101 protein-coding genes (2 of these 101 only partly in view) are annotated in these 114,789 nt (G+C 59.5%); 42 read left to right on the top strand and 59 right to left on the bottom strand.

Features of this window, described 5'->3' with window-relative positions:
• The 3 genes in view from hutH to ACI3K0_RS14695 are tightly spaced (at most 28 nt apart) and all read left to right on the top strand, a layout consistent with a single transcriptional unit that may run on beyond the window.
• On the top strand, window positions 1-210 hold the 3' portion of the coding sequence (gene hutH / locus ACI3K0_RS14705) for a histidine ammonia-lyase (RefSeq protein WP_206827133.1). Its footprint begins 1,326 nt before the window's first position; only the last 210 of its 1,536 coding nucleotides appear in the window; its start codon lies off the left edge, out of view; its stop codon occupies window positions 208-210.
• Between the two features lie 28 nt (window positions 211-238).
• Window positions 239-1,924 carry a urocanate hydratase gene (gene hutU, locus ACI3K0_RS14700; protein WP_404945507.1) on the top strand — a complete coding sequence of 562 codons (1,686 nt, stop codon included), beginning with the start codon at window positions 239-241 and terminating at the stop codon, window positions 1,922-1,924.
• Between the two features lie 4 nt (window positions 1,925-1,928).
• Window positions 1,929-2,501: a HutD family protein gene (locus tag ACI3K0_RS14695; RefSeq protein ID WP_206827136.1), complete on the top strand. Its 573-nt coding sequence runs from the start codon at window positions 1,929-1,931 to the stop codon at window positions 2,499-2,501.
• Between the two features lie 32 nt (window positions 2,502-2,533).
• Here ACI3K0_RS14695 and ACI3K0_RS14690 read toward each other — a convergent pair whose 3' ends face one another.
• From ACI3K0_RS14690 to ACI3K0_RS14640, 11 genes are all read right to left on the bottom strand, one after another.
• Complete coding sequence (locus ACI3K0_RS14690; protein WP_404945528.1) at window positions 2,534-4,270, bottom strand: sulfite reductase subunit alpha; 1,737 nt, start codon at window positions 4,268-4,270, stop codon at window positions 2,534-2,536.
• Between the two features lie 10 nt (window positions 4,271-4,280).
• A complete protein-coding gene (locus ACI3K0_RS14685) occupies window positions 4,281-9,776 on the bottom strand; it encodes a glutamate synthase-related protein (RefSeq protein ID WP_404945506.1) in 5,496 nt (1,831 codons plus the stop codon).
• A gap of 216 nt (window positions 9,777-9,992) precedes the next feature.
• The gene (locus ACI3K0_RS14680) at window positions 9,993-10,847 is read right to left on the bottom strand and encodes a D-amino-acid transaminase (RefSeq protein WP_206827143.1); all 855 of its coding nucleotides are present in this window, start codon (window positions 10,845-10,847) and stop codon (window positions 9,993-9,995) included.
• Window positions 10,848-10,919: 72 nt separating this feature from the next.
• On the bottom strand, window positions 10,920-11,834 hold the full coding sequence (locus ACI3K0_RS14675) for a LysR family transcriptional regulator (protein ID WP_148144473.1): 915 nt from the start codon (window positions 11,832-11,834) through the stop codon (window positions 10,920-10,922).
• A 5-nt stretch (window positions 11,835-11,839) separates the two neighbouring features.
• The gene (locus ACI3K0_RS14670) at window positions 11,840-12,499 is read right to left on the bottom strand and encodes an aspartate/glutamate racemase family protein (RefSeq protein ID WP_148144474.1); all 660 of its coding nucleotides are present in this window, start codon (window positions 12,497-12,499) and stop codon (window positions 11,840-11,842) included.
• A complete protein-coding gene (gene hydA / locus ACI3K0_RS14665) occupies window positions 12,496-13,956 on the bottom strand; it encodes a dihydropyrimidinase (protein ID WP_148144475.1) in 1,461 nt (486 codons plus the stop codon). The genes ACI3K0_RS14670 and hydA overlap by 4 nt, the downstream gene beginning before the upstream one ends.
• A gap of 11 nt (window positions 13,957-13,967) precedes the next feature.
• The gene (locus ACI3K0_RS14660) at window positions 13,968-14,894 is read right to left on the bottom strand and encodes an N-carbamoyl-D-amino-acid hydrolase (protein WP_404945505.1); all 927 of its coding nucleotides are present in this window, start codon (window positions 14,892-14,894) and stop codon (window positions 13,968-13,970) included.
• Between the two features lie 22 nt (window positions 14,895-14,916).
• On the bottom strand, window positions 14,917-15,582 hold the full coding sequence (locus ACI3K0_RS14655) for an amino acid ABC transporter permease (RefSeq protein WP_148144477.1): 666 nt from the start codon (window positions 15,580-15,582) through the stop codon (window positions 14,917-14,919).
• A gap of 9 nt (window positions 15,583-15,591) precedes the next feature.
• On the bottom strand, window positions 15,592-16,266 hold the full coding sequence (locus ACI3K0_RS14650; protein WP_148144478.1) for an amino acid ABC transporter permease: 675 nt from the start codon (window positions 16,264-16,266) through the stop codon (window positions 15,592-15,594).
• A 5-nt stretch (window positions 16,267-16,271) separates the two neighbouring features.
• Window positions 16,272-17,000, bottom strand: a complete 729-nt coding sequence (locus ACI3K0_RS14645) for an amino acid ABC transporter ATP-binding protein (RefSeq protein WP_206827296.1) — start codon at window positions 16,998-17,000, stop codon at window positions 16,272-16,274.
• A gap of 177 nt (window positions 17,001-17,177) precedes the next feature.
• Window positions 17,178-18,029 (bottom strand): transporter substrate-binding domain-containing protein, encoded by an 852-nt coding sequence (locus ACI3K0_RS14640; protein ID WP_206827147.1) that lies wholly within the window; start codon window positions 18,027-18,029, stop codon window positions 17,178-17,180.
• A 234-nt stretch (window positions 18,030-18,263) separates the two neighbouring features.
• On the opposite strand from ACI3K0_RS14640, the gene ACI3K0_RS14635 reads away from it, so the two are divergent.
• A complete protein-coding gene (locus ACI3K0_RS14635; RefSeq protein ID WP_183825449.1) occupies window positions 18,264-18,485 on the top strand; it encodes a hypothetical protein in 222 nt (73 codons plus the stop codon).
• A gap of 83 nt (window positions 18,486-18,568) precedes the next feature.
• Here the strand turns inward: ACI3K0_RS14635 and ACI3K0_RS14630 are convergent, their stop codons facing one another.
• From ACI3K0_RS14630 to ACI3K0_RS14605, 6 genes are all read right to left on the bottom strand, one after another.
• On the bottom strand, window positions 18,569-19,324 hold the full coding sequence (locus ACI3K0_RS14630; RefSeq protein WP_404945504.1) for an SDR family NAD(P)-dependent oxidoreductase: 756 nt from the start codon (window positions 19,322-19,324) through the stop codon (window positions 18,569-18,571).
• Complete coding sequence (locus ACI3K0_RS14625; protein WP_148144483.1) at window positions 19,317-20,201, bottom strand: polysaccharide deacetylase; 885 nt, start codon at window positions 20,199-20,201, stop codon at window positions 19,317-19,319. The genes ACI3K0_RS14630 and ACI3K0_RS14625 overlap by 8 nt, the downstream gene beginning before the upstream one ends.
• Window positions 20,202-20,223: 22 nt before the next feature.
• A complete protein-coding gene (locus ACI3K0_RS14620; RefSeq protein WP_206827151.1) occupies window positions 20,224-21,936 on the bottom strand; it encodes an ABC transporter ATP-binding protein in 1,713 nt (570 codons plus the stop codon).
• Window positions 21,933-22,808 (bottom strand): ABC transporter permease, encoded by an 876-nt coding sequence (locus ACI3K0_RS14615; protein ID WP_148144485.1) that lies wholly within the window; start codon window positions 22,806-22,808, stop codon window positions 21,933-21,935. Before ACI3K0_RS14615 ends, ACI3K0_RS14620 begins: the two co-directional genes overlap by 4 nt.
• Window positions 22,808-23,779, bottom strand: coding sequence for an ABC transporter permease (locus tag ACI3K0_RS14610; RefSeq protein ID WP_148144486.1), 972 nt, complete (start codon window positions 23,777-23,779; stop codon window positions 22,808-22,810). Before ACI3K0_RS14610 ends, ACI3K0_RS14615 begins: the two co-directional genes overlap by 1 nt.
• A 70-nt stretch (window positions 23,780-23,849) precedes the next feature.
• On the bottom strand, window positions 23,850-24,551 hold the full coding sequence (locus tag ACI3K0_RS14605; protein ID WP_206827155.1) for a creatininase family protein: 702 nt from the start codon (window positions 24,549-24,551) through the stop codon (window positions 23,850-23,852).
• A gap of 204 nt (window positions 24,552-24,755) precedes the next feature.
• Between ACI3K0_RS14605 and ACI3K0_RS14600 the strand changes: the two genes are divergently transcribed.
• The 5 genes from ACI3K0_RS14600 to ACI3K0_RS14580 all read left to right on the top strand — a co-directional run bounded on the left by ACI3K0_RS14600 (window position 24,756) and on the right by ACI3K0_RS14580 (window position 28,908).
• Window positions 24,756-25,319, top strand: a complete 564-nt coding sequence (locus ACI3K0_RS14600; RefSeq protein WP_353654211.1) for a MarR family transcriptional regulator — start codon at window positions 24,756-24,758, stop codon at window positions 25,317-25,319.
• The gene (locus ACI3K0_RS14595) at window positions 25,316-26,908 is read left to right on the top strand and encodes an ABC transporter substrate-binding protein (protein WP_148144488.1); all 1,593 of its coding nucleotides are present in this window, start codon (window positions 25,316-25,318) and stop codon (window positions 26,906-26,908) included. The genes ACI3K0_RS14600 and ACI3K0_RS14595 overlap by 4 nt, the downstream gene beginning before the upstream one ends.
• Before the next feature lie 71 nt (window positions 26,909-26,979).
• Window positions 26,980-27,924: an isoaspartyl peptidase/L-asparaginase family protein gene (locus tag ACI3K0_RS14590; RefSeq protein ID WP_206827158.1), complete on the top strand. Its 945-nt coding sequence runs from the start codon at window positions 26,980-26,982 to the stop codon at window positions 27,922-27,924.
• A 157-nt stretch (window positions 27,925-28,081) separates the two neighbouring features.
• Window positions 28,082-28,528, top strand: a complete 447-nt coding sequence (locus ACI3K0_RS14585; protein ID WP_404945503.1) for an RrF2 family transcriptional regulator — start codon at window positions 28,082-28,084, stop codon at window positions 28,526-28,528.
• Between the two features lie 134 nt (window positions 28,529-28,662).
• Window positions 28,663-28,908 carry a DUF982 domain-containing protein gene (locus ACI3K0_RS14580; RefSeq protein WP_206827159.1) on the top strand — a complete coding sequence of 82 codons (246 nt, stop codon included), beginning with the start codon at window positions 28,663-28,665 and terminating at the stop codon, window positions 28,906-28,908.
• Between the two features lie 35 nt (window positions 28,909-28,943).
• On the opposite strand, the gene ACI3K0_RS14575 is transcribed toward ACI3K0_RS14580, so the two are convergent.
• The 5 genes from ACI3K0_RS14575 to ACI3K0_RS14555 all read right to left on the bottom strand — a co-directional run bounded on the left by ACI3K0_RS14575 (window position 28,944) and on the right by ACI3K0_RS14555 (window position 35,767).
• Window positions 28,944-30,227 carry a cystathionine gamma-synthase family protein gene (locus tag ACI3K0_RS14575; RefSeq protein WP_148144492.1) on the bottom strand — a complete coding sequence of 428 codons (1,284 nt, stop codon included), beginning with the start codon at window positions 30,225-30,227 and terminating at the stop codon, window positions 28,944-28,946.
• 212 nt (window positions 30,228-30,439) lie between these two features.
• Window positions 30,440-31,603, bottom strand: coding sequence for a sugar ABC transporter permease (locus ACI3K0_RS14570; protein ID WP_148144493.1), 1,164 nt, complete (start codon window positions 31,601-31,603; stop codon window positions 30,440-30,442).
• Between the two features lie 34 nt (window positions 31,604-31,637).
• Complete coding sequence (locus tag ACI3K0_RS14565) at window positions 31,638-33,170, bottom strand: xylose ABC transporter ATP-binding protein (RefSeq protein ID WP_404945502.1); 1,533 nt, start codon at window positions 33,168-33,170, stop codon at window positions 31,638-31,640.
• Window positions 33,171-33,231: 61 nt separating this feature from the next.
• Window positions 33,232-34,248 carry a D-xylose ABC transporter substrate-binding protein gene (gene xylF, locus ACI3K0_RS14560; protein WP_206827161.1) on the bottom strand — a complete coding sequence of 339 codons (1,017 nt, stop codon included), beginning with the start codon at window positions 34,246-34,248 and terminating at the stop codon, window positions 33,232-33,234.
• A 334-nt stretch (window positions 34,249-34,582) separates the two neighbouring features.
• The gene (locus tag ACI3K0_RS14555; protein WP_404945501.1) at window positions 34,583-35,767 is read right to left on the bottom strand and encodes a substrate-binding domain-containing protein; all 1,185 of its coding nucleotides are present in this window, start codon (window positions 35,765-35,767) and stop codon (window positions 34,583-34,585) included.
• A gap of 203 nt (window positions 35,768-35,970) precedes the next feature.
• Between ACI3K0_RS14555 and ACI3K0_RS14550 the strand changes: the two genes are divergently transcribed.
• The 5 genes from ACI3K0_RS14550 to ACI3K0_RS14530 all read left to right on the top strand — a co-directional run bounded on the left by ACI3K0_RS14550 (window position 35,971) and on the right by ACI3K0_RS14530 (window position 41,699).
• Window positions 35,971-37,224 (top strand): ABC transporter substrate-binding protein, encoded by a 1,254-nt coding sequence (locus ACI3K0_RS14550; RefSeq protein ID WP_404945500.1) that lies wholly within the window; start codon window positions 35,971-35,973, stop codon window positions 37,222-37,224.
• A gap of 73 nt (window positions 37,225-37,297) precedes the next feature.
• Entirely contained in the window at window positions 37,298-38,230 is a 933-nt protein-coding gene (locus ACI3K0_RS14545) for a carbohydrate ABC transporter permease (protein WP_404945499.1), read from the top strand.
• Complete coding sequence (locus ACI3K0_RS14540) at window positions 38,227-39,057, top strand: carbohydrate ABC transporter permease (RefSeq protein WP_183994039.1); 831 nt, start codon at window positions 38,227-38,229, stop codon at window positions 39,055-39,057. The genes ACI3K0_RS14545 and ACI3K0_RS14540 overlap by 4 nt, the downstream gene beginning before the upstream one ends.
• Before the next feature lie 4 nt (window positions 39,058-39,061).
• Window positions 39,062-40,696 carry a glycoside hydrolase family 43 protein gene (locus ACI3K0_RS14535; protein WP_183685441.1) on the top strand — a complete coding sequence of 545 codons (1,635 nt, stop codon included), beginning with the start codon at window positions 39,062-39,064 and terminating at the stop codon, window positions 40,694-40,696.
• A 4-nt stretch (window positions 40,697-40,700) separates the two neighbouring features.
• On the top strand, window positions 40,701-41,699 hold the full coding sequence (locus tag ACI3K0_RS14530) for an ABC transporter ATP-binding protein (protein WP_183685439.1): 999 nt from the start codon (window positions 40,701-40,703) through the stop codon (window positions 41,697-41,699).
• A 21-nt stretch (window positions 41,700-41,720) separates the two neighbouring features.
• Here the strand turns inward: ACI3K0_RS14530 and ACI3K0_RS14525 are convergent, their stop codons facing one another.
• The 6 genes from ACI3K0_RS14525 to ACI3K0_RS14500 all read right to left on the bottom strand — a co-directional run bounded on the left by ACI3K0_RS14525 (window position 41,721) and on the right by ACI3K0_RS14500 (window position 48,206).
• Window positions 41,721-43,121, bottom strand: coding sequence for an ABC transporter permease (locus ACI3K0_RS14525; protein ID WP_183685437.1), 1,401 nt, complete (start codon window positions 43,119-43,121; stop codon window positions 41,721-41,723).
• Window positions 43,118-43,807, bottom strand: a complete 690-nt coding sequence (locus ACI3K0_RS14520; RefSeq protein WP_148144503.1) for an ATP-binding cassette domain-containing protein — start codon at window positions 43,805-43,807, stop codon at window positions 43,118-43,120. The genes ACI3K0_RS14525 and ACI3K0_RS14520 overlap by 4 nt, the downstream gene beginning before the upstream one ends.
• A 4-nt stretch (window positions 43,808-43,811) precedes the next feature.
• On the bottom strand, window positions 43,812-44,288 hold the full coding sequence (locus ACI3K0_RS14515) for a hypothetical protein (RefSeq protein WP_404945498.1): 477 nt from the start codon (window positions 44,286-44,288) through the stop codon (window positions 43,812-43,814).
• Window positions 44,289-44,429: 141 nt separating this feature from the next.
• Window positions 44,430-46,184 carry an alkaline phosphatase gene (locus tag ACI3K0_RS14510; RefSeq protein WP_148144504.1) on the bottom strand — a complete coding sequence of 585 codons (1,755 nt, stop codon included), beginning with the start codon at window positions 46,182-46,184 and terminating at the stop codon, window positions 44,430-44,432.
• 187 nt (window positions 46,185-46,371) lie between these two features.
• Window positions 46,372-47,166 (bottom strand): IclR family transcriptional regulator, encoded by a 795-nt coding sequence (locus tag ACI3K0_RS14505; RefSeq protein ID WP_404945497.1) that lies wholly within the window; start codon window positions 47,164-47,166, stop codon window positions 46,372-46,374.
• A gap of 131 nt (window positions 47,167-47,297) precedes the next feature.
• Window positions 47,298-48,206, bottom strand: coding sequence for a dihydrodipicolinate synthase family protein (locus ACI3K0_RS14500; protein ID WP_206827175.1), 909 nt, complete (start codon window positions 48,204-48,206; stop codon window positions 47,298-47,300).
• A 361-nt stretch (window positions 48,207-48,567) separates the two neighbouring features.
• On the opposite strand from ACI3K0_RS14500, the gene ACI3K0_RS14495 reads away from it, so the two are divergent.
• From ACI3K0_RS14495 to fhuB, 5 genes are all read left to right on the top strand, one after another.
• Window positions 48,568-49,437, top strand: a complete 870-nt coding sequence (locus ACI3K0_RS14495) for an alpha/beta hydrolase (protein WP_148144506.1) — start codon at window positions 48,568-48,570, stop codon at window positions 49,435-49,437.
• Between the two features lie 234 nt (window positions 49,438-49,671).
• On the top strand, window positions 49,672-51,789 hold the full coding sequence (locus tag ACI3K0_RS14490) for a TonB-dependent siderophore receptor (RefSeq protein ID WP_183685435.1): 2,118 nt from the start codon (window positions 49,672-49,674) through the stop codon (window positions 51,787-51,789).
• Between the two features lie 85 nt (window positions 51,790-51,874).
• Entirely contained in the window at window positions 51,875-52,651 is a 777-nt protein-coding gene (locus ACI3K0_RS14485; protein WP_404945527.1) for an ABC transporter ATP-binding protein, read from the top strand.
• Window positions 52,652-52,663: 12 nt separating this feature from the next.
• Entirely contained in the window at window positions 52,664-53,548 is an 885-nt protein-coding gene (locus ACI3K0_RS14480; RefSeq protein ID WP_206827178.1) for an ABC transporter substrate-binding protein, read from the top strand.
• Window positions 53,545-55,512 (top strand): Fe(3+)-hydroxamate ABC transporter permease FhuB, encoded by a 1,968-nt coding sequence (gene fhuB, locus ACI3K0_RS14475; protein ID WP_404945496.1) that lies wholly within the window; start codon window positions 53,545-53,547, stop codon window positions 55,510-55,512. Before ACI3K0_RS14480 ends, fhuB begins: the two co-directional genes overlap by 4 nt.
• 39 nt (window positions 55,513-55,551) lie before the next feature.
• Here fhuB and ACI3K0_RS14470 read toward each other — a convergent pair whose 3' ends face one another.
• Genes ACI3K0_RS14470 through ACI3K0_RS14450 form a run of 5 tightly spaced genes read right to left on the bottom strand, consistent with a single transcriptional unit; the run spans window position 55,552 to window position 60,309 of the window.
• Window positions 55,552-56,481 carry a GDP-L-fucose synthase gene (locus ACI3K0_RS14470; RefSeq protein WP_286194894.1) on the bottom strand — a complete coding sequence of 310 codons (930 nt, stop codon included), beginning with the start codon at window positions 56,479-56,481 and terminating at the stop codon, window positions 55,552-55,554.
• Window positions 56,482-56,493: 12 nt separating this feature from the next.
• Window positions 56,494-57,579: a GDP-mannose 4,6-dehydratase gene (gene gmd / locus ACI3K0_RS14465; RefSeq protein WP_404945495.1), complete on the bottom strand. Its 1,086-nt coding sequence runs from the start codon at window positions 57,577-57,579 to the stop codon at window positions 56,494-56,496.
• Between the two features lie 3 nt (window positions 57,580-57,582).
• Window positions 57,583-58,749 (bottom strand): DegT/DnrJ/EryC1/StrS aminotransferase family protein, encoded by a 1,167-nt coding sequence (locus ACI3K0_RS14460; RefSeq protein WP_148144513.1) that lies wholly within the window; start codon window positions 58,747-58,749, stop codon window positions 57,583-57,585.
• Complete coding sequence (locus ACI3K0_RS14455) at window positions 58,749-59,528, bottom strand: glycosyltransferase family 2 protein (protein ID WP_206827184.1); 780 nt, start codon at window positions 59,526-59,528, stop codon at window positions 58,749-58,751. Before ACI3K0_RS14455 ends, ACI3K0_RS14460 begins: the two co-directional genes overlap by 1 nt.
• Window positions 59,521-60,309 carry an NAD(P)-dependent oxidoreductase gene (locus ACI3K0_RS14450; protein ID WP_148144515.1) on the bottom strand — a complete coding sequence of 263 codons (789 nt, stop codon included), beginning with the start codon at window positions 60,307-60,309 and terminating at the stop codon, window positions 59,521-59,523. The genes ACI3K0_RS14455 and ACI3K0_RS14450 overlap by 8 nt, the downstream gene beginning before the upstream one ends.
• Window positions 60,310-60,584: 275 nt before the next feature.
• Here ACI3K0_RS14450 and ACI3K0_RS14445 point away from each other — a divergent pair, with 275 nt between their 5' ends.
• Window positions 60,585-61,406, top strand: a complete 822-nt coding sequence (locus tag ACI3K0_RS14445; protein ID WP_148144516.1) for a glycosyltransferase family 2 protein — start codon at window positions 60,585-60,587, stop codon at window positions 61,404-61,406.
• Here the strand turns inward: ACI3K0_RS14445 and ACI3K0_RS14440 are convergent.
• From ACI3K0_RS14440 to ACI3K0_RS14430, 3 genes are read right to left on the bottom strand one after another with little or no spacing between them, the layout of a single operon-like run.
• Entirely contained in the window at window positions 61,403-62,416 is a 1,014-nt protein-coding gene (locus tag ACI3K0_RS14440) for a HAMP domain-containing sensor histidine kinase (RefSeq protein ID WP_148144748.1), read from the bottom strand. The two genes, ACI3K0_RS14445 and ACI3K0_RS14440, sit on opposite strands and share 4 nt — an antisense overlap.
• A 1-nt stretch (window position 62,417) precedes the next feature.
• Entirely contained in the window at window positions 62,418-63,122 is a 705-nt protein-coding gene (locus ACI3K0_RS14435) for a response regulator transcription factor (RefSeq protein WP_148144517.1), read from the bottom strand.
• A gap of 54 nt (window positions 63,123-63,176) precedes the next feature.
• Window positions 63,177-64,655 carry a DUF4173 domain-containing protein gene (locus ACI3K0_RS14430; protein ID WP_404945494.1) on the bottom strand — a complete coding sequence of 493 codons (1,479 nt, stop codon included), beginning with the start codon at window positions 64,653-64,655 and terminating at the stop codon, window positions 63,177-63,179.
• Window positions 64,656-65,117: 462 nt separating this feature from the next.
• Here ACI3K0_RS14430 and ACI3K0_RS14425 point away from each other — a divergent pair, with 462 nt between their 5' ends.
• Window positions 65,118-65,960, top strand: a complete 843-nt coding sequence (locus ACI3K0_RS14425; protein WP_404945493.1) for a D-hexose-6-phosphate mutarotase — start codon at window positions 65,118-65,120, stop codon at window positions 65,958-65,960.
• 121 nt (window positions 65,961-66,081) lie between these two features.
• On the opposite strand, the gene ACI3K0_RS14420 is transcribed toward ACI3K0_RS14425, so the two are convergent.
• From ACI3K0_RS14420 to ACI3K0_RS14400, 5 genes are read right to left on the bottom strand one after another with little or no spacing between them, the layout of a single operon-like run.
• A complete protein-coding gene (locus ACI3K0_RS14420) occupies window positions 66,082-66,927 on the bottom strand; it encodes a transporter substrate-binding domain-containing protein (protein WP_148144519.1) in 846 nt (281 codons plus the stop codon).
• Window positions 66,928-66,964: 37 nt separating this feature from the next.
• Window positions 66,965-67,744, bottom strand: a complete 780-nt coding sequence (locus ACI3K0_RS14415) for an ABC transporter ATP-binding protein (protein ID WP_404945492.1) — start codon at window positions 67,742-67,744, stop codon at window positions 66,965-66,967.
• Window positions 67,741-68,463, bottom strand: coding sequence for an ABC transporter permease (locus ACI3K0_RS14410; protein WP_148144520.1), 723 nt, complete (start codon window positions 68,461-68,463; stop codon window positions 67,741-67,743). The genes ACI3K0_RS14415 and ACI3K0_RS14410 overlap by 4 nt, the downstream gene beginning before the upstream one ends.
• Window positions 68,463-69,182 (bottom strand): ABC transporter permease, encoded by a 720-nt coding sequence (locus ACI3K0_RS14405; RefSeq protein ID WP_148144521.1) that lies wholly within the window; start codon window positions 69,180-69,182, stop codon window positions 68,463-68,465. The genes ACI3K0_RS14410 and ACI3K0_RS14405 overlap by 1 nt, the downstream gene beginning before the upstream one ends.
• Window positions 69,179-70,606, bottom strand: coding sequence for a M20 family metallopeptidase (locus ACI3K0_RS14400; RefSeq protein WP_404945491.1), 1,428 nt, complete (start codon window positions 70,604-70,606; stop codon window positions 69,179-69,181). Before ACI3K0_RS14400 ends, ACI3K0_RS14405 begins: the two co-directional genes overlap by 4 nt.
• A 113-nt stretch (window positions 70,607-70,719) precedes the next feature.
• Between ACI3K0_RS14400 and ACI3K0_RS14395 the strand changes: the two genes are divergently transcribed.
• The 4 genes from ACI3K0_RS14395 (at window position 70,720) to ACI3K0_RS14380 (ending at window position 75,145) form a co-directional block, all read left to right on the top strand.
• Complete coding sequence (locus ACI3K0_RS14395; protein ID WP_206827190.1) at window positions 70,720-71,349, top strand: GntR family transcriptional regulator; 630 nt, start codon at window positions 70,720-70,722, stop codon at window positions 71,347-71,349.
• A gap of 105 nt (window positions 71,350-71,454) precedes the next feature.
• Window positions 71,455-73,110: a LytS/YhcK type 5TM receptor domain-containing protein gene (locus tag ACI3K0_RS14390; protein WP_148144524.1), complete on the top strand. Its 1,656-nt coding sequence runs from the start codon at window positions 71,455-71,457 to the stop codon at window positions 73,108-73,110.
• Entirely contained in the window at window positions 73,107-73,844 is a 738-nt protein-coding gene (locus tag ACI3K0_RS14385) for a LytTR family DNA-binding domain-containing protein (protein WP_148144525.1), read from the top strand. Before ACI3K0_RS14390 ends, ACI3K0_RS14385 begins: the two co-directional genes overlap by 4 nt.
• 101 nt (window positions 73,845-73,945) lie before the next feature.
• Window positions 73,946-75,145 carry an MFS transporter gene (locus ACI3K0_RS14380; protein WP_148144526.1) on the top strand — a complete coding sequence of 400 codons (1,200 nt, stop codon included), beginning with the start codon at window positions 73,946-73,948 and terminating at the stop codon, window positions 75,143-75,145.
• A 224-nt stretch (window positions 75,146-75,369) separates the two neighbouring features.
• Here ACI3K0_RS14380 and nadC read toward each other — a convergent pair whose 3' ends face one another.
• The 4 genes from nadC to ACI3K0_RS14360 all read right to left on the bottom strand — a co-directional run bounded on the left by nadC (window position 75,370) and on the right by ACI3K0_RS14360 (window position 79,727).
• Window positions 75,370-76,215 (bottom strand): carboxylating nicotinate-nucleotide diphosphorylase, encoded by an 846-nt coding sequence (nadC, locus tag ACI3K0_RS14375; RefSeq protein ID WP_404945490.1) that lies wholly within the window; start codon window positions 76,213-76,215, stop codon window positions 75,370-75,372.
• 15 nt (window positions 76,216-76,230) lie between these two features.
• On the bottom strand, window positions 76,231-77,784 hold the full coding sequence (locus ACI3K0_RS14370; protein WP_206827196.1) for an L-aspartate oxidase: 1,554 nt from the start codon (window positions 77,782-77,784) through the stop codon (window positions 76,231-76,233).
• The gene (nadA, locus tag ACI3K0_RS14365) at window positions 77,781-78,752 is read right to left on the bottom strand and encodes a quinolinate synthase NadA (protein ID WP_206827197.1); all 972 of its coding nucleotides are present in this window, start codon (window positions 78,750-78,752) and stop codon (window positions 77,781-77,783) included. The genes ACI3K0_RS14370 and nadA overlap by 4 nt, the downstream gene beginning before the upstream one ends.
• A gap of 69 nt (window positions 78,753-78,821) precedes the next feature.
• Window positions 78,822-79,727, bottom strand: a complete 906-nt coding sequence (locus tag ACI3K0_RS14360) for an NrtR DNA-binding winged helix domain-containing protein (RefSeq protein WP_206827198.1) — start codon at window positions 79,725-79,727, stop codon at window positions 78,822-78,824.
• A gap of 300 nt (window positions 79,728-80,027) precedes the next feature.
• Here ACI3K0_RS14360 and ACI3K0_RS14355 point away from each other — a divergent pair, with 300 nt between their 5' ends.
• Window positions 80,028-81,344, top strand: a complete 1,317-nt coding sequence (locus tag ACI3K0_RS14355; protein ID WP_148144531.1) for a replication-associated recombination protein A — start codon at window positions 80,028-80,030, stop codon at window positions 81,342-81,344.
• A gap of 15 nt (window positions 81,345-81,359) precedes the next feature.
• Here the strand turns inward: ACI3K0_RS14355 and ACI3K0_RS14350 are convergent, their stop codons facing one another.
• Window positions 81,360-81,959: a CDP-alcohol phosphatidyltransferase family protein gene (locus ACI3K0_RS14350; RefSeq protein ID WP_206827200.1), complete on the bottom strand. Its 600-nt coding sequence runs from the start codon at window positions 81,957-81,959 to the stop codon at window positions 81,360-81,362.
• A gap of 121 nt (window positions 81,960-82,080) precedes the next feature.
• On the opposite strand from ACI3K0_RS14350, the gene ACI3K0_RS14345 reads away from it, so the two are divergent.
• The 6 genes from ACI3K0_RS14345 (at window position 82,081) to ACI3K0_RS14320 (ending at window position 87,995) form a co-directional block, all read left to right on the top strand.
• Window positions 82,081-83,817 carry a bifunctional alpha/beta hydrolase/class I SAM-dependent methyltransferase gene (locus ACI3K0_RS14345; RefSeq protein WP_148144533.1) on the top strand — a complete coding sequence of 579 codons (1,737 nt, stop codon included), beginning with the start codon at window positions 82,081-82,083 and terminating at the stop codon, window positions 83,815-83,817.
• 7 nt (window positions 83,818-83,824) lie between these two features.
• Window positions 83,825-85,159, top strand: coding sequence for a phosphatase PAP2/dual specificity phosphatase family protein (locus tag ACI3K0_RS14340; RefSeq protein WP_206827201.1), 1,335 nt, complete (start codon window positions 83,825-83,827; stop codon window positions 85,157-85,159).
• Window positions 85,156-85,593, top strand: coding sequence for a hypothetical protein (locus ACI3K0_RS14335; protein ID WP_206827202.1), 438 nt, complete (start codon window positions 85,156-85,158; stop codon window positions 85,591-85,593). The genes ACI3K0_RS14340 and ACI3K0_RS14335 overlap by 4 nt, the downstream gene beginning before the upstream one ends.
• On the top strand, window positions 85,590-86,243 hold the full coding sequence (locus ACI3K0_RS14330) for a lysophospholipid acyltransferase family protein (protein ID WP_404945489.1): 654 nt from the start codon (window positions 85,590-85,592) through the stop codon (window positions 86,241-86,243). Before ACI3K0_RS14335 ends, ACI3K0_RS14330 begins: the two co-directional genes overlap by 4 nt.
• Window positions 86,240-87,172, top strand: a complete 933-nt coding sequence (locus tag ACI3K0_RS14325) for a phosphatidate cytidylyltransferase (RefSeq protein WP_206827204.1) — start codon at window positions 86,240-86,242, stop codon at window positions 87,170-87,172. Before ACI3K0_RS14330 ends, ACI3K0_RS14325 begins: the two co-directional genes overlap by 4 nt.
• A 286-nt stretch (window positions 87,173-87,458) precedes the next feature.
• Window positions 87,459-87,995, top strand: a complete 537-nt coding sequence (locus ACI3K0_RS14320) for a DUF992 domain-containing protein (protein WP_148144538.1) — start codon at window positions 87,459-87,461, stop codon at window positions 87,993-87,995.
• Between the two features lie 76 nt (window positions 87,996-88,071).
• On the opposite strand, the gene ACI3K0_RS14315 is transcribed toward ACI3K0_RS14320, so the two are convergent.
• From ACI3K0_RS14315 to ACI3K0_RS14300, 4 genes are read right to left on the bottom strand one after another with little or no spacing between them, the layout of a single operon-like run.
• Window positions 88,072-88,608 (bottom strand): winged helix DNA-binding protein, encoded by a 537-nt coding sequence (locus tag ACI3K0_RS14315; RefSeq protein ID WP_206827205.1) that lies wholly within the window; start codon window positions 88,606-88,608, stop codon window positions 88,072-88,074.
• Between the two features lie 59 nt (window positions 88,609-88,667).
• Complete coding sequence (locus tag ACI3K0_RS14310; protein WP_148144540.1) at window positions 88,668-89,648, bottom strand: TRAP transporter substrate-binding protein; 981 nt, start codon at window positions 89,646-89,648, stop codon at window positions 88,668-88,670.
• A 20-nt stretch (window positions 89,649-89,668) separates the two neighbouring features.
• The gene (locus ACI3K0_RS14305) at window positions 89,669-90,982 is read right to left on the bottom strand and encodes a TRAP transporter large permease (protein WP_183685430.1); all 1,314 of its coding nucleotides are present in this window, start codon (window positions 90,980-90,982) and stop codon (window positions 89,669-89,671) included.
• 4 nt (window positions 90,983-90,986) lie between these two features.
• Window positions 90,987-91,571, bottom strand: coding sequence for a TRAP transporter small permease (locus ACI3K0_RS14300; RefSeq protein ID WP_206827207.1), 585 nt, complete (start codon window positions 91,569-91,571; stop codon window positions 90,987-90,989).
• 198 nt (window positions 91,572-91,769) lie between these two features.
• Here ACI3K0_RS14300 and ACI3K0_RS14295 point away from each other — a divergent pair, with 198 nt between their 5' ends.
• Window positions 91,770-95,408, top strand: coding sequence for a hydantoinase B/oxoprolinase family protein (locus ACI3K0_RS14295; RefSeq protein WP_404945488.1), 3,639 nt, complete (start codon window positions 91,770-91,772; stop codon window positions 95,406-95,408).
• A 15-nt stretch (window positions 95,409-95,423) separates the two neighbouring features.
• Here the strand turns inward: ACI3K0_RS14295 and ACI3K0_RS14290 are convergent, their stop codons facing one another.
• The 6 genes from ACI3K0_RS14290 to ACI3K0_RS14265 form a co-directional block, all read right to left on the bottom strand.
• Entirely contained in the window at window positions 95,424-96,002 is a 579-nt protein-coding gene (locus ACI3K0_RS14290) for a flavodoxin (RefSeq protein WP_148144544.1), read from the bottom strand.
• A 28-nt stretch (window positions 96,003-96,030) separates the two neighbouring features.
• On the bottom strand, window positions 96,031-97,248 hold the full coding sequence (locus ACI3K0_RS14285; protein WP_206827211.1) for a carboxymuconolactone decarboxylase family protein: 1,218 nt from the start codon (window positions 97,246-97,248) through the stop codon (window positions 96,031-96,033).
• Window positions 97,249-97,439: 191 nt separating this feature from the next.
• Window positions 97,440-98,456, bottom strand: coding sequence for a zinc-dependent alcohol dehydrogenase family protein (locus ACI3K0_RS14280; RefSeq protein ID WP_404945487.1), 1,017 nt, complete (start codon window positions 98,454-98,456; stop codon window positions 97,440-97,442).
• On the bottom strand, window positions 98,456-99,760 hold the full coding sequence (locus ACI3K0_RS14275) for a multidrug effflux MFS transporter (RefSeq protein WP_404945486.1): 1,305 nt from the start codon (window positions 99,758-99,760) through the stop codon (window positions 98,456-98,458). The genes ACI3K0_RS14280 and ACI3K0_RS14275 overlap by 1 nt, the downstream gene beginning before the upstream one ends.
• Window positions 99,761-99,845: 85 nt before the next feature.
• Window positions 99,846-100,835, bottom strand: coding sequence for an aldo/keto reductase (locus ACI3K0_RS14270; RefSeq protein ID WP_148144548.1), 990 nt, complete (start codon window positions 100,833-100,835; stop codon window positions 99,846-99,848).
• Between the two features lie 220 nt (window positions 100,836-101,055).
• Complete coding sequence (locus ACI3K0_RS14265) at window positions 101,056-102,003, bottom strand: sugar-binding transcriptional regulator (RefSeq protein WP_404945485.1); 948 nt, start codon at window positions 102,001-102,003, stop codon at window positions 101,056-101,058.
• A 211-nt stretch (window positions 102,004-102,214) separates the two neighbouring features.
• Between ACI3K0_RS14265 and ACI3K0_RS14260 the strand changes: the two genes are divergently transcribed.
• From ACI3K0_RS14260 to ACI3K0_RS14230, 7 genes are all read left to right on the top strand, one after another.
• The gene (locus ACI3K0_RS14260) at window positions 102,215-103,852 is read left to right on the top strand and encodes an ABC transporter substrate-binding protein (protein ID WP_183685426.1); all 1,638 of its coding nucleotides are present in this window, start codon (window positions 102,215-102,217) and stop codon (window positions 103,850-103,852) included.
• Window positions 103,853-103,923: 71 nt separating this feature from the next.
• Window positions 103,924-104,934 (top strand): ABC transporter ATP-binding protein, encoded by a 1,011-nt coding sequence (locus ACI3K0_RS14255; RefSeq protein WP_206827217.1) that lies wholly within the window; start codon window positions 103,924-103,926, stop codon window positions 104,932-104,934.
• 71 nt (window positions 104,935-105,005) lie between these two features.
• A complete protein-coding gene (locus ACI3K0_RS14250) occupies window positions 105,006-105,932 on the top strand; it encodes an ABC transporter ATP-binding protein (protein WP_206827299.1) in 927 nt (308 codons plus the stop codon).
• Between the two features lie 14 nt (window positions 105,933-105,946).
• Complete coding sequence (locus ACI3K0_RS14245) at window positions 105,947-106,873, top strand: ABC transporter permease (protein ID WP_206827219.1); 927 nt, start codon at window positions 105,947-105,949, stop codon at window positions 106,871-106,873.
• A 12-nt stretch (window positions 106,874-106,885) separates the two neighbouring features.
• On the top strand, window positions 106,886-107,767 hold the full coding sequence (locus ACI3K0_RS14240; protein ID WP_206827221.1) for an ABC transporter permease: 882 nt from the start codon (window positions 106,886-106,888) through the stop codon (window positions 107,765-107,767).
• Between the two features lie 29 nt (window positions 107,768-107,796).
• Complete coding sequence (locus ACI3K0_RS14235) at window positions 107,797-108,561, top strand: glycerophosphodiester phosphodiesterase family protein (RefSeq protein WP_183685425.1); 765 nt, start codon at window positions 107,797-107,799, stop codon at window positions 108,559-108,561.
• A 16-nt stretch (window positions 108,562-108,577) separates the two neighbouring features.
• Entirely contained in the window at window positions 108,578-109,492 is a 915-nt protein-coding gene (locus ACI3K0_RS14230) for a TIM barrel protein (protein ID WP_404945484.1), read from the top strand.
• 100 nt (window positions 109,493-109,592) lie between these two features.
• Here ACI3K0_RS14230 and ACI3K0_RS14225 read toward each other — a convergent pair whose 3' ends face one another.
• Window positions 109,593-111,179, bottom strand: a complete 1,587-nt coding sequence (locus ACI3K0_RS14225; RefSeq protein ID WP_148144556.1) for a GMC oxidoreductase — start codon at window positions 111,177-111,179, stop codon at window positions 109,593-109,595.
• A 427-nt stretch (window positions 111,180-111,606) separates the two neighbouring features.
• Between ACI3K0_RS14225 and ACI3K0_RS14220 the strand changes: the two genes are divergently transcribed.
• Together ACI3K0_RS14220 and ACI3K0_RS14215 are read left to right on the top strand one after the other, a co-directional pair.
• The gene (locus ACI3K0_RS14220) at window positions 111,607-111,915 is read left to right on the top strand and encodes a hypothetical protein (RefSeq protein WP_404945483.1); all 309 of its coding nucleotides are present in this window, start codon (window positions 111,607-111,609) and stop codon (window positions 111,913-111,915) included.
• Between the two features lie 209 nt (window positions 111,916-112,124).
• Window positions 112,125-113,030: a S1C family serine protease gene (locus tag ACI3K0_RS14215; protein ID WP_148144751.1), complete on the top strand. Its 906-nt coding sequence runs from the start codon at window positions 112,125-112,127 to the stop codon at window positions 113,028-113,030.
• Window positions 113,031-113,035: 5 nt separating this feature from the next.
• Here ACI3K0_RS14215 and ACI3K0_RS14210 read toward each other — a convergent pair whose 3' ends face one another.
• Both ACI3K0_RS14210 and ACI3K0_RS14205 read right to left on the bottom strand, forming a co-directional pair.
• Window positions 113,036-114,298, bottom strand: a complete 1,263-nt coding sequence (locus tag ACI3K0_RS14210) for a glycerate kinase (RefSeq protein ID WP_148144557.1) — start codon at window positions 114,296-114,298, stop codon at window positions 113,036-113,038.
• 163 nt (window positions 114,299-114,461) lie between these two features.
• Window positions 114,462-114,789, bottom strand: the 3' portion of a protein-coding gene (locus tag ACI3K0_RS14205) for a DUF2026 family protein (RefSeq protein WP_206827301.1). 281 nt of this gene lie beyond the right edge of the window; 328 of the gene's 609 nt are visible here — the last part of the coding sequence; its start codon lies off the right edge, out of view — the gene reads right to left on this strand; its stop codon occupies window positions 114,462-114,464.

Here is a 114,789-nt window from a genome sequence, read left to right as displayed (position 1 = left end):
CTTGCTGCGGTTCAGGGCGTCGAGCTGCGCGGTCCGCTGAAGACCAGCCCGGAGTTGGAAAAGGCCGTGGCGGTGCTGCGCGCTGCCATTCCGTCGCTCGAAGACGATCGCTACATGGCGCCGGATCTTGCTGCCGCGAGTGTCCTCGTTTCATCCGGTGCACTCGCCTCCGCTATTTCTCCCGGCATCCTGCCGGTGCTCGACATCTGATTGCAGAAGAACAACGGGAACAGAAGTCATGACCAATCCGCGCCACAATATCCGCGACGTCCGCTCCCCGCGGGGATCTGAACTCAATGCCAAGAGCTGGACGACGGAAGCGCCGCTTCGCATGCTGATGAACAATCTCGACCCGGACGTGGCCGAGAACCCGCATGAGCTGGTCGTCTATGGCGGTATCGGCCGCGCGGCCCGCACCTGGGACGATTTCGACAAGATCGCCGCAACGCTGAAGACGCTGACCGAAGAAGAAACCCTGCTTGTGCAATCCGGCAAGCCGGTCGGCGTGTTCCGCACCCACAAGGATGCGCCGCGTGTGCTGATCGCCAATTCCAACCTCGTGCCGCATTGGGCGACCTGGGACCATTTCAACGAGCTGGATAAGAAGGGTCTCGCCATGTACGGCCAGATGACCGCCGGTTCGTGGATCTATATCGGCACGCAGGGCATCGTTCAGGGTACGTATGAAACCTTCGTCGAGGCCGGTCGCCAGCACTATAACGGCAGCCTCAAGGGGAAGTGGATCCTGACCGGTGGCCTCGGTGGCATGGGCGGCGCCCAGCCGCTCGCAGCCGTCATGGCCGGCGCCTGCTGCCTTGCGGTGGAATGCGACGAGACCCGCATCGATTTTCGCCTGCGCACTCGATATGTCGATGCCAAGGCGAAGACGCTGGACGAAGCATTGGCCTTAATCGCCGAGTGGACGGCCATGGGCGAAGCCAAATCGGTCGGCCTGCTCGGCAATGCCGCCGAAATCTTCCCGGAACTGGTCAAGCGCATGCAGGCCGGTGGCCCACGCCCCGATATCGTTACCGACCAGACCTCGGCGCATGATCCGCGCAACGGTTATCTGCCGATCGGCTGGACGGTCGAGGAGGCCAAGGCCAAGCGCGAAAGCGATCCGAAGTCGGTTGAAGTCGCCGCCCGCGCATCGATGAAGGCGCATGTCGAAGCCATGGTTGCCTTCTGGGATGCCGGTGTGCCGACGCTCGATTACGGCAACAATATCCGTCAGGTGGCCAAGGATGAGGGGCTGGAAAACGCCTTTGCCTTCCCCGGTTTTGTGCCAGCCTACATCCGTCCGCTCTTTTGCCGCGGCATCGGCCCGTTCCGCTGGGCCGCACTCTCCGGCGATCCGGAGGATATCTACAAGACCGATGCCAAGGTGAAGGAACTGCTGCCGGACAACAAGCACCTGCACAACTGGCTGGACATGGCGAAGGAACGTATTGCGTTTCAGGGACTTCCGGCACGAATTTGCTGGGTGGGTCTCGGTGATCGCCACAAGCTCGGCCTCGCCTTCAACGAAATGGTCCGCAATGGCGAGCTTTCCGCCCCGATCGTCATCGGCCGCGATCATCTCGACAGTGGCTCGGTCGCGTCGCCGAACCGTGAGACGGAAGCGATGAAGGATGGATCGGATGCCGTCTCCGACTGGCCACTGCTCAATGCGCTCCTGAATACCGCATCGGGCGCCACATGGGTGTCGCTGCATCACGGCGGCGGCGTCGGCATGGGCTATTCGCAGCATTCCGGCATGGTGATCTGCGCTGACGGGTCGGAAGATGCCGAGCGCCGTCTGGAGCGAGTGCTGTGGAATGACCCGGCGACCGGCGTCATGCGCCACGCGGATGCGGGATATGAGATCGCCGTTGAATGCGCGACCGAAAAGGGATTGCGTCTCCCTGGCATCCTCGGAAACTGAGCCGATGCGCATTCTTCGTGCAGGCGACCACGAGCGCATGCCGTGGAAGAACGGCAAGGGAGAGACGGTCGAGATCGCCGTCTTTCCTGAAAGCGCGAACGTCGACACATTCGACTGGCGCATCAGCATGGCGCCGGTCGTGTCCGATGGCCCGTTCTCCATCTTTCCGGGCATTGACCGGACGCTGAGCATCCTGACCGGGGATGGCATGATGCTTTCGGTCGAAGGCATGGCGTCGACGATACTTGGCCGTAAATCTATGCCGTTTTCGTTTGCGGGTGATGCCAAGACCGAAGCCGTGCTTCAGGAAGGGCCGATTACCGATCTGAATGTGATGACCCGGCGCGGGCGCTTTTCGCATCGTGTGACACGGGCAGAGCACGGCGGCGAGATCGGGTTCTCTGCTGAGGCGACACTCGTCATCCTCGTTGTGACGGGCAAGGCGCAGGTGTCACCGGTCGAGCTTGGCCCGCTCGACGCCGTGATCCTTGATAATCCGGCAGATAGCCGTGACTTGAGGCTTGAGACCCAAGAGCCCTGTTTCGTCATCGAGATCTTCGCGTCCGCGAGCCACTGACCTGTCAGGCTCGCAACCGCATAAGTCAGCCGTCAGTAGACGTCGCGGAGATACCGCTTGTCCTTCTTCAGGCCGGCCAGATAGTCCGCTGCCTTTTCCGCGGTCATGCCGCCATGTTCGGCGATGATCTCACCGAGCGCAGTGTCGACATCGCGGGCCATGCGGCTGGCATCGCCGCAGACGTAGAAGGAGGCACCGTCTTCCAGCCAGGAAAACAGCGCCTTGCCGTTTTCCTTCATCCGCGTCTGGACATAGATCTTGGCATCCTGATCGCGCGAGAAAGCGAGATCGAGGCGGGTCAGTAGGCCGTCGCGGCTCATCGTCGAAAGCTCGTCTTCATAGATGAAGTCGCTTTCGCGGCGTTGGTCACCGAAGAACAGCCAGTTGCGGCCCTTTGCCCCGCGGGCACGACGTTCCTGCAGGAAGGCGCGGAAGGGGGCAATTCCGGTGCCGGGACCGACCATGATCATCGGCGCATCGTCATTGCCGGGTACGCGAAAAGCCTTGTTCGGCGAGACGAAAATGCCTGCGGAGGCACCCTCAGTCACCCGATCCGCCATATAGGTCGAGCAGACACCGCCTCGATCGCGGTTGGCAGCGTGATAACGGACGCTTGCAACGGTGAGATGGACGCTACCTTCTGCCTCTTTCGGGCTGGACGAGATCGAATAGGCGCGATGTTGAAGCGGCTTCAAAAGAGCTGCAAACTCCAAGGCATTCAGGCTGCCTTGCGGAATGAGTGAGATCAGGTCGAGCGTGTCCTTGCTCCACAGAAACGCATCGAGCGCTTCCTTGTCGCCATTGCGGACGACATGGGTGAGTTCCTCGTGGCCGGCACGGCGTTCGACTTCGGCAATCAGGTCGCGCGACGGCGTCGAGATTTCATATTGGGTCGAGAGCCGCGCGCCGAGTGAGGCACCGCTGATTTCTGTTTCGGCCGCAGCGCCGAGCCTTGCGATCAGCAGATCGACCAGTGCCGGATCGTTGACCGGCATGACACCGAGCGCATCACCTGCTTCGTAAACGAGACCACTATCTGCCAGATCGAATTCGAAATGACGGATTTCCTTGGTCGAAGCTGCCCCGGAGAGGCGGCGATTGACCGCCATTGTCGAGACGTAAGGGTTCTTACGGCTCCAGCCGGTTTGTTCTCGTGATGGTGCCGTCGCGGTGGCTGCGCCGGCGACCGGCTTTTCGGCCGCAAGCGGCAGGGTTTCGCCAAACCATGCGGCAGCGGCATCCTCGAAATCGATATCGCAATCTAGACGGGTGGCGATACGCGTGGCGCCGAGCTGTTCGAGGCGTGTGTCGATCAACTTGCCCGCCTGGCAGAAGCCGTCATAGCCGGTATCGCCAAGAGCCAAGACGGCGAACTTCATGCCCTCGAGACGCGGCGCGGTATCGGCGGACAATGCCTCCCAGAAAAGCTGGGCATTGTCCGGCATCTCGCCCTCGCCATAGGTGGAGGTGACGATCACCACATGGCGCATTGCCGCGAGCGCTTCCATCTCGATATCGTCGAGGCCGCGCACCTCCGGCGCCATCCCGAGGCCTTTGGCGGAAGCGGCGGCATCCATGGCCAGATTTTCGGAATTGCCGGTCTGGGTGCCGTAAAGGATATGGATCGGCTGCGCGGCACTAGAAGCCGGAGCGCTGGCGGTATTTTCACCAGCGATGAGGCGCGAATTGAGGCCGGCCATGAAACCGGACAGCCAGGCGCGCTGTTCGCCGTTGAAGGGAGCGTCCTCGGGGATATGCGGGATCATCATCGGCACGGTCTCAGGCTCTGGCTGTTGCAAGGCCACCGACGGCCTTGGCTGCAAAGAGCTCCTCGAAGCTCGGGATGCGTCCGATCCGGTCGCGGTTGCTTTCCGTCTGCTGGATGATCCAGCCATAGGTGCCGGGGCTGTCGATCGACAGCGTGTTGCGGCCGGCGAGCGCTTGGCGATAATCCGAAAGCCGCTTTTCGGAGACGAGAACCGCAAGGCCCTGGTCGTCGTAATCGGCAATCGCCTCGCGGGCATAACGCGACAGTTTCTGCATCAGCGCGAAATCCTCGGTCAGGATCAGGTTGCGCACCGCCTTTTCGACCGCCGGTTCGGACGGGCCGAGTGCGTTGGGAACCCGCGCCATCGCAAGCGACTGCGCCATGGAAAGCACCGTGTAGTTGTTGATGAGCGTGAACATCTCTTCGGTGTCCGTCTCACCATGGCCGGGAGCCTTGCCGTTCAATATCGGCTTGCGATCGCGATAGGCGAGCTTGAACTTGCGCACCTGATGGCCGGCAAGTGCGGTCGACAGTTCCTCGATCAGGTCCTTGCGGCTCTTCGCCTTCAGGATGGCATCGCTATCCTGATAGAGGAGCAGTGCGCGCGGCAGGCAATAGACGAAATTCGAGCGTTCGCTTTCGAAGTTTTCGAGCAGCCAGCGCGCCTTTTCCGATCCCGTCGCTTCCACATGCCATTGCAGCATCATGCGGATCGCGTCGGCGTGGAAGGCCACATAAGGGTCGGTCGGATCGGCGATCGAGCCGATCAGGATGGAATCGTGGCTCATCTTCTTCGGCAGGTCGCGATAGGGATCGTACTGATAGAAGAAGCCGCCGCTCATGCCGTTGCCGACGCCCTTGCCGAAGGAGCCGAGATTGAGGACGGCGCCGTTGGTCATGTATTCGCAGCAGAAATCGCCAACGCCTTCGACGACCGCGGTGGAGCCGGAATTGCGCACGGCAAACCGGTCGCCCGCCTGGCCTTCGACGAAGAGGCGGCCGCCGGTTGCACCGAACAGGGCGAAATTGCCGATCAGCACGTTGCCGCCTGCCTCGACCGAACCGCCGCCCGGCGAACGAACGGAGATCGTGCCGCCATTGGCGCTCTTAGCCACGCCGTCATTGCAGGTGCCGGTATGTGTCAGCATCATGCCGTCGTTGCAGAATGCGCCATAGGACTGGCCGGCGGAGCCGGATGTGGCGATCTTGACCGAACCCGCATCGAGGAAACGGCGACCGCGCTTGTCCTGCCGCACCGCCGGAAGATGACGTGTCTCGTCCTCGCTCAGTTCGTGGTTCAGCATCCGCTCGATATCGACCGCCAGCTGGCCGCCGACGCTCTTGTTGCGGTTGTTGAGATGCTGGTTGCCGCCAAGCTCGACCACCGGCAGGCCGCCGTCGATCAATGCCGAGCGCACCATGTCGATGAAGGCATCATCGACTGCGTAATCCTTTTCCATATAGACCGGATCGGTGATCTTCACCTCCTCGACCACCTGCAGCATCGCGCGGAGGTCAAGCTGCCCGACGCTGGACGGGTGATCGAGAAGGTGAAGAAGGTCGCTGCGTCCCCGCGCTTCGCGAAGAGACCGGAAGCCGAGGGACGCGAGGATTTCGCGGGTTTCATGGGCGATGTTCAGGAGATACTGCGCCAGCGCCCGTGGGTCGCCGTCAAACACTTCGGCATTGGTGGTGAGGCCTGCCGGGCACTTGATGTTGCAGTTCTTCGCCATGACGCATTTCAGCATCATCAGCGCCGTCGTACCGAATTCAAAACTGTCGCCGCCGAGTAGGGCGGACTTTACCACGTCGCTGGCGGTCTGGTGCGCGCCGGAGCAACGCAGCAGCACCTTCTGGCGCAACCCGTTGGCGCAGAGCGCCTGATGCACTTCGGCAATGCCGATTTCAGCGGCGCGGCCGGTGTATTTGAGGCTGGTGACGGCAGCCGCCCCGGTACCGCCGGTATTGCCGGCGACGTTGATGACATCGGCACCCGCCTTGGCGACGCCGACGGCGATCGTGCCGATACCTTCCGACGAGACGAGCTTGACGATGACGCGCACGCGCGCCGCCTTGCAGTCGTGGATGAGCTGCGCCAGATCCTCGATCGAATAGGTATCGTGATGCGGTGGCGGCGAGACCAGTTCGACGCCCGGCGTGCCGCCGCGCGCCGCAGCGATCTCGACCGTCACCTTGGCGGCAGGCAGCTGTCCGCCTTCGCCGGGCTTTGCGCCCTGGCCGATCTTGATTTCCAGCTCATCCAGCATCGGATCGGCGAGGTAACCTGCCCAGATGCCGAAACGGCCTGACGCGAACTGCTTGATGCGCGAGGCACGGATCGTGCCGTAACGGGAAATATGTTCGCCGCCTTCGCCGGAATTCGACATGCCGCCGACCATGTTGGTGCCGTGGGCGACGGCTTCGTGAGCGGTTGCCACCAGCGCACCATGGCTCATGGCGCCCGATGCGAGAAGCGGCGTGATTTCGCTCGCCGGCTGAACCTCATCGAGCGCAATGCCGGTGGGGGCGGTGCCGAGAAGCTTCAGGTAAGCGAGAGCCTGGCCGCTCGCGTGGACGGCAAGCGCACCGCCTTCCAGCCAATGGCCGAGGATATCTGCGCCGAAGCGGACGACGAGCGACTGGCCGAGCGCTGCAAGCCGGGCAAGATCGCCGCCCTGCGGACCGGTCAGGGTCAGGCGGAAGACATCGTCGGGTAAGGCCTCGCAGCACAGTCCACGCACGAGGAAGCTGTTGTTCCCCTTGCGGGAAAACCGCTTCATCTCCTTGCGGAAATCGTCCGGTGAGGTCGCGTAGGTGACATCTGCCGGGAAGGCCAGCACGTCGCGAAGAGCGGCGGGACGACGGGCGCGTTCTTCTGCCATCATCCGGGCGAAGGAACGGTAACCGGGCGTGATGGTGAAACGGTCGATCGCTTCGGAAGACAGGCGGTCGTAGCTCGTGTTGGTATAGGCCGCGTCGTCGATGCCGAAAGCGTCGTCGAGGCGGTTGAGGGTGAGCAGGCGCAGGAAGGGATCTTCCTCGCCATCCGGTTCGGCGAATGAGGGCATTTCCTCCGTCATATCGACGAAGCCACGCACGGCCGTGGTGCCGAAGGAATGACCGGCACCCTCTGCACGTTCCTTGAACAGGCCAAGCAACGGGATCTCATCCTCGCTCTTCACCGTCAATGCCTTGGCATGCCAGTCGGCGACCGCCTGGGCGATGACCTTGAAGTTGACGCCACCGACCGGCGTCTTGACGTTCGGGAAGTAGCGCTTGAGCACCGGATCGCTGGTATCGAGGAAATTCGGCTCGAAAAATTCGCCGGCGACATAGCTTTCGGCGGTGCAGAGACCGACCTTGCCCATGGTCTTCATCAGCGACCTTTCGGCCGCCTTGGCGAAGCGCTTGAAGGCCTTGTCGGCCTCCGCCCCGAACTTTTCCTCGGCGCGGAACTGCACGCCGAGCGGGTAAACAGCCGAAGCGCCGAAGCCGAGCGCCGCCGCGACATGGTGGGAGGACGAGATCTGGCCGCTTTCGACGACGAGTGAAACGCGCAGACGTGCGCCTTCCTCAATGAGCTTCTGGTTGATTGCCGAGACGACAAGGATCATCGGAAGCGCCGCGCGGTCGCGTGACACATGCCGGTCTGTGACGACGGCAATCCCGCCTTCCTCGCGGGCAAAGGCTGCAATCGCATCGCAAAGCGTGCCTATGCCGGCCTCAAGCGCCAGCGCATTGGCATCCGCATCGTCGAGGATCGGCGTGTAGAGCATCTCGAAGCAGCGGAAAGGTGTTTCCGTCTGCTCGCGCAGCTTCAGCATGTCGAGATGAGTGAGGATGGGCGAGGGGATGACGATCTGCCTTGCTGCCTTCGCGCCGATATTCGGCTTGGCGCCGAGCGCGATCCTGAGCGTCATGCCGTCGGCCTCGCGGATGCTGTCGAGCGGCGGGTTGGTCACCTGGGCAAAACGCTGCGAGAAATACTTCGCGACGCCGCCTTCCTGGTCGGACAGCGCGTTGATGGCGTTGCCATAGCCCATGGCGGAGATCTTTTCCGCGCCGGTCTGAAGCATCGGGTCCATCAGGAACTTGAAGCTTTCCTGATTGTGGGAATAGGCAACGTAACGCTGGTGGCGATCAAGGTCGCCATTATAGCGAAGCGGCGAGCCCTGAGCTTCGGCGGGGATTTCCGGCAGGTCTGAAAGGCGCACGCGGGCTTCGACCAGCAGGTCGCGGTATGGCCTGCTGGCAGCCAGCATTTCCAGCGCTTCGACCGTGCCATAGCTGCGCTTTTCGACGTGATCGTAAATGAGCATGCCGCCGGCTTCGATGCGGCCGCGGTTGAGCACGGTTTCCGGCGGAAAGGCGATCTGACCGGCTTCCGACATGACGCAGAGATAGTCTTCCGTCTCGACAGTGCGTAGCGGGCGCAGGCCGAGGCGGTCGAGACGCGCGCCAATGACATCGCCATTGCCGAAGATCAGCGCTGCCGGCCCGTCGTTCTTCTCCTCGTAGAGCGAGAAATATTCGAGCATGGCGACGACTTCGGCCGATAGCGTCTTGTCGTTTTCCCATGCCGGCGGCATCATCGAGACAACGGCGGTTACCAGATCGAGGCCGTCTTCCAGAACGCGGGACTGCAGCGTCTGGTCGAGACGGCAGCTGTCCGACTGTCCCTTGGGACGGATGATCGCAGCATTCTTCGCAGCCGCAATCGCTGCCTCGGACAGGCGGTTCTTGCGGTCGGTGTTGAGTTCGCCGTTATGCGCCATCTGCCGGAACGGCTGGGCCATGGACGGATGCGGGTCCGTGTTGGTGGAAAACCGAGTGTGGAAATACATGGTGTGGATCATGTGGTCTGGATCCACCAGATCGCGGAAATAAGGAATGACCTCATCCGAATTGAGGCGGCCCTTCAGAACCTGGGTGCGGGCGCTGAGCGAAATCGGGTAAAGACCGCCAAGTTCGGCGCGCGTATAGGCTTCCGCCTCGATCGCAAGCAGCGCCTTGTGGATGCGGAAGTCGAATTCGGCCTGCGAAGCGGCCTCGCTGTGACAGCCAAAGACCCATTGGCGAATCGTCAGCTGATAACGGATGGCGGCAGGACGGATCGCATCATTGTCGACCGGCACGTCACGCTTTAGGAGAATTCCGAAACCCTGTTCCGCCAGCGCCGCCTCGACGAGGCGCTCTGCTTCTTCGTAGAATGCGGGATTAGCTGGCAGGAAAAAGTTGCCGACGCCGAAGCGGCGCCGCTGAAGATCTGGGCGTCCGGTCAGCTTTCGGAAAAAGCCCAGAGATAGGTCCACGGAGATACCAGCTCCGTCACCGACACCTTCTGCGGACATGCCGCCGCGATGGGGGACGGCGCAAAGAGCTTCGTGTCCCTTCAGCAATACGTCGTGGGTCTGAACGCCGCTCTTTCTCGTTATAAAGCCGACGCCGCAGCTGCTTTTTTCCTCTGCGGGATCATATAGACCGAAGCCCTTGTTTATCGCTTCCATGCTCAGACTCCCACAGGAAATAAGTCAACTGTGCTGACCTATATAATGTGATATAATGAGTCAAGTTTAATCGTTTTTGCATCGCACAACAACACTCCGGCGACCGGCCGAGATGGTGTGGGTCTACCTGAGAAGTCGCGGTATGGAAGCGGTTTACAGAACTTGCGACGAACAAGGATGGCTTCATCCTTGCTCGTCTCAAAGTGATACTGACGATCAGATCGCGCTGGCGGTCTTGTGCGCGATATAAAGCTCGCGCAGCTTCAGGGTCAGCGGGCCGGGCTTGCCGTCGCCCACCGGCTGGCCGTCGATCACGGTGACCGGCAGGACGAAACTTGTTGCCGATGTGATGAAGGCTTCGGCTGCTCCCTTCGCCTCTTCCGGCGAGAACGGGCGTTCCTCGTAAGGGATGCCGGCCTTGTCGGCGATGTCGAGGACGCTGGCTCGGGTAATGCCGTGCAGGATGGCATTCGACAGCGGCCGGGTGATCAGCTTGCCGCTCTTGTCGATGATATGGGCAGTCGCCGAACTTGCTTCGGTAACGTAGCCGTCTTCCACCAGCCAGGCGTCATCGGCGCCCTTTTCCATTGCCTGCATCTTGGCCATGGACGGATAGAGCAGTTGCACGGTCTTGATGTCGCGACGCTCCCAGCGCCAGTCGGGCAGCAGCGCCACGGACATGCCGGTTTTCACCTTGGGATTTTCGATCACCGATTTCGCCTGGGTGAAGAGAACCAGCGTCGGCTTCGGCTCTTTCGGGAAGGCGAAGTCGCGATCGGCGGCGCCCCGGGAAATCTGCAGGTAGATCAGGCCCTCCGTCAGATCGTTGCGACGGACGATCTCGCGATGGACTTCCAGCAGTTCCTCGGTCGAGATCGGTAATTCGATGCCCAGTTCGCTGATCGAGCGCTTCAGGCGGGCTGAATGACCGTCATATTCGAGAAGCTTGCCACCGATGACGCCGGTCACTTCGTAGATCGCATCGGCAAACAGAAAGCCGCGATCGAAAATGGAAACCTTGGCATCGGCTTCAGGCAGCCATTCGCCATTGAGATAGACGATACGGGACAAGACGGATTCTCCTTCAGGATGATGAGTGGCGGTCAGCGAATGCTGTGCAGCGCCGATAAGGCAAAATAGGGATCACAACACATCGCCGACGGCTCGTTTCAGTTCGGCGATGAAACCATGCAGCAGGCGCGAGCGTGGAACGCCCTTGCGGGTGATCATCACCGCCGGGATCTCGCAGGGCGGCTGGAAGGGAAGCTGTACCAGTCCTTCAGACGGCTGATAGGCGGCGCTATAGGGATCAACGATAGCGGCGCCAACCCCGGCACCGGCCAGAACCGCTGCCGTCGCGCAATAACGGACTTCGACACGCGGCTCATAGGTCATGCCGTCGCGCTCGAAGGCGTCGCGCAGCATCTGGCCCATGCGCGATTCGACCTCCAGGCCGATGAACCCATGTTCCGTGAGATCGTTGACCGTCACTTCCTGGCGTGCCGCGACCTCGTGCTCCTTCGGCACCAGTGCGACCATGTGAGTGCGCGCCAAAACCTCGACATTGACTGATGGATGGCGCTCAAGCGCGATGGCGAGGCCGATATCGGCAGCACCGCTCTGGACGGCATCGATGACGTGTTCGAGGCGACGTACGTCATAGGCGACCGAAACATCCGGCCGGTCCTTTAGAAAACGGGCGAGCGCCATCGGCGCGACCGTATTGCCGAGGGGCGGCGTCGACATGATCCGCAACCGGCCCGACGTGCCATGCCTGATCGAACGGGCGCGGGCGGAAAAGTTGCGCAGCATGCTGAAGACCGGGCGGACTTCCTCGAATAGAAGCAGGGCTTCCTCGGTCGGCTCCAGCCGCCGATGCAGGCGTTCGAACAGGGTCACGCCAAGCTGGTTTTCGAGCTGGCGGATGCCGTTCGACACGGCCGGCTGGGAGATGCCCAGCTGCTCGGCTGCCTCGACTGTCGTCTCACAACGCATCATCGCGCCGAAGATTTCGAGAAGGCGCAGCGAGATATCCGGCTTGTGCTCGATTTCGGTCATGGCTGTCAGGTCAAAACTGCGCCGAGGGCCATGGCAACGGCCGCCTGGGTCGGGTCGATGACGCGGATGCCGAGTTCTCCTTCCAGCCTGCGGCGGTGGCCGGACATGCCGGCGCAGCCGAGCACGACGGCACCGGCGGCCATCTGGCGCAGTTTCGTGCCGGCCTTGAGCAGTGCCGAATAGCTCTCCTCGCCATGGCCGCTTTCCGCGACGCTGATCGAACCTTCGAGCGCGACCTCACCGGCAAGCCTGCCATCGACACCGAGCCGACGAAGATTGCGCAGGTGGCGCGGGATCGAGCCTTCGGCGACAGCGATGACACCGAAGAGATCGGCAAGCGCCAGCGCACTCAACACACCGGCGTCCTGAATGCCATAGACGGGTTTGGTGGTGATCGACCGGGCGAGATCAAGGCCGGGCTGCGAATAGCAGGCCAGTACATAGGCGGACGCATCCGGCCGGCTTTCGATCAGGTCTGCCGTGCGAAGCGAAGCCTCGTCGACATGGCGCTGGGTGACGACGCCGGGCGGGCCTTCCTTAATGGTGACGCATTCGATAACCGGGCCGCCGGGAAACTGCATGCCGGCAACTGCTTCACGAAGGCCTTCGGTTACGCTTTCGGAACTGTTCGGATTGATGACGAGGATCGGGCCGATATTGCTCATGGTGCGATCTCCACGCCAAAATTCTGCACCGGATCGAGTTCCTTGGCGCGGTAGCCGGGCTTGCCCGTGAGATTGACCGGGTTGCGGGCGATAAAGCGGCCGCGGCCGCGCTCCGCCTTCAACTCGCCGTTCTCGACGATGACGTCGCCACGGTTCATCGTGAGGACCGGCCAGCCCTCAATCTCCATGCCCTCGAAGGGCGTGTAGTCCATGTTGTCATGCTGATCGGCAAGCGTTGCCGTGCGGCGGGCTTCCGGGTCCCAGATGACGATGTCGGCATCGTAACCAGGCGCGATTGTGCCCTTTTTCGCCACTCCGAATGTCTTGGCCGCGTTCGTGCTTGAAAGCGCAACGAACTGCTGCAGCGTGATCCGGCCCTTGGCGACGCCTTCGGAGAAGAGGTAGGGCAGGCGCATGGCAATGCCGGGCATGCCGTTGGCAATCCTGGGGTAGGGTGCATCGGTGCCATTGGCGAACTTGCCTGTGGCATCGAAGCGGTAAGGCGCGTGGTCGGAAGACACGCTTTCGAATGTGCCGGACTGCACATGCCGCCAGAGTGCGGCCTGGGTTGCCGTATCGCGCACCGGCGGCGAGCAGATGAATTTTGCACCTTCCATGCCCGGCCGGTCGAGGTCTTCGCGGGTCAGCGCCAGATATTGCGGGCAGGTTTCGGCAAACAGTTTCGTGCCGGCAAGCTTTTCCCGCTGGACGATGGCGGCACCGCCAGCGGTCGAGACATGGACGATGAAGAGCGCGGCGTCGACGAGTTTCGCCAGTGAGACGGCGCGGTTGATCGCTTCTTCTTCGGCCAGTTCCGGACGGCTGATGGCATGGTATTTCGGCGCGGTGAGGCCGGAAGCGGCCAGCCGCTTGTTCATCCATTTGACCATGTCGTTGTTTTCGGCATGGACCATGGTCAGCGCGCCATGCGTCTTCGCCACCGTCAGAATGTCGAGCATGCCGCCATCGCCGATGTTCATCAGGTCGTAAGTCATGAACACCTTGAAGGAGGTGATACCGCGAGCAAAGACGCCGGGCAGCTCTTCCAGCACAGCGGCGGACGGGTCGGAAATGATCAGATGGTAAGAATAGTCGAGCACCGATTGCGGCGCCGCGCGGCCGTCATAGGTGGAAATGACATCGGCAATCGACTGACCGCGATGCTGTGCTGCAAACGGAATGAAGGAGGAATTGCCACCGAAGGCGGCGGAGACAGAGCCCGAATAATAGTCGTCGGCGGACATCAGGCCGCTCGAACTTTCCTGGGCGATATGGGCGTGTGCTTCGATGCCGCCTGGAACCACCAGCTTGCCGCCCGCATCGATACGTCGAGCGCCGCCGGCGATCTTCTCGCCGATTGCGGCGACGCGACCGTCGATGATGCCGATATCGGCATCGAAAACATCGGATGCGGTGGCAATACGGCCGCCATGGATGACGGTATCGAACTCTGTCATTTCGCTATTCCCTATACTTCGACGATAACGCCGGTCTGGCTCGTGATGCGGCCATAGTGTTCGATACGACGATGGCGCTCGAAATCAAAGATCGTCTTCTTGCCGAAGTCGCATTTGGCAAAATCGCATTCGGCTATTATCAGCTCGTCTTCCTCAGTGACCGCCCTTGCCAGAATGAAGCCGTCCGGATCGACGATGATCGAGCCGCCCATCAGCGGATGGCCATCCTCGACACCTGCCTTGGCGATGCCGGCGACATAGGTGGCGTTCTGATAGGCGCCCGCCTGCAGCGAGAGTTCCGAGTGGAACAGGCGCTTTTCAAGGCCTTCGGCGCTCATCTGGGCATTCACCGAAGGCGTGTTGTAGCCGATCGTCACCAGTTCGACGCCCTGCAGGCCGAGGCAGCGGAACGTTTCCGGCCAGCGGCGATCGTTGCAGATCGCCATGCCCATGATGACGCCCTCGTTGCGCCATACGTTGAAGCCCAGGTCGCCGGGTTCGAAATAGCGCTTTTCGAGATGCTGGAAGGCGCGTTCGCTATCGTATTCGGAATGGCCCGGAAGATGGATCTTGCGGTACTTGCCAACAATATTGGCCTGCCGGTCCGTGATGATCGATGTGTTGTAGTAATGGCCGTCCGGCGTCTTTTCGGCGTAACCGAAGGTGATCGCGATATTGAGTTCGCGGGCGCGGTCGAACAGCGGCTGGGTAGCCGCATTCGGCATTTCCGTTTCGAACCAGAAATCGATCTCGGCCTGATTTTCCATATACCAGCGGGGGAAGAAGGTGGTCAGCGCCAGTTCCGGGTAGACGACCAGATCGGCACCCTTTCCGGCTGCCTCATCGAGCAGGGCGATCATGCGCTTGACCACGCTTTCGCGGCTGCCGGCTTTCTGGATGGCGCCGAGCTGGGCGCCTGCGATCTTCATGACGGTCATGATGTTTTTCCTTTCGAAGCGATCAGGCGGCCAGGCGCCGCTGGAAATGGCTGACGAGGCGCACCAGCGGCCACAGCAGCACGAGATAAAAGAGAGCGGCCAGCACCAGTGGTGAGGCATTGTAGGTAACCGAGCGGGCCATGCCGGCATTGTAGAGAAGCTCGGACAGCGAGATGACGGAGGCGAGCGAGGTGAGCTTCACCACCTCCACCGTGTTCGACAAAAGGTCCGGCAGGATGTTGCGCACTGCCTGTGGCAGGACGACATGGATCAGCGTCTGCGCGGGGCTGAGGCCTGTCGATTGTGCCGCTTCCCACTGGCCCTTCGCGACGGAGATGAGGCCAGCGCGATAGACTTCCGCATAGTAGGAGGAATTGTTAAGCAGGAAGGCAATGACGACGGCGGCAAAGGGCGAAATGTTGATGCCGGCAAAGGGCAGGCCGGCATAGATGAAGATCAACAGAACCAGCGGCGGCAGCGCCCGGAAGAGATCGGTATAGGCAATCGAGATCCAGCGCAGCCAGCGGCGCTCGCTCATATTGCCGAGTGCGACGAACAGGCCGCCGATAAGCCCGAGCAGGATGACGGCGCTGCAGAGCTGCAATGTCATCCACAGGCCCTTGAAGAGCAGCGGCAGCGACTTGCGCATGATCTCGATATTGAAGAACTGATCGATAAAGATATCCATGTCGGCCTCCTACCGCTTCTTCCAGGCGGTGCGGCTTTCCAGCCAGCGGGCGACAACAACCATCGGCAGGAAAATCACCAGATAGGCGACGACCGACATGGTGAGCGGCGTGGCGCTGCCGGAAAAACTCTGCGCCGTCGTGGCGCTCGACAGGATTTCGGATACGCCGATGGCGGAGCCGAGCGCCGTCATCTTGGTGATCGCCAGAACACGGTTGACGAGCGGCGGAATGGCGAGCCGCACGGCCTGGGGCAGGGCGACATAGGCGAGCGTGCGGGTGAAACCGAGACCCGTGGCAATACCGGCTTCCCACTGACCCTTTTCGACCGACGAGAAACCGGCCCAGAAAATTTCCTCGGCGAAGGCCGCAAGCGTCGCGGCCAGCACGATGAACAGCACCATCGGCCCGGAGAGCTGGATACCGATCGAGGGAAAGCCGAAATAGAGGATGAGGATGACGACGAGCGGCGGCAGCGCGCGAAAGATGTCGGCATAACAGATGATGAAGAAATTCAACGCCCTGATGCGATAGCTGCGCAGGCAGGCGAGCGCCAGACCGCCTGCAATGCCGGCGACGATGACGGCTGCAGCGATCTGGAGCGTCACCCAGACGCCGGCAATGATATCCGGCGTATATTGCGCCATCACCACAGGGTTGAAGAAGGTTTGCAGAAACCGGTCCATGGCGGTTACCCGGAAACGCGCGAAAGGAAGGCGCGAGTGCGCTCGGCTTTCGGCGCGCCGAAAATCTCCTCCGGAGTGCCCTGCTCGACGACGACACCGCCATCCATGAAGACGACACGATCGGCAGTCTCGCGGGCAAAGCCCATTTCGTGGCTGACGACGACCATCGTCATGCCCTTGGATTTGAGGTCTTTCATCACCTTCAGCACAGAGCCGACCAGTTCGGGATCGAGCGCCGACGTCGGTTCGTCGAACAGCATGACTTTCGGATCGAGCGCCAGCGAGCGGGCAATCGCGACGCGCTGCTGCTGGCCGCCGGAGAGTTCGCCGGGATAGGCATCCGCCTTGTGGGCCATGCCGACCTGTTCGAGCATGTCGATCGCGCGCGCATCGGCTTCCGCCTTCGTACGCTTGAGCGCCTTGCGCTGGGCAAGCGTGACATTCCTCAACACGGTCATATGCGGATAGAGGTGAAAGCCCTGGAAGACCATGCCGATCTGCAGCCGCATGCTGTCGAGATCGCGGCGGGTGCCGGCCATGATGTTGCGGCCATCGACAATGATGTCGCCGGATGTCGGCTCTTCAAGACGATTGCAGCAGCGCAGCATCGTGCTTTTGCCGGAACCGGACGGTCCGATGACGAAGACGAGTTCGCCCTCTGCAACCTTGAGATCGATCTTCTTCAGAATGGTGTTGGTACCGAAGCGCTTTTCCAGCGAGACGATTTCCAGCATGGGGCGATTGGCCATTCAGGCTACTCCGTGCAGGCTCGGTGCAAGGCGGGCTGGCTGATCTGATCTCGGCCGCAAGAAAGCCCGCGTGGATACGACCTGTAGCGGCCGGTCGCATCTTGATCTGTAAAAGAGTGCGAACAGGCGAGTGGGAGGCCCCGCCCGTCCACGATGCAAGGATTACTTCAGGTTCTCACAGGATGCCTTGTGGTCATCGTCCTTGTAACCTTCGAAGCCCGGCACGCCGAAACCCTTGGTCGGAGTAACGATTGTCGTTCCGGAAACCGGCGTGACGCCGAACCATTTTTCGGAAAGCTTGGCCATGGAGCCGTCCAGCTTCAGGCATTCGATTGCGCGGTCCACCAGATCGCGGTTTTCCTCATCGCCCTTGCGGAAGGAAAGCGCCCAGACGAGGCCGGTCTGATATTCGAAGGACAGTTTCAGGCGTGGGTTCTGCTTCACCGACCATGCGGCAACGGTGTTGCCCGCAAGATTGGCATCCGCACGGCCTGCCATTACGGCTGCGACTGCATCCGTATTGGTGCCATAGCTTTCGACCTTCCAGCCGAATTCCTTTTCCTTCTCGCGCAGGAAGCTGTCATAGGCAGAGCCCTTGTTGACGGCGATCGTCTTGCCCTTGAAGTCTTCGAGCGTCTTGTATTCCGGGGCATTGGCCGGGACGACGAAGCCGAAATTGGTGTCCATGAAGCCTTCGGTGAAGAGAAGGTTCGCGGCACGCTCCTTGTTTACCGTCACCGGTGCGACGAGAAAGTCGTAGGTGCCGGCCTGGAGTGCAGGGATGAGACCGGAAAACTGGGCGCCGGTCAGATCGACCTTCTTGCCGAGGCGTTCACCGATCAGGTTGGCCATATCGACATTGAAGCCCTCGATCTTGCCGTCGAGGGTAGGCATGGCGTGCGGCGCAAAGGTCGCGTCGATCGCGGTCTTGATCGGGTCGCCAAGCGCGAAGGCTGAACTGCAGGCAAAAAGTGTCGATAAGCCGACAATGCCGGCCTTTATAAACGGTTTCATCGATGTTCTCCTACTGGTGGTCCAGGCCTTTAGCGACCCTTGTTACCTCCATAGTTCCATCGAAAATTCCGCACTGCAATATAATTATTTATTATAATCGAATTAGAATTATACGAATTTCAAATATGATGATCATGCTTCTGCGGAAGGCGCTGCGTATGACAGAGGCCGGTTCGGAGCTTGTCTTGAGCGTCGTTTACGTTAGATGGGAGCCACAACTGAGGGAGCAATGATATGGACGACACGATCGAGATCGGCAATCGCGGGGACTTCGGTCTTTGGGCGATAGAGGTCGCAAAGCAGCTTGTCGCCGACCAAGGCTTCGAACTTGCACGCGCGGCGCGCGACGGAAACGACGATGATGTTCGCGCAGCCGGCAATGCGCTAGGCCAAGCGATCACCAATGCGCTGATGGAGGTCTATGACGGCCTGACGGAAGGCGTCGAAGAAGAGTAACCTAAGGAACACTCATCTTTCGTCAGATAAGCAAAGAATGTAAGGCAGGCGCTTGCTGCCTCACGTTGCGGTAACCGGTCGTTTCACCTCACCCACTGCATGCCGTCGATCTGGATGTCCTGGCCGGTTATGAAATTCGGTTCGGCAGTTGCCAGAAACGTCACCACGCTTGCAACATCCTGCGGGGTTCCCACACGTCCGAGCGATATGCCGGCAGAAAGGCTGGCCTCCCGCGCGTCGATCATCGCGTTCGATCGTTCGGTTTTGATCACGCCGGGGCAGACGGCATTGACGACGATTTCCGGCGCAAGCTCCTTGGCCAGTGCTTTCGTCATGCCGATGATGCCCGCCTTGGCAGCGGTGTAGGAAAACTTGCTGACGGCGCTGGTGACGCCGCCGGTATGGGCGTTCATCGACGACATGTTGATGATCCGCCCACCGCCATTGCGACGCATGATCGGAACTGTCGGCTGGATATAGTTGAATGCGCCCTTGAGATTGATGGCGATCGTATCGTCGAATTCCTGCTCGGAAATTTCCTCGATCCCCTTCGACATCGAACGACCGGCATTGTTGAACAGGACGTCGATGCGCCCCCAGTGCCTATCGACCTCGGTCACGATTTCGGCCGCACGCGCGTGATCGCTGACATCCGCGATGAACGTCAAGGCTTCCTGGCCGAGCTCACGGATTTCCGCAGCCGTGCTGACGAGATCACCCTTGATCAGGTCGACAATCACGATATCGAAGCCGTGGCGGGCGAGATCGAGCGCGCAGCCACGGCCGATGCCGCGACCGCCGCCGGTGACGATCGCAACCTTCCTCTGTCCGTCAGACACCGGCATCCTCCTTCACGAAACGGGCGATATCCGCATGAGTGGCGAACCAGACATCCTCATGACCCTGGATATGCCGGATCAGTTCTTCAAGAATGAAGATGCGTGAGCGATAACCCGAGACATGCGGATGCATGGTGAGCAGAAACAGCCCGCCTTCCTGGTAGGCGCGGTCGAATTCGCGCTTGAAGATGTCGAGAACGGCGGTCGGTGGCGTGTAGGGCCTGAGCGCTGTGAAACGGTTCATGTTGAAATAGACCGCGTCGTCACGGATCCATTCGACCGGCAACTCGACCATGCCCGTCGCTTCGCCCTCTTCGACGAGCTCATAAGGGTCATCGTCGGCCATCAGCGAGGAATCGTAGATCAGCCCGAGTTCGCGCTCGATCTCAAGCGTCACTGAGGAAAAATCCCAGGACGGCGTGCGCATGCCGACGGGGCGGATGCCCGTGATTTTCTCCAGCGTATCGGCGGCGCGGAAATGCAGTTCGCGTTCCTTATCAGCCGGCACCTTGGTGTTCACCTCATGGATCCAGCCATGCAGGCCGATCTCGTGGCCTTCGGCAATCACGCGCCGTTGCTCGTCTGGATAGAGCAGGGCGGTGACGGCCGGCACGAAGAAGGTCGCCGGAATCGAGGCAGCGGAGAGCGTTTCGAGAATACGCGGCACGCCCTTGCGATTGCCATACTGGCCTTGCGACATGCGGCCGATGGAGTCGCCGCCGTCGCGTAACTCATTGGTCTCGTGGTCGCTATCGAAAGAAAGTGCCACGGCGCAACGCGCGCCGTCCTTCCAGGCCTTCGGCTTCAGCGACCGGCCCGCGCGAACCTTCTCGACCTTGCCGCGCCAGGTCCCTTCTTCCCATTCCCATGGTTCCATGTGAGTGATCCTCCAGTAATGATTATGCCGCGGTCGGCAAAACGGGAACGGCTGCCAGCAGCCGCTTGGTGTAGTCGTGTTGCGGGTTGTCGTAGATTGCCGCGGCACCGCCTTCTTCGACGATCCGGCCGCGATACATGATCGCCACCCGGTCGCAGAGGTGCCGCACGACGGAGAGGTCATGGCTGATGAAAATCAGCGACAGGTTGAGTTCGGACCGCAGACGGATCAGCAGGTTGATGATCTGCGCCTGGATCGACACGTCGAGCGAGGCGACCGGTTCGTCGCAGACGATGACATCCGGCTGCATGGCGAGAGCGCGGGCGATCGCGATGCGCTGCCGCTGCCCGCCGGAAAACTGGTGCGGGAAGCGATTGGCAAAGGACGGATCGAGGCCGACTGCCGACAGCCATTGGGCAACATATTCAGGCGCCTCGGCACGTGAGACGAGTTTGTGTGCCAGCGGGCCTTCCGCAACGATATCACCGACGCGCATGCGGCTGTTGAGCGAGGCGAACGGGTCCTGAAAGATGGTCTGCACGCGGGTGGTCACCTTGCGCGGACTACGACCGGCGCTCATGACCGGCTTGCCCGCGAGACGAATGGTGCCGGATGTCGGCACGGTTATGCCGGCTGCCATGCGTCCGAGCGTCGACTTGCCCGAACCCGATTCACCGACAAGGCCAAGCACCTCGCCTCGTTTCAGCGTGATCGAGACGCCATCCACGGCCTGCACGACTGCCTGAGGCTGAGCGATGCCGGTGCGGATCGCCAGGTTCTTGAACAGGCCGGCCTGCTTTTCGAAGCGTTTGACGGCGGTATCGATCACCAGATACGGGCTGCCCAGGGGTGGCAGGTCGCCTGTTGCGGTCTTTCGGGACGGCGGGGTAGCATCCGCGATACCGCTGCCGCGCAGCAGAAGCTCGCCCGGTTTTGCCCGTGAGGGCAGGGCATCGAGCAGCGCCTTGGTGTAATCGTGCTGCGGTCTGGTCAGCACGCCGAGTGCCGGCCCGATCTCGACTATCTTGCCGAAGCGCATGACGGCCACCCGGTCGGCAATAGAGGCAACGGTTGCGAGATCATGGCTGATCCAGATCAGCGCTGTACCGAGTTCAGCGACGAGTTCTTTCATTTCTGCGAGAATTTCAGCCTGGATCGAGACGTCCAGCGCGGTCGTCGGCTCGTCGCAGATAATCAGCTTGGGGCGATGAAGCAGTGCGATCGCGATCGCCACGCGCTGGCGCATGCCGCCGGAAAACTGGTGCGGGAAAAAGTCGACTTTACGCTCGGGATCGGTGATGCGAACCTGCGCCAGTGCCTTGATCGCCCTTTCGCGTGCTTCTGCCGCGCTGATGTTCTCATGGGCTTCGAGTGCAAGCCTGATCTGCGTGCCGATGCTGAGCACCGGGTTCAGCGTCATCATCGGGTCCTGGAAAACCATGGAAATGGTCTTGCCACGGATCTTCCTCAACTCGTGCGGTTGAAGGCCGATCAGTTCACGGCCTTCAAGCTTGATCGAGCCCTCGACGATCCGGCCGGGTTCATCGATCAGGCCGATAATAGAGAAGCCGGTGATAGACTTTCCCGATCCGGATTCCCCGACAAGGCCGAGAACCTCACCGGGGGCCAGCGAGAAGGAGACGCTGTCGACTGCCTTGATCTCGCCCCTTGCACTGGGGAACCAGGTGCGAAGATTGGAGACTTCCAGAAGTGGTGCAGTGGTTTCTTCGGTCATCGGCGAAGCCTCGGGTTGAGCTGGTCGCGGATCTGGTCGCCGACGAGATTGAGCGAGACGATGAATAGGATCAGCGCTACGCCGGGATAGATCGAAATCCAGTAACGGCCGGAGAGGAGGTACTGAAAGCCGTTGGCAATCAGCATGCCGAGTGACGGTTCGGTCGGCGGCAGCCCGACACCAAGGAAGGAAAGCGTAGCTTCGAGCGAGATGGCGCTTGCCACCTGGACCGTCGCAACCACGATCAGCGGCGGCAAGGAATTGGGCAGGATATGCCGCAACACCACACGTAATGGAGACAGCGGGATGGAGAGTGCAGCCTCGACATAATCCTTCTGCCGTTCGGCCGATGCCGCGCCATGGGCGGTGCGGGCGAAATAGGCATATTGGGCGAAGATCAGCGCGAGAATAAGCTGATAACGTCCCTGACCGAGAATGGCTGCGATGACGAAGGCGAGCAGGATTGCCGGAAACGAAAGCTGCAGATCGACGATGCGCATGACGAGGCTTTCGAACCGCCCGCCGATATAGGCCGCAGCACAGCCGACGACCGCGCCAATGACGAGCGCGATGCCGCCGGCAATCACGCCCATCTGCAGCGAAATACGCAGACCGTAGATAATCGCCGACAGGAGATCGCGCCCTTGCGAATCCGTGCCCAGCCAATGGGTATAGCCACCCGTGCCGACATAACCCGGGGGCCTTCTTGCATCGCGCAGCACGAGATGGGCAAGATCGTAAGGGTCCTGCGGAGTTACCAGCGGAGCGACAAGCGCGATGATGACGATGAGGCCGACAACGATGGCCGCACCGAACGCGACCCTGTTGCGACGGAACTCTTCAAGAAAGTGGAAAAATGGCGTGTCGCGCATCAGGCTCTTCCCTTCCGCAGGCGCGGGTCGAGCAGCGCATAGGTAAGGTCGACCACAAGATTGATGACGATGAACAGCATGGCGACCAGCATAAGATAGGCGACCATAACGGGACGATCGAGCGATGTTATGCTGTCGATGATGAGCTTGCCGAGGCCGGGCCAGGAGAAGATCGTCTCGGTTACCACTGCAAATGCGAGCGTGGAGCCGAGTTCCAGGCCGAAGACGGTGACGAGCGGGATCGAAATCAATCTCAGCACATGGCGGCTAAGAATGGTGAATTCCGAAATGCCGGCCGCGCGGGCGAACTTGACCGTATCGCTGAGCATCAGTTCGCGGGTGCCTGCGCGCGCCAGCCGGATCATCAGCGAGAACTTGAAAAGTGCGAGGTTCAAGGCCGGCAGGATCATGTGCGACAGGCCGTCAGCCGTCAGAAAACTGAAATCGACGCCGAACAGGCTCACCGTATCACCGCGCCCGCCCGCGGGCATGCAACCGCATTGCACGGCAAACAGCATGATCAGCATCAGGCCGAACCAAAAGGTAGGCACGGAAAAGCCGAGAATGGACAGCGCCATGATGGTCCGCGACACCGGGCTGTTGGGCCGATAACCGGCATACATGCCGATCGGGATGCCGACGAGGCTGGCAAAAAGCACGGCCGCCAGCGTCAGTTCCAGCGTTGCCGGCAGGCGCGACAGGATCAACTCACTGACAGGCATATTATAAACGAAGGAACGGCCGAAATCGCCTTCGAACACCCGGCCGAGAAAGCCGAAATATTGCTGCCAGAGCGGCAGGTCCAATCCGTATTGCGCGATGACGGCGGCGCGGATGTCCTGTGTCGCATCCGGCGAGATCAACACGTCGATCGGGTTGCCCACGGCATAAACGCCGCAGAAAACCAGCGCCGACATGGCCAGCACGACGATCGCCGCCTGCCATAGTCTTTGCAAGATGAAGCCCAACATCTGTTCCCGTTCTCCCGTCTCGTGCGGGTTTCAAAGTGCGGCGCGCCTTCGCGGCCCTTGATGGTGGCGTTTAGTGCCAGTCACTCTCCAGAAGTTCACGTGTCTCCGAAACCGCGACCGACCAGATTGCCAGCATGTCCTCATCGGGGCGCTGATAGAGACCGTGATAGTTGCCGTCGCCGAGCAGGGCGCGCTTGCGCTCCGTATCGACCCGCGCCAGCGCGGCAAAGTCTATTCTCGGCTTCTGCGTCGAGGGTTGGCGCGCATCACCGGTACGTGTCCAAGGGAAGTTTTCCATCCAGGAGGCGTGCGAAGCTGCCGGATCGATTTCGACGACTTTCGCCATCGTCTTCGGCGCGCGCCACCAGTCGTGGAATTTCACCGATGCGTCGGGGTGATCGTTCAGCCATTCGGAGATCACTGTCATTGCCGGTGTGTTGCCGCCATGGCCGTTGACGACGAGGATCCGGCGGAAGCCGGAGCGGTAGATGCTGTCGAGAAGGTCGCGGATCACGCCGATATAGGTTGCAAGCGACAGGGTCAGCGTGCCGGGAAAGCTCGCGAAGGATGAGGCGAGGCCATAGGGCAGGGCCGGGAAGACCGGGACACCGAGCGGCTCGGCGGCATCGACTGAGACTTTTTCCGCCAGGATCATGTCGGTCGCAAGGCTGAGATAGGCGTGCTGTTCGACGCTGCCGATCGGCAAAATACAACGATCGTCACCAGCGGCTCGCGTCTCCACCTGCATCCAGTTCATATCCGCGATCTTCACTTATCTCATCTCCATTCTCCGTTTCGGCCGGCATGCGCAAAGAATTTGCTGAGTACAGCCAAAACGCACAAAAAATATGCTTTTAGGCGCGATGTTGCGCCAAATGCAAAGTTCCATACGGGACTAAAAAAAGAAATTGACAGCCAATTAATGCAGCGTCAAGTTCCATACGGGACTAAATTGGATATGGATGGAAATCGACGCGTGCGTGAAACGGATGAAAAGGCGCTGGATAATCTTTTGCGTGAAGGCGGTCTGGCTGCGGCCGGCCACCGCCATGTGGAAGATCTCGTCGCCGTCAAGCTCTGGCAAAATCCATGCTGGCTGTCGTTCCGCATCAACTTCCTGGCACTTCAGTTCAACGAGCCGATCTATCGCCGGTTCGAGAAGGAGTACGGGCTCCCCCGTCCCGAATTCGTAGTGCTCTATTCGCTCGGCCTGTCGGATGGGCTGACGGCAAGCGCCATCTGCAGTTCCTCGGGCTTTCCCAAGAATACGATCAGCCGGGCGATACAGAAGCTGATCGACAAGAACATCATCCGCCGTGAAGTCGATCAGGCGGATTTGAGAAGCTTCGTTCTCTACATCACAGACGAAGGCAGACGTATCGTCGATCAGGCCATGCAGCCGATGGTAGAGCGGGAAAAGGCCATGGCCTCCGCGCTGACGCCGGCCGAACAGCTGATGCTGTCGGAGCTACTCGCCAAGATCGTCGTGGATTCACCGAACTGGCCATTAATCACAAGTATTGAGGAGAACGAGGAATGACGATTTCCAAGACATTTCGCACAGTTGCGCTTGCAACGATGCTGCTCAGCGGCGTTTCGGGCTCGGCTTTGGCAGCTGATCTCACTATCGGTGTCCGCGCCGGTCCGCTGTCCATCGATCCGGATTTCACCGCCGCCGGCACCCATGCCGAGGCGATGAAGCATATCTACGATTCACTCATCAAGTCGGGTAACAATCTCGAACTGGAGCCGGGCCTTGCCACCTCCTGGACGGCGATCGACGATACGACCTGGGAGTTCAAGCTGCGCGAAGGCGTGAAATTCCATGACGGGTCCGACTTCACCGCGGAAGACGTTAAATTCTCCATCGAGCGCATTCCGAAGGTTGCCGGCCCCAATCCGACGACGATCTATGTTCGCCGCGTGAAAAGCACCGAGATCGTCGATGCACATACCATTCGGGTCAAGACCGATGGTCCCGCTCCGAACCTGCCGAACGATTTCATCCGCCTCTTCGTCGTGTCGCATGTCGCAGCCAAGGATTATTCCGATAGCGCTGAAAAGGCAGCCGAAGGCTTCAATTCCGGCAAGGCCGCAATCGGCACCGGTCCCTACAAATTCGTGTCCTGGACGCCGAAGGAACAGCTCGTGCTGGAGAGCTTCGACGGCTACTGGGGTGGCAAGGAGCCTTGGGGCAAGGTTACCCGCAAGGAAATCCCGAATGACGCAGCCCGCGTTGCACAGCTGAAGGCCGGCCAGGTCGATTTGATCGCCCGCATTCCCGCATCGGACGTTCCGACGCTGGAAACCGACAGCAAACTCAGCATCGTCCGCCAGGATAGCGTCTACCTCTTCAACATAGCCTTCGATTTCCGCGAAAAGCCGCCGCAGGTCACGGCCAAGGACGGTTCGCCTCTGCCGAAGAACCCCTTCCTCGACCCGAAGGTTCGTGAGGCTTTCGATCTTGCCATCGATCGTGAGACCATCACAGAAATCGCCATGGAAGGCATGGGAACAGTACAGTCGCAGCTCGTGACCCCCAACATCTTCGGCTACAATCCTGATGTGAAGGCACCAGCATCGGATGTCGAGAAGGCCAAGAAGCTCCTGACCGAGGCCGGTTATCCGGACGGGTTCAAGGTCGTGTTCAGCTTCACCAACGACCGCTTGCCCGGCGACAAGGATACGGGCACGACGATTGCCCAGATGCTGACGGCGATCGGCATTCAGGTCGAGGCCAATGCCCAACCGGGTGCCGTCTACTTCCCGGCAAATACGCGCGGCGACTATTCGCTGACCATGTCGGGCTGGGGCACGCTGACGGGCGAAGCGAACTACACGCTGTCCTCGCTCGTCCACACAAACGATCCGGCGAAGAAGCTCGGCGCCTTCAACATCCGAGGTTATTCCAATCCTTCGATGGACAAGCTGATCGAGGATGCTGGCGTCGAGATGGATGCCAAGAAGCGCGAGCAGTTTTTGAAGGATGCCAATGCGCTGGTCGCCAGCGACCGTCCCAACCTGTCGATTGCTTCGATCGTCTCGGCCTGGGGCATGAAAAAAGCGATCAAGATCACGCCGCGTTCGGACGAAGATACGCTTGCGATGAATATTCGCCCGGCACAATAACGGGTCGGACACGAGAACAATCGGCCGGGCGCTTTGCCCGGCCTTTTTGCAGGTTGAGGACAGGACAGACGATGAATAGGATTGCACTCGCCATTCACGGTGGCTGCGGAGTTATGGCGAAGCTCGATCTGAGTGAGGAGGAGTGGACGGCTGCCCGCGCAGACCTTCATCGCTCGTTGCAGGCTGGCTGGGCAGTTCTGAATACTGGCGGTTCGGCGCTTGATGCGGTCCAGGCGGCGGTGGTCGTCATGGAAGACAGCCCGCATTTCAATGCCGGTTATGGGGCGGCGCTGAATACCAATGGCGAGCATGAGCTCGATGCATCGATCATGGATGGCAGGACATTGGAAGCCGGTGCCGTGACACTCGCCAAGCGCATCCGCAATCCGATCAAGGCAGCGCGCCGCGTCATGGAAAAGGGTGAGGCTGTTCTTCTCGGAGGCCCGGCAGCGGACGCATTCGCGCAAGCAGAAGGCCTCGATATCGTCGAACCCGATTATTTCACCACCGAGCGCCGCGTGAAGGCACTGGCCGCGATGAAGGCGCATGTTACAGCTGGGACCGCAGTCAAGGCGAGTGAGGCTGAAAAACACGGCACGGTCGGGGCAGTGGCGCTCGACCGCGCAGGTCATCTGGCGGCTGCGACATCTACTGGCGGCTATAACAACAAGCCGGCCGGGCGTATTGGCGACACACCGATCGTCGGGGCAGGGACCTATGCGCGCGACGGCGCCTGCGCCGTTTCGGGAACGGGCAAAGGGGAATTCTTCATCCGTTATGCTGTCGGCCATGAAGTGGCGAGCCGGATAAACTATCTCGGAGAAGATCTGGAAAAGGCAGCTGGCAAGGTCATCATGGAGGACCTCAAACCCCACGATATCGGCGCTGGGTTGGTGGCAGTGGCTGCGGACGGATCAATCGCCGCGCCTTATAACACGGATGGAATGTTCCGTGGCTGGGTGACGCCGGAGGGCCAGTTCTTCGTTGCAACACACGGCGAGGTTTTCGAGGTTTAGCACCTTGAATGGGCACCGCGGCTTGATTGTCGCAAATACAAAGGGGCAGTCTGTCGAAACTGTTGCCGACAAGCGATTATTGAAGCTTTTGCTCCCGTCCTGTATCGGTCTTTGGTAGGCCGGCAATCATGCCGGCAAACCGGGTTCTCAGGCATCGATGCTGACCAAAAAAGGAAAATACGGGCTCAAGGCGCTTGTCCATCTGGCGCAACTCGAACCTGGCAAGACCGCGTTCGTGAGCGACATTGCTCAGCAGAACAATATCTCAAAGAAGTTTCTCGACGCGATCCTTCTGGAATTGCGCAAGGGCGGGATTCTTCGTTCGAAGAAGGGGCCGGGTGGCGGTTATGCCTTGTCGAAACCGGCATCGGAGATCTCCATCGGTCATGCCGTGAGAATTCTCGACGGCCCGCTTGCGCCGATCCTGTGTGCCAGCAAGACTGCTTTCGAGCCTTGTGACGATTGCGATCATCCGGAAGACTGTCAGGTGCGCCATTCGATGGTGGAAGTTCGCGATGCGATTTCAGCAGTTCTGGATAACATGACGCTTGAGCAGATGGTTGCCAAAGGATCATCGGTCGAGAACGAGATCGCCGCGCGATAAGTTGTCTCGCGTCACCAATGCCTGCACCCAAGCCTTGAATGTCCGATCCGGTCATGCCGCTTTATATTTGTGGCCTCGCCAGCTGAATTGAATCGGGCTAAGAGGCCTGCGATTGAAGCGATGGAACGAGACCTATGAACACGCCCTGGAAAAAGCCGGTTGTCGTATCCGTTGGAGAGCCACCGGAGGAGACACTCATCGAGACGACGCAAGCCGCTGCCTGGGCGATGATCGAGGACTGGCCAACCGAGGATGGCACGTTTCTCGACAAGGCGCTGGAAATCTGTGCTGCAGTCGATGCCGGCAGGAAAAAGCCTGAAGATGCCCGACAGGCTTTCGTCGATGCTGCGCGCGAAGCGGGCATTCTGATCCGGGCGTGATCGAGCGAGCCGACGTGCAGCGCCGGCGCGGGGCTTCATGCCTTGTCGAGCGCCTGAGCAAGGTCGGCAATTAGGTCGTCCGGATGCTCAATCCCGATCGACAACCGGATCGTCGAATCGAGTACACCGATGCGCTGACGCACGTCTGCAGGTACACCTGAATGCGTCATGCTGGCGGGGTGGGAACCGAGAGATTCCGTGCCTCCGAGACTGACCGCGAGCTTGATGATCTGCAGCGCGTTGAGAAACCGGAAAGCTGCGGGCTGGCCGCCCTTTATATCGAACGAAAATGTCGAGCCGGCACCGCTGCACTGGGAGGCGTAGACGCGCCCGATGGGGGATTCAGGTTCCGCTAAACCGAGATAGTGAAGCTTGCCGACCTTGGGATGATCCTTCAGGAAATCGGCAGTGGCTTTCGCATTGCTGTTCGCGCGCTCCATCCGGATCTGCAGCGTCTCCAGCGATCGGCCGAGCATCCAGCATGAATGAGGGTCGAGCTGAGTTCCGATCGACCCTCGCAAGGACCGGATCTGCGTGATGATCGCCTTGCTGCCGAGGGCAGCCCCGGCGATCAGATCCGAATGGCCCCCAACATATTTGGTCAGGGAATAAAGCGAGATATCTGCACCATGCTGCAGAGGTCTCTGAAAAACGGGGCCAAGAAGGGTGTTGTCGCAGGCGACAATGGGGATGTGTCCCTGTTGCTCGCCGATCCTGTCGGCGATCCGTCTGACCAGAGCGACATCAACGAGGCCGTTGGTCGGATTGGCCGGCGTCTCGATGAGGATCACCGAAACACGTCCTTTTTTCATCGCCTCTTCCGCCGCCGCATTGATCGAACTCTCATCGACGCCATCGGCAAAACCGACGGCCGCAACGCCGAGGTTCGCAAATGTCTTCGAAAGCAGGGTTTCCGTTCCGCCGTAAAGTGGCTGGGAATGCACGATTACATCGCCGGGACGGACGAAGGCCAGCAGAGTGGTCGAGATCGCGGCCATACCCGAGGAAAAGACGGCTCCGCTTTCCGCACGTTCATAGACCGCAAGACGATCCTCGACGATCTCGCTATTGGGATGGTTGAAGCGCGAATAGACCAGTCCCGCGCCGCGGCCCTCCGGCGGGACCTTGCGGCCCGATACGTAGTCGAAGAAATCGCGACCATCTTCCGCCGATTTGAAGACGAAGGTTGATGTGAGGAATACCGGCGGCTTGACCGCGCCTTCGGAAAGCTCGGGATCGTAGCCGTAGTTCAGCATCTGCGTTTCCGGGTGCAGCTCGTGATTGCCGATGCTGGTCTTCGAGGGATGCGGCGAGGTCATGATGCTCTCCTGATACGACTTGCGGCGGAAAATACCGCCTAGCTCTGTCTTAGATCTGGGGCTTTTCGCAGCGGTTGGAAGGAGATGTCGCCCAGATCTTTTCTTCGGAAACTGTGAAGTCCGACTTTCTAACGAAACAGACACCCTGCCGAACCGGGTAAAGTTCGACAGGGTAGGTCTTGGCGACATGTCTTTCGTCGGGAACGTAGCGCTCAGAGGCGCTTCACGCCCGAGGAGATGATGTCGAGATAGACGGCGATGACAAGGATGATGCCCTTGATGATCTGCTGCCAGAACGTATCGACGCCGAGCATGGACATGCCGTTATCGAGGCTGGCCATGATCAATGCGCCAACAAGCGCGCCGATAACGGAGCCGACACCGCCGCGCATCGAGGTGCCGCCGATGAAGCAGGACGCGATTGCATCCAGCTCGCCGCCGAAACCGGCCGATGGCGTACCAGCGGCGAGGCGTGCCGTTGTCGTGATCCCGGCCAGTGCCGCCATCAGGCCCATCAGGCCGAACACCACCATCTTGACCAGATTGACGTTGACGCCGGACAGACGCGTGGCTTCGGAATTCGAGCCGACGGCATAGATATAGCGGCCGAATACTGTTCCCTTGGCGATGATCGTGAAGATGCCCAGCACGAAGAGCAGCATCAGCACGGGGACAGGAATGCCTTGGTAGGAATTCAGCACCAGCACGAAGCCGAGGATGAACAGAGCGATGACGACCAGTCTGACCGCTTCCATCACCGGGGTCGGTACTTGCAGGTTATGCTGCAGACGTTTGCGGCGCGTCCTGAATGCCATGACAAGCAGGACAAGGAAGAGCAGAACGGCGCATCCGTTGCCGAGCCAGCCGGGAAGATAGCCCTGGCCGATATAGCGCAGGCTGGGAGAAACCGGGGCAATGGTGATGCCGCCTGTCAGGCCCAGTACCGCCCCTCGAAAGGCAAGCTGCCCGCCGAGAGTGACGATGAAGGAAGGAATACCGAGATAGGCCGTCAGCCAGCCGTTCATCAGGCCAAGGGCCGCGCCGGCAAGCAGAACGAAGGAGATAGTGCCGGCCAAGGGCCAGCCATACACCGCATCAAGAATGGCCGCGATACCGCCCAGAAGGCCAAGCAGGGAGCCTACGGATAGATCGATTTCGCCCGCCACGATGACGAAGACCATCGCGGCCGCCAATATCCCGGTGATCGCCATCTGGCGCAGCAGGTTGGAGAAGTTACGCGCGGTCAGGAAGCCTGAGACACCCGTATCGGCATTATAGGTGAGATATCCAAACAGAGCCCAGATCAGGCCGACCACGATCAGCAGGGCTACAATCTTGTTTTCGGAAAGGAATTTTCGAAGATTTACATTCGCCATGTTTAAAGCGCCTTCTACAGCGGTAACCGCAAATTCAGGCCATCTGCGTGGACTGGCCCAAAGCCGCAGCCAGCACGTGTTCCTGGGTCAGGTTGTCATTGACGAAATCGCCGCGCAGCCGGCCTTCCCCAATCACAAGGACACGGTCGGATATCCCCAAAACTTCAGTCAGTTCAGACGACACCATCAGAACCGCCACCCCGGCCTTGGCTAGCGCGAAGATCAATTTGTAGATTTCGTATTTTGCGCCGACATCGACGCCACGGGTCGGTTCGTCGAGGATGAGTATGCGCGGATCGGGCAGCATCATCTTGGAAAGCACTGCCTTTTGCTGGTTGCCGCCCGAAAGGGAGGCAATGGGCAGCATCGGATCGGCCGTCTTGATCTTCAGACGCAGGATTTCCGCCTGGATCTGGGCAAGTTCCTCATGCTCGTCGATAAGCCCGAAAGCGGCAAAGCGATTGAGCACCGAGATCGTCATGTTATGCCCGACGCCGATGATCGGAAGGATGCCGCTTCGCTTGCGATCTTCCGGCACCATGCAGATCCCGGCCTTGACGGCGTCGCGCGGCGAACGGATCGTGATCTCGCGCCCGTCGAGATGGACACTTCCCTTGTGGCTGCCAGCATAGGCGCCGAATAGCGTTGAGACCAGTTCGGTCCGACCGGCGCCGACCAATCCCGCTATGCCCAAGATTTCACCCCTGCGGATCTGGAAGGAAACATCGTCGACCACCTTCCGGTCGGGATTGGTGACATCCCAGCAGGAGACATTGTGGGCCTCGAGAACGACTTCGCCGATCGCATGCTCTTCCTTGGGATAGAGGTTCTTCATTTCCCGGCCGACCATCATCGTCACGATGTTGGCCGTCGTCAGCTCGCTGATCGGACGTGTGGCGATATGTGTGCCGTCGCGAATGACGGTGACGGTGTCGGAAATCTCGGCCACTTCCTCGAGCTTGTGAGAAATGTAGACACAGGCGAGACCTCCGGCCTTCAAACTCTTGATCAGATCGAGCAGGGTTCGGATTTCGGTTGCCGTCAGTGCCGATGTTGGCTCATCGAGGATCAGCAGCTTGGCGTCCTTGTTGAGCGCCTTGGCGATCTCGATGAGCTGCTGCTTGCCGCCGGAATAGTTGAGAACGGGCAGCGCCGGGTTGATGTCATGGACATTCAGCTTGGCGAGCAGTTCCTGCGCCCGGGCGTTCATCGCATCATAGTCGAGAAAACCGTGATTGCTGATTTCGGACCCGAGGAAGATGTTTTCCGCGACGGACAGATGCGGAACCATCATCAATTCCTGGTGGATGATGGCGATGCCCGCCTTTTCCGTTTCGCGGATGGACGAGGCCTTCAGTTCGTGCCCCTCCCATAGGATTTCGCCTTCCCAGGTGCCATAGGGATAGACTGCGGACAGGACCTTCATCAGCGTCGATTTGCCGGCCCCATTTTCACCGCAGAGGCCGACACATTCCCCACGGCGGACCTGAAGATGAATCCCATCCAGAGCCTTCACACCGGAAAAGCTCTTGGAGATGTTCTTCATTTCGAGAAGAAATTCACTCATCGTACCCTCGTAATGCTTGAAGGCCCCGGAACCGGTTGATGTCCCGGGGCCGTTCGCTCGTTTACTTCAGGCCGATCTGTTCCTTGGTGTAGAACCCATCCTTCACATAGATGTCGATATTCTCCTTGGTGACAGCGGTCGGCGTCAGCAACAGGGTGTCCACATCCTTGGTCCCGTTGTTGATTTTCGAGGTGAATGCCGGCTTTTCACCCTTAACCAGCTGTACCGTAAGTTTTGCAGCTTCGGAGGCGATCAGCTTCAGCGGCTTGTAGACGGTGACCGTCTGGGTTCCGTCGAGCAGCCGCTTGACGGCAGCAAGGTCGGAATCCTGCCCGGAAACGGCAGTCTTGCCGGCAAGGCCTTGGGCGGCAAGCGCCTGGATTGCACCACCTGCCGTACCATCATTGGAGGCGACCACGGCATCGATCTTGTTGTCGGCGGCCGTCAGCGCGTTTTCCATGATCGAAAGCGCTTCGGTCGGGCTCCACTCCTTGACCCACTGCGAGCCGACGATCTTTACCTTGCCGGAATCTACTGCTGCCTTAAGGGCCTTTTCCTGGCCGGCACGCAGATATTTGGCGTTATTGTCGGTTGGAGAGCCACCAAGCAGGTAATAATTGCCTTCCGGCTTCACCTTCAGAACGTTTTCGGCCTGCATGAAACCGACGCGCTCGTTGTCGAAGGAAATATAGGCGTCGATATCGGCATTGAGGATCAGGCGGTCATAGGACAGGACCTTGATACCGGACGCCTTGGCATCTGCGACAACCGCGTCGAAAACCTTGGAGTTCATCGGCACGATGACGATCGCGTCAACGCCTTGGGCGATCAGGTTTTCAACCTGCTTGACCTGCTTTTCCTCATTTCCATCTGCAGACTGGACGCTGACCTTGGCGCCCAGCCCTTCGGCCGCCTGGATGAAATAGTCACGGTCACGCACCCACCGTTCGACGCGCAGATCGTCGATCGAGAAGCCGATGACCGGCTTGTCGGGTGATGCGGCCGCAGTGCTGATGCCGGCAAAGGTGCCTGCCGCGAGACCAAGTGTTGCAGTCGTCAACAAAAGAAATTTCTTCATGAACTTACCTCCTCTATGATGCGGCCGAGACCGGCACGCTCCCAACGCCCATGCTCCCCGAGCATGCAGCCCACAGACCCATGCAAGATGCCAGTATGTGGTTGTTGCCTCCTATCGTGGCTGTCGCCACGTCGTAACCATTCCGCGAAGATGCGGTAGTTACCTCCTCTTGGTGTATTTGATACGGCTGTTCCTTCGGGTTGGAAAGCGGATTTGATGCACGTACCTCAAGTGCGACAATTTGTCGCACTTGAGGTACGGAAAGACTTAAGAAATGGCAGGTTTTGGCTAGTCAAAAAGCCAGCTCCCGCGCGGGCATAACCCGATCTGCAGCCTAGCGGGTGAATCTGTTTCGCTGATATTCGCGTGGGCTGCAGCCTAGCTCGCGCTTGAAGACCGTGTGCATATACTGGCTGTTGTTGAAGCCGCTGAGTTCCGCGACACGTTCCAGAGGCAGGCTTTCGTCGCCGAGCATCTCCTGCGCAAGCTGCAGCCGATAGGCGAGCATGTCGTCGTGAACCGTGTAACCGAAGGTGCGGCGGAAATGAGTCTCCAGCGTCGTTCGGGAGACGCCGACATAGGCGGCGACCTGCGCGACCTTGATCCCCTGGCCGGCGAACTGGCGAATATAATGACGCGCCCGCATCACGTAAGGGTCGTAGATCGGCTGGTAACGGGAAGACATTTGAGCATTCAAACCTTCCGGCGGGACGATCACACGGGTCTCATCCAATGTGGCGCCGATCAGCCTGCGGTGCAGCATCGCGGCGGCGGTGCGCCCCATGATGCGGGTCCCCTGCCGCACGGAGCTGATCGGAATACGTGTGAGCATGCGCAGCAGAGGGTCGTCGTCGATACCAACGATCGAGACCTGTTCAGGAACCGCGATATCCGCCAGAATGCAGGCCTGCAGGATGTGGCGCGCACGGGAGTCCGTCACGGCGATCACGCCGATCGGCTTCGGCAGGCCTTTCAGCCACGCGATCACATCGGCAAGGATGTCGTCCCAGTCCGGCCCGAATGTACCTTGTCCCTTGAAAACTTCCGGCTTGGCACGATCCCGCGCGCAGAGCTTCAGATAGGCTTTCTCGCGTTCTTCCGACCAGCGATATGAACGGGTCTCCGGCAGCCCGTAAAACGCAAAGCGCGGCAGGCCCATGTCGACCAGATGGGTATAAGCTTCCGTTACCAGCTTTTCGTTATCCGTCGCCACGTAAGGAAAATTGCGGGGATAATCGGCGTCCCGGTGATAGGAGCCGCCGACGCCGATAACCGGTATCGACACCTCCGACAGCGCCTTGACGAATTCCGGATCGTCGAAATCCGCGATGATACCGTTTCCCGACCAGTCAGCGATCCCTGCAACGCTGTCGCGAAAATCCTCGTGCAGCAGCATGTCCCAGACGGCACGTGTCGATTTCACGTAATCGCAGACACCTGCAATGATCTCCCGCCCGTAACTTCCACGCGCCTTGAAAAGCAGCGCGACCTGAAATTCATTGCGTTTCTTCGCGGTCATCATCTCCTCCATCAGACCCCGATTCATCAGCGATATCAACTTGTCGGTGTTTGCAAGAAAAACCTTCGCAATCATCAAGACTGTTAAAAATTATAACGGGGGGTGCAAAACTGCATGGTCTAGGTTCCGAGAATGAACCGGGGGTGGAGCCTCGGCTCGGAGGGATCTGGCGTCATCTGCCAGGCTTATTGGAGGAAATTGTCATGAAATCATTTTGCCTCGGGGCCGCTACGGTCCTGGGATTGACCCTGGCTGGCTCGGTGCTGGCCGATGACGTCCGCATGCTGGCGATCGAGCCGAATGTTCCGGAAGGACGGCAATATTATCTCGATGTCGCGAAGGCATATGAGGCTGCAAATCCGGGCACAAAGGTGCAGTTCGACTTTCTCGACGACACGTCGTTCAAGTCCAAGCTGCCGACCCTGCTGCAGTCTTCCGCACGTCCTGACGCCTTTTTCACCTGGACCGGCGGTGTGTTCTACGAACAGGCCAAGGCCGGCGTGCTGAAGGATATTTCGGTCGATTTTACGGATGCGGACCGCAAGAACTATTCGCCCTCTGGCATCCAGTCGATGAGCCATGATGGCAAACTCTATGGTGTGCCGATGTATGCCGCAAGCGTCGTGCTTTGGTACAACAAGGCGCTTGTCGAAAAGGCCGGTGTCGATCCCAAGGCGATCAAGAACTGGCAAGACCTGCTTGCCGCTTCCAAGAAAATCCAGGGCGCCGGCATCGTGCCGATCGTCATGGGCGGCAAGGACAAGTGGCCGATCGCCCTCTTCTACGGCCAGCTTGCTGCCCGTATCGCCGGCACCGATGGCGTCGCAGCCGCCGACAAGGGCGAGAACGAAGGCTTCAACAATCCTGCCTTTGTTCAGGCTGGCGAAGCCCTGAAGCAGCTGGCCGATATAAAGCCATTCCAGCCGGGTTACATGGATACGACACAGCCGAAGGCGGCTGGCCTGTTCGGTGACGGCAAGGGTGCCTTTTATCTGGCCGGTAACTTCCTGGTCGGTGCACAGGCGCAGAATTCCGCCTCGGGCAAGGGGCTTGGAGACGATCTCGACTTCATCACCTTCCCTTCTGTTGACGGCGGCAAGGGCAATCCGGCCGACACGTTCGGCGGCGTCAACGGCTGGCTGGTCACCAAGGATGCTGGCAAATCGACGGTCGATTTCCTCAAATTCCTGACCAACAACAAGAACCAGACGGAAGGCGGCCGCCTGAAGATCTGGTTACCGATCGGCACCGACGCCCAGTCCGGCATTGCCGATCCGCGCCTGCGCCGGATAGCAGAAGGTCTTTCCAAGGCACCACATCACCAGCTCTATCTCGACCAGATGCTCGGTGCAAGCGTCGGTGCGGCCTTGAACGACGCCGCAGCACAGATCGTCACCGGCGACATCTCCCCGGAAGAGGCTGCAGCCCTGGTGGAAGAAGCACGCGAAATGCGCTGATCCCTTGCTTGAAAGTGGGCGTGGCGATGCATTCGCCGCGCCTCACCCAACACCGGACATATCGAGGAATGACATGACGACCATGACCGGCTCACGCCCACAGCTGAGCCCGGCGGCGCGCATTGCGCGCATGCATAGACAGGGGAAGCTCACCGCTCTCTTGCTGTTTCTGCCGCCGGCCCTGGTGCTGTTCACCCTTTTCGTCATCTGGCCGATCTTCAACGCCGCCAATCTCAGCTTCTTCAAGTGGAGCGGTTACGGCGCGATCGACAATTTTGTCGGCACGCAGAACTATCAGCGGCTTGCCAACCATTCCGTCTTTCACCAGTCCTTGTGGAATTCGGTAAAGCTGATCCTGGCGTCGCTGTTCATCCAGATTCCGCTGGCCCTTATGCTGGCTCTGCTCATCTACAAGAAGACTTCGATCAACACGGCGTTCCGGCTGATCTTCTTCGCCCCCTATATTCTCGCCGAGATCGCCTCCGGCGTGATCTGGAGCTTCATCTTCGACGGTGATTTCGGGGTGTCCGGCCAGATCGCCACCGCACTCGGGATCGAGCCTTTCTATATCCTCGCCGACCGGCAATTCGCCTTCCTGGCCATCATCACCGTCGTCGTGTGGAAATATTTCGGCTACCACATGATGATCTTCATCGCCGCCTTGCAGGCAGTGCCGGATGATCTGATCGAGGCTGCCGAAATCGACGGTGCAGGCCGCTGGCAGAAGGTGTTCTACGTCAAGCTGCCGCTGATCATGCACGCGATCAAGCTCTCCGCATTCTTCGCAATCGTTGGCGCGCTGCAGGTCTTCGACATCATCATTCCGCTCACCAATGGCGGCCCGTCGAACTCCACCCATTCGATCGTCAGCTATCTCTACACCTATGGGCTTGCGCAGCTGAATGTCGGTTATGGCGCTGCCGTCGGTGTCGTCCTGTTCATTCTCTGCATGGTGACCGCTTTCAGCTACCGGCGCCTCGCCATGGGTAAAGGAGGCGCATTATGAACCGCCCTGGCTTTTTCCTGGCGCTTGCCCGCGCCGCAGTGCTCTCGATCGTCGCGGCGCTGGTCATCGTGCCGCTGATTGCAACCTTTCTCGGCGGTTTCAAATCCGTCGGCGAATTGAGGGCCTCGCCCTTCGGCCTGCCGCCTGTGTGGCGCATCGAAACCTATACGGATATTCTCGGTGGACCGGTCTTCTGGGGTTATATCCAGAACTCGCTGATCATTTCGTTTTCGGCGGTGTTTCTCACCCTGATGCTAGCCTCGATGGCAGCCTATATCTTCGCGCAGATCCACTTTTTCGGCTCGAAATATATCCAGGCCTATCTGCTGCTGGGGCTGATGTTCCCGTTTGCCACGGCGATCGTGCCGCTCTTCCTGCAGATCCGCAATTTCGGCCTGCTAGACAATCCGCTCGGTGTGATCCTGCCCCAGACGGCCTTCTCCATGGCCTTTGCGATCGTGCTCCTGCGCAGCTTCTTCCAGCAATTGCCGAAGGAGCTGTTCGAGGCCGCCTATGTGGATGGCTGCGGGTATATCGGTTTCTTCTTCCGCTTCACCCTGCCGCTGTCGACGCCGATTCTTGCCACTGTCGGCACTTTCGTCTTCGTTCAGAGCTGGAACAACTATCTCCTGCCTCTGGTCGTGATCAATGACAGCGCAGGCTACACCTGGCCGCTCGGCATCATGCGGTATCGCGGCGAGTTCATGGTCGAGTGGAACCGCATCCTCGCCTTCGTTTCGCTGACCATCCTGCCGGCGCTGATCTTCTTCACCTTCACCCAGAAATACATCGTGGCCGGTCTCACCCGCGGCTCCGTGAAAGGATGACCTCATGACACCCGTAATCCGAAACCCGATCCTGCCCGGCTTCAATGCCGACCCTTCGATCTGCCGCGCCGGCGACGATTACTACATCGCCGTTTCGACCTTCGAATGGTATCCGGGCGTACAGATCCACCATTCGCGTGATCTCGTGAACTGGCGTCTCGTCACAAGGCCGCTCAACCGGGCCTCGCAGCTCGACATGCGCGGCGATCCGGACAGCTGCGGCATCTGGGCACCATGCCTCACCTATTCCGACGGTCTGTTCTGGCTGGTCTATACGGATGTGAAGCGCAAGAGCGGCTCGTTCAAGGATGCGCATAACTATGTGGTCACCGCGCCTTCGATCGAAGGTCCGTGGTCGGACCCGGTCTATCTGAATTCCTCCGGCTTCGATCCGTCGCTCTTTCATGATGACGATGGCCGCAAATGGCACGTGAACCTGCTTTGGGATCATCGCGGACGTCCATCCCGCTTCGGCGGCATCGTGATGCAGGAATATGACCCGGTAGAAAAGAAGCTCGTCGGGGCGATCTCCACCATCTTCAAGGGATCGCCGCTCGGTCTTTCGGAAGGGCCGCATCTCTACAAGCGTGACGGCTGGTATTACCTGATCGTTGCCGAAGGCGGCACAGGCTACAGCCACGCCGTGACGATGGCGCGTTCGCGCAATCTGACCGGCCCTTACGAACTGCATCCCGACACCCATGTCGTCACTTCACGGTTCCACCCGGATGCAACGCTGCAGCGCGGCGGGCATGGCGATTTCGTCGAGACGCCGGATGGCGGGACCTACATGGTGCATCTGTGCAGTCGACCGCTGCCCGGCCTCTACCGCTCGGTTCTTGGCCGCGAGACCTCCATCCAAAAATGCGTATGGGGTGAAGATGGCTGGCTGCGTCTGGATGGCGAAAAATTCGTGCCGCAGGACGAGGTGCCGGCCCCGAACCTGCCGGCGCATCCGTTCCCGGCAGAACCGGAGCGGTATGAGTTCAACCCGGACAGCGGATTGCCGCTGGCTTTCCAGTGGCTGCGTTCTCCTTATCCCGAACGGCTTTTTTCCCTGACGGAACGCCCCGGCCATCTGCGTCTGTTCGGGCGCGAGTCGGTCGGCTCATGGTTCGAACAGTCGCTTGTTGCACGACGCCAGACGGATTTCGATTACGATGCGGAGACGGAAGTCGATTGCGATCCGACCTCGCATCTGCAGATGGCCGGACTGATCGCCTACTACAATCGCTTCGCCTACCACTATCTCTGCGTCAGCCAGGACGAGAAGGCCGGGCGTTCGCTGCAGATCTTCTACTGCAACGGCCAATGGCCGAACGGCATGACGATGCTAGGACTGGACAATCCGATTTCCGTTCCGGACGGTCCGGTGCGCCTCCGGGTCGAGGTGCGCGGGGCGGCGTTGCGCTTCTTCTACATGAAGGATGGCGCCTGGACCCGCATCGGTCCGGTTCTCGACAATTCCGTGCTTTCCGACGAAAGCGGCGAGGGCGAGCAGAGCAAGATCACCGGCTCCTTCGTAGGCATCGGTAATTTTACAGGCGCCTTTGTGGGCATGGCGGCCCACGATCTCGGTGGGCTGGCGATGCCGGCCGACTTCTCGCATTTCACCTACAAGAACCTTCCCAAGGAATGATCCGATGGCCGTTGTCGAATATCAAAACATCAAGAAGGTTTTCGGTGCGGTCACCGTCATTCCGGATGCCTCGCTGCATATTCCGGACGGTTCCTTCACGGTCTTCGTCGGTCCGTCGGGCTGCGGAAAATCGACCTTGCTGCGCCTCACGGCGGGGCTGGAAGATGCGACCGACGGAAAGATCTTCATCGACGCGCGCGATGTGACCGAGGAACGCCCAACCGAACGCGGCATTGCCATGGTCTTCCAGTCCTATGCGCTTTACCCGCATATGGATGTGGCCGAAAATATTGGCTTCGCGCTGAAAATGGCCAAGGTTCCTAAGGCGGAAATCAAGGCGAAGGTTGAAGCCGCCGCTGATGTGCTCCAACTGACGCCGCTTTTGAAACGCAAGCCGGCGGAGCTATCCGGTGGCCAGCGGCAGCGTGTCGCCATCGGCCGCGCCATCGTGCGCCAGCCCAAGGTCTTCCTGTTCGACGAACCGCTGTCGAACCTCGATGCAGCCCTACGCACCCAGATGCGGGTCGAACTGGCGCAGCTGCACAAGCGGCTTGGCGCGACGATGATCTACGTGACCCATGACCAGGTAGAGGCCATGACGCTGGCTGACCAGATTGTCGTGCTCAACAAGGGGCTGATAGAGCAGGTCGGCGCGCCGATCGATCTCTACAACAAGCCGGAGACCCTGTTCGTCGCCGGCTTCATCGGCTCGCCGAAGATGAATTTCTTCACCGGGCCGCTGGCTGCGGCAGTCGGCGCGCATACGCTTGGTGTCCGGCCCGAGCATCTGGACGTTGATCGCAAGGACGGACTTCTTTCCGGCAGCGTGCAGTTCTCGGAACGGCTGGGCAGCGACACCTATCTGCATGTCGCGATGGAGGGCATCGGCATCGTTATTGCCCGTGCTGTGGGCGACGCGGTTTATGGGGCAGGGGAGACTGTATGGCTCTCCTACGCTCCGGAGATGACGCATCGTTTCGACGAAGCCGGCAAGCGACTGTGAAGACGAAATCCTGCGCGCTGATCAGGCGCGCAGGGCGGTTGCGGGGGACTGGCGATAGGCAAGCAGTGCCGGCACGGCTGCCAGAATGGCGGCGAAGCCGAGGAATACCAGCGCCAAACGCAGATCTTCACGCGTAAATCCGACTGGCAGGATGACGCCGCTTTTGGCGGCGAAAAGCTGCGCGCCGATCTGGGCGGCCGCCAGGCCGATGAGGAAGCCGATGCCGATGCCGAGCGCAACAAGCAGGAAAAGCTCCAGCCAGACGATGGTGAATACGGAAAGGCGGGGAGCGCCAAAGGCTCGCAGCGCACCGATCTGACGACGCCTCTGGCCGACATGGATGACTGTGACCAGAACCAGTGCTGCCGCAACAAGCCCCTGAGAGCCGGCAGCGACCGCGCTCAGGATCATCTTCGCATCCCCGAGCGTCGCATAAAGCCTCGTCAGCACTTCGCCGGGAAAGACGCCAAGCGTGCTGCCGGTTCGATATTCCTGACGCAGCCGATAGGCATCGGCAATCGTTTTCGGCTTGACGAGAATGGCCGGCAGGCCGGGCGTGGAGGGACCAAAGGTTTCGACTATCAGCGCATCCGGATCGATGCTGCCGTGATGATCCTCTTCGATATGAGCGGAGGACGCTGCACCGAGGGCGAAGGCTGGTTTGGCAGGCTGCACGGCGGGTATCTCCGCGACCGGTGTGGCGTGTTCCTCCGTCTCGCCCTCGACATGCGTTTCGCCGTCCTCGTGGTGTTCCTTGCCTTCATGGGCGTGGTGGTGACCGTCTCCGTCGCGATGCTCTTCCTCATGCCCATGCTCTTCGCCGAGACCATGGACGTGCCAGACTGCCTGAATGGGCACAAGAATGGCGCGGTCCCAAGGCGTGCCGGTCGGTCGCAGCTTTCCAGTGACTTTATAGGCCGGGCCGGCATGCGTATGGCCACCCGTCTCGGCCGTGCCGTGCATCGGCTTGATTTCCGCGCCGAGCGGCAGATTGACGGTAGCGCCGAGAACCGCTTCACCTTCCAGGGCAAACATCCTGCCTTCGGCAAAGCCGGGCGTGGTGCCCGCAACGAGTTTCGTGGTCGTACCGATGATCGGATAACCGGCAAAACTGTCGCCAAAACCGACCGGGGCAGCCCAATCGACGCGCGGATCGGCGGAAAGCTTGGTCAAGACAGAACCATCGATCAGAGGTAGAGGGGCGGCCTGCAGGAAGATGGAGGAGAGGACAAGCTGGGTTTCGCTTCCGGCGGCGCCGACAATCAGATCGAACTTGTCTGCGGCGCGGGCGCTGCCGAGACGAAGAGAACGCTCCTGGAGTGTGACGGCAACGCCGAGTGCGGTGGCAAGTGCCACCAGAAGCACCACGACGGCACCGCCGAGCCAAAGGCGACGCAGATCTGCAAGGATGAACCGGATCATGCCGCCATCTCCCCGGTCTGCGTGTCGCCGACGATCTGGCCGCCCTTCAACGACAGGCGGCGACCAAGCCGTTCGATGAGGCGCGGGTCGTGGCTGGCGACGATCAGGGTCGAGCCGGCATCCGCGGCAACCGACAGAAGAAGATCACCGACTGCCTCACCGCTTTCGAGATCGAGGCTGGCGGTCGGCTCGTCGGCGATGATGACGCCCGGCTTGCGCAGAAGCGCGCGGGCAATCGCGACACGCTGCATCTCACCACGAGACATGGTCTCGACATGCTGTTCGGGCCGCTTGAGGCCAACCGTTTGAAACAGCATGTGGGCGCGCTTCACAAGATCGGCCGTCACCACGCGCGACAGGCGCGCCGGCAGCAGAATGTTGTCGATCGCCGACAGGCCGGGAAAGAGATGAAAATCCTGCATGACCAAGCCGATATTGGCGGCGCGCCAGCGGTCGCGCCTGCCTTCGGAAAGATCCGCAAAGTTTTGATCACCCCAGAAGACGTGACCCGCACGCGTGCGTTCAAGGCCGGCAATGATGTTGATGAGCGTGCTTTTTCCCGAGCCGGAACCACCCGTCAGCGCAACACCGCTGCCTGCTGCGATTTCGAGATGATCTATGGCGAGCACCGGTGCCGTCAGGCCGGGAAACGCGACGGCGAGATTTTCAATTTTCAGCGACAGCATGTTTTCAAACCGTGGCGTATTCGGCCTGGCGAATACGAAGAAGACTGACGAATCCGGTTTCCGGATCCGTCCAGGAGCCCATTTCCAGCTTGCCGCGCACTTCGATCGTCTGGCTGGGCTGGGTGAAGGTCTGTTTTTCATCGAGATAGACGACGACGATGTTGTCGGGCCAGTCGCTATCGGTCGAGCAGAAGGGGCAGATCGACATTGGAATTTCGGTCAGCACGAAGAACTGCGCTTCGGCTTTCAGCGGTGGGGCCATGAAACCGCGCATGGCGATCTCCTTGCCGTTCAGCTGCTTGACCTTTTCGGAGAATTCCAAGCCGAGGACGCTGACCTTGCCGTAAAGTTCGTCGAAAGTGATGTCGCTATTGGCCTGTGCACGACCCGCAGCCGCCAGCAGCGGCAGGCCGGACATGAGGCCGAGTGTCATGGTGAGCGCCTGGCGGCGACTGAAACGCGCCGGATGAAGCTGCTTCATGACCCTTCTCCTTCCTGAAATATTCGCTCATCGTCACGCGGGACGGCGGACAATGCAAGCCGGGCAAAACCAGGGACAGCTGAACCCGGAAAAATACGATGAGGGCACGCCACGGCGGCGTACCCTCATTGTTTTCAAGTCTTAGTTGGTCTGCTTTGCGCCAAGCGCGAAAGCTTCGGCGAGAGCCTTGTAGACGTCGCTCTGCTCCATATAGCCACGGAAACCTTCGGCGCCGGGGCCTTCTGCCTGCAGAACGATATCGTCAACGGCGTGCACGCCGCTGTCTGCGCTCTTCGGGATGATGCCGGTTACGAGAACTGCGCCGGGCACATCCTTATAGGCTTCGTTGGCGACATATTCCTTCTTTTCGTTCTGGATGGCTGGAACGAACGGAGCATCAAGCTTCGGGCGGAAGGTTTCGTAATGGTCCGGGCCGTTGTTGGCGTTGAGGAACAGGCGACGCGATACGTCGACCTTGTCCGGGTAGCCGTCGCCGTCCTTGTCTTCGTAGTTCGGGAAGCCGGCTTCGGCATAGGTGCCGACCTTTTCGCGCATCTCGGTGCCCGGCTTTTCGTCATCGACGGTGCCGATGATGGAAACGCCGTGCGTGTGGTCGCCGGTAACGACGATCAGTGTGTCGGGGTTCTTGGCGGCGAATTCGCGCGCAACACCGATCGCCTTGTCGAATTCGATCGTGTCGACGACAGCGCGATCCCAATCCAGCGGATGGGACATCTTGTCGACGTTTGCGGCTTCAACCATCAGGAAGAAGCCTTCCGGGTTCTTCGACAGGTTGTCGAGAGCAACCTTGGTCATTTCGACGAGGCCCGGCTGTTCCGGGAATTTGCCGACGGTGCCCTTCTTCAGGAACTCGCGGTCAAGCGTCGTGTCCATGTTGCCGGTGTGGAACAGGCCGAGGATCTTGCCGGTATTGGTGCCGGCAGCCGTTGCAAGTTCACTCTTGCTGGTTGCCAGCGTGTAACCGGCATCCTTGAACATGGCGATATAGTCCTTGTCGTCCTTGCGCTTCGAGCCGGCAGTTGCCTGTGGCAGGAAGTAGGCGGAACCGCCGCCGAGCAGAACGTCCGGCTTGACGTCGAACAGCATGCCGTTGATTTCGGCCTTGTCGCCGCGCTTGCGGGTATGGGCGACGACGGCTGCCGGCGTTGCGTCCTGCAGTTCGGCGGTCGAGATTATGCCGATCGACTTCTTGGTCTGGCGGCGCAGCGCTTCCGCGATGTTTTCGACCTTCGGGTCGTCCATCGAGGAAGGAGTACGGTCGGCATAAACACCGATGGCGTTCACGGCGGTCTTGTGACCTGTCATGTAGGCCGACATGGTGTTGGCGCTGTCGGTGGCGACGGCGTCGGTGGCCGAGGTGCCGATGAAGGCTGCCGGCGGAACGTCGTCCATGTTCAGGCGGCCATTGGCCTTGCCCTCGGTCATGCCCTTGGACATGATGCGAGCAGCGGTGCGGTGAGCAACCGACAGGCCGTCGGCGATCAGGAAGATGACGTTCTTGGCCTTGGCCTGTTCCGGCGTGCCGTAGACGTTCCAGGTGATGCTCTTGGTCTCGCTGCCGGCGGCAACTTCAACCTTGTAGTCGCCGGCTTTTGCAAGTGTCACGCCGCGCAGGATGACGGCCGAACCGAGGACCTTGTCCTTGTTCTTCTCTTCGGCAACGAACTCAGCTTCCTTGCTGAGAGCTGCCTTGTAATCCTGGCCGTTGACGGTGATCTTGACGTCTTCCGGCTTTACGACTTTATCGAACTCGACTTTGAAATCGAACGGCGAACCAGTCAGGATCGTCGCGCGATCGAGCGGGTAGACTTCGGCAGCCTGAGCGGCGCCGGCGAGAATGGTCGTAGCGACCAAGGCGGAAAAGAGTTTGCGCATATTCCCCTCACGGACATGTGAAAAAACGACGCCCCCTCCTAGTCCCGCCATGTGACAGTTGGATGACTTGCCCACAGTAATGATTGGTCGATGTCTCGACGCCCAGCCTCAAATTTCCGGTGGCAGTGAAATGCAGTTGCCTGGATCACCCGTCCATACCGTGGCAAGCCAAGCAGGCCGGCTCGCGTTAGGAACGGTGCCCGATCAGAGCAGAAATTTCGCTACTGACGGAATTCAACAGGCCGATGTAACGTTCGAAGTCACGATTGTTGACGATCGGCGTGAGCGTGGAGAGGCTGATGGCTGCGGCAATCTTACCCTTGTGGTCGAAGATCGGCACGGCGGTGCAGCGCACGCCTTTTACATGTTCCTGGTCGTCGATCGCATATCCCTGCTCACGAACGTTGGTAACCTCTTTGACAAAGGCTGCTTCGCTGCCGATGGAACGCGGTGTCGCCGCCTCGTAGGAATATCCTGTCAGGATGCGCTCTCGGGTCTCCCGATCCTGAAAGGCAACCAGCACCTTGCCGATTGCCGTACAGTGAAGCGGGAGTTGCCGACCTATCCGTGAATAAGTGATGACGGCTGCCTGCCCCTCCACCTTGTCGATATAGACGCCATGCTTTCCATTGAGGATGCCGAGATGCACCGTCTGGCCGGTCTGTTCGGAGAGGCTGACAAGAAAGCTGTTGCAGATCTTGCGGATGTCTATCGAACTGATGACAAAATTGCCGCGTTCGACCAGTTTCATCCCCAGGCGATAACGCCCGTTATCCTCATTCTGGTCGATGTAGCCGCGCGCCTGCATGGTCTTAAGCAGCGCATGCAGCGTGCTCTTGTTCAATCCGGTCCGGATACTGATGTCCGTGATCTTGATCTCCCTGTTCTGATCGTCGAACAGGTCGAGAATCTGCAGTGCTCTGTCTACGGACTGGATGATCGGCATGCTTACCCGCTGGGATGAGAGCAAGCCGATGTCCACCGGCTCGCCTGAAATTGAATGATGTCTAGCACAGTTCCGGCTGTCTTGCAGGTGCGCGACATATGGCCCGGCTCGCGGTAACCAGCCGGGAGGCGGTTCCCTTCGATGGTTCCGATCTCGCCAAGGCAGGCTCAGATGATGCCCGCATCGGTGAGCACGCGACGGACCACCGCAATCTTCTCCTCGCTGAGCGGCGCTGCCGGTGGCAGCGAATAGGAGGAGATCGGCAGCCCGCAGGCTTTCATCGCTTCCTTGACCACGCCGACGAACGGCACATCGACCTTGTAGATGCGCGGCAGCTGCAGGATGGTGCGATGGAGAGCGGTGGCCCTTGCAAGATCGCCGTCCTTGACTGCGCGATAAATGCCCGTCGAAACATTCGGCGCGAAATTTGCGCTGGCAGAAATGGCGCCGTCACCGCCCAGAAGCAGCGTATTCAACAGATGATCGTCATAGCCGCAGAAGACACTGAATTCGGGATGTGCGCCCTTCACGATATCGACCATGTCTCGCAGATGCGCCACCGAATCGATCGTATCCTTAAGGCCGACGATATTGGGATGTGCATCGACCAGCCGCTTGACGAAGGCAGGATGGAGATCCTGGCCGGTAAGCGCCGGGAAATTATACAGCAGCACTGGCAGTTCGACCGCGTTGGCGATTGCGGAGAAGTAACCGAACAGGTTTTCTTCCGTCACCTTCCAGTAGTAGGGATTGATGGCCACGACGCCGTTGGCGCCGATCGACTGGGCGTGCCGGCTGAGCGTGACTGCCTCGCGCGTATTGGTGCTGCCGGTGCCGATCAGTACCGGCACGCGGCCGGCAGTGTAACCGACGACAAATTCGGCAAGCGCCAGACGCTCCTCATGGGACATCTGGGAGAACTCTCCCCCGGTGCCGAGGAAGAACATGCCGTCCACGCCTGCATTGACGAGATGGTCAATGACCAGTGCCATGCCGGCCGTGTCAAAGCTGCCATCATCTTTGAAGACCGTGGGTACGGGTGGAATGATGCCGGAAAATTTCATCAATCTGGACATTAACAAACCTCCTTTTGTCAAAAGCGATATCGGAACATGCGAAATGGTTGGACGTTAGAAATTTCTCATATGTTCTATATTATAGAACGACGTTCCGATAATTTTCAGCGTAGCCGAAGTGCCACTGTCCGGCTTTGGCAAATGCCATTGCGAGGCTGTATGTCGCACCATGGGGAGATTGCGGGCACTGATCGGGTGCTGAGGGGCAGCCGTAGTCATCCTGCCCATCCGCCTTGGCGATTGAAATGACCGCTCAATACCTGTGATTTCTTGTCAAGATTTATCCCGGGTGGCTTGCAGCCATTCGATCGATCCCCTAGCGATCACTTACGTGATGCACGATTGACTGATGGGAGAGAGCATGACCGAGGGGACACAAGTCTATGCGATGCCCGGGACATGTTTTTTCGATCTGATGCCCGCAAAGGGTGGTGAACCCTATCGGATCTTCCTTTCAATTCCGACCGGCGAGCCGCCTGCGGAGGGATGGCCGCTTCTGGTGACGACCGACGGCAATGCCACCTTTCCCTTCGCGGTAGCGAGCCTTGTTACTCAGGCCCCCTATTCCACGGGAACGAATGTCGGTTGGGGCGTCGTTGCAGCCATCGGTTATCCTTCGGACGAGCCCTATAATGCGATGCGCCGAGCCTGGGATCTCGGACCTCCGCCGGTCAAATCCTATCCGCCTTATTTCGAAGGTGGTCCTCCGGTTCTGATCGGCGGCACGGGAGAATTGCTCGATTTCATCGAACACGAACTGCTGCCGAAAATCGCGGACATGGTGCGGCTCGATCCTGCGCGCCGATCGCTTTTCGGCCATTCGTTCGGCGGCCTCTTCACGCTTTTTTCGCTGTTCGAGCGACCGGGTCTGTTCAAAAATTGGATTGCCGCCAGCCCGACCATTTATTGGGAAGGAAGCGAAATCCTCAATAATGAGGCGCGGCGACAGGATGCACCCGGTAACGCACCATTCCTGCATCTATCTGCCGGGGAGTACGAAGGCGATGAACTGGCGCCGTTTCAGTATCGGAACGAGGATGCCGAGGCACGCCTCGAAAAGCGGAAAACGGAGAGGACTATATCGCTTGCCAGGGAAATGGCTGTTCGTCTGAACGGCACTGCAGACAGTATTCGCACCGAATTTGAAATTTTCCCTGGTGAGACGCACATGTCGGTGCTTGGACCTGCTGTAAACCGGGCCGTCAACATCGCATTCGCAGTCAGAAAGTGATCTTTAATATCAAAGGCCTCTGGCATATGTGCCTCGACTGAGGCGTGACAAATTTACGCCGCCTGGGAAAAAGATGACTATATGCATCATATTTTATTGATCACTCGAAATCGAGCTTTTATAGCTGACCCCGTGAGTTGACTTCGTCGAGAGAAACTCGCTTTCGCGCGTCTCACATCCACGATCTTTTCGGATCATTCAATTCAGTTTGTCCCTTGTCAAAAGGATCGGGCAATGACGTTCTCTCTTCACCGGTTCCACGCGCGCCATCGTCTTCTTGGTTCCACTATACTGGTTGGTGCCATGACCGTAGCTTTCGTACCGGCCACGGCTATTGCGCAGGACGCAGCTGGTGAGGCAACTCAGCTTGCTCCGATCGTTCTCCAAAGCGGAGCAACGACAATCGGCGAAGACAACGACACGGTGGTGCCCAGGCGCACCGTTTCAGCCACCAAGACGGACACGCCTTTGGTAGAAACGCCACGCGCCATTTCGGTGGTGACACACGAGGAAATGGAGCAGCGTGCCGTCACCGACATGATCCAGGCAGCCCGCTACAGCTCGGGCGTCACCACCGGCGCTTTCGGTTACGATCCTCGTTTTGACCAGATCTACATCCGCGGTATCGAAACCACGACCACCGGTGACTTTCGCGACAGTCTACGCCAGCCGATCATGAACTACGGCTCGTTTGCTACTGAAGTCTATACGCTGGATCGCATCGAGATCCTCAAGGGGCCAGTCTCGGTGATGTATGGTGCGGCGAGCGCCGCGGGTATCGTCAACCGTATCTCCAAGATGCCGCAGGAAGAGGCTCACCACGAAGTCGAATTGCAATACGGCACCGTTGGCCGCAAGCAGGCTGCCTTCGATTTCGGAGGTCCAGTTGGCGAGAGTGACGAGCTGTTCTACCGCTTGGTCGGCCTTGCCCGAGAGGGAGAGGGAAGCTACGACATCCCCGATGATCGCTACCTCCTCCAGCCATCGTTTACCTGGAAGCCAAGCGACGACACGACCCTCACGGTCTACGGTCTGGCGCAGAAGGGTGAAACAGGCGCGAGCGCGTGGAGCTACCTTCAGGGCAAGGACGTCTTCCTCTATACCGACCCTGACTTCAACAGCCAGAAGGTGGAGCAGTACCAGCTCGGCTATCAGCTTGAGCACAAGTTCGATAACGGCCTGACCTTCCGCCAGAATGCGCGTATCGGCGATGTCGATCTCAAGGCGCATTACCTGAACCGCGTATACCTTAATGCCGCTGGCAATTGGCCAACGACTGCGGTGACGGAGGACATGCGCGCCTATCAGATCGACAATCAGCTCGAGAGCCAGTTTGACACCGGCAGCCTTTCGCATACGCTGCTCATGGGGCTTGACTACACCCGGGTCATGTCGGAATTCGCTATGGGCGATGATGAGGTTGCGCCAGGTACTCCCGGCTCCACGGTGGCAATCCCCGCGCTCACCGACTTCACCGACAGCAGCCTCAGCCAGACAGGCATCTATGCCCAGGACCAGATTGAATTCGGCAAATGGCGCGCTGTGGCGGGTCTTCGCTATGACTGGGCGCACCAGAAGACCGCTGTAGAGGGCGGCTCCACCAGCGAGAAGGATGACGGTGTCCTCTCCGGCCAAGTGGGACTGCTTTACCTGTTTGACAACGGTCTTGCGCCCTATATCAGCTATGGAACATCATTCATTCCATCCACAGCGCTTGCAGCCGATGGTTCGGTTCTCGAACCAACCAAGGGCCGCCAGATCGAAGTTGGCTTGAAATACCAGCCGCAGGGCGAGAACTATTCGTTGAGTGGTGCCGTATACAGGCTGGTGGAAACGGGCAAGCCTCAGTACGATGTCCCGAGCTACCTGTTCTCGCACAATTCCGGCGAAAACACCTATACCGGCTTTGAAATCGAAGGACGTACCGAGTTCGATAACGGCATCAGCCTGATCGCTGCCTATACCTATGCTCACGCCGAAATCACGGAAAACTTCGACCCAACCCTGATCGGCAACACGCCTTCGACGGTGCCGCGTCACGTCGCATCTCTGTGGGTGAACTATGCCGTGCCGGAAGACACTGCATTGAGCGGTCTTAGCATCGGTGGTGGTGTACGTGCGATGAGCGAATCCTTCACCAGCGACGCGAATACCGGCAAGAATGCCGGCGTTGCCTATCTCGACGCCGCACTGTCCTATGACTTCGGCGCCACCGCTCCCGACCTCAAGGGACTATCGCTTGCTGTCAGTGCCACCAATCTTGCGGATCGACGCGAACAGGTTTGCACGGACGGTTATTGCTATACCGGCCGAGGCCGCACGGTCTTGGGTTCGCTCAAGTACAAGTGGTAAAACTGGCAGCCGTCCTTCCGATGTCATCCTAGACATACGGGCGGGCGGCATGACCTTGGTTCCGCTCGCGCAGGAAACGCTCGATATGACGAAAGCCTTTACCGTGCAGGACCTCGGTCTTTCGATCGATGGCAATGCGATCCTGTCGGATGTCGGCCTCGATTTTCCGGCAGGAGAAGTGGTGGCTTTGGTCGGCCATAATGGCTCGGGCAAATCAAGCCTTTTGAAAATACTTGCACGACAGCTGACGCCAACCGCGGGATCCGTCGCTTATGCTGGCCGCGATCTCAAGCAGTATGACGGCCGCGATTTCGCACGGTCCGTCGCCTATTTGCCGCAAGATCTGAGCACCGGATCCGACATGACGATCCGCGAGCTTGTCGCCTGCGGGCGTTATCCCTGGCATGGTGCACTTGGCCGGTTTTCCGATCTCGACCGGCAGAAGGTCGAGGCTGCGATCGAGGCGACGCATATCGAAAGATTTGCCGACCGAATGGTGGGCACGCTGTCCGGCGGGGAGCGCCAGCGGGCATGGATCGCCATGCTGATCGCACAGGACGCAAACTGCCTGTTGCTCGACGAGCCGACTGCTGCACTCGATATCGCCCATCAGATCGAAGTCCTGTCGTTGGTGCGGCGGCTTGCGCATGAGGGTGGTCGAAGCATCGTCATCGTGCTTCACGATATCAACATGGCCGCACGCTTCTGCGATCGGATCCATGCGCTGAAGGGCGGACGCGTGGTCGCCAGTGGAACGCCGGATGGCATACTTGTGCCAGAGACTTTACGCAGCATTTACGGAATCGACATGGATGTGATTGCCGCATCCAGCCTGTCGCATCCCCTTGCCTATGCCCGCTGAGGCCATGACAAGATGACGGTCTTGCGGCGATCTTTCCTGCAATGCGCGGCGGCGGCAGCAGCAATGATGCCGAAGCCGGTATTTGCCGAAATGGCCGGATTGCGAATTGTCAGCCTTGATTATGGGCTATCATCCACGCTTCTGTCGCTTGGTCTGCCGCCTGTCGGAATTTCGGATCTCGCCGATTGGGGCCGATGGGTCGTCGAGCCAGTTCTGCCATCCTCCGTGATCGATATCGGCAGCGCCAACGAGATCAATTTCGAAATCCTCGTGCAGTTGAAGCCCGATATCATCCTGACGACACCTTATCTCAATGAACTTTTGTCCAGGCTCCAGCCCTTCGCAAAGGTCGTTCGATTGGAAGTTTTTACGCCAGGCGCCGGTCCTATCCTGCCGGCGGCCATTGCCGCGACACGCAGGCTTGCGGCGGAAATCGGACGGCAGAACGAGGCGGAGCGGTTTCTGGCGCATTCCGACGCCTTTTTCGAATCCTGCAGGAATAGACTTTCCGGCAGGAAATTGCCGCCGGTGGCGCTGGTCAATTTCATGGACGCCCGCCACGCCCGGATCTATTCGGCGCCGGGCCTGTTTCACAATGCGCTGGAGCGTATCGGCGTGCGCAACGCCTGGGAAAAACAGTCGAATTACTGGGGATTTGAGACGATCGGCATCGAGGAATTGTCGGCGATCAAGGATCCGGATGCGCGCCTGATCGCCTTCGATCCCATCCCGCCGGATGTATTGCCGAGGCTCGCCGATAGTCCGCTCTGGCAACGCCTTCCATTTTCCCAGCCAGGACATTTTTCCGTTCTTCCACCGGCCCTGATGTTCGGCATGGTGAACGAGGCCGTGCGCTTCGCCGGTCTGTTGACTGAGCTTTTGGAAAAAGATTCATGACTGCATCCCGTCGCGACATTCTCGGGCCGGCCCTCGTGACGTTATTGCTGTTTTGCGCCGGCGGAGTGGCATCCTGGTTTCTTGCCGCCCCCGCCTTGTCCGCGCCAACGATGTCCGCATACGATATCGAGCGGATGGTGCTCTATTATTCAACGCTCCCGCGGCTCGCGACGGCGCTGCTTGCCGGTGCTGCCCTTGCCTTGTCGGGCGCGCTTTTCCAGCAGGTCCTGCGCAATCCGCTGGCCGATCCGACGACGCTCGGCGTTTCGGCAGGAGCAAACCTCGCCTTGGTCATCACATCGCTTTTCCTGCCCGGTCTTTTGGGAGCCGGCCGTGATCTCGTTGCTCTAGTCGGCAGTGGTGTCGCAGCCGCAATCGTCGTCAGCCTCGGTGCGCGCCGAGGGTTCTCACCCTATTCGCTCGTGCTCTCCGGCCTGGTGCTGAGCCTCTGGTGCGGCGGCCTTGCGGCCATCCTGACCTATCTGAACCAGAAATACCTGGCGAGCCTGTTCATCTGGGGCGCGGGCTCGCTCGCACAGCAAAGCTGGGTCATTCCCGTGTCGCTGATCTGGAAACTTGCCGTCGTTTCCATCATCTGCGCGGTGCTCATCCGGCCGCTCTCCCTGCTTGATCTGGGGGAGAGCAGTTCCTCGGCGCTCGGGGTGAAGTTGATCCGTCTTCGTGCCATCGTCATTGTCTGCGCCGTTGCGCTTGCAGCCTTCGTCACCAGCGCTGTGGGTGTGATCGGCTTTATCGGACTGGTGGCGCCGACGATTACCCGGCTTGCCGGTGCGCGGCGGCCGGCGCAATTGATCTTATGGTCTCCGCTGGTCGGCGCCGGGCTGCTCTTCTTTGCCGATTCCGTCCTGCAGCTTGTCGCAGGCGAGCTTGGCGATTTCCTGCCGACCGGAGCGGTCACGGCGATCTTCGGCTCGCCTTTACTTCTGGCGCTTTTGCCGCGACTGAAGATCCGCCACCGAATTCAACAGGCCGCGATACAAAAACGGTCGCGCCGATGGGATACAAAAATCCCGATCATCATCGCTTTTTCAATCCTCGTTCTTCTGTTGCTGCTCAGCATGTTTGTCGGGCGAGGTGTCGATGGAAGCTGGACGCTTGTTTCCGGTGAATATTCTCTCGATATTCTGTCCATCCGAATACCGAAGATATTCGCTGTCCTGGCATCCGGGGCGATGCTCGCCGTCGCGGGCGCGATCCTCCAACGGCTGACCGGAAACGAGATGGCAAGCCCCGAAGTTCTCGGGATCAGCGCCGGGTCGACATTCGGTGTCGCGATCGCACTTTTTTCGATCGCGCCGGGGTTTTCCGGCCAGTTCCTGTTTGCGGTGATAGGGGCAATCATCGTGCTTTCGATGATATTGCTTGGTTCCCGTCGATCATCCTTCGCACCCGAGCGGGTATTGCTTGCCGGTATCGCGCTCAGTGCAATGGTCGATGCCGTTGTCGGCGTGCTGAGTTCGACGGGGGATCCGCGCGCTGTGCTTTTGATGCGCTGGATGAGCGGTTCCACCTATCTGGTCGACGGCATGAGTGCCGCAGCAGAGACAGTGATTGCAGTTATCCTCATCGCAACTGCATTTGCCGCACGGCGATGGCTTGATATCCTGCCGCTCGGACCCGCGCCATCCGCTGCGGTCGGTGTACCTCTGGCGCGCGCCAGACTGGCACTGTTCGGGCTTGCCGGATTGCTGACTGCAACTGCAACGCTGACAATCGGCCCTCTGTCCTTTGTCGGGCTGATGGGACCGCATCTGGCGCGGGAGGCCGGCCTGACGCGTGCCATGCCGCAAATGATCGGCGCATCCCTGATTGGCGGCGGATTGATGGTGGCCGCCGATTTCGTCGGCCGGACGATCGTGTCGCCCTACCAGATCCCGGCGGGGCTCGTTTCAGCACTCATCGGCGCGCCATTCCTGATGCTGATGATGCGTCGAAAGGCCTGAGCGTCTTCCGCTCCGGACTTTGAACGGCTCCCCACCTGCCTACTGGCTGGCCAGAAAACTCTCGTAGGTCTGCTTCAAGCCCACTCTCAGCGGCCGGGCATTGTCCCAGCCGAGGCCATGCAGGCGAGTGAGATCGGCAAGCTTGCGCGGCGTACCGTCCGGTCGCGAACGATCAAAGGAGAGCGGTCCCTCGAAGCCTACGGTTTCACAGACAAGATGGGCGACATCGGCGATCGAAAGCTCTTCGCCCGAGCCGATATTGACCGGCAAAGCGTCGGAATAGTTACGCAACAGGAAGACGACTGCCTCTGCCAGATCGTCGACGTGAAGAAACTCCCGAAGCGGCTTACCGCTGCCCCAGATCGTCAGACTGTCTGCATTGTTCAGTTTGGCCTCATGTGCCTTGCGGATCAGCGCCGGCAGAACATGACTTGTTTCCAGGTCGTAATTGTCGCCGGGACCGTAAAGGTTGGTGGGTTGTGCCGAAATGAAATCCAGTCCCTGCTCCTGCCGATAGGCCTGGCAAAGCTTGATGCCGGCAATCTTGGCAATGGCATACCATTCGTTGGTCTTTTCCAATGGACCTGTCAGCAGCGATTCCTCGCGGATCGGCTGTTCCGCGTCACGCGGATAGATGCAGGTCGAGCCGAGAAGAAGAAGCTTCTCCACCCCGGCGCGCGCCGAACCCTCGATGACATTCGCCTCGATCATCAGATTGTCGTAGAGAAAGGAGACTGGCGACGCGCTGTTGGCCGCAATGCCGCCAACACGGGCTGCCGCCATGATGACGGCATCCGGCTGTGTGTCCACAAGCCAGCGCCGCGTCGCAGCCTGATCCCGCAGGTCTACTTCGCTGCGCGGCACGGTCAGTACCTCGCAGTTTTCCCTTGAGAGAAGCCGCACGAGCGCCGAGCCGACCATACCGCGATGGCCAGCCACCCAGACCCGTTTTCCCTCAAGCTCGAACAGCGGCTTCATCTGTCAGTCCTTGTCCCTTTGATGCACCGAATTCCCATGTTCGCGAATATCGGACTGGACCATCTCGGTAATCATTTCTTCCAGCGTGGTGGTTGCTGTCCAGCCGAGCTTTTCCTTAGCCTTGGCAGGATCCCCCAGCAAGAGATCGACTTCCGTCGGGCGGAAGTAACGCGGATCGACCTCGATGAGGCAGCGATCCGTGCAACGCTCGAAGCCGCGTTCATCGACACCTTCGCCCTTCCATTCGATATCGATGCCGGCAACCTTGAAGGCCGTACTGACAAAATCACGCACGCTGACGGTGCGGCCGGTGGCCAGGACGTAGTCGTCTGGTTCATCCTGCTGGAGAATCCGCCACATGCCTTCGACATAGTCACGGGCGTGGCCCCAGTCGCGCTTGGCGTCGAGATTGCCGAGATACAACCGATCCTGATCGCCAGCAGCGATGGCGGCCACGGCGCGGGTGATCTTGCGGGTCACGAAAGTTTCGCCGCGACGCGGGCTTTCATGATTGAAAAGGATGCCATTGGAGGCATGCATGCCATAGGATTCACGGTAATTGACCGTGATCCAGAAGGCGTAGAGCTTGGCGACGCCGTAAGGCGAACGCGGATAAAACGGGGTGGTTTCCTTCTGGGGTGTCTCGACCACCTTGCCGTAAAGTTCGGATGTCGAGGCCTGATAGAAGCGAGTCTTCTTTTCCATGCCCAGAATGCGGATCGCTTCGAGGATGCGCAATGTGCCCATGCCGTCCGCGTTTGCGGTGTATTCCGGCGTTTCGAAGCTCACATGCACGTGGCTCTGTGCGGCAAGGTTATAAATCTCATCCGGCTGCACTTCCTGAATGATGCGGATCAGGTTGGTGGAGTCGGTCATGTCGCCGTAATGCAGGGTAAAATGGCGTTCGGTTTCGTGCGGGTCTTCGTAAAGATGGTCGATGCGCCCGGAATTGAAGCTCGATGAACGGCGCTTGATGGCGTGAACATCATAACCTTTCTCGAGCAGGAGTTCAGCCAGATAGGAACCGTCCTGCCCGGTGACGCCAGTAATCAGTGCGCGTTTCACAGCCTTGTTGGTCATGGTAGTCATTCCTTAGCAGGGACGAGCGACTGCTGCGAAGGCTTCAGCCACACGCGCAATATCCGCCTCGTTCAGGTTATGATGGTTCGGCAGGTAGATACCGTAATCGTGCACCTTGTCTGCGTTCGGTAGCGCGGGCTGCGAATGGTCCCTGAGCCAGAAGGGATGGCGCGCGATGTTGCCGCAGATCAACGGACGGCATTCGATATCGAGCGCATTGATGTGCTTGTAGGTTTCAAGCCGGTTTTCAATGAACGTCCCATAGGCGAAGGAAGAAAGAACTTCCGTATTGCCCGACTGGCAAAAGAAGTCCGGCAATGCCTTGCGATAGAGCTCGAAATTGATGCGCCGGCGCTCAACGATATGGTCGAGTTTTTTCAGCTGCGAACGTCCGAGGAACGCCTGAAGGTCGGTCGAGCGCAGGTTATATCCGGCGTGATAGAAGGTGTAGAGGTTCTTGAACTCGTCGATACCATTCTCGTCAGCCAGAGATTTGCGCAGGTCCGGCCGCAGGTCGCGGCTCCATCCATGCGATCGCAGCGATAGCATCAGCTGGTGCAGGTCGCTGTCGTCGGTGACGACCATGCCGCCCTCAATGGTGGAAATATGGTGGCCATAATAGAACGAGAAGCTGCCTGCCGTCCCGATCGAGCCGAGTTTCCGGCCCTTGTATGTAGAGCCTAGCGCTTCGCACGAATCTTCTAAAAGCTCGATGTCATAACGCTGGCAGATGTCGCGGATCGCATCCATGTCGCCGGAGTGGCCGAGCACATGCACAAGGATCAGCAGCGACGGGGGATCAGTGCGGCACAGATCCTCCAGGTGGTTGAGGTCGATACCGAGCGAATTGGGATCGCAATCGCACAGGCGGACGTCGAAGCCCAATTGCAACAGGGGCGAGACGGTGGTGACCCAGCTGACGCCGGCGGCGATCGCCTTGTTATTGCGCAGACGGCCGGCTTCTTTCAGCGCGGCGATCATCAGGAGGTTGGCGGAGGAGCCGGAATTCACATAGACCGCATGCCGGCTGCCCATCCAGGTCGCGAACTCTTCTTCGAAGGCGAGCGTCTGCTCGGCCTTGGTCAGTCGATTGCCCGCGAGCATCCATTCGGAGAGCGCCTCAAGCTCGTCCTGGGCAATGGTTTCCTCGGCGAGGCGGATAGGACGAAGTGCGGACATCAAGATGCCTCCCTGATGCGCACCGAGCGCATCACTTTCATTTCCAGATAATAGCGGGTGACTTCGGCATAGGCGGCGCGAAGTTTCAGGGTCTTCTCGCCGGACGCAAAAGCATCGATGGTGATGGATCCCTCATGAGCGCGGAAGAAGGCGAGCGGCTCTTTGACAAAGCCGACCTTGGGATAACGCAGCATCGAGAGTAGCGAGACAAAGGCGTCAGGGCCGACGCCGCGATATTCGTGCGTCTGCAGCGGCAGCCGGCCTTGATAGAGAGCATCGAGCAGGATCTGGCGGCGATAGACGGCTGCACCGGGCGAAATCAGCGAGCCGAGGATCTGTTTCTCGACAGCCTCGACAGCGAATATGCCGGTTTCGGGTAGCCACTCTACGAACTGGCGAAGCTTGGTCGGAAGCCCCGGTCCATCGACCACATCCGCGCCGCTGAATGCGAAGCCGGTGTCTTCGCCGATAACGGAAAGGCAAGCCTCGATGAAATTCGGAGCGATCCAGTCGTCATCATACTGAAGGTGCACGAAGTCACCCTTGGCATGCAGCACGCCTTCCAGCCAGCAAAAATGCGGGCCGAAGTCGCGTTCGCGGCGAATGTAGAGGATACGATCACCGTAGGATGACGCCACCTCCGCTGTGTTATCTGTCGATCCGTGGTCGACAACGATAACCTCGACGGGGCGCGTCTGGTTCAGCGAACTCTCTATCGCCACAGGTAGCATGCCCGCGCGATTGAAGGTTGGAATGACAATGGAAACAGTCTCAGACATTAAGGTCTCCTAGGATCTGTCTAAGCCGCGAAATATTGGCAACGAGAGTATCGGCGCTGCCGGTAGCTCGGATTTCGAGAGGATGCGGGCTCAATCCCTGAACAAAATCGCGTATCGTCGTGCCACTGCCAGAGGCGACATTGACAGGACCGGTTGCTGAAGAAAGGGCAAGGCGCACCACGTATTCGGCTGCCTTCTCAGCAGGCAGAAAATCACGGATGCTGTCTGCGCCAGGCAGTTCGAAAGGCTGCGTCAGATCTTCATTGGCAAGACGACGTTCTACAGAAGGGCGCAGGAACGAGCCCGTTTGGGCAGGGTCGTGAATGGAGAAAAGCCGCGTTGCGAGAAAGGCCCGCCCTGTGGCGTCGCATATATCTGCAGCAACGCTTTCCGCCTGCCACTTGGTGCGACCGTAAAGCGATGCCGGCACCTTCTCCGCTTCTTCGTAAATTGGCTCTGCTGATGGCGCGTAAATGTGGCTTGAAGAGCAAAACACAAACGAAGCCTTCTGCCCCTCCAGCGCGGAAAGAAGGTTGATCGTGCCGCCGACATTCACCGCGTAGGCACGAGCAGGATCTGCCTTGACCGAGGCGACAGGAACCAGAGCAGCAAGGTGGATAATCTTATCGACTGAGGCTGCCGTATACTGCGCCCGCACGGCATCCAGGCTGGTCAGGTCGATCTTGTTGATGATTACTTCCGCATCAGGACACAGGCGGGCCAGATGTGAAATCACATGCCGCCCCAGTATCCCGCCTGCACCGGTCACCAGGATTCGCATTGATCACACCATCTACGGACATGGGCCGGAGACGAAGCCCATCGACAATAAGAAGTGGAGCCGACTGCCTGCTGCATTCTATGCCCTTGTTATGCGTGACGAAGGGTTTCGCAGCGCAGAGATTCATCCAAGTAACAGGCTTGAAGACTCACGGTTCAGGCCCCAGAAATCGTGGTTATGGCAATTGACGTGAACGCCCGACGCATGCCATCCCTCGTTAACAATAAATGACGCTTGTTCCATGCGCGAACCTTACGGCGAAGGAATTCCCCGATATGCATTATACCCGAGTGAGGACGCAGAGCGATTTTGAGGGCGCTCTGGTTACCGTGTATTGCGCGGTCTGGCATCGGCAGCAAAACAAGCTCGATCTTCTAAAATCCCATTATGTTAATCTGCGCCGCCAGAGTATTGGCGTGCGCATGATCTACATTTTCGACAATGGTGATACGCCGCCGGATTGGCTGGATGCGGATTGCTACGTGTTCTCAGGCCCACTTTCGATCTACGAAGCGTGGGCTGCAGCCGTCGCGCTCAACAAGTCGTTCTATGTCATGAACCTCAATCTTGACGATCGCCTGGCCACCAATGCAGTGGAAATGATGGTTGGAGCGTCCTGCGCCTCGTCGGCGGCGCTCGTTGGCGGCGAGTGGCTGATCTGTTTCGATGACTCCCATCTGGATCAGCCGTTCAAGGCGCCTTTGCTTATCGCTTCGGAATTCGTATCCGAGTGGCCGCCCAAACCACATTCGCGGCTGAGATTGGGCTCGGGGTCCGGTGAACGCGGCACTTTTGGTCCGGCGACCCTCTGGCATGCCGCAGCGTTGGGGAAATATTATCCGAGTTATTTCAACGATGGATCGATCATCAAATCGATTGGCGATACGTTGTTTTGGGGCGCGGTGCATCAAAAAGGGCTAAAAATGGTGCGTCTGCCGATGCTGATCGGCAAATATTACTCGTCACCGACCCAGCAGGCGGAATTCCGTTCGCATGAGGACCAGGAGCTTCTCACTCGCCATGGCATCTCCAAAATCTCGTTTGCGGACCGCATTCTTGGCGGAGAAGTGCCGGAAGTGCCTGGACCAACCATCTAGCCTCTCGATTGCGGAACGGTAACCAGGAAAACGGTGCCCTGGCAGGATGATTTTTGCAGCGTGATTGTTGCTGCGTGCGAGGCGAGCATCGTACGGGCGATTTCAAGCCCCATTCCTGTTCCGCCATCCAGTCGCCGGGTCGAGAAAAATGGCTGGAACACACGGTCCTTGTTTGCGTCCGATATCCCGCTCCCATCGTCCGCTACGAAGATCTTGGTGGAAAGCCGGTTGGCTTCCACCCTAAGATCGAGGCGCGTTGCACCATTCTGGAAAGCATTTTCCGCGAGGTTTGCGAAGACCACATTGGCCGCCTCAATCGGAAGCGCGAAGCGAGCCGCCGATTGTCCTGATACAGCAATCACATAATCGGGAAAGCGGACCTGAAGCATGCTTTGGATCTCGTCGGCACAGATTTTGTCGACGGGGAGCGCTGTTTCTGCTTGAGCGAGTTCGCGAAGTCTCTCCAGCAACAGGTCAAGCCGCTTCGAATCGTCGATGATGTTTTCGAGAAAATGCAGGCGTTCGGCCTTGGTCATAACCTGATCGTCACCATCGTCGAGCATCAACTCTGCCGCCCCGCGGATCGAGGTCAGGGGCGATTTTAGTTCATGCGACACATGTGCAGCAAAGGAACGCACATATTCGCTGCGATCGACAAGTTTGCCGGCGAGATCCAGAAAGCTCTGGGACAAGGTTGCGACTTCGCGCGTGCCGTAGCTTTCAAGCGGCCGGATCGCGGCTCTCCCGCCTTGGGCAATCTCGTTCGATCGCACAATCAGCGCATTGATAGGGCCGGCAATGTTTCGATTGAGAACATAGGCAACCGCTAGGGTTACGAGAAACACAACAAGAAGTACGGCGGCCTCCGTCGACGTCGTCAAGGAAGCGCTGTCTGTTGCTCGAAACCAGATGATGCTGATGATTGGCAACATCATGATCGATAGAAGCACCGAATAGACGATGAGCGCGATCGGTGGCCGCCATTTCGATTTGACCTGCGGAGCCGGCATTTCAGCTGCCTCGCTCATTGTTCGCGCGCAGCTTGAAGCCGACGCCATGGACCGTTGTGATGATGTTATCGGCGCCGGTCGCTGCCAGCTTCGCCCTTATATTGCGGATATGACTGTCGATCGTACGGTCGGAGACATACGTTCCGGGTCCGTAGGCGGCCTGCATCAATTGCTCGCGACTGAAAACCATGTCCGGGCGCGTCATCAGGGTTTCGAGGATCGAAAATTCGAGAGCGGTGGGCGTCATGGGAGTGCCATTGACGTTTACAGTGCGGCTAGCTCGTTCCAGCCGCAGACCACCAGCGACCACACCCTGCTCATTTTTTTCGGTTATGCCCGAAACACCGCTGCGCTTGAGGATGGTTTTGACCCGCGCAACCAATTCGCGTGGGCTGAAAGGTTTTGTAACATAGTCATCTCCGCCGATTTCCAATCCCAAAACCCGATCGATCTCTTCATCCCTTGCAGAGAGAAAAAGGATCGGGATCGAAGAAGTCTTTCGGATCTGACGGCAGAGATCCAGCCCGTCCATATCCGGCATGCCGATGTCGAGAATGATGAGGTCAACCCTGCCGGAACGAAACGCCATCATGGCCTGAGATCCGTTCCGTGCCGTTTCGGTCATCATGCCGGCACGTTCCAGCGCAAAGCAGATGACGTCGCGGATGTTCGGCTCGTCATCAACAACAAGGATGCGGAGTGGCATGATGTCTCCCGAGATATTCGACCATGTCGGTGATATCGTCGTTTCATGGCCCAATCAAAGCCTTGTCAGCAAATAGTTTTTCATCCTCTCTTGCCGGTAGCTCCAGCTGCGCCACGCCTGGGGCCGCGATGTGATCGGGAAAGCAAGGTGCTGTCTCGCAAAGCTTGCCAGACGTCTTTTGTCGCCATCTTCGGGCGCGGCGGATAGGTAAAGATCAAGCGCCGGAATGGCTGAGGGGCCAAGCGAGGCAAGATAGTGGATATCCAGTGGCGTTCCATGTTGGGAAAATTCCAGACTGTTCTCGACATTGAACCGCGCGATAAACGCTGAAGAGTCGAGGAATGCCCCAAAGTATAGAACTGTTGCCAAAGTTAAGAGGTTCATCGAAATCAGCCATTCGTTGGAACGTCGCAATGCTATCCGCAAGAGGATGAACATCAGGCCGGTTGCAACCAGTCCCATCCACACACCCGCAGCAAGCCGCAGATGCGTCAGCGAATAGGCTTCCACGTAAAGATCGAGCCTTAGAATGGATGACAGGCAGAGAAGGACGTTCTGGATGATCCATGCAATGACGAGAGCGCGAATTAATCGGCTCGCGTCCCCTGGCCCGCCCCGGCGCATGGCAATGAGCACGAATGCTGCGGCCAGCAATGCGGTTGCCGCCAATGGATAGGCGCCTTGATGTGCATATTCGGCATGGCTCATTCCTGCCGGCAATTCTGCACCGCCCCAAAGGTAGATGAGGTCGAGCGCGGTTTGCATGGCAAAGAGCAGATTGAATATCGCCAGGGAGCGGACAAGTGCCCTGTGATCGAGGAGGCCGGTTATTGGGCTATCCCCCACGGGATCTATCGACGATCGCCTGCGTTTTGGTGTCAATCGTGGGCGTATCATAGCCCAGATCAAGCTTGCCGCAGCCAGCCAGAACGCCAGCCGGCTGATATCGAGCAGGTTCAACATGAACCGCAGATCGATAGTGTGAAGGCCCATCTCGATCAACGGATTGGCGGCGCTGAACAGAAGCAGGAAAACCAGCCCCATACCGAGTGGCAGCATCCAGCCGGTAAGCGATTTCAGCGCTGCACCAAAGATCGTTCGACCGGATAGAGAACGTGAATATCGTCGGTAGGTTTTCGGCAATCCGGTCAACATCGATGGCATGAAACGCAGAAGAACGAGAGGGATTGCGCCCGGTCTTTTCGGCAGAAGTTTTGCGGCTTTGAGGGCGATAAGGATCACTGCTGCCATCGAGATAATGAACCCGCTCGCCGTCGGTGCTTCCAGCAATGGTGCTGATGCGATGGCGGAGAGGCAGAGATAGACAGCGGCGGTAACTGGATGCGTCGGTTTGCGTGCCGAAATCAGAATGGCGCAAGTAAGTAAGATCGGCAAAAGAAAAAGATTCAGGCCAAATGCTTGTCTGAAAGAGAGAAAATCCGCAAGTGCGACCGTCGCGGCAAGAACGGCTACACGCCTCTTGCCGTTTGAGAAGGCGTTCGTAATGATGAATTGGGGATGGGTCAGTTGCATGGTTGAATTCCGCGCTCATGCCAATGGAGATGAATTTCCTCACCGCGGCCGACAGATGGATCTGGGCCTTCACGGCGAAAATCTTCTCCAAGCCACCAGTCCTCGGCGAGGAGGCGATAGGGCAAGCGGGGAAGGGTGGAGCGATCGGGAATGAGGTGCTTTTTCATGTCGGCAGAATGCCCATGGCATTTGCAGATTATGTGCAGGCCATGAGGAGATATTCAGGATTTTGGTCCGAACCGAGCCGACTTCATCGAGATGCCTTTGGGAGAATGCATGTTCTCCGGCAGATAATCTTAAAACGGGCTTTCCACAAATGGCGCTGGCGGGCTTGAAGCAGGATCGTGCAGCCAAGCTCCGCTGACCGTACGTGGTAGCTTTGCCGCATACTCAACTCCATGTGTCTGCTGTACAAAAATGACAACGTCGCCTGGCGCGGCTCCATGGGAAGAGAAAGACATCATGAATTCATTTCAACCAGCTCCCTCGAAATCGTACCTGACGACACCGGGAGGCGCGGCGGCCGCCGTTCTGCATCATGGCGCTCAACTGGCTTCCTGGCAGTCTGCGAAAGGTACGGAGAACATCTATCTGTCGGAGCTGGCCGATTTTTCTCCGGGTAGCGCGGTGCGTGGCGGCGCGCCAATCTGCTTTCCGCAATTCTCCACCCTCGGCGATCTGCCGCTGCACGGTTTCTTCCGCAACCAGATCTGGACGCCGGTTCCGGGCGGTGGAGATGGCGCCGAGATTGCGCGGTTACAGCTTCGCGACACAGACGAGACTCGCGCGCTGTGGCCGCACGCTTTCCAAGCTGAACTTCAAGTGACAGTTGCGGACCACAGCCTGGAGATCGTTTTTTCGGTATCGAATACAGGGGCTGAGGTTTTCTCCTTTACCGCAGCGATCCACACTTACTTCCGGGTGACAGAGATCGCGAACGTAGCCATCGCGGGCTTGCAGAATGTCCGCTATCTGGACAAGCTAAAGGAAAATGTCATCGATACTGAGACGAGCGCGCGGTTGCTGATCGACCGCCCGCTCGACCGCATTTATTACAACACCACGGGGGCACTCACCCTCGAAGAGGGCGCTCGTCAGTTACGGATTTCTACGCAGGGCATGCCCGATACCGTGGTATGGAATCCTGGCCCGGAACGTTGCGCCACCATCGCCGATCTGCCCGATGATGCCTGGCGGCATTTTGTCTGCGTCGAGGCTGCGGCTATTGACGCGCCTATCTCTCTTGCTCCTGGCGCAACGTGGCGCGGGGTCCAGAAAATGGAAGATATTCAAGGCGATCGATAAATTCCGGAATGCGCCGCAGGCGATCATTCGTAGTGTGATTACCGTCTTTAATGTCGGTAAAAAATCTTTCGTGAGGGGCAGGCGCCGCGCTTTCAGCGGCGCCTGCCCCTCGATCGCAGAATTATTGCGGGGTCAGATCGAAGCCGAACCATTTCATCGACAAGGTCTTCAGCGTGCCGTCAGCCTTGGCGGCGGTGATCGCCTCGTCGAACTTAGCCTTCAGGGCCGTATCGCTCTTGCGCAGGCCGACGGAGCTGCCGGCGCCGAGGAAGCCACCCTGGAAGCGCGGGCCGACGATTTCGATATCGCTGTTGGTCGGCTTTTCGACGGCGGTCTTCAGATAGCCCATCGACGCCATGATCACGTCGACGCGGCCGGCGATCAGGTCGAGGTCATGCTGTTCGGTGGTCTTGTATTCGCGCTTTTCGACGGTGTCCTTGAGATATTCGTCGATGAAGCGCGACGCGATCGAGGCGGTCTGCACGCCGATGATCTTGCCCTTCAAAAGCGGCTTCAGCTCTTCGACGGCCTTGCGTGCGCCTTCCTGATTGCTGGAGAGCGAATAAAGCGCGTCCTTCAGCGGCATGCTGGAAAGGTCGCTGTCCTTCAGCACGGCGAAAGCCTGGCCGGTGCTGCCGTAGGACATCGAGAAATCGATGACTTCCTTACGCTTTTCGGTGGCGGACATGCCGGCCATGATGGCGTCGAACTTGCCGGCGTTAAGCGCGGGGATCATGCCGTCGAAAGCCTGGGCAACGATGGTGCACTTGATCTTCATGTGATCACACAGATAGTGCGCCAGCTCGACATCGTACCCGTCCAGCGTGCCATCCGGGCGGGTGAGGTTATAGGGAGGAAATGCACCTTCGGTGGCGATGGTGATTTCCGTCTTTTCCTGCGCGAAAGCGCCGGTCGCAAGCGTCATCGCTGCGAACATGCCGGCAGCCAGTGTCTTGATGATTGTCATTGTCGTTACCCGTCTCCTTGTTGGGTATTCATTGGTCTCAGGCGTTGATGAATTTGCGAAAACGCTCCGACTGCGCGTGGGTGAACATCTCCTCCGGGCTACCCTGTTCCTCGATTGCGCCCTGATGGAGGAAGATCACCCGGCTGGATACGTCGCGGGCAAAGCCCATTTCGTGGGTGACGACCAGCATCGTGCGGCCCTCGTCGGCAAGCGAGCGCATGACACGCAGGACCTCGCCGACCAGTTCCGGGTCGAGCGCCGATGTCGGCTCGTCGAACAGCATGACCTTGGGGCGCATGGCGAGCGCTCGTGCAATTGCCGCACGCTGCTGCTGGCCGCCGGAAAGATGCGAGGGATAATGATTGCGCTTGTCGGCAATGCCGACCTTTTCGAGCAGCGCTTCGGCTTCGGCGATCACATCGGCCTTCGGCCGTTTCTGCACATGGATCGGCGCCTCGATGATGTTCTCGATCACCGTCTTGTGGGACCAGAGATTGAAGCTCTGGAACACCATGCCGAGTTCGGAGCGGATGCGTTCGACCTGCCGACGGTCGACAATATGCCCGTGACCCCTTGCATCGCGCTTGAGAGATATTTTTTCGCCAGCCACGCTGATATCGCCGGCATCGGGTGTTTCCAGCATGTTGATGCAGCGAAGCATGGTCGATTTGCCGGAACCGGACGAACCGAGAATGGAGATGACTTCGCCCTCATGCGCCGTCAGGTCTATGCCTTTCAGCACTTCGACCGGGCCGAAGCTCTTGCGCAGTCCGCGGACCTCGATCGCAGGTGTAGTATTGGGTGTCATTGCGGTCATTTCATTTCTCCTGCCGCAACGGGCTGAAGGCTGGGCGCTTGTCGCAAATGCGGGCTCAGGCGATATTCTGTCAGGACGACGATGCGGGTGAGCAGGAAATTGATGGCGAGATAGATCGCGCCTGCAACGATAAAGACTTCGATCGCCCGGTAGGTTTCGGAAATCAGCTTCGCGGCAACGCCCGTCACTTCCATGATGGTGATGATCGAGGCGAGCGAGGTCGCCTTGACCATGGAGATGATCTCGTTGGAATAGGCCGGCAGCGACTGGCGGATTGCCAGCGGCATGACGATGCGGCGGAACACCAGAAAACGTGACATTCCGCAGGCGCGGCCGGCTTCCACCTGGCCATGCGGTACGGACAGCAGGCCGCCGCGGATGATTTCGGCGGAATAGGCGGCGGTGCATAGCATCAGCGCGATGATCGCGCACCAGTAGGGATCGCGCAGGATAAACCAGAACATGCTGCGGCGTACGCCGCGGAACTGGCTGAGGCCGTAATAGATCAGGAAGATCTGCACGAGCAGCGGCGTGCCGCGGAAGATGAAAATATAAGCGCGGGCGAACCAGTCGAGAGGGGCAATGCCGGAGAGCCGGCAGAGCGCCAGCCCGAGTGCGAGGACGGTTCCCAAAGCCACCGATGTTGCAGCCAGTTGCAGCGTCGTCGGAATGGCCGAGATCAGCGTGACAAACGTCTCGTAGAGAAACAGGAAATCCATCAGCCCCTCCGGACACCGCGGGTGAACTGCTTTTCGCTGAACTGCAGCAGCGCGCCCGACAAGGTCGAGATGGCGAGATAGATCATGGCGGCGATGAAATAGAAGTCGAAAGGGCGACCGGTGGAGCCGGCACCAATCTGCGACTGGCGCAGCAATTCGACAACGCCGGTGATCGACACGAGGGCGGATTCCTTCAGCACGATCTGCCAGACATTGCCCATGCCGGGCAGGGCGTAGCGCAAGGTCAGCGGCGCGATGATGCGGCGAAAGCGCAGGAAGGGAGGCATGCCGCAGGCAATCGCCGCTTCAAGTTCGCCGGCATGGACGGCCTTGTAGGCGCCGCGAAACACTTCCGTCTGCTGAGCGCCGGAGGTGACGCCGACGGCGAGTGCACCGGCGAGAAAACCGGGAAAGCTGATGAAGCCGCTTGCGCCGAAGAGATGGCCGAAGGCGGAAATGACCGTGCTGCCGCCGAAATAGAAGAGGTAGATGACGAGCAGATCAGGAATGCCGCGCAGCACCGTGGTGTAGGTGCCGGCAACGCCGCGGGCAACCGGTCCGCCTGCAATCTTTGCCCATGCGCCGAGCGCGCCGAAGACCATGCCGATGGCATAGCCTGCGAGCGCGATCAGGATCGTCATCATCGCACCGGCGGCAAGCGCCGGTCCCCAGCCATCCGGCCCGCTGCCGATCAGATCGAGAAAGGAGGGTTGTGTCATGCAGCATCCTGGACGAGCGGGATCGGAGGATCGACGTCATCCGGGATCGGGTTGACGAAGGGCGTGCCTTCGAGGCGATAGGCGAAATCGGCCTTTGCCTCGGCAATCCGTTCTGGATTTGCGAAGAGATCCGCAGCCGTCGAGGCCATGACCTTGGCTGCATGGGCCATGCCCTTGTGGGCTGCCGGCAGCTTGCCCTGCGCGACCAGCTGCCAGGAATGGCCGGGCGTGCCGATTGCGTAAGTGGCGCCGCGCACCTGCACGGTCGGAACCACCCAGCTGACGGTGCCGACATCGGTGGAGCCGACGATCGATGTATCGCCGCTTTCCGGCGGGAAGATCACGTCGCAGAGCGACACGCCGGAGCGGGGTTTGAGACCGAAACGCTGGAAGGACGACTTGATGTCGGCCGGCGTGAACGTCTTCTGGAATTCGGCAGCCTTGGCGCGATCGGCATCATCGAAATCCGGCAGGCCGATACGCTCGATATGGCCGTGCATCAGGGTCTCGAGCGGCGTGTTGCCGACGAGGTTGGCGTCACCGCTTATGATTTCGCTTCTGACTGTCGTGCCGGTCATCAGGGCAGCGCCGGCTGCGACATCCTTGACGCGATCCACGAGTTCGAGGAGGTCCGGCAGGTCGCGTGCGCGCACAAGGTAACGGACCGTGGCACGGGCCTGGACGACGTTCGGGGCATGGCCGCCAGTATCCGTGACGGCGTAGTGAATGCGTGCGCTCGACGGCATGTGTTCGCGCAGATAATTGACGCCGACATTCATCAGCTCGACAGCATCGAGAGCGGAACGTCCGAGGTGGGGCGTGGCAGCCGCATGCGATGCGCGGCCGGAAAAATGGAAATTCAGCTCATTGCAGGCAAGCGAGACCGGATTGTTGACGCCGACAAAAGCGGCCGGATGCCAGCAGATGGCGATATCGACATCATCGAACACGCCGGCGCGAACCATGAAACCTTTCGAGGAGCCGCCTTCTTCCGCCGGGCAGCCATAATAACGGATACGGCCGGGCAGGTTGTTGGCGGCGAGGTAATCCTTGACGGCTGCTGCCGCGAGCAGGGAGCCGGAACCAAGCAGGTTATGCCCACAGCCATGGCCGTGACCGCCGGCGACCAGCGGGCGCTCTTCGGCGAGACCGGCTTCCTGGCTGAGGCCGGGCAGGGCATCGTATTCACCAAGAATGGCGATGACCGGGCCGCCTTCGCCGGCTTCGCCCATCACCGCTGTCGGCATGCCTGCGACATTGCGGATGATCCGAAAACCTTCCGCCTCAAGCTGTGCCGCATGCGCTTCACTGGAAGAAAATTCCTCGTAATTCACCTCTGGTGTGTCCCATACCTGGTCGGCGAGGCGGGCATAATCGGGCGTCTTGTTGTCGACGAGTTCCCAGACGGCGTCGGAATTTTTCATGCTATCGGTCTTTTGTTGACAAAATTGGTACCAATCCTATTTACGGAATAACATTTGCGCAACATTTCTTTTTGATTATTTATTGAGCAGGTATGCGGGCTTCGAGAGTGGTGATGACGGGTTCCCAGACGGTTACCGACGTGGATGGAGAGCGGGATGCGACCCAGTTGATCCTGCAGGATATTCAGTCCGGCATATATGCGCCCGGCACGTGGCTCAAGCAGATCGATCTCGAGACGCGTTATGGCCGCGGCCGCAACGAAATTCGCCGCGCACTCGATCGTCTCGCCCTCAAGCGGGTTGTCGAGCATGTCCCCAATCGCGGCTATCATGTCTATCTGAGTGACGGAAAGCAGTGGGACGATATCGCCGAGATCCGCATCATGCTGGAGACCGGTATTGCCGGAAAAGTCATTGCACATGCGACGACGGCGGATATCGCGGGTCTCAGAGATCTGGCGAACCGGTTTCAGGGCCTGCTTCTTTCGGGCACGGTGCTCGAGCTTTACGAGGCAAACCTCGCCTTTCACCGCGCTTATGTCGATCTTGCCGGAAACGTGGAACTGCACAGCGTGATTGCGGAACTGCGGCAGCGTACGTCCTCCGCCCCGGTGTCGCAGTGGCATACGCGATCGAGGATCGAGGTTTCGGCTGCGGAACACCACGAGATGGTCAATGCAATCGAAGACCAGGACGAGATGCGGCTGAGGACACTCATCGAGCGGCACATCCGGCAGAAATAGCCGGTTTCAATTCCTGCTCAAAAGTCGCACAATCCCGTCAGTTTTTCAATTCGACCCATTCAGAGCGGCCGAGATTCGGTTCACTCGCTCGTTTTTCGGTTCATTATGATTCTACTTGCTCTTTTCGAACGCGCAGCGCTGATGCTGATGGTGCTGTTCTTTCTCGGACGCACGCGCCTTTTCAAGAACGTGCTCTGGAAAGGCAGGCTCAGCGGGCTTGAACTTGCCTTTCTGTCCGCACTGTTTTCCGGCTTTGCGGTCGGCGGCACCTATATGGGCATTCCGGTCGAAGGCGCGCTCGTCAACGTCCGCACCATCGCCATCATGTCCGGCGGTATTCTGTTTGGGCCGTGGGTCGGCATCCCCGCAGGCATCATTTCCGGCCTGCACCGTTTCCTGATCGACATCCACGGCCCGTCGGCAACCGCCTGCCTGATCAGCAGCATCTGCGCCGGGCTTCTATCGACCGTTATCCACTATCGCGGTCGCCGCAGGTGGCTTTGGCTGACCGGCAGCCTTGCCGGCATGGCCTGCGAATGCCTGACCATGCTGCTCATCCTGCTTCTGGCCCCAGTTGGTGTCGGCAGCGCGATCGTTGCGGAAATCGCCTGGCCGATGATCATCGGCTCCATGTGTACCGGGATGATCATCAAGCGCATTCAGGATATCGAGGACGAGAAGGAGCTGACGGCAGCCCATGAGGCAAAGCTTGCACTCATCATCGCCAACCGAACCCTGCCGTTTTTCCAGAACGTGCAGGATGATACTTTCGCAAAGGTCTGCGGCGTGATTCACGAATGCCTGGGGGCGGACGCGGTGGCGATCACCGACCGCGACCATGTCCTTGCCTATGTCGGTATCGGTCACGAATATTACGACGAGAAAAAGCACAAGCATCTGAGTGAACTGACGGCCGATGCCATCCGCAACGACCGTATCACCATCGACAACAACCTGCATCGTTATCCGGCCGCGGATTTCCGTTCCGTGGCGATCGTGCCGCTGCGCGAGAACGGCCTTGTCACCGGCACGCTGAAGATCTTCTTCGCCAAGCCGGACATGATCACGGATTCACTGCGTGAACTCGGTGTCGGCCTGTCGCAGCTGATCTCGACGCAGATGGAACTGTCGCGCGTAAAAGCTCTGCGCGAGATGGCGGCAAAGGCGGAATTCCGCGCACTTCAGAGCAAGATCAATCCGCATTTCCTTTTCAATGCGCTCAACGCCATCTCGTCTCTTGTAAGGCTTCGCCCCGACGAGGCGCGGCAGGTGATTGCCAAGCTTGCGGATTATCTGCGCCAGAACCTCTCGCTCAGCGACGGCATGATCGACATAAAGGACGAGTTGCGGCAGGTGCAGGACTATGTGGCGATCGAGCAGGCGCGTTTCGGGCCAAAATTGACGGTCACGTTCGATGTTGATGACGTGAATGTCGAGATCCCAAGCCTCTCACTTCAGCCGCTGGTCGAAAACGCCATCCTGCACGGCATCCAGTCACAGCCGAAGCCGGGCGAAGTCCATATCGCAGTGAAGCGCCTTACCGATCGGGTCAATGTCACCATTCGCGATACGGGCAAGGGTATCGATCCCGAAGTCATCGAAGCGGTTGCCAATGGCCAGGCCGTGCGCGACCGGATTGGTCTGATGAACGTGAATGAGCGCCTGAAGCTGCTGCATGGCCAGGGGCTGACGATCCAGAGGCTTGAACCGGGTACGTCCGTGAGCTTCGATCTGCCGCTCGAAAACAAGGAAGCCGCATGAAGGCCCTGATCGTTGAAGACGAATATCTGGCGCGGGACGAGCTGAAATGGTTGATCGAGAACCATAGTTCCATCGAGGTCGTGGCAACGCAGGAAGATGGCCTTGCGGCCCTGCGTTATATGCAGGAACATGATCTCGACGTCGTGTTTCTCGACATCAACATTCCGTCGATCGACGGGATGACGCTGGCGCGCAGCCTTCACAAGCAGAGCAATCCGCCCAAGATCGTCATCGTCACGGCTTACAAGGAACATGCGGCCGAAGCCTTCGAGCTCGAAGTGTTCGATTATATCCTCAAGCCCTTCAATGAGCAGCGTGTCGCCAACACGCTGAAGAAGCTGGAAAATCAACCGGCCCCGGCAGCATCGGCGGAGCCGGTACCCCAGCCGGTTACCGCAGCCAAGCGCACGGTCAACATTCCGCGCAAGGACAGCATCCTCGTGCTGCCGGCGGACCTTATCTATTACGCCCGTGCCGACGAGAAGCTGACCTATGTACATACCGTCAAAGGGCATTTCGTCATTCCGACCAGCATCGGCGATTTCGCCGAAAAGCTGCCGGCAGACACATTCTTCCGCTGCCATCGCTCCTGGTGCATCAACACGTCCAAGATCCGCGAGATCTCACCGTGGTTCAATGGTACCTATGTCATCAAGCTGCACAATTTCGATGATGTCGAAATTCCGGTCAGCCGGTCTCACTTGAAAGAGTTCAAGCAACTCATGCAGCTCTGACTGCCATTCATTCCACCGATCGTGCAGTTCACGCCTTTTTCGAACAGGCGGAATAAAGAGCGGCCTAGGTTTCCTCCATATTCATAAAGGAGGAAACGCGGATGACCGCTCTTTCCAATTCAAAGCGTTATTTCACACTTGTCGGCACCATTTTGTGCCAGTTCGGCCTCGGTTCGGTCTACACATGGAGCCTGTTCAACGAGGGACTTTCAGCCAAGCTTTCGCAGCCGCTGACCCAGGTTGCGTTCACCTTCGGTCTGCTGAGCCTGGCACTTGCCGTCGGCTCGTCGCTCTCGGGAAAACTGCAGGAGAAGTTCGGGCTTCGCAGCGTCGCAATCACCGCCGGCCTTGCGCTTGGCCTCGGCCTTTATCTGACCTCGACGGCAAGCAATCTCGCGCTGCTCTATATCTACGGCGGCATTCTGATCGGCGCGGCCGATGGCGCCGGCTATCTGCTCACCCTGTCGAATTGCGTCAAATGGTTTCCCGAGCGCAAGGGCCTGGCTTCGGCATTTTCGATCGGCGCCTATGGTCTCGGCAGTCTCGGCTTCAAATACCTGAACCTCGAGCTGATCAACCGTTTCGGCATGGAAAGCGCTTTCGGCCTGTGGGCGATTGCGGCCCTGGTTCTGGTTGTCGGCGGCGCGCTGCTCATCAGCGAGGCTCCGCAAACCCGTGCTCAGACAGCCGGTGCCGGCGCAAGGGATTACACGTTGGCAGAGGCCGTCCGTCAGCCAAGGTACTGGCTGCTGGCGCTGATGTTCCTCACCGTCTGCATGAGTGGCCTATACCTGATCGGTGTCGCAAAGGATGTCGGTGAGCGTTACGTCGGCCTGTCGACTTCGGTTGCAGCCGATACCGTCGCCATCATCGCTGCCGCTAACCTGCTGGGCAGGCTCGTTCTCGGCATCTTGTCGGACAAGATTGCCCGTATCCACATCATCAGTATCGCGCTTGCCTGCGCCCTGACCGGCATGGCCATGCTGCTTTTCGTGCCGCTGAATGAATATTCGTTCTTCTTCGCTGTCGCCTGCGTTGCCTTCTCGTTCGGCGGAACGATCACCGTCTATCCGGGCCTCGTCAGCGATTTCTTCGGCCTGACCAACCTCGCCCGCAACTACGGCCTGATCTATCTGGGCTTCGGTATCGGCAGTGTCGTCGGTTCGATCGTTTCCTTCGTCCTCGGCGGCTTCCTGCCGACATTCTACCTGTCGCTGCTGCTGCTGTTCGCCTCGCTTCTGTGCTCGATCAGCCTTTGGCCAAGCCGGTCGCATCACGCAAAGACCGCGACCGTACATTGAACGTCGAGAAATCCTTCAGATGTCTTCACTTCGTGATATCTGAAGCCATCCTGGCCGCGTGCAGCCAACGCTTCAAAGCCTCGCCATTGGCGAGGCTTTGGAAATATGCAGCTGTAGATGGCCGGTCAAAGCTCTGGCCCGATCGCCTTGAGGGTGGGCGTCTTGTCGGGTTTCTTGTGCGGCGTTCGGACGGCAAACTTCATATCGTCGAGGCATATCGCGCTCTAAATGTAGTCCAATCCGATATCCAGCACCTGTGCGCTATGGGTGATCCAGCCGACTGATAGCAGATCCACGCCGGAGGCAGCGATTTCAGCTGCTGTCGTCGGATTGATATTGCCGGAAGCCTCGGTAATCGCCCGACCGGCGACGAGATCGACCGCCTGACGCAATTGGACCGGCGTCATGTTGTCGAGCAGGACGGCATCTACCCCGATCTGCAGGGCTTCTAGCAGCTGATCGAGCGTGTCGACCTCAACTTCTATCTTGACCATGTGCCCAACGCCCGCCTTCGCGCGCCGGATAGCTTCTGCAATGCCGCCGGCAATCGCGATATGATTGTCCTTGATGAGAACCGCATCGTTCAGCGCGAAACGATGGTTCATGCCGCCCCCGGCTCGTACTGCGTATTTTTCGAGCGACCTTAATCCCGGGGTCGTCTTGCGGGTGCAGACGACCGACGCTTTGCTGCCTGATATGGCTGACACGATGCTCGTTGTCACGGTCGCTATACCGGAGAGGTGGCCGAGAAAGTTCAGTGCAGTACGTTCGCCGGTCAGCAAGGCGCAGGAAGGCCCTTCGATGGTGGCGATCACATCGCCGGGCTTCACCACAGAACCGTCCTCCATATGGCGAACCATGCCAACCGCCGGATCTATGAGTTGAAACGCAAGCTCGGCGGCATCGAGACCGGCAATCACGCCTGGGTTGCGGCTGACCATTGCAAGGCGTGAGCGATGTCCTACAGGAATAACAGCTGCTGACGTAATATCGCCGGCAAGTCCCAAGTCCTCGATTAGGGCGTTGCGTACTGTGGGTTCGATAACGATCCGGGGAAGCGTTGCAATCATCTCGTATGTCGCTCTTTAAGCACTGTGAATGAGGGATAGGGGCGCCATTTGGCGCGCGGCGGCCAGCACTGCACTGAGTGTCATTCTTTGGCGCCGAGCGTCCGGGAGGCTGAGCGGGTAATCGGTTCGGGCATGGGCGCCACGTGACTCTTCCCGCATTAATGCAAAGACGGCGATGGAAATAGCGACAAGAGCGGGATCTGCCGCCGCCCCATCCTGTTCCACCAATGGCAGCAGGCTTCCGATCGCAGATCTCATCGTCTGTGAATTGCGCAGCACACCGAGACTGCGAGAGACGATGGGTCGTACAAACGAAAGATCCGATGATACCGGCAGCTCGATCGCGTTGCATATCGGGGCCATTGACCTTGGCCTCGCAAGGATATCGCGGGCGGCGTTCATGCCCATGACCGCGGCTTCAAGAAGCGAGTTGCTGGCTAGGCGGTTTGCGCCATGCAGGCCGGTCGAGGCGGCCTCGCCGACAACCCAGAGGCCATCGAGAGTACTGCGTCCTTGACGATCGGTTGCGACGCCGCCCATGTGATAGTGAACGGCAGGCCGAACGGGAATGCGCTCTCGCAACGGGTCAACACCGGCTTCTCGGCATAGAAGCGTTATTGTCGGGAAACGGTTGGCAAAGCCTTGCCCCAAAGCCTCTCTCGCATCGAGGAACACCCTGCTGCCTTTGGCAATTTCGGCGCTGATAGCTCTGGCAACGACATCGCGTGGGGCAAGCTCGGCAGCCGGTTGATCGGCCAGAAACCGCTCGTTCCTGTCATTGACAAGAATAGCGCCCTCGCCACGCACCGCCTCGCTGACAAGTGCCAGCGGCCGCCCGGCGGACCAGTTGGCGGCGTCGAGCGCGGTTGGATGGAATTGTACGAATTCCATGTCGGCAAGCTTGGCGCCGGCACGGGCGGCGAGCATGATGCCTTGCCCGTAATTGCCGCTCGGGGTCGTGGTCGTTTCGTAAAGACCGCCAAGTCCGCCCGTGGCGAGAACGATCCGCGTTGCAGGAATGACGAGAGGCCCCGATCGGCTTGCGCAGATAAGACCGGACAACACATCATCTGTCTTCAGCAAGCGGCGGACTTCGATGCCTTCCATGACTGTGATCGATGGTGTGCGGCTAACCTTCTCCACGAGGGCGTGCACAATCGCAGCTCCCGATCCGTCGCCGGCGACATGGGCGATGCGGTGCCGTGAATGTGCAGCCTCCAGTCCAAGCAAATAGGCTCCGTCAGGGCTCCGGTCGAACTGCACGCCGAAACTCTCAAGCGATGCGATCGCGGCCGGTGCGTCTGCGAGGATCGCAGCCGCGACGTCGGCGTCACACAATCCGTCGCCTGCTGCCAGCGTGTCTGCTAGATGCAGGCCGACGCTGTCGTCATCGCCAAGGCTTGCGGCGATGCCGCCTTGCGCCCATGCGCTGGAGCTTTCGGCCCCCAGTGCCGCCCGTGTCAGGAGCAGAACCGGCTGCGGCGCCAGCGTCAACGCCGTGACCAGTCCCGCGAGCCCGCTTCCGACCACCACGACTTGGTCGGCGAAGCGATCGAGATACTCCGTCATATCGCCAGCATCCTTTCGACAGCAAGCCGTGCGCCTGCTGCCACGGCGGGATCGACTGTCACTTCATGGCGATTTTCTTCCAACGCCTGGCGGATATTGGAGAGCGTGATGCGCTTCATATGCGGGCAGAGGTTGCAGGGTCTGATGAATTCCACGCCTGGATGGTCGACCGCGACGTTGTCGCTCATCGAGCACTCCGTCAGAAGAACGACGCGCGCCGGGCTCTTGGCTCCGACATAGTCCGACATGACAGCCGTGGAGCCGGCAAAATCAGCTGCCGCCACCACGTCAGGTGGACATTCGGGATGCGCCAGAATGGTGATGCCGGGATGCGCATCACGCAGGTCGCGCACATCCTGGGAGGTAAAAAGCTCATGCACTTCGCAATGGCCGTGCCAGGCTATGATCTCGACATCTGTCTCGCGGGCCACGTTTTGTGCCAGATATTCATCCGGGATCATCAGGACTTTCGACACACCGAGGGATTCGACAACCTTCTTTGCGTTGCCTGACGTGCAGCATATATCCGACGCCGCTTTGACGGCCGCCGACGTGTTGACATAGGTGATGACCGGCACGCCGGGATGGGCCTGACGCAGAAGCGCCACGTCTTCCGGCGTGATGGATTCTGCCAGCGAACAGCCGGCGCCCATGTCCGGGATGAGCACGGTTTTTTCCGGGTTGAGCAGCTTTGCGGTTTCCGCCATGAAATGAACGCCGGCCAGAACGATCACGTCTGCCTCTACATCGATTGCCTTGCGAGCGAGCGCCAGACTGTCGCCAACGATATCGGCAACGCCATGGAAGATTTCCGGTGTCTGGTAGTTATGTGCGAGGATTACCGCATTACGGCTTCGTTTCAACTCGAGGATCGTTTTAACGTTTTCCTGGTGCGACAACCACTCCGCTTCAGGCATCACTCTGCGAACGCGCTCATAGAGCGACGACATGGAAATCGGCGAATTCATCGATAACCCCCTTTAATACTCTATTTGAGTATATGTGCGGCAAATAGTTATTCTCGATTCGAGATTATGTCAATTACGCGAGAGCGGAAGTTTCGAACCCGACAGGGCACGTTCTTCGAGGACCGCATGCCGATAACGAAAGAGCTTTGCCGGACGGCCACCGCTTTCGCTGCTCATGCCGCCGGTTTCCTCGATCAACTCCTGTTGATCTATGAGCCGCCGGAAATTTGGTTTGTGCAGTGTCAGCCCCGCCAGCGACTCGACGGTTCGCTGCAGCTGCAGCAGTGTGAAATTTTCCGGCATCAGTTCGAAGACGACCGGTCGATATTTGATCTTGGCGCGCAGCCTTGCGATTCCAGTCGCAAGAATACGGCGATGATCCGCAAACATCGGGCGTCCGGTCGCAGGGTCGGCTTTTCCCCCAGCCTCGGCCACGATCCCGGCCTCGTAAAGCAATTCATATCGCTGCAGTGTCAGGTCTTCGTTCCAAGGGCTGCCGTCCAGCCCGAAGGCGAAATCGGTTCGGCGCTGGCGATGTTCGCGGCGGGAAGGCTCGGCGATGATCCAAGCGTGCAGACTTTCTGCGATGGACTGCAGACTATTGGGTCTTCCATTGCGATGATCTTCCCAGGGAAAATATTCGTACCAGCCATGCCAGCCGGGCTTGCCTGCACCGGGCGCGGCCTGTTCGCGGACAAGCCCAAGATAGCTGATCGAAATCGTCCTGCCGTCATCGCTCCCTGCCGATGAACGATCCCGGTCGGCGAATGTGTAGAGTTGCTCGAGATAGCCGATTGGGTGCCCGGTCTGGTCGCCAATCCATTCGCGCAAACCCGATTGCAGGCTGCGGTGCCCCAGCTCGAACGGACCAGACGGTAGCGCCTCTCCCGATTTTACCGTCATGACACGCGGAACATCGCTCGTCACGGCAGTCAGCGCGGCAATGAGCTCGATATGTGTTTGGCTATCCGGCAAACGAGGTCCTGTCTGGTCTCAAATCTATCGTCATGTCTCCTGTTTGATTTGCTATCAGAGCGGGCAGAATTTGGGAATGAATGCATTGGGGATATCTGTTGTTGTTCAGGTATGTGAGATCATAGAGCCTGACCGTGCCAGTCAATGCGACGGAGGATGAACCAGTTGAATATCCGCGTCAGATCGCGGAGCGAATTGCTGTATTTGACCCAGCCTGCGGAGGCCGGTAGACGAACCTGATCCGGCGGGCAGCAATTTAGATGCGGCCGTCGGAATGGAAATCCTTTCGATGAGGCTCCCATGACCGATCTTTTCGATGCCGCACCCCGTACCGGCTCCATGCCGCTCGCGGCGGAATTGCGTCCGACGACGCTCGACGACGTCATCGGTCAGGAGAAGGTTCTCGGCGAAGGAACGATGCTGCGTCGGCGCATCGCTGCTGGGCGGCTGGGCAGCATCATTCTCTATGGCCCGCCCGGGCTTGGAAAGACCTCGATTGCCCGCGCCATCGGCAACATGCTGGGCAAGAATTTCAGGCCGCTGCATGCGGCGCATAACAATGTCGCCGATATCCGCAAGATTGCCGACGAGGCGCGCATGCGGCCGACGCTGCTGTTCGCCGACGAGGTGCATCGGTTCAGTGCGACGCAACAGGATCATCTTCTGGCGCTCTGCGAGGAAGGGATTGCCGATTTCATCGGCGCGACGACCGGCAACCCCTATCACTCGCTGACGCCCGCTCTGATTTCCCGATCGACCATCCTGAAGCTGGAGCCCCTGGCGATCGAGGAGATGGAGGAGGTCGTGCGGCGCGGCCTCGATCATCTCGCCGGCAAAGGCATTGCGGTTGAGCTTGCCCCGGCACTGCTGCGGCGCATTGCCGGTCGCTCCGGCGGAGACGCGCGCCGTGCTCTCACCGTGCTCGAAAGCCTTGCCGTCGGCCATCCTTCGGGAAAGCCTGTGGTGATAACGGAGGAGATGGTCGATGAGGCCTATTCGGCGGCGCCGGTCAATCACGACCGGTCCGGTGACGCGCATTATGATGTGGTGTCGGCCTTCGTGAAATCCATGCGTGGCTCGGATCCGGATGCAACGCTCTACTGGCTGGCGCGGTTGGTGCATGGCGGCGAGGATCCGCGCTACATCGCCCGCCGCATCATGATCCACGCCTCGGAAGATGTCGGGCTGGCCGATAACACCGCGTTGCAGACGGCTGTTGCCGCACTTCATGCGGTGGAGAAGATCGGTTATCCGGAGGCGCAGATCGTGCTTGCGCATGCAGCCCTTCATGTGGCGCGCGCGCCGAAATCGAATTCCGCCTGCCGCGGCATTTCATTGGCGCTTGCCCATGTGGCAAGCGAGGCGCCGTCATCCGTGCCGATGCATCTGCGCGACGCGCACTACAAGGGAGCGGCGGCGCTCGGCCACGTCGGTTATGCCTTTCCGCATGACGATGGTCGCGGCTGGAGCGATCAGGTCTATGCGCCGGACGTGCCGCATGGCTCCTTCTACCAGAGCGATGCGCGCGATGCCGCAACCTTCGAGCGGCGGGCGGACGAACATTGGGAGCAGGTGACCGGCCGCGCCACGGCGCGGCGTTTCGGCGACAAACACTGATATTGGCTTAACCGATCAGCGCGGATCGACCAGACCGGCTTGCACACGGTTGACCACCGTCCAGATCAGCAGGACGCAGGCCATTGGCTGGATATGCCATGTCCAGTCGGGCAGGGTCTCGAATATGGCGACGAGCGCGCCCAGGGCTCCGAAGAGCAGGGCACGGTCGCTCTTGCCCATCGGCCCTTCGTAATTGCGGCCGTTTCCATGCGCGATGCCGAGAACGCCGGCAAATTCCGTCAGTACCGCAAGAAAGACGATGGTTGCGATCCATGGCAGGGAGAAAGGCGCAATCAGCGCGAAGGGGATGTAGAGCGCTGCGTCCGACACGACGTCGGTAATCTCGTTCAGATAGCCGCCAAGCGCGGACCTTTGGCCATGTTCGCGCGCCAGCATGCCATCGACGGCATTGAAGGCCATGCGGAGAAACATCCAGATCGGCACGAGCGCAAACAGCGCAGGCAGCGGTTCGATGATCAACAGGACGCCGATCGCAACGGAAACGAAGGAGGCGAACAGTGTCACCTGGTTGGCGGTCACCCCTATTGCTGCGAGGTGCCCAACCAGCGGGCGAAGGAGGGCCTGGAATGACGACTTCAGTTTGTAGATCGACATGAAAGCTCGAATCCGCTTGATTGCGTTCAACAAATGCAGACGCAAGTTGAAGAAATCAACTGCAAACCTGGGGCTTTCATCCGTATAGGTTACGGAACAGATGGGCGGGAGTGACAAAAGCATGATCGAAACCGCGTTTGCGAGCCATGACGGCGTCGAACTCTTCTATCGCCACTGGCCCGCTCGCTCCGGTACGACGAAGGGTGCAATCGTTCTTCTGCACCGCGGCCACGAGCATGGCGGCAGGGTCGCCCATCTTGTCGAAGAGCTTGGTCTCGACGATTTCGCCTTCTACGCCTGGGATGCGCGCGGGAATGGCCGCTCTCCCGGCGAACGCGGCCACTCGCCATCTTTTGCTCATTCGGTGCGCGATCTCGACTGCTTCGTTCGTCATATCCGCGAGACCGGCGGCTTTGCCATGGATCAGGTCGCCGTCGTGGCCCAAAGTGTCGGCGCGGTGCTCGCATCCACATGGGTGCATGATTATGCGCCTGGCATCCGCGCCCTGGTGCTGGCTTCGCCGGCATTCGACGTCAAGCTTTACGTGCCTTTCGCCCGGGAGGGGATTGCGCTGTGGCAGAAGCTGAAAGGCACGTTTTTCGTCAACTCCTACGTCAAGGCACGGTTTCTGACGCATGATGCCGAGCGCATCGCATCGTTCGAGAGCGATCCGCTGATTACCCGGCCGATTGCGTCCAATGTTCTTCTCGAGCTTTACGAGGCTGCTGACAGGGTTGTCGCGGACGCCCGCGCGATCACGGTGCCGACGCAGTTGCTTATTTCCGGCAGCGATTTCGTCGTGCGCCACGCGCCGCAACATCGCTTTTTCGAAAACCTCGGCAGCACGATCAAGGAACGTCATGTGCTGCCCGGTTTCTATCACGACACGCTCGGCGAACGGGACCGGGCCAAGGCCGTGAAAAAGGTACGTTCGTTCATCACCGAACGCTTCGAGGAGGTGCCGGTCGTTGCTGATCTTCGGCAGGCTCACCTATCCGGTTACAGCCGCGACGAGGCCGACCGGCTGGCGACGCCATTGTCGATAGCCTCGCCGCGCGGATTGTATTGGGCTTTCACGCGCGCCTCGATCCGCTTCGGCGGTCTCTTTTCCGACGGTATCAAGACGGGCCTGCGGACCGGTTTCGATTCCGGTTCGACACTCGATTACATTTATGAGAACGATGCGCGGGGCCTTGGTCCAGGTGGCCGGCTGATTGACCGGCAGTTTCTCGATGCGATAGGCTGGCGCGGTATCCGGCAGCGTAAGGTGCATCTCGAAGAACTGATCGGAAGGGCGTTTGCGCGCCTGAAAGCCGAGAACAAGCCGGTACGGGTGCTCGATATCGCCGCCGGTCACGGGCGCTACATTCTCGACGCAGTAGCGGCATCCGAGGTGAAACCGGACAGCATCCGGCTGCAGGATTATTCGCCGATCAATGTCGAGAAAGGCACCGCGCTCATCGCCGAGCGTGGCCTGAGTGACATTGCGAGCTTCCATCGCGCCGATGCCTTCGATACGGCCGGCCTGACTTCGATCGAGCCCAGGCCTACGCTCGCCGTGGTTTCCGGCCTTTACGAACTGTTCCCGGATAATCACGCCATCGAAGCCTCTCTGCGCGGTCTTTCGCAGGCGCTGGAGCCGGGATCGCTGCTGCTCTATACCGGCCAGCCATGGCATCCGCAGCTTGAGATGATCGCGCGGGCGCTCACCTCTCACCGCGGCGGCGAGGCATGGATCATGCGCCGACGCACACAGCAGGAGATGGACCAGTTGGTCGCCGCTGCCGGTTTCCGCAAGATCGAGCAGCGTATCGACAAATGGGGCATTTTCACCGTGTCGCTGGCCGAGCGTATCTGAGGCCGAGATGGGGGAGGGGATTGCATCTGTTCCGGTTGGCGTGCGCGGCGCTGTGATGCGAACGGCAGCGCTGTGGCTGCTTTTCCTCGCTCCGTTTTTCTATCTCACCTATGGCGTGGCGAACTGGCTGGCTTCGCTGCGCGCCGACGTGCCGAACCTTGCCTTCGGCTGGGAAAAATACATTCCGTTCTTCGCCTGGACGATCATTCCCTATTGGTCAATCAACGCGTTTTATGCGCTGTCTCTCTTCGTCAACGATACGCCGCAGGATGTCGGCCGTCTGGCGCGCCGGTATCTGACTGCGCAGGTCGTGGCGGTTATCTGCTTCATCGCGTTTCCCCTGCAGGCGATTTTCGTGCGGCCGGAAACCGATGGCCTTCCGGGCTTCATGTTCGTTGTTCTCGGCGGTTTCGACAAGCCGTTCAATCAGGCGCCGTCGCTGCATATCGCCCTTCTGGTGATCATCTGGGACCATTGGCGTTGCCGCTTGAAGGGTTTTCCGCGCACAGTCTGGCATGTCTGGTGTGTGCTGATCGGGCTTTCGGTGCTGACCACCTGGCAGCACCATGTCATCGACATTCCGACCGGAATGCTGCTCGGCCTGTTTGCGCTCTGGTTGTTTCCTGCGGACAAAGCCTCACCGCTTGCCGACTTCCGCCTCACGAAGGATCGAAAGGCGCGGCGGCTGGCGATCGTTTATGCGGTTGGCGCGACAATCTTCCTGCTGATTGCGGTGATTTCGGCGCGCAGCAATGGTGCAGGCCTGTTGTGGCTGTGGCCGAGCCTTGCTCTGGCGCTCGTTGCCATCGGTTATGCCGGAGCAGGACCGCGGGTCTTTCAAAAGCAAGGAGACGGGGTGACGAGCCTTGCGAGCCGTTATCTGCTCTGGCCCTATCGTCTCGGTGCGCGGGCGAACCGCTGGTGGTGGACGCACAGGCTTCCGGCTGCGGTCAAAGTTGGCGACGGGGTGTTCCTCGGGCGCGCTCCGGGCCGTGACGAACTTAGGGCCTATGCCTCGGTCGTCGACATGACGGCTGAATTTCCGGCGCGCCGCGCTGCCGGTCTCGTTTGGCGTGCGATACCGTCGCTCGATCTGCTGCCGCTATCGGTGGCAAGTATTCGTGATGGGGCGCTTGCTGTCGAGGACGTCCGCAGCCGTGGCCCGGTGCTCGTCTGCTGTGCACTCGGGTTTCAGCGTAGTGCGGCGGTCGTCGCATGCTGGCTCGTGCGGTCCGGTCATGCGGCTAATGCTGCTGCGGCAGCTGAGCAGATCAAGGCGCTCGGCCGTCCTGTTCATCTCAAGCCGCAAACCTATGCGGCAATCGACGAGGCGGCGCGATGAGCGACTGGAAACCAGCGACGGCAAAAGCGGTCCGGCGATTATGCTGCAACGGCATCGGTGGTGGCCTGGTCGCTCTGTTTCTGCTGGCCATCGCACCATTGACGGCAGGTTCAAACGGGTTCGGCTCGGCACTTGGCTGGTTGCTTCTGCTCGCTTTCTGCCTTGTCGCTCTCGCACTGACGGTTCATCTCCTGTTCGATGCCGCACTGTTTCGCATAGCGCTTTCGCATGATGGCAAAGAGGCGGGCCTGGCTGCGATCGATGACGTTCTGGTGCGAATGGGGCTGAGGGCGAAGCCTGCCGTTCCGGCACCCTTGTCGCAACGGTTTTTCGGATGCCGTCGGCTTATCCTGCTGCAATGGCTGAGCCTTGTCGCCGGCATTGTGCTTTACGGCATTCTTCTCCTCGATGCGATGAATGGAGGTCCAGCATGAGAGGCGGTGCATCGCTGCTTCAGGTTGCCTCCGGTTCTGTGCTCGCCGTTCTTGCGCGCGTGGTAACCGGCGTGCGTCCCATATGGGCGGGATCGGCACCGAATGGCCGCCAGCGCATCTATTTCGCCAATCACGCCAGCCATGGCGATTTCATTCTCGTCTCGACCTGCCTGACGCCTTTCGAGCGCAGCAGGACGGCGGCCGTTGCCGGGGCGGATTACTGGGGGGCAGGCCGCCTGCGCCGGTTCATCTCCCGCCGGTTGCTGCGCACCGTGCTTGTCGAGCGCAACTGGGTGGAGCGAACGGCCGATCCGATGCAGGTGATGTTTGCTGCGCTTGATACGGGGCAATCGCTGATCTTCTTTCCGGAAGGCACGCGCAACATGACGGAGGAGCCGCTCTTGCGGTTTCGGTCTGGCCTCTACAATCTTGCTGCCGCCCGGCCGGATGTCGAGCTGGTGCCCTGCTGGATCGAGAACATGTCGCGCGTCCTGCCCAAGGGCGCGCTTCTGCCGATCCCGCTTCTCTGCCGAGTCGTTTTCGGTGAGCCGGTGAGGCTCGACGAAGGCGAAGACCGCAAGGTCTTCCTCGACCGCGCCCGGCAAGCCCTTCTCGCGCTTGCACCCCAAAAGGATGGAAACAGCCGATGAGCGATGACACGACGCGCCTTTTTATCGGACTGGTCGGCGTGCTTTTGACGGCAAGCGTGATTGCGGGTGTGCTCTCCTGGCGCAGCCCGAAGCCGTTGCCGCCGACGCTCGACAATCTCAATGCGCGGATCAAGGCCTGGTGGATCATGGTGGCGGGCATCAGCTTCGCCTTCCTGTTCGGTACAGGCGGCGTGATCCTGCTTTTCGCCTTCGTGTCCTTTGCCGCGCTGCGGGAATATGTGACGCTGACCAATACGCGCAATGCGGATCGATGGACGCTGCTCGGCATGTTCCTGATCATCAACCCGGTGCAGTATTATCTGATCTGGATCGACTGGTACGGGCTCTATTCGATTTTCATTCCCGTCTACTGCTTCCTGGCCATGCCGGCGCTGACTGCGATGCGGGGAGACACGTCTCGTTTCCTCGAGCGGGTCAGCGAGCAGCAATGGGGCATCATGCTATCCGTCTACTGCATCAGCCATGTGCCGGCGCTGGTGACCTTGCCCATTCCAGGTAATGAAGGGCGGGGGCTGCTGCTGATCGCCTTCCTGATCGCGACAGTGCAGGGCAGCGATGTGCTGCAATATGTCTTCGGCAAGCTTTTCGGTCGTCACAAGGTTGCTCCGAGCATCTCGCCGTCCAAGACCTGGGAGGGACTGATCGGCGGGATCGCCAGTGCCTCGCTTATGGGCGCAGGGCTTTACTGGCTTACTCCCTTCTCGCCTGTTGAAGCGGGAGTGCTGGCAGCACTTTCCTGCGTCATGGGCTTTTTCGGCGGCCTCGTTGCCTCTGCCATCAAGCGTGATCGTGGCGTCAAGGACTGGGGCCACATGATCGAAGGCCATGGCGGCATGCTGGACCGGGCCGACAGCTTGGTTTTTGCAGCGCCCGTCTTTTTCCATATTGTCCGCTATGCCTGGACATAGCGCTGGATCCGTCTAACTGGCGCAAACCGTGATCGTTATATTGCCGAGTCGGTGACAAAGCCGGCCATTGTACAGGAGGGAGAGCGTGAAACCAGTGAGCAAGAAGCTCGGCTTGGTTCTCGCAAGCCCTGATACAATCTCCTGATACACGCAGTCACGTTGGCGCGCAGGACGAGATATTTCGTGTTTCGCTATCTTTGGATCATTCTTCTGCCACATGCGTTAGTAATCGCTGTGTGTCATCCGCACCCGAACGGATGAACATAATATTACAAGGAGTACAGGGATGAAAAAGACAATTGCCGTGGCCCTCGCAGCCCTCCCGGTCGCATTCGTTGCAACGGCCGCATCCGCAGCCGACGTCATCAGCCGGCGCGACAGCGTGCCGACCTATCAGGAAAATGATCAGCGCGGCGGTGTTCGCATCGGTTACCTGGATTGCTCGATCGGCGGCGGTGTTGGCTACGTTCTCGGTTCCGCCAAGGAAGCAGACTGCGTCTTCAAGTCGACCATGGGCAGCGAGCCGCTTGACCGCTACACCGGCGTCGTTCGCAAGATGGGCGTCGATCTCGGCTTCACCACCCGCAGCCGTTTGATCTGGGCGGTCTTCGCACCGACCGCAGGCTACCACCACGGTTCGCTCGGCGGCCTTTATCAGGGCGCAACGGCGGAAGCCACGGTTGGCGCAGGCATCGGCGCAAACATCCTGGTCGGCGGCACGTCCGGATCGATCCACCTGCAGACGGTGAGCGTGACGGGCCAACTCGGCCTCAACCTTGCTGCCACCGGCACTTCGGTGACGCTGTCGCCTGCAGCAATGTAATCCGATCAATCGGCCTGCCTCGCGATTTTCGTAAGGCAGGCCGAAATTGCGACCGATGTATTTATCGGTTTTCAGTTCAAAGCGACGCTGCAGCACGCGCGGCCTGATCATAGTGGCCCGAAAGCGCCCGCAATCTTGCCGCCACCTGAGACAGGCTGTCGGTCGCAACCTCCGTAGACAGCACCGATTTGACCAGAAGGCTTTCGCGCGTCGCCTTGTAGCGGGCGCAGGCATTGGCACCGGCTTCGGTGACCATGACCAGTTTTTCCTTGCCGCGACGGCCGGACTTGATCAGCTTCATTCGCTCCAGCTTTTTCAGCGCGTAGGTAACCACATGCGTGTCCTCGATATTGAGGACGAGGGCGATGTCGGCTAGAGTTTTCGGCTTGTTGCGGCTGTTGATGTTGTGCAGGACGAGGATATCGACCGGCGACAAATCTGGCACGCCGGCTGCTGCCATGCAGCGTATCATCCAGCGGCTGAAGGCGTGGTTGAGCATGACGAGGCCGAACTCGATCTCGGAGAGTGCGGGCAGCGCGCCGCTTGCTAGATGTTCCGAGGATACGATGGGGCCGAGGCTATGCTCCGCCAGAGGCAGCTTTTCCTGTGACATGATCCCTCCTCTCCCGCGAAGGAAAGGCGCCACGGCATGGTCGCCGCAGCGCCATCCGATTATTTCTTGTATGCGTCGAGAATGGCCTGGCCGTCGGCTCCGGCCTTCTTTGACCAGTCTTCCGTCAGCTTGGCGCCGACTTCCGACAGGCCAGTCTTCAGTTCGGCGCTCGGCTCAAGGACCTGCATGCCGTTCTTCTTGAGCGTGTCCATATAAGACTTTGTCCTCTCGGCGGCGAGCGCCCAGCCACGGGTTTCGGCCGCCGCCGCCGCATCGGTCACGGCCTTCTGCGTGGCGGGATCGAGTGCCGCAAAGGCGGCTTTGTTGACGAAGATGGCGTTCTTCGGGATCCAGGCCTGCGTGTCGTAATAGTGGGTGAGCGATTCCCAGATCTTCGAATCGACACCGGTCGCCGATGAGGTCATCAGACCGTCGACCACGCCGGTTGCCAGTGCCTGCGGCAGTTCGGCGGCCTGGACGGTGACCGGCTGCGCGCCGACGATTTCAGCAATGCGCGACGTGCCGACATTATAGGCGCGCCATTTGAGGCCCTTGAGGTCGGCAACGGAATTGACGTCCTTCTTGGTGAAGATGCCCTGCGGCGGCCACGGTGTGGTGTAGAGAAGCTTCAGACCCTGCTTGTCGAGCGCCTGTTCGATAGCCGGCTTGGAAGCGTCGTAAAGCTTCTTCGACTGATCGAAGCTGGTTGCCAGGAAGGGCACGACATCGAGGCCGAAGACGGGGTTTTCGTTTTCATGCAGCGACAGCAGAACTTCGCCGACCTGCGCCTGGCCGGTCTGGACGGCGCGCTTGATATCCGGTGCCTTAAACAGCGAGGCGTTCGGATGGACGGTTATCTTCAACTCGCCCTTGGTCGCCTCGTCGATATCCTTGGCGAACTGGTTGAGGTTCTCGACATGGTAGTTTGCCGGCGGGTAGGCCGACGGCAGGACCCAATTGGCTGCGAAGGACGGTGCGGTGGTGGCGAGAAGGGCGGCAGCAGCGAGGCCCCATCGCGCAAATCTTGCAGTTACGTTCATCTTGTCAGTTCCCTCTCTTGTTATCCCGGAAACGCCATTTGCGGCAGAACCATCACGATTTCCGGGAAGACCGTGATGATGGCGACTGTCGCCACGAGCAGGAAGAAGAACGGTAACGAAGCCTTCGCTACCGTCAGGCTGTCACGGCCGCTCATCGTCTGGAGCACGAAGAGATTGAAGCCGACAGGCGGCGAGACCTCGGCCATTTCGACGATCAGCACGAGGAAGATGCCGAACCAGACAAGATCGAAACCGGCCTGCTGGATCATCGGCAAGACGACGACGGTGGTCAATACGATCATCGAAAGACCGTCGAGCGCCGCACCCAACAGGATGTACATGACCGTCAGGACGGCGATCAGCGCGAAGGGGCTGAGGTTGAAGCTGTCGACCCAGGCGGCCAGCGCGTTCGGAATGCCGGTATAACCCATGGCGATCGACATGAAGCCGGCGCCGGTGAGGATCAGCATGATCATGCAGGTCAGCCGGGTTGCGCCCATGACGCTGTCCCAGAAGGATTTCCAGGTCAGTGACCTCGACCATGCGGCAATACCGAGCGAGCCGAGTACGCCCCATGCAGCGCATTCCGTTGCCGTCGCCCAGCCGAGCAGCAGCGTTGCGAAGACGAGGATGATCAGCAGCGTGACCGGGATGAGGTTGGCCGATTCCTTCAGCTTTTCCTTGAAGCTCATCTTCGGCGGGGCAGGCGGCGTCTTGTCCGGGTTGAGCAGCGACCAGACGGCGATATAGCCGCAATAGAGGACCATCACGATCAGGCTCGGCAGGAAGCCGGCGAGAAAAATCTGGATGATCGAGACGTTGGCGGCCACCGCATAGACGACCATGGTGATCGACGGCGGGATGAGGATGCCGAGCGTGCCGGCGCCGGCAAGCGAGCCGAGGCTGACCATTTCGTCATAACCGCGCTTCTTCAGTTCCGGCAGGGCGATCTTGGCGATCATCGCCGTTGTTGCCGCCGATGATCCGGAAATCGAGCCGAACAGGCCGCAGCCGAGCACGTTGACATGCATGAGCCGGCCTGGAAGCCAGCCGAGCCAGGGTGCGAGGCCGCGGAACATCTCTTCTGAAAGTTTTGTTCGAAACAGGATTTCGCCCATCCAAACGAAGAGCGGCAGCGCTGCGAGCGACCACGACGCGCCATTGCTCCAGGAATTGGTGGCAAGCACGGCGCCGATCGGGATGCCGGGCATGAACAGCATGGCGATGAAGCCGCAGATCAGCAGCGAAAAGCCGATCCACACGCCGCTTGCCAGAAGTGCGAGAAGGGCAACCAGAATGATGCCGGAAATTTCGACAAGTTCGACTGTACCCATGAGATCAGGCCCCGCTCTGGATGGCGCGTTCGATGGCTTCTTCCGGTGTGTCCGGCGCGGGTTTTTCGTAACGGGGCAGGCCGCCGAACAGCACATGCACAAGCTCGTCGACCATGGCGACGGCAAGAATGATCAGACCGCCGGAAAAGCCGATCTGCGGGATCCATAAAGGCATGGCGATCACGCCCTGGGCTAGGTCGTTAAACGCCCATGAGGTGCGGTTCATGTCAAACGCATACCAGGCGAAATAGACCGCAGCAGCAGACCCGATCAGCAGGGCCACGACCTCGAAGAGCTGGCGGGTGCGTCCGGTCATCCGCTCGATCAGCAGGCCGACGCGGATCATTTCTCCTGAACGAAAAGTATGCGCCAGGCCGAGAAAGGCGGAAGCCGCCATCGCCCAGGAGGCGAAGTCGTCACCGGCCGGGACGTCGATGCCCAAGGGGCGGCCGGCGGAAAGCGCCAGCATGATGACGAAGATCAAGATGAGGAAAAGCCCGGCCAGCCAGCCGGAGACGAGATACAACCCATCCAGCCCCTTTCGGAGCCATTCGGGGAAAATGCTGTGGTGCGGATCAGCGGCGGACATGACGTGTCCTCCGCTCGAAAATGCGGAAATCGCTCATGTGGCTTCCCCTCGGTTGCCGTTGCAGGCAAGGCTCTTTGCGGCCCTTTGCCTGTTCGATAGGCATGATGCAGCATTGTGCATTTTCCTGTCAACTAATCATTGACGTTTTATCGACGAACTGTTTTCGTTGGGTCAGATCGAGCTTCCAAGGGGGACAGCATGGCTGGCAACGCAACCGGCAGTAAGTGGGATTTCTGGGTCGATCGAGGCGGTACATTCACCGATATCGTCGGTCGCAAACCGGACGGAACCCTCGTTGCGCACAAGGTTCTCTCGGAAAATCCGGAGGCTTACCGGGATGCGGCGGTGCAGGGCATTCGCGAGCTTCTGGGTGTCTCCACCGGAGAGCCGATCCCCTCAGGATTGATCGGCGCGGTAAAAATGGGCACGACGGTCGCCACCAATGCGCTTCTGGAGCGCAAGGGCGAAAAGACGCTGCTCGTCACCACACGCGGTTTCCGCGATGCGCTGGCGATCGGTTATCAGGCCCGTGCCGACATCTTTGCCAAAAGGATCATCAAGCCCGAATTGCTTTACAGCGCCGTCGTCGAAGTCGACGAGCGTGTCCGTGCCGATGGCCAGGTCGAGGCGGTGCCGGATGAGGCAACCGTCCGCGCCAACCTGCAGGCTGAGTTCGATGCCGGTTACCGCGCCATCGCCATCGTCTTCATGCATGCCTATCGGTATCCGGCTCACGAGCAGCTTGTCTCGCGAATTGCCGGCGAGATCGGCTTTACCCAGATTTCCGTCAGCAACCAAGTCTCACCGCTGATCAAGCTTGTCGGCCGCGGTGATACGACGGTGGTCGATGCCTATCTGTCGCCGATCCTGCGCCGTTACGTCGAGCAGGTGGCGGAAGAACTCGGGGCGGATGCGAACGGGTCGGGTGACGATGGCCCGCAACTGATGTTCATGCAGTCTTCCGGCGGCCTCACCGCCGCACGGCTGTTCCAGGGCAAGGATGCGATCCTTTCCGGTCCCGCCGGCGGTGTGGTTGGCGCGGTGGAGACATCACGGCTTGCCGGGTTCGACAAGATGGTCGGCTTCGACATGGGCGGAACGTCGACAGACGTTTCCCACTATGACGGAGAACTCGAACGCTCCTTCGAGACGGAGGTCGCAGGCGTGCGCATGCGCGCGCCGATGATGTCGATCCACACTGTTGCTGCCGGTGGTGGCTCGATCCTGCATTTCGAGAATGGCCGTTTTCGCGCCGGCCCGGATTCCGCCGGCGCCAATCCCGGACCGAAGGCCTACCGCCGCGGCGGGCCGCTCACCGTCACCGACGCAAACGTGATGCTCGGCAAGCTCTCTCCCGATCTTTTCCCGAAAATCTTCGGTCCCAACCGTGACCAGCCGCTCGATGCAGCGGCCGTCCGCAAGGCTTTCGAGGAGATGGCCGAGGTGGTCGGCGATGGCCGCTCGCCCGAACAGGTGGCCGACGGTTTTCTCGCCATTGCGGTGGAAAACATGGCGAATGCGGTGAAGAAGATTAGCGTTCAGCGCGGTTATGATGTCACGCATTATGCGCTGACCTGCTTCGGCGGTGCCGGCGGTCAGCATGCCTGCCTGACGGCCGATGCGCTTGGCATTTCGACCGTGCTGATCCATCCGTTTTCCGGCATTCTGTCGGCCTATGGCATGGGGCTTGCCGATATCCGCGCCACCCGCCAGCGCACGATCTCTGAAGGTCTTGCGGCGGCACTTGCATCGCTGGGCCCGGTTCGTGATGAGCTGACGGCGGCCGTGCTTGGCGAAATGAAGAGTCAGGGCGTGGCGGAGACGGATATCGAAGTCCTGCATCGCGCCCATCTGCGGTATCAGGGCACGGATACGACCCTGTCCATCGCTGTTTCCGATGCAGCCGAGATGACTGCCGCTTTCGAGACGGCGCATAGGAAGCAGTTCGGTTTCATCTTCGAGAATCGCGAGATCATTTTCGAAGCCTATGAAGTCGAGGCGATCGGCGGCGGGGCGGATAGTTCAGAGCCGGAATTCGCGCTGGAGACTGCAGCGCCAACATCCACGGAAGCGACGAAATTCTTCTCCGGCGGAGCCTGGCGCGATGCTCCCATCTATCGCCGTGCCGACATTTCACCTGGTGCCCGAGCCAATGGCCCCTGCCTGATCGTCGAACCGCATCAGACGATCGTCGTCGAGGATGGCTGGGCTTTCGAGATCACAAAACTCAACCATGTGGTGCTGAAACGCGTCGCGGAGCTTTCCCGTGCAAAGGCGGTCGGCACTCAGGCCGATCCGGTCCTGCTCGAGGTCTTCAACAACCTGTTCATGTCGATTGCCGAGCAGATGGGCGTGACGCTGCAGAACACGGCGTCTTCGGTCAATATTAAGGAACGGCTGGACTTCTCCTGCGCGGTGTTCGACGAAAACGGTGCGCTTGTCGCCAATGCTCCGCATATGCCGGTGCATCTCGGCTCGATGGACCGTTCTGTCGAAAGCATCATCGCGCAGAACAAGGGCAGGATCCGTCCCGGCGACGTGTTCGCGCTCAACGCGCCCTATAATGGCGGGACGCATCTGCCGGATATCACGGTGGTCACGCCGGTTTTCGATGAGGCAGCTGAAAAAATCCTGTTCTACGTTGCCTCGCGCGGTCACCATGCTGATGTCGGCGGTACGGCTCCCGGCTCGATGACGCCGCTTGCGACGACGGTCGATGAGGAAGGCGTGTTGTTCGACAACGTCCTGCTTGTCGATCGCGGCAGGTTCGACGAGGCGGGCATCACGAAGCTGCTTTCCGATCACCCCTATCCGGCCCGCAACGTTGCCCAGAACGTTGCCGACCTTCGCGCCCAGATCGCCGCCAACGAAAAGGGCGTGCACGAGATGCGCAAGATGATCGCGCAATTCGGCCTGGATGTGGTTCAGGCCTATATGGGCCATGTGCAGGATAACGCGGAAGAGAGCGTTCGCCGGGTTCTGGAAAAGCTCGGCGATGCCGAATTCTCCTATGCGACCGACCAGGGCAGTACGATCAGGGTGAAGATCACCGTCGATAGAGCGAAGCGCGAGGCGACCGTCGATTTCACCGGAACCAGCGAGCAGAAAAAGAACAATTTCAACGCGCCCGAGCCCGTGACACGGGCGGCGGTTCTCTATGTCTTCCGCGTCATGGTGGAAAGCTCGATCCCGATGAATGCCGGCTGCCTGAAGCCGATCAGGATCATCGTGCCGGATGGCTCGATGCTCAAGCCGCAATATCCGGCAGCGGTCGTTGCGGGTAATGTGGAGACCTCGCAGCATGTCACCAACGCGCTGTTCGGCGCCTTGGGCGCGATTGCTGCCAGCCAGGGAACGATGAACAATCTCACTTTCGGCAACGCCACCTACCAATATTACGAAACCCTGTGCTCCGGCTCGCCCGCAGGCCGGTTCAACGACGGCACCGGTTTTGCCGGTACGGATGCGGTGCATGTTCACATGACCAATTCCCGCCTGACCGACCCGGAAATTCTCGAGACGCGTTATCCGGTGCTGCTGGAAGATTTTCATATCCGTGAAGCATCCGGCGGCAGGGGTGCGTTTTCGGCCGGTGACGGCACGAAGCGGACGATCCGCTTTCTCGAAAAGATGGATTGCGCCATTCTCTCGTCACATCGCACGATCCGGCCGCATGGGCTTGCCGGTGGCGGAGAGGGCGAACTCGGCCTCACCACCGTGCGCCGTCTCGGCGGCTCGGTGGAAGAACTTGCCGGCTGCGCCCAGACGCTGATCGAGGCGGGCGAAGCCGTCACGGTCGTGACGCCGACGGCGGGAGGTTATATGGCGGCGGAATAGGAATGGCGAGCTGAGCTAGTTTTCCACCAGCCAGCTGGAGACCTGCTCCAGGGTTTTGCGCTCCTGGTCCGCCTCCATCGAAAAGGCCGGGCGCAGGTCGGCGCCCGGCATATGGGCGCGCAGCACGTCGATACTGTTGCCCAGCCCATATCCCCCATGGGTGATGAAGGGAATGACTACTTTGCCGGAGAGGTTATGGGCGCGAAGGAACGAGCGGATCACCGGCGGGGCGGTCATGCCCCAGATCGGCATGCCCAGATAGACGGTATCGTAGCGACCGATATCGGCAACGAAATGCCCGAGCGGCGGCAGATATTGCGACTGCGTTTCGCGGCGTGCCTGTTCGACAGTCGCTTCGTAGTCCTCCGGATAGGGCGTCTCCGTCTTGATCTCGAACTGTGTCGCATCCATGGCCCGCCTGATCTGGCGGGCGATGACGGCGGTGTTTCCCGTTCGCGAATAATAGGCGACGAGGATGCGCCCCGCTTCAGCAGGGCGCTGTTCGGCCGATGTCTCAGATGCTGCCAGCACCAGGCCGGCGGCAGTCAGCGGCAGAGCCTTCAGCAGGTTTCTTCTCGGCAATTCGGTTCCCATGATCGGCTGCCTCCGGCTCCCGGTTTCGTCAGTCTATGGCACCGGCCGTGGCGTAATCCTCGTCGGAAACCTTCTCCATCCAGGTGACGACACTGCCGTTTTCCGCCTCGGCCACGGCGAAATGTGTCATGGCTTCATCGGCGGACGCGCCATGCCAATGTTTCAGATGCGGCGGGATCCAGACGACATCACCGGGACCGACCGTTTCGACCGGGCCGCCTTCCTTCTGCACCCAGCCCTTGCCGGAGGTGATGAAAAGCGTCTGTCCGAGAGGATGGGTATGCCATGCGGTGCGCGCGCCGGCCGAGAAGGAAACGGTTGCGCCACTGATGCGCGCCGGATCGGTGCCCTTGTAGTGGCCGGCAACGCTCACTTCTCCGGTGAAATAGGCGTCCGGCCCGGGGCCGGAATTGCTGTTGGCGCGTGTGACCTGAAGGTCCATGTCTGCTCCTTGGGATTTGACTTGTGTCGGCTTTGCTTGAGCCGCAGCGTTACGGCTTTCGAAGACCGCCTTCAGCACAGGGACTGCGGACATGGCGCGTGGCCAGCCTGCATAAAAGGCGACATGGGTTATCGCTTCGGATGCCTCGGAAGCGCTCAGGCCGTTATCCATCGCGCGGTTGGCGTGAAATGGCAGCTGTTCCGGCTGGCCGATCGCCACGAGTGCGACCATGGTAATCAGGCTTCGGTCGCGGGCGGAAATATCCGGCCTCTGCCAGAGATCACCGAACAGCACGCGGTTGGTCAGGTCGGCAAGGGCAGGGGCAGTCGGAGCGACCGCCGTATTGACCGTCGCGGTACGAGCAGCTTCCGCCGCCGCTTCAAGTTCGATGCGTGCGGCATCGCTGTTTCTCACCGGCGCGATATTGCGTTCACCGAAGACCTGGGCGACTTCCTGCACCGCTGAAATCGAATTGGGCCAGCCGGAATAAAGCGCGAGTTGGGTGATCAGTTCACCGATCTCCTCGGGCTTTACACCGTTATCGAGCGCGCGCCGCACATGGCTGCCGATCTGTGCCGACTTGCCGGTGGAAACGAGAACCGCGACCGTCACGAGGCTGCGGTCGCGGGGCGCAAGTTCGGTTCGCTCCCACACCTCGCCGAAGAGGACGCTATCGGTGAAATGGCCAAGCCCCGGTGCAACGTCATAGACCGCCGGCGGAGCGACGCGCCGCCGTTCCTCCTGGGCTTCGACGCCTGTGACGGCGAGCGTGGACATGGCGATGCTGGCGGCGATGTTCTTCATCCGGATTTTCCTCTTCATACGGTGTCGGTTGGCCAAAAGCGCGGATTTCCCGCCCTTGATGTGGGCCGGAATTGCCGCAGGATTAGATGGTTGAAACCGATTGGGCCTATGCGACGGGTTCATGAATGGTCGGCCGGTCGCGCCATCGATATCGGCGACGCGACCGGTCTCTTTTTAGAAGCGCAGGAGTTTTAGAAACGCAGCAGGGTCTTGATCGCCCGGCGCTCGTCCATCGCCCTGTATCCCTCCGCCACGTCGGCCAAAGGCAGTTCGAGGTCGAAAACCTTGCCGGGATTGATCGCGCGGTCGAGAACCAGATCCATCAGATAGGGTAGGAAGCGGCGCACCGGGGCGGGGCCGCCAAGCAGGCTCTTCTGCTGGAAGAACAGGTTCTGGCCGTCGAATGTCACGCCATGCGGAACACCGACAAAGCCGATCTTGCCGCCCGGACGGGCGCAGGCGAGCGCCTGGTGCATGGATTCCTGCGTTCCGACGCATTCCAGAACGGAAGTAGCACCTACGCCCTCGGTCAGTTCCTTGATGCGGGCCACGCCTGCGTCACCACGTTCAGAAACGATATCGGTTGCGCCGAATTCCATCGCCAGATCCTGGCGGGTCTTGTGGCGGCTCATCGCGATGATGCGTTCGGCACCCATCTGTCTGGCGGCGAGAACGCCCATCAGGCCGACAGCGCCGTCACCCACGACGACGGCGGTCGATCCCTCCTGGACGCCTGCCGCGTCGGCCGCATACCAGCCGGTCCCCAGCACGTCGGAGGTGGCAAGAAGGCTCGGGATCAGATCGTCGGCGGGCAGGTCGGCGGTTGCGACAAGCGTTCCGTCGGCCAGAGGCACGCGGGCATAGGGCGCCTGAGCGCCGGTCATGAACTCGCGCTGCTCGCAGGACGACTGGAAACCGAAGCGGCAATGCGGGCAGGTATTGTCCGAGAGGCAGAAGGAGCCGACGACGAACTGACCCGGCTTGACGTTTCTGACCGCACCGCCGACTTCAACCACCACGCCGCAATATTCATGGCCCATGGAGAGCGGTGCGGTGACTTCGTTGGCGCCGCGATAGGGCCACAGATCCGATCCGCAGATGCAGGATGCCGACAGTTTGATGATGGCATCCGTCGGCTTGAGGATCTTCGGTTCGGAGACTTCCTCGCAGCGAACGTCGCCGGGACCATGGAGAATTGTCGCAAGCATTATGTGCTTCCTTCTGATTTCAACTTTGTTGTCGGGAACGGATGAGAGGTTCGATCAGTCCTTCGAAGATGTCGAGATGTCGAGATGACGAGCCAGGCGCAGAGTGCTGCACCTGTCGCCATCACCGCGATCACCCAGCCCATCGGCCAGGGCGTGCCGTCCGCAAGAGCGCCGACCAATCCCGACCCGGCAATGCCGCTGCCATATTGAATGGCGCCGACAAGCGCCGAAACCGAGCCGGCCTGTTCGGGGTAATCGGCCATCGCACCGGCGATCGAATTGGCGACGACGAAGCCGGTGACGGAAACGAAAGCCAGAAGCGGTAGGAAAAGCCCCCATAATCCGCCGAAATCGAAATAGGAATTTATCGCAAGGACGATGCCCGAGAGCATCGCAAAACCCGTACCACCTGCCAGAATCCGGTTCATGCCGAAGCGATGGACGAGCCGCGCGTTGATCAGGTTGGTGATGACGATGCCGATGATGCCTGAACCGAAAAGCAGCCCGTAATATTCGACCGGAACCTTGTGGTAGGTGATGAAGGCGAACGGGGTTCCGGCGATATAGGCATACATGCCCGAGTAGAAGAAGGCGCCCGTACCGGCATAACCGATGATCTTCTTATGGGTGAGCAGGTTCGCGTAACGACGGAATGCCCCTGTCAGTGGCTCCGTACTCCGCCGCTCGGCCGGCAATGTTTCCGGCAAGGTGAAAAGACCTACGAGCGCCAAAAGCCCGAGCAGTACCAGCACCCAGAATATTGCGCGCCAACCGGCGATGGCCGCGATCTGGCTGCCGAGGATGGGCCCCAGCAACGGGGCGATTGCCATCACGGCAATCAGCGTGGAGAGCATCTGTGCGGCGCGCGCACCTTGATAAAGATCACGGACGATGGCACGTGACAGAACCACACCCGCACAGGCGCCTATCGCCTGCAGGATGCGCCACAGAATGATCTCCTCAACGCTTGCCGAGAGCGCACAGCCGATCGAACCGATGACGAACAGGACAAGGCCGATCGCGACCGGGAGCCTCCGTCCGTATTTGTCGCTCAGGGCTCCCCATAAAAGCTGTCCAAGGCTGAAGCCGATCAGGAAGCCTGAAATGGTGAACTCGACACTGCCTGCATCGGCGCCCAGCTGATCGGCCATTTCCGGCATCGCCGGCAGATAAAAATCGGTCGAGATCGACGCAAAGCCCATCAATGCGCTGAGGATGGCGAGCACCTGCCAGCGCTGCGTGTGCGGTGTGGGGGCGCTGTCGATGATGGTATCCGCCGAACAGAGCTGAGTTTGGGATGGCATGAGGGTGTGGGTGTCCTGTTGCCGGATAAGTGCCAGCGCCCGGCAGGGCATGCTGCTCCTGCCGGCCTGAAATAATGCGGGAATGTTAGAGACCGGTCGTCCTGAGCAGATGTTCGGGATAACGCTCACCCTCGATCCGGATCTCGGCGGCGGCTTTTTCTATCCGTGCAAGCTCACCCGATGTCAGTTCGACATCCGCGGCTGCTAGGTTCTCTTCGAGCCGGTGCAGCTTGGTGGTACCGGGGATCGGAACGATCCATGGCTTCTGCGCCAAAAGCCATGCAAGCGCGATCTGGGCAGGCGTACCACCCTTTTCATCGGCAATCGTCTTCAAAAGATCGACCAGCGCCTGGTTTTTCTCCATCGCCTCCGGCGTGAAACGCGGCAGGATATTGCGGAAATCGCCTTCGCCGAGCTTCGTATCCTTGTTCATAGCGCCGGTGAGGAACCCCTTGCCGAGCGGGCTGTAGGGAACGAGGCCGATGCCGAGTTCCTCGCAGGTCTCAAGAATGCCGTTGGTCTCGACACCGCGGGTCCACAGCGAATACTCGTTCTGCAGCACGGTGACCGGCTGCACCGCATGGGCGCGGCGCACGGTGTTGGCGCCCGGTTCCGACATGCCGAAATGCTTGACCTTGCCCTCGGTAATCAGGTCTTTCACCGTGCCGGCGACATCCTCGATCGGCACATTGGGATCGACGCGATGCTGATAGAGCAGATCGATCACCTCGACGCCGAGGCGCTTCAGGCTGCCTTCGACGGCTTGCCTGATATGCGCCGGCTGGCTGTTCAGGCCGGACTGCTTGCCGTCGACGAAGTTGAAGGCAAACTTGGTGGCGATGACGACCTGATCGCGGAAAGGCTTCAATGCCTCGCCGACCATTTCCTCGTTGGTAAAGGGGCCGTAGACCTCAGCCGTGTCGAAAAACGTTACGCCGCGTTCGACCGCCTGACGGATCAGGGTGATGCCTTCCTCTTTGCTGACCTTGTTGGCATAACCAAAATCCAGCCCCATGCAGCCAAAACCGAGTGCCGACACTTCAAGGCCGGCCTTTCCGAGGACGCGCTTTTTCATATCCTGTCTCCATTCACGGACATAACGAGCGGGTGTCTTCCGGCCAGTTTTCGCTGGCGATCACCTCACCGTGGATGGAGATGTAAACCTTAAGCAGTCATTCTATTAGGCGCTGGATACGGCATGAACTTATGCTTAAAATTCATGAATTGGCTCGAAGCCAGGTCATGCCGCAGCTCGCTCGCCGTAGATGATAAATGTGATTGTCGAGCCTCACCGCTTATTCAGATAGGTTCCTGCCCAACAGGCGATAAGCGCTATCCGTATCGGTAATCACGGTGGTCGCCAGGCCTGCACGGAGGCACGCAGTCAAAATCGCCCTCTTATGCGCTCCTCCAGACGCAATGATCCGTGTTGGAATTCGGCGATAATCGTCGATCGATGGAGATATGACCTGCCGGTTCAAGGGGTGATCAATCTCCTGGCCATTACCATCGAGATATCGTCCCAGAAGATCGCCGACAGCACCGGCATCCGTCAATTTCCCAACATCGGTACCAGTGGGCAGGCCGTATCGAACCTGAAGCGATTCCGGTGAAATGTCGCCGATGCTGAGGATAGAGACATCTACCGCGGTTGCTTCTTGAAGCAGGCTCTGGAACACCGTCTGCGCAACGATCGTGTCACACGAAGCCGGATCGTCCGCATAGATCGGTGCTGCCAGATAGTGACATTCCGCATTCATGACCTTGGCGAAGCGCCGCACGATTTCGAACGTGTTGATTTCCGAGCCGCGCGTCAAGCCACCCATCATCGATCGAACCTTGACGTTCGGTACATTCGCCGGCGCCATATGGTGGACGGTCTCGCGTAGCGTTGCGCCCCAACCGACCCCAAGTGACGCCGGCTCGCTTGCCTGGATCAGTCGCTCCAGAAACATTGCAGCCGCGCGACCGATCACGGTCGCCATCTGTTTTTTGTCCTCGGGAGTCGGAACGATGACCACGTCAGTCAGGCCAAATCGCTGCCGCAGCTCAGCCTCCAGCTCGATGTTTTCGGTCAGTGGAGAGTTGAAGCTGATCTTGACGACACCCTGATCAAGCGCTGCTGAGAGCAGCTCGTTGACCTTGCGGCGTGTGAGCAGCATCCGCTCGGCAATCTGCGCCTGCGTCAATCCTTCCACGTGATAGAGCCACGACGCTCTTACCATGAGCTGCTGATTGGACATGTTGCCTCCCGCCCAAATGTCACATCACCGTAACATTTGTAACCTAGAGCTACGCGAAGTCGGCGGGGCGGTAAAGCGGCTTTCATCAACCACAGCCTCCTGACGAAATTTTGTCTGTCGATTTCCATGCGACGCCCGACGCCGAGGTCCTCCCGACCGGCGAAGGCGTCCGCGCGTCCATATCGTTCATTTGGTTCAACAGGAGAGATCCATGCTTTCTATCAACCGTCGCCATGCGCTGGGACTGATGTCTGCTGCGGCCGGCACCATCATCCTGCCACGCATGTCGTTCAGCCAGGGTGCACGTCCGTCGATCACGATCGCCGTACAGAAGATCACCAACAACAACACGCTCGATGTTTGGAATGAACAGTCCAACGTCGGCGAACGCGTGTTCTTCCCCAACCTCTGGGAAGGCCTGATTAACCGTGACTGGATGGGCAATCAGGGTCCGGTTGCGGGTCTGGCCACCGAATGGAAGCGTATTGACGACAAGACGCTGGAACTGAAGCTGCGCCAGGGTGTGAAGTTCCATAACGGCGACGAGCTGACCGCCGAAGATGTTGCCTTCTCCTTCTCGAAGGAGCGCGTGTTCGGCAATACCGAACCAGTCGGCGGCAAGACCATCTTTGAAGCCGATAACAAGCCGACCACTGTCAAGGAACTGCCGGCGATTGTTCCGGGCGTTGCCCGTCGCCTGTGGCCGGCACTCACCGGCGTCGAAGTGGTGGACAAGTACACTGTCCGTTTCCACAACGCGACGCCGGACGTGACGCTTGAAGGTCGTCTTTATTCCTTCGGCAGCCAGATCACCAGCCGCCGTTCCTGGGACGAAGCCAAGAGCTATACTGACTGGGCGCGCAAGCCGATCACCACCGGCCCTTACATGGTTGGCGAATACAAGCCGGACGTCTCGCTGACGCTGGTTGCCTTCGATGAATACTGGGGTGGTCGCCCGCCGCTGCAGCAGATCCGTTTCGTCGAGGTTCCGGAAGTGGCGTCCCGCGTCAACGGCCTTCTGTCGGGCGAATATGACTTTGCCTGCGACCTGCCGCCGGATCAGATTGCCACGGTCAAGGCTGCTCCCGGCCTTGAAGTGCAGAGCTCAACGATCTGGAACCATCGCGTTTCTACTTTCAATACCCAGAACCCCATTCTGGCAAACCCGCTGGTTCGCCGCGCCATGACCCATTCGATCGATCGCCAGGCGATCGTTGAGGCACTCTGGGCCGGTCAGACCGTGGTTCCTGCCGGCCTGCAGTTCGAATCCTTCAAGACCTCGAACATGTTCGTCGAAGGCTGGGCAGCACCGGAGTACAATCCGGATCTCGCCAAGAAGCTTCTCAAGGAAGCCAACTACAAGGGTGATGCGATCCCCTATCGCCTGCTCAACAACTACTACACCAACCAGACTGCCAATGCGCAGATCATGGTTGAGATGTGGAAGCAGGTCGGTCTCAATGTCGAGATCCAGATGAAGGAAAACTGGGCGCAGATCCACGACCCGGCAGGCGTCAAGGGTGTACGTGACTGGTCGGCTTCGAACACGATCAACGATCCGATCACCCCGCTTGTCGTCCAGTTCGGCCCGAACGGTGAAGCCCAGCAGAAGAAGGACTGGAGCAACGAGGAGCTAAATAAGCTCTCCGTCGTGATGGAAACCTCCACCGATCGCGATCTTCGCAAGAAAGCAATCACCCGCATGCTGGAAATCGCCGAACGTGAAGACCCTGCCTATCAGGTCCTGCACCAGAACGCCGTCTTCACCGGCATGAAGTCCTCGCTGAAGTGGAAGGCTGCCCCGGCTTTCGCCATGGATTTCCGCACTGGTAACTGGAACGCCTCCTAACCGTTCGATATCGCGCGCCGGCCGCCCCCAGCGGCCGGCGTCTTCTATTGCTGAAATGGAGATGAGCTCCGATGGTTTCCAACAACCTCGTGGAACTGCGCGACCTGAAGGTTGCTTTTGACGGTATCCAGGTGCTGCACGGTATTGATCTCACGGTCGGCCGTGGTGAGGCGATCGGCCTTGTCGGCGAATCCGGCTGTGGCAAGTCGGTCACATGGCTTGCAGCACTCGGTTTGCTCCCGGGCAAGGCAACGGTTGCTGGTTCGGTGCGCGTTGACGGGCAGGAGATCCTCGGCACCCCGCGCAGCGTGCTCGAAAGTGTGCGCGGCAAACGGATCGCGATGATCTTTCAGGATCCATCCAGCTCGCTCAATCCTGTTCTGAAGATCGGCCGTCAGATCATTGAAGCGCTCGTCCTTCACCGTGCCTTGACCGGCCAGGCGGCAAAGGCCGAAGCCCTGCGCCTGATGGACATGGTCGGCATTCCCGACGCACGCCGGCGTTTCGATCTTTTTCCGCATGAATTTTCCGGCGGTCAGTGTCAGCGCCTGATGATCGCCATGGCGCTTGCCGGCGAACCTGACCTGCTGGTGGCTGATGAGCCGACCACGGCACTCGACGCGACCATTCAGGCGCAGATTCTTGACCTCCTGATCGAGCTTCGCGCCGAAACCGGCATGGCGACGATTTTCATCAGCCACGATCTCGGTGCCGTTTCCCAGGTCTGCGAACGCGCCTGCGTCATGTATGCCGGCCGCATCGTCGAACAGGGCACGATCGAGGCACTGTTCGACAATCCGCGCCATCCCTATACGCGTGGCCTGTTCGATGCCATTCCACGGCTTGATGGTCCGCGCGAACGGCTGATCCCCATTCCGGGCACCGTTCCCCATCCTCGCGATCTGCCGGAAGGCTGCGCCTTCTCGCCACGATGCTCGCATGCTGCCATAGACTGTCGCAGCCGCAGGCCTAATCTCTCTCCGATGGATGATGGCCGCCTTCTTTCCTGTTTTCACCCGGTCAGCCAGTCCTCCGATCTGGCGACTGTTGCGGCAAGCCGCGTTGCGGAGGCCGTAGCGTGATTTCCCATACTGCGAATGCCCCTTTGATTGAAGCGAAAGATCTGGTCAGGACCTATGAGGTTCGCCAAGGCATGTTCGGCAAGGCGACGCCGGTGCGCGCCGTTGATGGCATCAATCTCACTGTCATGCCGGGCGAAACGCTTGGCGTGGTCGGCGAATCCGGTTCAGGCAAGTCGACACTTGGGCGCATGTTGCTCGGCATCGACCCGTCGCAGGAAGGTGAGACCTTTTTTGAAGGCAAGCCGATGCCGAAGCTCGGCACGCCGGAATGGCGCGCGTTACGGGCCAGGATGCAGCTCGTCTATCAGGACCCGCTCGCGGCTCTCGATCGGCGGCTGACGATAGCAGAGCAGATCGGTGAGCCGCTTGCGATCCACAAGCTGGTGCCGAAGGAACATCGTGCGACCCGCGTGGCCGAACTGATGACCGCCGTGGGCCTGCGTCCCGATCAGGCGGATCGTTATCCGCATGAGCTTTCCGGCGGACAGCGCCAGCGCGTCGTGATTGCCCGTGCGCTCGCCTCGCGCCCGAAACTCCTCGTCTGCGACGAACCGGTTTCGGCGCTGGATGTGTCGATCCAGGCCCAGGTCGTCAACATGCTGCGCGACCTGCAGGAAAAGAACGGCATCGCCATGGTGTTCATCAGCCATGACCTGAAGGTGGTGCGCAACATGGCTGACCGGGTTGCGGTCATGTATCTGGGGCGGATCGTCGAAGAAGCCTCGTCCGATGTCATTTTTTCAGCACCGCTGCATCCCTACACCAAGGCTCTGGTGTCCAGCGTGCCGGTGCCGGGAAAACCTCTCAAAGGGCGCGTGATCCTGCAGGGCGAACCGCCGAACCCGGCCAATCGCCCGTCCGGATGCGCCTTTCACCCGCGCTGCCCGTTGGCGACCGATATCTGCCGCACAAGCGTGCCTCAGCTCCGTCAGGTTGCAGATGGCCGCACTGCCGCCTGCCATCTTGTGGCCGGCGCCGATCAGCCTGTTGCTGCATAAGGAGCGCCAGAGACATGTTACGTTTTGCCTCCATTCGTCTTCTCCGCGCGATGATTACCATTCTGGCGGTCCTGACCTTCGCCTTCGTGGTCCTGCGCATGTCCGGTGATCCGGCGCAGGTCATGCTCGGGCCTGACGTGCCGAAGGAATCCGTCGATGCCTTCCGCAAGGCCTGGGGTCTCGATCAGCCGCTGTGGATCCAGTATCTCGCCTATATCAAGGCGATCTTTACCGGCGATTTCGGTGTATCCATGCGCGACAAGGCGTCTGCCATGCAGCTGGTCATCGATCGAATTCCCGCCACCCTGCAGCTCACCATTCCGGCGCTGTTCCTTAAGGTCGTGATCGGCATTCCGGCCGGCGTCTACGCCGCGCTGCATCGCCAGAGCGCCGTCGATCGCGGCGTCATCCTGGCTGCCATCTTCGGCTTCACCATTCCGTCCTTCGTCATGGGCCTGCTTTTGGTGCTGATCTTCTCGATCACGCTCGGCCTGCTCCCCTCCGGCGGTCAGGACACCTGGCAGCACGGCATTCTCCCGACGCTGACAATGAGCATCGGTGGCATAGGCATCCTCGCCCGCTTCTCGCGCAGCGCGATGATCGAAGTGATGAGCCAGCCCTATATTCGCACGGCCTCGGCCAAGGGCATGGCATGGCAGGATGTCGTCTGGCGTCATGCGCTTCCCAATGCCGCCGTGCCGATCGTCACCATTGTCGGCTTCATGGTCGGCTCGCTGATCGCCGGTGCGGTCGTGGTGGAATCGATCTTCTCTTGGCCCGGCATCGGCCGCCTTCTGGTCGTCTCGGTCACCAACCGCGATCTTGCCGTCGTCCAGTGCATTCTCTTGATGATCGCCGCCACCATGGTCGTGTCCAACCTGATCGTCGACCTGCTCTATGGCTGGCTCGACCCGCGGCTTCGTGCCCAAAGCGCCCATTAAGGAGAGACGGACATGACCATCGTCGATACATCGCGTCAGCCGGCCTCCGAACTGTCCTTCTTCATCCGCTTCATCAAGCAGGTGCGCAAACTGCCTTTCTCCGTCGGTTTCGGTATCGCATGGCTCGTTGCCATGGTGCTCGTCGCCTTCCTCGCCGACCTGATCCGTCCCTATGGCATTACCGCCATAGATTTACGTGCGCGTCTGTCGCTGCCCGGCACCCCGGCGCATCTTCTGGGAACCGATGAACTCGGGCGTGATGTCTTGTCCCGCCTCATCCAGTCGATCCGCGTGTCGCTCGCGATTGCCTTCGGCGCAACCATCATCTCGGCTGTCTTCGGCACGGCACTTGGTTTTGCCGCCGCAAAGTTCCGCGGTGCGGTCGAACATCTCGTTCTGGTCCTAGCCGATTTTCAGGCGGCTCTACCGTTTCTCATCATGTCGCTTGCGGTTCTGGCCTTCTTCGGTTCGTCCATGCCGCTTCTGATCGGCCTGATGGGTTTCTACGGCTGGGAGCGTTACGCCCGCATTGCCCGCGGTCTGGCGATCTCGGCAAGCGCGCAAGGATATGCCGCGGCAGTCGTGCAGCTCGGTGCGACGCCGACCCGGGTCTACATGAAGCACATCCTGCCCAACGTCGCCTCGACGCTGATCGTCTCGATGACGCTGACTTTTCCGGAAATCATCTTGATGGAAAGCGGGCTTTCCTTCCTCGGGCTCGGCGTTCAGCCGCCGGAAACCAGCCTCGGAAACATGGTGGGCTTTGGCCGCGAATATCTCACGCGTGCGCCATGGATCATGCTTGCCCCCGCCTTCGTCATCATGATGACGACGCTCTCCATCTCGCTGGTCGGCGACTGGCTGCGCGACGAGCTCGATCCGACACTTCGATAATCTCTTCCGTTTCATTCAAGGATTTTCTCATGACTAGAACCAAGATCACCGGCCACCGCGGCGCCCGTAATCTGTGGCCGGAAAACTCACTGACCGGCTTTCGCAACGTGCTGGCGCTTGGTGTCGACGCGATCGAATTCGACGTGCACCTCACCGATGCCGGCGAACTGGTCGTTATCCATGACGCGACGCTGGAGCGCACCACAGACAAGTCCGGCCTCGTACGTCATCTGACGCCGCAGTCGCGCACCGAGACGCATCTCGAAGCGACGGCAGATACGGTGCCGACGCTTGCTGAAGTGCTGGCCATTCTGGTCGATGCCGGTGAGCGTCAGCTGCATGTCGAGATCAAGTCCGATGAAGCGAAGAATCCCTATCCCGGTATCACCGAAAAGGTGGTCGCCGAGATCGAACGTTTCGGCCTCGCTCACCGCTGCCACCTGACCTCGTTCGATGTGTCGGTACTGGAGGAATGCCGCCGCGTGGCGCCGAAGGTCGAGCGCCTCGTTTCGGTGAATGCGGAATGGGCAGCCAAACAGGGCGGCCTTTCAAGCTTCATCGATAATGTCGATGGCCTCGTCGATATCGTCGCCATTCACCACGAGCTGATGGCGGCCGAGTGGGACCTCATCACCTCCAAGCTGCCGCTTGATCGTCTCTGTGTCTGGACTCTGAATGACGAGGCACTGATCCGGCCGTGGCTGGAGCGTGGCATCGGTCACCTGACTTCCGACAGTCCCGATCTCGCGCTGACCCTGCGCGGAAAAATCCAATCACAATCCGAACCTGTCTGAAGAGGAAAGATCAACCATGGGCAATATTATTGGTACAGGCTTCAACGCCGGCTCCGTCAACGGGGAACTGGCAAGCCTTGAAGAGGAACTGCGTGTCCTGGCTGGGATCGGCGTCGATACGGTCGAATTGGGCCTCACCAGCCTCGATCTGATTGCCGGCGGCCGCATCATCGAGGAGCGCGCCGAGAGACTGGTCGCTATCACCAAGCAGTTCGATTTCCGCTATACGGTGCACGGCCTCGTTTCCTCCAATTTCATGGATCCCGACACCTGCCGGTACCAGATCGATGCCGCCAAGGCATTGGCTCAGGTCTGCGACCGGATCGGCGCGCGCATCCTCGTCCAGCACGGCGGCAATCTGCGTGCCGATCAGTTGGCGGAACGCGCTGAAGCTGACAGAAGAGAGCGTGAAGCGCTGTTCGAACTTGCCGAATTCTGCAAGCCTTATGGTGTTCGCATCGCGTTCGAGAACATCTTCACCACCGAGCTTGGCCAATATCGCCAGACACCGACACAGGTTGCTGAAACGGTCAAGGCGGTCAATCATCCCAACCTCGTGGCACTGATCGACTTCAGCCACGCCTATCTCGAATCCACCTATCGCGGCCTGAATTTCCGCGAAGAACTGCGGGCCATGGCATCGGTAGCCGGCCATCTGCATGTCCATGACTCGTTTGGCCGCCCGCAGGCTTTCTACAAGCCGTATCATCTGCAGGAAAACACCGCGCTCGGTATCGGCGACCTGCATATGCCGCTCGGTTGGGGCGATATCGACTGGGAAGATATCTTTTCAGAACTCACCTTTCTGCCGGGTACCGTGCTGATGATGGAGATCGGCCGCCGCTACCATGCGGAACAGCCCGAAAGCCTTGAACGTGCAAAATGGCTGATGGCTCTCAACGCCAGTCAGCCGAAGATTGCCGCTGAGTAAAACTTTGAAATGGCCTTCCTTTCGCGGATCCATGTCCGCAAAAGGCAAGGCCATTTGCAATCTCGTCGCGGGTGCGGATTGATTGCATCACGCTTTGCGCTCAGGCAGTCCTTGCCGGTTGGACACGACCGACGATCTGCACGAGATGATGAGCCAGTCGAATCCCGAAAGCGACGGCAGGAAATGTCGGATTGGCTTGTCCCGAAGTCGGGAAAACCGAGCTGCCTGCAACGAAGAGGTTATCGATGTCGAAGGCACGGCAGTCCGCATCAACGACACCCTCCCGACGGTTAGTGCCCATTCGCGTCAGTCCGATCTGATGATAACCGTCATGAGCCTGCGATATCACCATTTCTTCGAGGTCGCCTTCCAGGAAACGAAGTGAACCGAGGCCCGCTGCCCTCAACCACTCGTCAAAACTATGATGTATCTTCAGCACGGATTGATAATCCTCCGGGCAGTAACTGAATTCGGTGCTTATCCCGAATTGACCATCCCGGTCGGCATCGTTGATCAAGCCAACACGGCTTAGCCTGCGCGGCGCCTGCTCTGCATGATAGGTCAGGCTGTATTCGTTATGGACGTCACGCATCTGAAGGTGCGGCAGTCCGTAAAAATATCTTTCATGCGCAACCTTGGAAATCGAAGCCAGACCGTTGATGGGATGCCGCATCAGGTACATTCCATGCGTAATGCAGTCCTGGCGGGATGCACTGCGTTTGCCCTGCAGCACTTCTCGCAGGAATACGGCAGAAGCCAACGGCTGACGCGGCGGTAGTTTGCCTACGTCTGAATTGTGTGGCCACATTACCGTGTTCAGTACGCCTAGATTTCGTTGGGTCTGTGGAGATGGCTGCAGGCGTCTGCGCGTGAAGCGACCATCCTGCTGCCGCCTGAAGAAAAACTGCTCTGCGATTGCCTCTGACCGAAACCGGATTTGAGCAATCTGGCCCGTCAGATGCCCCATGTAATACCGCCCGAGCGGCCCTTCCTTGCCGGCAAACAGATCTGGAAATTGGGCCTGCAGGTTCAGCAGGAGACGCGAATTCTCCCTGCCTCCACATGCCAGAACGAAGTGGTTCGCGTGAACCGTACCCAATTGCTTGTCGCATCGAATGGCCGCCGAGGTCGTCCGGCCTGTTGCACTATCAAAATTCAATTTGATCAGTTGGGCGTCGAGAAGAATGTGCAGAGATTTCGAAGACAGAAGAGCAGAGCGATTTGCTGTCGCAGTGTTTCGAGGAAAAGCCCAGCTTTCCATCGATTCCAGGAATGCTTCGTTTGCCAGCGGCGTATTGTGTGGGCGCGGCGCCTTCATGAGTTTCGCCGCTTCCACGTAATGCGGCTCAAGTTCGCTATGACTGATTGGCCAGCGTGCATCCTCGCCAAGATAGTCGCGATGCTCGAAATCAATGTCGTCGAGTTCGACGCATCGCCCTCCCCATCTGCTTGAAGTGCCTCCCAGGCCAAATGCCAGCGTATCGTGATCGGGTGCGTGAGGGACAGTATCATCCAATCGCACTCCTTCCCGTCTCTTGGGCGGTATTGCATTCCGTGCGCCACGTTCGAGAAGGAGTGTTCGAACGCCGGCCTGGCTGAGAGTAATTGCAATACAGACGCCGACAGGGCCGGCGCCGACAACGCATACATCGAATCCGCTATTCAGGACGTCGCGGCTGGACAGCATGAAGATACCCCCGTCACTGGTCAGTCATATTGTTCATGCGCCGATAGTGCGCCCAACATGACCGATATCGCCTCGTTACATGGTCGAAGGCCTGCCTTGCCGCCTTCTGATTTCGATTGACTGTCCCAGAAGAAACATCGGATCTGATTTAACAGAAGAGATGTGTCTATGTATTCATGGCAAGCAACGTAACGTGTGTTTTATTTAAGTTAAATTCTTGTTTTTATATGATATTGCAGAGTTTAAGCTCGACTTATTCGAATATATGATGGATCGAAGGCGTAAGAAACGCAAGATTAATCGAGACTCTTCTTGAATTTTGTTTTATCCCGATCCAAATCGGTTTTCTGCATTCTCGCAGAGGAGCATCAATGTCAAACATGGGTGTCACCATAAGAAAAACCTGCGGATTCGCCGCGGTGCAAACATGAAAGTCAGGCCGGAGCTCTCCGCATTTCTCGCCTGTTCACTGGCCCTGGCCGGCCCAGGCAATGCCGCCGAATATTTTTGGTCAAGCAGCAGCGCTTGCATTGAAAGACAGTTGCAGGTTCAGCGCATCCGGGAGGGCCTTAGAGCGGGCCTTATAGAGCTTCGTCTTGCAGAGCTTGGGCATGGCAGCGTCAAAGGTGATAAGGATTGGACACCTCCCCAAGTCATTGAGGATACTGCTTTCAAAGGTATCGATCAGTATATCCTTAATCTGCAGATAATCTGCAGGCTTCGATATCCTGGTTGAATGCCGGGTTTGCATATGCTCCAGACGGATTGCCAGGCAGACGCTATACCGACCAGTAAATGGTAAGGAACACTCGGGCGTATCTCATGGAACAAATTGCTCGCCTGGACGTCCCATGCTGGTTAGCTTACGTTTCTCGTGCGCTAAGTTTATCATCATACGGCAATATCTTCCGGGATCCTCCCCGGCTTGTTTTGAGGATTTGCACAATGGATTTCGAAAAAACCTTGCGGTCGCTCGTCGCTGTCCGTGCCTCCGTTCCGGAAAAGGCCTTCACGGCTGGCACGCTCGGCACGCGCCGGGAGGGTAGCGGCGTGGTGATCCGCGAAAACGGCTTGGTGCTTACAATCGGTTACCTGATTACAGAGGCAACGGAAGTCTGGTTGACACGTCACGACGGTCGCGTCGTGCCGGCTTATGTTACGGCCTATGATCAGGAAAGCGGTTTCGGTTTAGTTCAGGCGCTTGCGCCACTCGAACTGCCGGCGCTTCCCATCGGTGATTCAGATGAGGCATCTATCGAAGATGCTATCGTCTTTGCCGACGGTGAGGGACAATATGTGCGGGGGCATATCGTCGCAAAACAGGAATTCGCCGGTTATTGGGAATACTTGCTGGAGGAAGCGATCTTTATTACGCCCGCCCATCCGTCGTGGGGGGGAGCTGCTTTGATCGACAGTGAAGGCAAGCTCGTCGGGCTGGGATCACTGCGATTACAGATGAGCAAGGGCGGTGAGATCGCCGACATCAATATGGCGGTCCCCATCAATCTGCTGAAGCCTATACTCGATGACGTCCTGAGCCAGGGAATAATCAATAAACCGCCAAGACCCTGGCTTGGGGCATATTCGGCTGAGACCAATGGCGAAGTCGTGGTCATGAGCGTTACGGAAAACGGGCCGGCCGCCAAGGCGGGGTTGCGCAGCGGTGATGTCATTTCCGAAATCCGGGACGGTGAAGTCGATGGATTGGCGGACTTCTATCGGAAAGTCTGGGAGAGCGGCTCACCGGGCGCCGAAATTCCTATGCGCATACTTCGTGACGGACGTGAAGCCTGGCTCAGGGTGAAATCTGCAGACAGAAACGACTTCTTGATAAAGCCGTCGTTGCAATAAATAGTCTAGCGTATCAGGATAGCCCTGAAATCATTGACATTTGTTCCTGTTGGTCCGGTTTCGAACAGGTCGCCGATTGCAACAAAGCCTGAATAGCTGTCGTTGCGCTCGAGCAGAGCGCGGCCTTCGGTTCCGGCATGCAGCAGACGTTGTGCAGTCGTGCCATCAACAAAGGCGCCGGCATTATCTTCCGAACCATCGATCCCGTCCGTGTCGGCGGCAAGCGCCACGATCCCGGTGCCGCCAATTGCCAAAGCAAACGATAGGGCGAATTCACCGTTCCGTCCGCCTCTGCCGCCTTTCGAGCGGATGGTTACGGTTGTCTCTCCACCGGAGAGCAGCACGGTCGGCTTGGTAAATGGCTGGTCTTTCAAGGCAACTTCTCGGGCGATGGCCGCATGAACGAGGGCGACATCACGTGCCTCTCCTTCAATGGAATCCGAGAGGACATGCGCTTCGACGCCATTGCTGCGGGCGAGATCCGCTGCAGCGCGAAGCGAGACGCCGGCAGAGGCAATGATGTAGTGTTCGTTTTTCGCAAAATGTGGCTCTTGCGGCATCGGCGCGTCGGCTGCCTGCGAATTCAGATGGGCAATGATGGCCGACGGCAGGTTCATTCGATATTGTTCTATGATTGCCAGAGCCTCATGGCGCGTGCTGTCATCAGGTACGGTCGGGCCGGAGGCGACGAAGGCTGGATTGTCGCCTGGTATATCCGAGACGATCAGGCTGACGACACGTGCCTTCGTCGCTGCCGCCAACCGGCCCCCCTTGATTGTCGAGACGTGCTTGCGCACCACGTTCATGGCCGAAATGGGTGCGCCGGAGGCTAGCAGCGCCTCGTTCAGCGCAATCTCGTCCTGAAGCGTCAGCCCTTCCGGAGGTGACGGAAGCAAGGCGGACCCACCACCGCAGACAAGCGCTATGACCAGATCACCTTCCGAGAGGCCTGAAATAGTCTCGATCAGCCGGCGGCTTGCCGTAAGTCCTGCCTCATCCGGTACCGGGTGGGCAGCTTCGATGATCTCGATACTCTTTGTCTCGCAGCCATAACCGTATCGCGTGACGACCAGGCCGCTGAGCGGAGGGCCATTCCAGACGGCCTCCAGCGCCGCGGCCATCTGTGCGGCTCCCTTGCCTGCACCGATCACGACTGTGCGAGCGTTCGCGGGTGGATTAGGTAGATACTTGCGAATTCCGTTAAGAGGATCAGCGGCCTTTACAGCGGCATCGAACAGCATCTTCAGCAGTTGGCGTTCACCGATCATATCATTTCCTCGCCTTGGGCGAACTGTTCTGACCATGGTGGTCAGCACGCGTCAATCGCACTTTTCCTTGCTTTCATCGATGAAGCGGGATGTGTTTATGGGAAACAGCGATCTCCCGGTCTGCCACGGCAGGAAATGGGGCATCCTCTTCTCCGAGGCTCTGTCACCAGGCCCCAACGAGACTGTGGCCGACAAGCGGAACTTCCTTGATCGCCCCGTGCTGCCCCTCAATCGAAATGGATGACGGGATTTGTCTCGGCGATTTGCGAAACCATTTTGCAGCAATCGTAGCCAGATCTCCGATCATCGCGTGTTTGCGCCATTCGGCGAAGCGCCGGGCAGTTGCTTCAGGTTCCGACATATAGAAGAAGTCGCCCGACTTTTCGATCTGATTGATCGAGATCGCCACATCGGACATCGGACGTTGAAACATCCTGGAGGAAACCGAGAGTTCTTTTGCGCTTTCGGAAAACGCAGGCGCCATGAAATCG

It is taken from the genome of Rhizobium sp. ZW T2_16, assembly GCF_044987325.1.
Classification (GTDB): domain Bacteria; phylum Pseudomonadota; class Alphaproteobacteria; order Rhizobiales; family Rhizobiaceae; genus Neorhizobium; species Neorhizobium cellulosilyticum.
This window is presented reverse-complemented; position numbering and strand designations above follow the sequence as displayed.

Excerpts from the sequence above, each read along its gene's own strand:
- ACI3K0_RS14320 (WP_148144538.1), top strand. The coding sequence starts at position 87,459 with ATGAAAAAGACAATTGCCGTGGCCCTCGCAGCCCTCCCGGTCGCATTC.
- ACI3K0_RS14540 (WP_183994039.1), top strand. The coding sequence starts at position 38,227 with ATGAACCGCCCTGGCTTTTTCCTGGCGCTTGCCCGCGCCGCAGTGCTC.
- hydA (WP_148144475.1), bottom strand. The coding sequence starts at position 13,956 with ATGACAGAGTTCGATACCGTCATCCATGGCGGCCGTATTGCCACCGCA.
- gmd (WP_404945495.1), bottom strand. The coding sequence starts at position 57,579 with ATGACTACCATGACCAACAAGGCTGTGAAACGCGCACTGATTACTGGC.
- ACI3K0_RS14265 (WP_404945485.1), bottom strand. The coding sequence starts at position 102,003 with ATGTCCAATCAGCAGCTCATGGTAAGAGCGTCGTGGCTCTATCACGTG.
- nadA (WP_206827197.1), bottom strand. The coding sequence starts at position 78,752 with ATGAATTCGCCGATTTCCATGTCGTCGCTCTATGAGCGCGTTCGCAGA.
- ACI3K0_RS14580 (WP_206827159.1), top strand. The coding sequence starts at position 28,663 with ATGAACACGCCCTGGAAAAAGCCGGTTGTCGTATCCGTTGGAGAGCCA.
- ACI3K0_RS14215 (WP_148144751.1), top strand. The coding sequence starts at position 112,125 with ATGGATTTCGAAAAAACCTTGCGGTCGCTCGTCGCTGTCCGTGCCTCC.
- ACI3K0_RS14325 (WP_206827204.1), top strand. The coding sequence starts at position 86,240 with ATGAGCGATGACACGACGCGCCTTTTTATCGGACTGGTCGGCGTGCTT.
- ACI3K0_RS14635 (WP_183825449.1), top strand. The coding sequence starts at position 18,264 with ATGGACGACACGATCGAGATCGGCAATCGCGGGGACTTCGGTCTTTGG.
- ACI3K0_RS14435 (WP_148144517.1), bottom strand. The coding sequence starts at position 63,122 with ATGCCACTCCGCATCCTTGTTGTTGATGACGAGCCGAACATCCGCGAC.
- ACI3K0_RS14525 (WP_183685437.1), bottom strand. The coding sequence starts at position 43,121 with ATGATCCGGTTCATCCTTGCAGATCTGCGTCGCCTTTGGCTCGGCGGT.
- ACI3K0_RS14490 (WP_183685435.1), top strand. The coding sequence starts at position 49,672 with ATGACGTTCTCTCTTCACCGGTTCCACGCGCGCCATCGTCTTCTTGGT.
- ACI3K0_RS14245 (WP_206827219.1), top strand. The coding sequence starts at position 105,947 with ATGTTACGTTTTGCCTCCATTCGTCTTCTCCGCGCGATGATTACCATT.
- ACI3K0_RS14300 (WP_206827207.1), bottom strand. The coding sequence starts at position 91,571 with ATGTCCGCCGCTGATCCGCACCACAGCATTTTCCCCGAATGGCTCCGA.
- ACI3K0_RS14410 (WP_148144520.1), bottom strand. The coding sequence starts at position 68,463 with ATGGATTTCCTGTTTCTCTACGAGACGTTTGTCACGCTGATCTCGGCC.
- ACI3K0_RS14555 (WP_404945501.1), bottom strand. The coding sequence starts at position 35,767 with ATGACCGCGAAGAAACGCAATGAATTTCAGGTCGCGCTGCTTTTCAAG.
- ACI3K0_RS14685 (WP_404945506.1), bottom strand. The coding sequence starts at position 9,776 with ATGGAAGCGATAAACAAGGGCTTCGGTCTATATGATCCCGCAGAGGAA.
- ACI3K0_RS14585 (WP_404945503.1), top strand. The coding sequence starts at position 28,082 with ATGCTGACCAAAAAAGGAAAATACGGGCTCAAGGCGCTTGTCCATCTG.
- ACI3K0_RS14240 (WP_206827221.1), top strand. The coding sequence starts at position 106,886 with ATGACCATCGTCGATACATCGCGTCAGCCGGCCTCCGAACTGTCCTTC.
- ACI3K0_RS14660 (WP_404945505.1), bottom strand. The coding sequence starts at position 14,894 with ATGACCGTCATGAAGATCGCAGGCGCCCAGCTCGGCGCCATCCAGAAA.
- ACI3K0_RS14565 (WP_404945502.1), bottom strand. The coding sequence starts at position 33,170 with ATGAGTGAATTTCTTCTCGAAATGAAGAACATCTCCAAGAGCTTTTCC.
- ACI3K0_RS14390 (WP_148144524.1), top strand. The coding sequence starts at position 71,455 with ATGATTCTACTTGCTCTTTTCGAACGCGCAGCGCTGATGCTGATGGTG.
- ACI3K0_RS14355 (WP_148144531.1), top strand. The coding sequence starts at position 80,028 with ATGACCGATCTTTTCGATGCCGCACCCCGTACCGGCTCCATGCCGCTC.
- ACI3K0_RS14385 (WP_148144525.1), top strand. The coding sequence starts at position 73,107 with ATGAAGGCCCTGATCGTTGAAGACGAATATCTGGCGCGGGACGAGCTG.
- ACI3K0_RS14270 (WP_148144548.1), bottom strand. The coding sequence starts at position 100,835 with ATGAAAAAGCGCGTCCTCGGAAAGGCCGGCCTTGAAGTGTCGGCACTC.
- ACI3K0_RS14400 (WP_404945491.1), bottom strand. The coding sequence starts at position 70,606 with ATGAAAAATTCCGACGCCGTCTGGGAACTCGTCGACAACAAGACGCCC.
- ACI3K0_RS14295 (WP_404945488.1), top strand. The coding sequence starts at position 91,770 with ATGGCTGGCAACGCAACCGGCAGTAAGTGGGATTTCTGGGTCGATCGA.
- ACI3K0_RS14515 (WP_404945498.1), bottom strand. The coding sequence starts at position 44,288 with ATGAAGCAGCTTCATCCGGCGCGTTTCAGTCGCCGCCAGGCGCTCACC.
- ACI3K0_RS14445 (WP_148144516.1), top strand. The coding sequence starts at position 60,585 with ATGCATTATACCCGAGTGAGGACGCAGAGCGATTTTGAGGGCGCTCTG.
- ACI3K0_RS14255 (WP_206827217.1), top strand. The coding sequence starts at position 103,924 with ATGGTTTCCAACAACCTCGTGGAACTGCGCGACCTGAAGGTTGCTTTT.
- ACI3K0_RS14645 (WP_206827296.1), bottom strand. The coding sequence starts at position 17,000 with ATGCTGGAAATCGTCTCGCTGGAAAAGCGCTTCGGTACCAACACCATT.
- ACI3K0_RS14210 (WP_148144557.1), bottom strand. The coding sequence starts at position 114,298 with ATGATCGGTGAACGCCAACTGCTGAAGATGCTGTTCGATGCCGCTGTA.
- ACI3K0_RS14345 (WP_148144533.1), top strand. The coding sequence starts at position 82,081 with ATGATCGAAACCGCGTTTGCGAGCCATGACGGCGTCGAACTCTTCTAT.
- ACI3K0_RS14290 (WP_148144544.1), bottom strand. The coding sequence starts at position 96,002 with ATGGGAACCGAATTGCCGAGAAGAAACCTGCTGAAGGCTCTGCCGCTG.
- ACI3K0_RS14235 (WP_183685425.1), top strand. The coding sequence starts at position 107,797 with ATGACTAGAACCAAGATCACCGGCCACCGCGGCGCCCGTAATCTGTGG.
- ACI3K0_RS14670 (WP_148144474.1), bottom strand. The coding sequence starts at position 12,499 with ATGAGCAATATCGGCCCGATCCTCGTCATCAATCCGAACAGTTCCGAA.
- ACI3K0_RS14510 (WP_148144504.1), bottom strand. The coding sequence starts at position 46,184 with ATGCGCAAACTCTTTTCCGCCTTGGTCGCTACGACCATTCTCGCCGGC.
- ACI3K0_RS14395 (WP_206827190.1), top strand. The coding sequence starts at position 70,720 with ATGACGGGTTCCCAGACGGTTACCGACGTGGATGGAGAGCGGGATGCG.
- ACI3K0_RS14450 (WP_148144515.1), bottom strand. The coding sequence starts at position 60,309 with ATGCGAATCCTGGTGACCGGTGCAGGCGGGATACTGGGGCGGCATGTG.
- ACI3K0_RS14370 (WP_206827196.1), bottom strand. The coding sequence starts at position 77,784 with ATGACGGAGTATCTCGATCGCTTCGCCGACCAAGTCGTGGTGGTCGGA.
- ACI3K0_RS14405 (WP_148144521.1), bottom strand. The coding sequence starts at position 69,182 with ATGACACAACCCTCCTTTCTCGATCTGATCGGCAGCGGGCCGGATGGC.
- ACI3K0_RS14380 (WP_148144526.1), top strand. The coding sequence starts at position 73,946 with ATGACCGCTCTTTCCAATTCAAAGCGTTATTTCACACTTGTCGGCACC.
- ACI3K0_RS14225 (WP_148144556.1), bottom strand. The coding sequence starts at position 111,179 with ATGCTGTCCAGCCGCGACGTCCTGAATAGCGGATTCGATGTATGCGTT.
- ACI3K0_RS14595 (WP_148144488.1), top strand. The coding sequence starts at position 25,316 with ATGACGATTTCCAAGACATTTCGCACAGTTGCGCTTGCAACGATGCTG.
- ACI3K0_RS14415 (WP_404945492.1), bottom strand. The coding sequence starts at position 67,744 with ATGACCGCAATGACACCCAATACTACACCTGCGATCGAGGTCCGCGGA.
- ACI3K0_RS14530 (WP_183685439.1), top strand. The coding sequence starts at position 40,701 with ATGGCCGTTGTCGAATATCAAAACATCAAGAAGGTTTTCGGTGCGGTC.
- ACI3K0_RS14425 (WP_404945493.1), top strand. The coding sequence starts at position 65,118 with ATGAATTCATTTCAACCAGCTCCCTCGAAATCGTACCTGACGACACCG.
- ACI3K0_RS14550 (WP_404945500.1), top strand. The coding sequence starts at position 35,971 with ATGAAATCATTTTGCCTCGGGGCCGCTACGGTCCTGGGATTGACCCTG.
- ACI3K0_RS14615 (WP_148144485.1), bottom strand. The coding sequence starts at position 22,808 with ATGCGCGACACGCCATTTTTCCACTTTCTTGAAGAGTTCCGTCGCAAC.
- ACI3K0_RS14220 (WP_404945483.1), top strand. The coding sequence starts at position 111,607 with ATGAAAGTCAGGCCGGAGCTCTCCGCATTTCTCGCCTGTTCACTGGCC.
- ACI3K0_RS14520 (WP_148144503.1), bottom strand. The coding sequence starts at position 43,807 with ATGCTGTCGCTGAAAATTGAAAATCTCGCCGTCGCGTTTCCCGGCCTG.
- ACI3K0_RS14440 (WP_148144748.1), bottom strand. The coding sequence starts at position 62,416 with ATGCCGGCTCCGCAGGTCAAATCGAAATGGCGGCCACCGATCGCGCTC.
- ACI3K0_RS14495 (WP_148144506.1), top strand. The coding sequence starts at position 48,568 with ATGACCGAGGGGACACAAGTCTATGCGATGCCCGGGACATGTTTTTTC.
- ACI3K0_RS14455 (WP_206827184.1), bottom strand. The coding sequence starts at position 59,528 with ATGTCTGAGACTGTTTCCATTGTCATTCCAACCTTCAATCGCGCGGGC.
- ACI3K0_RS14260 (WP_183685426.1), top strand. The coding sequence starts at position 102,215 with ATGCTTTCTATCAACCGTCGCCATGCGCTGGGACTGATGTCTGCTGCG.
- ACI3K0_RS14640 (WP_206827147.1), bottom strand. The coding sequence starts at position 18,029 with ATGAAACCGTTTATAAAGGCCGGCATTGTCGGCTTATCGACACTTTTT.
- ACI3K0_RS14575 (WP_148144492.1), bottom strand. The coding sequence starts at position 30,227 with ATGACCTCGCCGCATCCCTCGAAGACCAGCATCGGCAATCACGAGCTG.
- ACI3K0_RS14650 (WP_148144478.1), bottom strand. The coding sequence starts at position 16,266 with ATGGACCGGTTTCTGCAAACCTTCTTCAACCCTGTGGTGATGGCGCAA.
- ACI3K0_RS14620 (WP_206827151.1), bottom strand. The coding sequence starts at position 21,936 with ATGACCGAAGAAACCACTGCACCACTTCTGGAAGTCTCCAATCTTCGC.
- ACI3K0_RS14335 (WP_206827202.1), top strand. The coding sequence starts at position 85,156 with ATGAGCGACTGGAAACCAGCGACGGCAAAAGCGGTCCGGCGATTATGC.
- ACI3K0_RS14690 (WP_404945528.1), bottom strand. The coding sequence starts at position 4,270 with ATGATGATCCCGCATATCCCCGAGGACGCTCCCTTCAACGGCGAACAG.
- ACI3K0_RS14625 (WP_148144483.1), bottom strand. The coding sequence starts at position 20,201 with ATGGAACCATGGGAATGGGAAGAAGGGACCTGGCGCGGCAAGGTCGAG.
- ACI3K0_RS14460 (WP_148144513.1), bottom strand. The coding sequence starts at position 58,749 with ATGTCCGCACTTCGTCCTATCCGCCTCGCCGAGGAAACCATTGCCCAG.
- ACI3K0_RS14655 (WP_148144477.1), bottom strand. The coding sequence starts at position 15,582 with ATGGATATCTTTATCGATCAGTTCTTCAATATCGAGATCATGCGCAAG.
- nadC (WP_404945490.1), bottom strand. The coding sequence starts at position 76,215 with ATGATTGCAACGCTTCCCCGGATCGTTATCGAACCCACAGTACGCAAC.
- ACI3K0_RS14480 (WP_206827178.1), top strand. The coding sequence starts at position 52,664 with ATGACGGTCTTGCGGCGATCTTTCCTGCAATGCGCGGCGGCGGCAGCA.
- ACI3K0_RS14430 (WP_404945494.1), bottom strand. The coding sequence starts at position 64,655 with ATGCAACTGACCCATCCCCAATTCATCATTACGAACGCCTTCTCAAAC.
- ACI3K0_RS14280 (WP_404945487.1), bottom strand. The coding sequence starts at position 98,456 with ATGCTTGCGACAATTCTCCATGGTCCCGGCGACGTTCGCTGCGAGGAA.
- ACI3K0_RS14340 (WP_206827201.1), top strand. The coding sequence starts at position 83,825 with ATGGGGGAGGGGATTGCATCTGTTCCGGTTGGCGTGCGCGGCGCTGTG.
- ACI3K0_RS14500 (WP_206827175.1), bottom strand. The coding sequence starts at position 48,206 with ATGTCCAGATTGATGAAATTTTCCGGCATCATTCCACCCGTACCCACG.
- ACI3K0_RS14350 (WP_206827200.1), bottom strand. The coding sequence starts at position 81,959 with ATGTCGATCTACAAACTGAAGTCGTCATTCCAGGCCCTCCTTCGCCCG.
- ACI3K0_RS14310 (WP_148144540.1), bottom strand. The coding sequence starts at position 89,648 with ATGAACGTAACTGCAAGATTTGCGCGATGGGGCCTCGCTGCTGCCGCC.
- ACI3K0_RS14570 (WP_148144493.1), bottom strand. The coding sequence starts at position 31,603 with ATGGCGAATGTAAATCTTCGAAAATTCCTTTCCGAAAACAAGATTGTA.
- ACI3K0_RS14315 (WP_206827205.1), bottom strand. The coding sequence starts at position 88,608 with ATGTCACAGGAAAAGCTGCCTCTGGCGGAGCATAGCCTCGGCCCCATC.
- ACI3K0_RS14485 (WP_404945527.1), top strand. The coding sequence starts at position 51,875 with ATGACGAAAGCCTTTACCGTGCAGGACCTCGGTCTTTCGATCGATGGC.
- ACI3K0_RS14695 (WP_206827136.1), top strand. The coding sequence starts at position 1,929 with ATGCGCATTCTTCGTGCAGGCGACCACGAGCGCATGCCGTGGAAGAAC.
- ACI3K0_RS14285 (WP_206827211.1), bottom strand. The coding sequence starts at position 97,248 with ATGAAGAACATCGCCGCCAGCATCGCCATGTCCACGCTCGCCGTCACA.
- ACI3K0_RS14545 (WP_404945499.1), top strand. The coding sequence starts at position 37,298 with ATGACGACCATGACCGGCTCACGCCCACAGCTGAGCCCGGCGGCGCGC.
- ACI3K0_RS14420 (WP_148144519.1), bottom strand. The coding sequence starts at position 66,927 with ATGACAATCATCAAGACACTGGCTGCCGGCATGTTCGCAGCGATGACG.
- hutU (WP_404945507.1), top strand. The coding sequence starts at position 239 with ATGACCAATCCGCGCCACAATATCCGCGACGTCCGCTCCCCGCGGGGA.
- ACI3K0_RS14675 (WP_148144473.1), bottom strand. The coding sequence starts at position 11,834 with ATGACCGAAATCGAGCACAAGCCGGATATCTCGCTGCGCCTTCTCGAA.
- ACI3K0_RS14250 (WP_206827299.1), top strand. The coding sequence starts at position 105,006 with ATGTTCGGCAAGGCGACGCCGGTGCGCGCCGTTGATGGCATCAATCTC.
- ACI3K0_RS14590 (WP_206827158.1), top strand. The coding sequence starts at position 26,980 with ATGAATAGGATTGCACTCGCCATTCACGGTGGCTGCGGAGTTATGGCG.
- ACI3K0_RS14230 (WP_404945484.1), top strand. The coding sequence starts at position 108,578 with ATGGGCAATATTATTGGTACAGGCTTCAACGCCGGCTCCGTCAACGGG.
- ACI3K0_RS14330 (WP_404945489.1), top strand. The coding sequence starts at position 85,590 with ATGAGAGGCGGTGCATCGCTGCTTCAGGTTGCCTCCGGTTCTGTGCTC.
- ACI3K0_RS14610 (WP_148144486.1), bottom strand. The coding sequence starts at position 23,779 with ATGTTGGGCTTCATCTTGCAAAGACTATGGCAGGCGGCGATCGTCGTG.
- ACI3K0_RS14535 (WP_183685441.1), top strand. The coding sequence starts at position 39,062 with ATGACACCCGTAATCCGAAACCCGATCCTGCCCGGCTTCAATGCCGAC.
- ACI3K0_RS14305 (WP_183685430.1), bottom strand. The coding sequence starts at position 90,982 with ATGGGTACAGTCGAACTTGTCGAAATTTCCGGCATCATTCTGGTTGCC.
- fhuB (WP_404945496.1), top strand. The coding sequence starts at position 53,545 with ATGACTGCATCCCGTCGCGACATTCTCGGGCCGGCCCTCGTGACGTTA.
- ACI3K0_RS14275 (WP_404945486.1), bottom strand. The coding sequence starts at position 99,760 with ATGCCATCCCAAACTCAGCTCTGTTCGGCGGATACCATCATCGACAGC.
- xylF (WP_206827161.1), bottom strand. The coding sequence starts at position 34,248 with ATGAAGAAATTTCTTTTGTTGACGACTGCAACACTTGGTCTCGCGGCA.